This window comes from Hymenobacter coalescens (assembly GCF_054783195.1).
Map to the genome: position 1 here is coordinate 1 of NZ_BAAGRA010000002.1, position 114,706 is coordinate 114,706.

Annotated in this window: 94 protein-coding genes, 2 tRNA genes and 2 pseudogenes (1 of these 98 cut by a window edge); 29 read left to right on the forward strand and 69 right to left on the reverse strand. The window is 62.9% G+C overall.

Annotated elements, in window-relative coordinates; genetic code table 11:
• Positions 1 to 420: 420 nt before the first annotated feature.
• Both ACYVKQ_RS01150 and ACYVKQ_RS01155 read left to right on the forward strand, forming a co-directional pair.
• Positions 421 to 2,220 (forward strand): sensor histidine kinase, encoded by a 1,800-nt coding sequence (locus tag ACYVKQ_RS01150; protein WP_460574759.1) that lies wholly within the window; start codon positions 421 to 423, stop codon positions 2,218 to 2,220.
• 958 nt (positions 2,221 to 3,178) lie between these two features.
• A tRNA-Thr gene (locus ACYVKQ_RS01155) sits at positions 3,179 to 3,251 on the forward strand.
• Positions 3,252 to 3,807: 556 nt separating this feature from the next.
• On the opposite strand, the gene ACYVKQ_RS01160 is transcribed toward ACYVKQ_RS01155, so the two are convergent.
• Positions 3,808 to 4,224, reverse strand: coding sequence for a DUF5675 family protein (locus tag ACYVKQ_RS01160; RefSeq protein ID WP_460574761.1), 417 nt, complete (start codon positions 4,222 to 4,224; stop codon positions 3,808 to 3,810).
• Positions 4,225 to 4,751: 527 nt separating this feature from the next.
• On the reverse strand, positions 4,752 to 5,120 hold the full coding sequence (locus ACYVKQ_RS01165; protein ID WP_460574763.1) for a 4-fold beta flower protein: 369 nt from the start codon (positions 5,118 to 5,120) through the stop codon (positions 4,752 to 4,754).
• 255 nt (positions 5,121 to 5,375) lie between these two features.
• On the opposite strand from ACYVKQ_RS01165, the gene ACYVKQ_RS01170 reads away from it, so the two are divergent.
• The 6 genes from ACYVKQ_RS01170 (at position 5,376) to ACYVKQ_RS01195 (ending at position 13,368) form a co-directional block, all read left to right on the forward strand.
• Positions 5,376 to 6,590, forward strand: coding sequence for a hypothetical protein (locus ACYVKQ_RS01170; RefSeq protein WP_460574765.1), 1,215 nt, complete (start codon positions 5,376 to 5,378; stop codon positions 6,588 to 6,590).
• Positions 6,591 to 6,712: 122 nt separating this feature from the next.
• Complete coding sequence (locus tag ACYVKQ_RS01175) at positions 6,713 to 7,390, forward strand: HD domain-containing protein (RefSeq protein ID WP_460574767.1); 678 nt, start codon at positions 6,713 to 6,715, stop codon at positions 7,388 to 7,390.
• A gap of 147 nt (positions 7,391 to 7,537) precedes the next feature.
• Entirely contained in the window at positions 7,538 to 7,699 is a 162-nt protein-coding gene (locus ACYVKQ_RS01180; RefSeq protein WP_460574769.1) for a hypothetical protein, read from the forward strand.
• Between the two features lie 111 nt (positions 7,700 to 7,810).
• Complete coding sequence (gyrA, locus tag ACYVKQ_RS01185; protein WP_460574771.1) at positions 7,811 to 10,369, forward strand: DNA gyrase subunit A; 2,559 nt, start codon at positions 7,811 to 7,813, stop codon at positions 10,367 to 10,369.
• Positions 10,370 to 10,439: 70 nt separating this feature from the next.
• A complete protein-coding gene (locus tag ACYVKQ_RS01190; RefSeq protein ID WP_460574773.1) occupies positions 10,440 to 11,561 on the forward strand; it encodes a tetratricopeptide repeat protein in 1,122 nt (373 codons plus the stop codon).
• Between the two features lie 823 nt (positions 11,562 to 12,384).
• Entirely contained in the window at positions 12,385 to 13,368 is a 984-nt protein-coding gene (locus ACYVKQ_RS01195) for a hypothetical protein (RefSeq protein WP_460574774.1), read from the forward strand.
• A 95-nt stretch (positions 13,369 to 13,463) separates the two neighbouring features.
• Here ACYVKQ_RS01195 and ACYVKQ_RS01200 read toward each other — a convergent pair whose 3' ends face one another.
• Positions 13,464 to 15,146 carry an ArnT family glycosyltransferase gene (locus ACYVKQ_RS01200; protein ID WP_460574776.1) on the reverse strand — a complete coding sequence of 561 codons (1,683 nt, stop codon included), beginning with the start codon at positions 15,144 to 15,146 and terminating at the stop codon, positions 13,464 to 13,466.
• Positions 15,147 to 15,283: 137 nt separating this feature from the next.
• Between ACYVKQ_RS01200 and ACYVKQ_RS01205 the strand changes: the two genes are divergently transcribed.
• Positions 15,284 to 16,282, forward strand: a complete 999-nt coding sequence (locus ACYVKQ_RS01205; protein WP_460574778.1) for a Rossmann-fold NAD(P)-binding domain-containing protein — start codon at positions 15,284 to 15,286, stop codon at positions 16,280 to 16,282.
• Between the two features lie 24 nt (positions 16,283 to 16,306).
• Here the strand turns inward: ACYVKQ_RS01205 and ACYVKQ_RS01210 are convergent, their stop codons facing one another.
• The 10 genes from ACYVKQ_RS01210 to hisG form a co-directional block, all read right to left on the reverse strand.
• Positions 16,307 to 17,011 carry a lipid-A-disaccharide synthase N-terminal domain-containing protein gene (locus ACYVKQ_RS01210; protein ID WP_460574780.1) on the reverse strand — a complete coding sequence of 235 codons (705 nt, stop codon included), beginning with the start codon at positions 17,009 to 17,011 and terminating at the stop codon, positions 16,307 to 16,309.
• A 15-nt stretch (positions 17,012 to 17,026) separates the two neighbouring features.
• Entirely contained in the window at positions 17,027 to 17,779 is a 753-nt protein-coding gene (locus ACYVKQ_RS01215; RefSeq protein ID WP_460574782.1) for a glycosyltransferase family protein, read from the reverse strand.
• 181 nt (positions 17,780 to 17,960) lie between these two features.
• Positions 17,961 to 18,602 (reverse strand): bifunctional phosphoribosyl-AMP cyclohydrolase/phosphoribosyl-ATP diphosphatase HisIE, encoded by a 642-nt coding sequence (hisIE, locus tag ACYVKQ_RS01220; RefSeq protein ID WP_460574784.1) that lies wholly within the window; start codon positions 18,600 to 18,602, stop codon positions 17,961 to 17,963.
• 136 nt (positions 18,603 to 18,738) lie between these two features.
• The gene (gene hisF, locus ACYVKQ_RS01225) at positions 18,739 to 19,497 is read right to left on the reverse strand and encodes an imidazole glycerol phosphate synthase subunit HisF (protein ID WP_460574786.1); all 759 of its coding nucleotides are present in this window, start codon (positions 19,495 to 19,497) and stop codon (positions 18,739 to 18,741) included.
• Between the two features lie 46 nt (positions 19,498 to 19,543).
• Positions 19,544 to 20,263 carry a 1-(5-phosphoribosyl)-5-[(5-phosphoribosylamino)methylideneamino]imidazole-4-carboxamide isomerase gene (hisA, locus tag ACYVKQ_RS01230; protein ID WP_460574788.1) on the reverse strand — a complete coding sequence of 240 codons (720 nt, stop codon included), beginning with the start codon at positions 20,261 to 20,263 and terminating at the stop codon, positions 19,544 to 19,546.
• Positions 20,264 to 20,265: 2 nt separating this feature from the next.
• Positions 20,266 to 20,856 (reverse strand): imidazole glycerol phosphate synthase subunit HisH, encoded by a 591-nt coding sequence (gene hisH / locus ACYVKQ_RS01235; protein WP_460574790.1) that lies wholly within the window; start codon positions 20,854 to 20,856, stop codon positions 20,266 to 20,268.
• 116 nt (positions 20,857 to 20,972) lie between these two features.
• A complete protein-coding gene (gene hisB, locus ACYVKQ_RS01240; RefSeq protein ID WP_460574792.1) occupies positions 20,973 to 22,073 on the reverse strand; it encodes a bifunctional histidinol-phosphatase/imidazoleglycerol-phosphate dehydratase HisB in 1,101 nt (366 codons plus the stop codon).
• A gap of 87 nt (positions 22,074 to 22,160) precedes the next feature.
• Complete coding sequence (gene hisC, locus ACYVKQ_RS01245; protein ID WP_460574794.1) at positions 22,161 to 23,210, reverse strand: histidinol-phosphate transaminase; 1,050 nt, start codon at positions 23,208 to 23,210, stop codon at positions 22,161 to 22,163.
• A gap of 86 nt (positions 23,211 to 23,296) precedes the next feature.
• Positions 23,297 to 24,586 (reverse strand): histidinol dehydrogenase, encoded by a 1,290-nt coding sequence (gene hisD / locus ACYVKQ_RS01250; RefSeq protein ID WP_460574796.1) that lies wholly within the window; start codon positions 24,584 to 24,586, stop codon positions 23,297 to 23,299.
• 113 nt (positions 24,587 to 24,699) lie between these two features.
• The gene (gene hisG / locus ACYVKQ_RS01255; protein WP_460574798.1) at positions 24,700 to 25,551 is read right to left on the reverse strand and encodes an ATP phosphoribosyltransferase; all 852 of its coding nucleotides are present in this window, start codon (positions 25,549 to 25,551) and stop codon (positions 24,700 to 24,702) included.
• Positions 25,552 to 26,017: 466 nt separating this feature from the next.
• Between hisG and ACYVKQ_RS01260 the strand changes: the two genes are divergently transcribed.
• From ACYVKQ_RS01260 to ACYVKQ_RS01270, 3 genes are all read left to right on the forward strand, one after another.
• Positions 26,018 to 26,878 carry a DUF2911 domain-containing protein gene (locus ACYVKQ_RS01260; RefSeq protein WP_460574800.1) on the forward strand — a complete coding sequence of 287 codons (861 nt, stop codon included), beginning with the start codon at positions 26,018 to 26,020 and terminating at the stop codon, positions 26,876 to 26,878.
• Between the two features lie 28 nt (positions 26,879 to 26,906).
• On the forward strand, positions 26,907 to 27,488 hold the full coding sequence (locus ACYVKQ_RS01265; protein ID WP_460574801.1) for a Crp/Fnr family transcriptional regulator: 582 nt from the start codon (positions 26,907 to 26,909) through the stop codon (positions 27,486 to 27,488).
• A 71-nt stretch (positions 27,489 to 27,559) separates the two neighbouring features.
• Positions 27,560 to 28,282, forward strand: coding sequence for a sterol desaturase family protein (locus ACYVKQ_RS01270; protein WP_460574803.1), 723 nt, complete (start codon positions 27,560 to 27,562; stop codon positions 28,280 to 28,282).
• A 576-nt stretch (positions 28,283 to 28,858) separates the two neighbouring features.
• Here ACYVKQ_RS01270 and ACYVKQ_RS01275 read toward each other — a convergent pair.
• The 6 genes from ACYVKQ_RS01275 to mnmA all read right to left on the reverse strand — a co-directional run bounded on the left by ACYVKQ_RS01275 (position 28,859) and on the right by mnmA (position 36,537).
• Complete coding sequence (locus tag ACYVKQ_RS01275; protein ID WP_460574805.1) at positions 28,859 to 31,378, reverse strand: TonB-dependent receptor; 2,520 nt, start codon at positions 31,376 to 31,378, stop codon at positions 28,859 to 28,861.
• Entirely contained in the window at positions 31,378 to 32,076 is a 699-nt protein-coding gene (gene rpe, locus ACYVKQ_RS01280) for a ribulose-phosphate 3-epimerase (RefSeq protein ID WP_460574807.1), read from the reverse strand. Before rpe ends, ACYVKQ_RS01275 begins: the two co-directional genes overlap by 1 nt.
• 174 nt (positions 32,077 to 32,250) lie before the next feature.
• Positions 32,251 to 32,568, reverse strand: a complete 318-nt coding sequence (locus ACYVKQ_RS01285; protein WP_460574809.1) for a hypothetical protein — start codon at positions 32,566 to 32,568, stop codon at positions 32,251 to 32,253.
• 179 nt (positions 32,569 to 32,747) lie between these two features.
• On the reverse strand, positions 32,748 to 34,442 hold the full coding sequence (locus ACYVKQ_RS01290; RefSeq protein WP_460574811.1) for a S8 family peptidase: 1,695 nt from the start codon (positions 34,440 to 34,442) through the stop codon (positions 32,748 to 32,750).
• Positions 34,443 to 34,629: 187 nt separating this feature from the next.
• A complete protein-coding gene (locus ACYVKQ_RS01295) occupies positions 34,630 to 35,337 on the reverse strand; it encodes a hypothetical protein (RefSeq protein ID WP_460574813.1) in 708 nt (235 codons plus the stop codon).
• Between the two features lie 18 nt (positions 35,338 to 35,355).
• Entirely contained in the window at positions 35,356 to 36,537 is a 1,182-nt protein-coding gene (gene mnmA, locus ACYVKQ_RS01300) for a tRNA 2-thiouridine(34) synthase MnmA (RefSeq protein ID WP_460574815.1), read from the reverse strand.
• Positions 36,538 to 36,726: 189 nt separating this feature from the next.
• On the opposite strand from mnmA, the gene trpF reads away from it, so the two are divergent.
• Complete coding sequence (gene trpF / locus ACYVKQ_RS01305; RefSeq protein WP_460574817.1) at positions 36,727 to 37,350, forward strand: phosphoribosylanthranilate isomerase; 624 nt, start codon at positions 36,727 to 36,729, stop codon at positions 37,348 to 37,350.
• A 76-nt stretch (positions 37,351 to 37,426) separates the two neighbouring features.
• Here trpF and ACYVKQ_RS01310 read toward each other — a convergent pair whose 3' ends face one another.
• From ACYVKQ_RS01310 to ACYVKQ_RS01350, 9 genes are all read right to left on the reverse strand, one after another.
• A complete protein-coding gene (locus ACYVKQ_RS01310) occupies positions 37,427 to 38,272 on the reverse strand; it encodes a maleylpyruvate isomerase N-terminal domain-containing protein (RefSeq protein ID WP_460574818.1) in 846 nt (281 codons plus the stop codon).
• 13 nt (positions 38,273 to 38,285) lie between these two features.
• Entirely contained in the window at positions 38,286 to 38,945 is a 660-nt protein-coding gene (gene trmB, locus ACYVKQ_RS01315) for a tRNA (guanine(46)-N(7))-methyltransferase TrmB (RefSeq protein WP_460574819.1), read from the reverse strand.
• Between the two features lie 100 nt (positions 38,946 to 39,045).
• Entirely contained in the window at positions 39,046 to 40,353 is a 1,308-nt protein-coding gene (locus ACYVKQ_RS01320; protein WP_460574820.1) for a bifunctional folylpolyglutamate synthase/dihydrofolate synthase, read from the reverse strand.
• Positions 40,354 to 40,446: 93 nt separating this feature from the next.
• Positions 40,447 to 41,364: a hypothetical protein gene (locus ACYVKQ_RS01325; RefSeq protein WP_460574821.1), complete on the reverse strand. Its 918-nt coding sequence runs from the start codon at positions 41,362 to 41,364 to the stop codon at positions 40,447 to 40,449.
• Positions 41,365 to 41,502: 138 nt separating this feature from the next.
• Entirely contained in the window at positions 41,503 to 41,913 is a 411-nt protein-coding gene (locus tag ACYVKQ_RS01330; protein WP_460574822.1) for an ExbD/TolR family protein, read from the reverse strand.
• A gap of 86 nt (positions 41,914 to 41,999) precedes the next feature.
• Positions 42,000 to 42,701, reverse strand: coding sequence for a MotA/TolQ/ExbB proton channel family protein (locus ACYVKQ_RS01335; protein ID WP_460574824.1), 702 nt, complete (start codon positions 42,699 to 42,701; stop codon positions 42,000 to 42,002).
• A gap of 1 nt (position 42,702) precedes the next feature.
• Entirely contained in the window at positions 42,703 to 43,839 is a 1,137-nt protein-coding gene (locus tag ACYVKQ_RS01340; RefSeq protein ID WP_460574826.1) for an HU domain-containing protein, read from the reverse strand.
• A gap of 107 nt (positions 43,840 to 43,946) precedes the next feature.
• Positions 43,947 to 45,662 carry a TonB-dependent receptor gene (locus tag ACYVKQ_RS01345; protein WP_460574828.1) on the reverse strand — a complete coding sequence of 572 codons (1,716 nt, stop codon included), beginning with the start codon at positions 45,660 to 45,662 and terminating at the stop codon, positions 43,947 to 43,949.
• 103 nt (positions 45,663 to 45,765) lie between these two features.
• Positions 45,766 to 48,981: a tetratricopeptide repeat protein gene (locus ACYVKQ_RS01350; protein ID WP_460574829.1), complete on the reverse strand. Its 3,216-nt coding sequence runs from the start codon at positions 48,979 to 48,981 to the stop codon at positions 45,766 to 45,768.
• Positions 48,982 to 49,270: 289 nt separating this feature from the next.
• Here ACYVKQ_RS01350 and ACYVKQ_RS01355 point away from each other — a divergent pair, with 289 nt between their 5' ends.
• From ACYVKQ_RS01355 to ACYVKQ_RS01365, 3 genes are all read left to right on the forward strand, one after another.
• Positions 49,271 to 51,187, forward strand: a complete 1,917-nt coding sequence (locus ACYVKQ_RS01355) for an ORC-CDC6 family AAA ATPase (protein WP_460574831.1) — start codon at positions 49,271 to 49,273, stop codon at positions 51,185 to 51,187.
• A 240-nt stretch (positions 51,188 to 51,427) separates the two neighbouring features.
• Entirely contained in the window at positions 51,428 to 52,081 is a 654-nt protein-coding gene (locus ACYVKQ_RS01360; RefSeq protein WP_460574833.1) for a helix-turn-helix domain-containing protein, read from the forward strand.
• A gap of 64 nt (positions 52,082 to 52,145) precedes the next feature.
• Entirely contained in the window at positions 52,146 to 52,565 is a 420-nt protein-coding gene (locus ACYVKQ_RS01365) for a hypothetical protein (RefSeq protein ID WP_460574835.1), read from the forward strand.
• A gap of 107 nt (positions 52,566 to 52,672) precedes the next feature.
• On the opposite strand, the gene ACYVKQ_RS01370 is transcribed toward ACYVKQ_RS01365, so the two are convergent.
• From ACYVKQ_RS01370 to holA, 5 genes are all read right to left on the reverse strand, one after another.
• Positions 52,673 to 53,140, reverse strand: coding sequence for an RES family NAD+ phosphorylase (locus ACYVKQ_RS01370; protein WP_460574837.1), 468 nt, complete (start codon positions 53,138 to 53,140; stop codon positions 52,673 to 52,675).
• Between the two features lie 16 nt (positions 53,141 to 53,156).
• Positions 53,157 to 53,621 carry a type II RES/Xre toxin-antitoxin system antitoxin gene (parS, locus tag ACYVKQ_RS01375; RefSeq protein ID WP_460574839.1) on the reverse strand — a complete coding sequence of 155 codons (465 nt, stop codon included), beginning with the start codon at positions 53,619 to 53,621 and terminating at the stop codon, positions 53,157 to 53,159.
• Between the two features lie 748 nt (positions 53,622 to 54,369).
• The gene (locus tag ACYVKQ_RS01380; protein WP_460574841.1) at positions 54,370 to 55,281 is read right to left on the reverse strand and encodes a helix-turn-helix domain-containing protein; all 912 of its coding nucleotides are present in this window, start codon (positions 55,279 to 55,281) and stop codon (positions 54,370 to 54,372) included.
• A gap of 312 nt (positions 55,282 to 55,593) precedes the next feature.
• Positions 55,594 to 56,589 carry an aldo/keto reductase gene (locus ACYVKQ_RS01385; RefSeq protein WP_460574843.1) on the reverse strand — a complete coding sequence of 332 codons (996 nt, stop codon included), beginning with the start codon at positions 56,587 to 56,589 and terminating at the stop codon, positions 55,594 to 55,596.
• A 172-nt stretch (positions 56,590 to 56,761) separates the two neighbouring features.
• The gene (gene holA, locus ACYVKQ_RS01390; protein WP_460574845.1) at positions 56,762 to 57,817 is read right to left on the reverse strand and encodes a DNA polymerase III subunit delta; all 1,056 of its coding nucleotides are present in this window, start codon (positions 57,815 to 57,817) and stop codon (positions 56,762 to 56,764) included.
• A gap of 108 nt (positions 57,818 to 57,925) precedes the next feature.
• Between holA and ACYVKQ_RS01395 the strand changes: the two genes are divergently transcribed.
• Positions 57,926 to 59,479, forward strand: a complete 1,554-nt coding sequence (locus ACYVKQ_RS01395; RefSeq protein ID WP_460574847.1) for a glycosyltransferase family 39 protein — start codon at positions 57,926 to 57,928, stop codon at positions 59,477 to 59,479.
• Between the two features lie 131 nt (positions 59,480 to 59,610).
• Positions 59,611 to 60,909, forward strand: a complete 1,299-nt coding sequence (gene tyrS / locus ACYVKQ_RS01400) for a tyrosine--tRNA ligase (RefSeq protein WP_460574849.1) — start codon at positions 59,611 to 59,613, stop codon at positions 60,907 to 60,909.
• A 208-nt stretch (positions 60,910 to 61,117) separates the two neighbouring features.
• On the opposite strand, the pseudogene ACYVKQ_RS01405 reads toward tyrS, so the two are convergent.
• A pseudogene (locus ACYVKQ_RS01405) lies at positions 61,118 to 61,291 on the reverse strand (histone H1); the annotation flags it as partial.
• Between the two features lie 251 nt (positions 61,292 to 61,542).
• Positions 61,543 to 62,781 (reverse strand): aminotransferase class I/II-fold pyridoxal phosphate-dependent enzyme, encoded by a 1,239-nt coding sequence (locus ACYVKQ_RS01410; RefSeq protein WP_460574851.1) that lies wholly within the window; start codon positions 62,779 to 62,781, stop codon positions 61,543 to 61,545.
• Between the two features lie 333 nt (positions 62,782 to 63,114).
• On the opposite strand from ACYVKQ_RS01410, the gene accC reads away from it, so the two are divergent.
• Both accC and ACYVKQ_RS01420 read left to right on the forward strand, forming a co-directional pair.
• Positions 63,115 to 64,629 (forward strand): acetyl-CoA carboxylase biotin carboxylase subunit, encoded by a 1,515-nt coding sequence (accC, locus tag ACYVKQ_RS01415; RefSeq protein WP_460574853.1) that lies wholly within the window; start codon positions 63,115 to 63,117, stop codon positions 64,627 to 64,629.
• A gap of 219 nt (positions 64,630 to 64,848) precedes the next feature.
• Positions 64,849 to 65,085 carry a hypothetical protein gene (locus ACYVKQ_RS01420; protein ID WP_460574855.1) on the forward strand — a complete coding sequence of 79 codons (237 nt, stop codon included), beginning with the start codon at positions 64,849 to 64,851 and terminating at the stop codon, positions 65,083 to 65,085.
• Positions 65,086 to 65,116: 31 nt separating this feature from the next.
• Here ACYVKQ_RS01420 and bshB1 read toward each other — a convergent pair whose 3' ends face one another.
• The 8 genes from bshB1 to ACYVKQ_RS01460 form a co-directional block, all read right to left on the reverse strand.
• Complete coding sequence (bshB1, locus tag ACYVKQ_RS01425; protein WP_460574857.1) at positions 65,117 to 65,836, reverse strand: bacillithiol biosynthesis deacetylase BshB1; 720 nt, start codon at positions 65,834 to 65,836, stop codon at positions 65,117 to 65,119.
• A gap of 84 nt (positions 65,837 to 65,920) precedes the next feature.
• Positions 65,921 to 67,036, reverse strand: a complete 1,116-nt coding sequence (locus tag ACYVKQ_RS01430; RefSeq protein WP_460574859.1) for a peptidoglycan DD-metalloendopeptidase family protein — start codon at positions 67,034 to 67,036, stop codon at positions 65,921 to 65,923.
• 166 nt (positions 67,037 to 67,202) lie between these two features.
• Positions 67,203 to 68,150 carry an NAD(P)/FAD-dependent oxidoreductase gene (trxB, locus tag ACYVKQ_RS01435; RefSeq protein WP_460574861.1) on the reverse strand — a complete coding sequence of 316 codons (948 nt, stop codon included), beginning with the start codon at positions 68,148 to 68,150 and terminating at the stop codon, positions 67,203 to 67,205.
• A gap of 212 nt (positions 68,151 to 68,362) precedes the next feature.
• Positions 68,363 to 69,226: a sigma-70 family RNA polymerase sigma factor gene (locus ACYVKQ_RS01440; RefSeq protein ID WP_044513580.1), complete on the reverse strand. Its 864-nt coding sequence runs from the start codon at positions 69,224 to 69,226 to the stop codon at positions 68,363 to 68,365.
• A 138-nt stretch (positions 69,227 to 69,364) separates the two neighbouring features.
• Complete coding sequence (gene pnp / locus ACYVKQ_RS01445) at positions 69,365 to 71,626, reverse strand: polyribonucleotide nucleotidyltransferase (protein WP_460574863.1); 2,262 nt, start codon at positions 71,624 to 71,626, stop codon at positions 69,365 to 69,367.
• 178 nt (positions 71,627 to 71,804) lie between these two features.
• The gene (gene rpsO / locus ACYVKQ_RS01450; RefSeq protein WP_126695621.1) at positions 71,805 to 72,080 is read right to left on the reverse strand and encodes a 30S ribosomal protein S15; all 276 of its coding nucleotides are present in this window, start codon (positions 72,078 to 72,080) and stop codon (positions 71,805 to 71,807) included.
• A 168-nt stretch (positions 72,081 to 72,248) separates the two neighbouring features.
• Positions 72,249 to 73,694 carry an LptF/LptG family permease gene (locus tag ACYVKQ_RS01455; protein ID WP_460574865.1) on the reverse strand — a complete coding sequence of 482 codons (1,446 nt, stop codon included), beginning with the start codon at positions 73,692 to 73,694 and terminating at the stop codon, positions 72,249 to 72,251.
• Positions 73,695 to 73,854: 160 nt separating this feature from the next.
• Positions 73,855 to 74,268 carry an START-like domain-containing protein gene (locus ACYVKQ_RS01460; protein ID WP_460574867.1) on the reverse strand — a complete coding sequence of 138 codons (414 nt, stop codon included), beginning with the start codon at positions 74,266 to 74,268 and terminating at the stop codon, positions 73,855 to 73,857.
• Positions 74,269 to 74,405: 137 nt separating this feature from the next.
• On the opposite strand from ACYVKQ_RS01460, the gene ACYVKQ_RS01465 reads away from it, so the two are divergent.
• Positions 74,406 to 74,479: transfer RNA gene (locus tag ACYVKQ_RS01465), tRNA-Met, on the forward strand.
• Positions 74,480 to 74,873: 394 nt separating this feature from the next.
• Here the strand turns inward: ACYVKQ_RS01465 and rplT are convergent.
• The 15 genes and pseudogenes from rplT to ACYVKQ_RS01540 all read right to left on the reverse strand — a co-directional run bounded on the left by rplT (position 74,874) and on the right by ACYVKQ_RS01540 (position 94,707).
• On the reverse strand, positions 74,874 to 75,221 hold the full coding sequence (gene rplT, locus ACYVKQ_RS01470; RefSeq protein WP_111476759.1) for a 50S ribosomal protein L20: 348 nt from the start codon (positions 75,219 to 75,221) through the stop codon (positions 74,874 to 74,876).
• A gap of 106 nt (positions 75,222 to 75,327) precedes the next feature.
• Positions 75,328 to 75,522: a large ribosomal subunit protein bL35 gene (gene rpmI, locus ACYVKQ_RS01475; RefSeq protein WP_460574869.1), complete on the reverse strand. Its 195-nt coding sequence runs from the start codon at positions 75,520 to 75,522 to the stop codon at positions 75,328 to 75,330.
• A 188-nt stretch (positions 75,523 to 75,710) separates the two neighbouring features.
• Positions 75,711 to 76,265, reverse strand: a pseudogene (gene infC, locus ACYVKQ_RS01480) (translation initiation factor IF-3); the annotation flags it as partial.
• 401 nt (positions 76,266 to 76,666) lie between these two features.
• Entirely contained in the window at positions 76,667 to 78,628 is a 1,962-nt protein-coding gene (thrS, locus tag ACYVKQ_RS01485) for a threonine--tRNA ligase (protein ID WP_460574871.1), read from the reverse strand.
• Positions 78,629 to 78,743: 115 nt separating this feature from the next.
• On the reverse strand, positions 78,744 to 79,904 hold the full coding sequence (locus ACYVKQ_RS01490) for a tetratricopeptide repeat protein (protein WP_460574873.1): 1,161 nt from the start codon (positions 79,902 to 79,904) through the stop codon (positions 78,744 to 78,746).
• Positions 79,905 to 79,986: 82 nt separating this feature from the next.
• Positions 79,987 to 81,306 (reverse strand): L,D-transpeptidase family protein, encoded by a 1,320-nt coding sequence (locus tag ACYVKQ_RS01495; RefSeq protein ID WP_460574875.1) that lies wholly within the window; start codon positions 81,304 to 81,306, stop codon positions 79,987 to 79,989.
• A 252-nt stretch (positions 81,307 to 81,558) separates the two neighbouring features.
• Positions 81,559 to 82,389, reverse strand: a complete 831-nt coding sequence (locus ACYVKQ_RS01500; protein ID WP_460574876.1) for a tetratricopeptide repeat protein — start codon at positions 82,387 to 82,389, stop codon at positions 81,559 to 81,561.
• 152 nt (positions 82,390 to 82,541) lie between these two features.
• Positions 82,542 to 85,268 (reverse strand): DNA gyrase/topoisomerase IV subunit A, encoded by a 2,727-nt coding sequence (locus ACYVKQ_RS01505; RefSeq protein WP_460575178.1) that lies wholly within the window; start codon positions 85,266 to 85,268, stop codon positions 82,542 to 82,544.
• A 761-nt stretch (positions 85,269 to 86,029) separates the two neighbouring features.
• The gene (locus tag ACYVKQ_RS01510; RefSeq protein ID WP_460574877.1) at positions 86,030 to 86,434 is read right to left on the reverse strand and encodes a response regulator; all 405 of its coding nucleotides are present in this window, start codon (positions 86,432 to 86,434) and stop codon (positions 86,030 to 86,032) included.
• Positions 86,435 to 86,486: 52 nt separating this feature from the next.
• A complete protein-coding gene (locus ACYVKQ_RS01515; protein WP_460574879.1) occupies positions 86,487 to 88,199 on the reverse strand; it encodes an ATP-binding protein in 1,713 nt (570 codons plus the stop codon).
• Positions 88,192 to 88,524, reverse strand: a complete 333-nt coding sequence (locus ACYVKQ_RS01520; RefSeq protein ID WP_460574881.1) for a circadian clock KaiB family protein — start codon at positions 88,522 to 88,524, stop codon at positions 88,192 to 88,194. Before ACYVKQ_RS01520 ends, ACYVKQ_RS01515 begins: the two co-directional genes overlap by 8 nt.
• A 6-nt stretch (positions 88,525 to 88,530) precedes the next feature.
• Positions 88,531 to 88,854: a circadian clock KaiB family protein gene (locus ACYVKQ_RS01525; protein ID WP_460574883.1), complete on the reverse strand. Its 324-nt coding sequence runs from the start codon at positions 88,852 to 88,854 to the stop codon at positions 88,531 to 88,533.
• Positions 88,855 to 88,878: 24 nt separating this feature from the next.
• On the reverse strand, positions 88,879 to 90,609 hold the full coding sequence (gene kaiC, locus ACYVKQ_RS01530; RefSeq protein WP_460574885.1) for a KaiC family protein: 1,731 nt from the start codon (positions 90,607 to 90,609) through the stop codon (positions 88,879 to 88,881).
• A gap of 364 nt (positions 90,610 to 90,973) precedes the next feature.
• Positions 90,974 to 92,527 carry a hypothetical protein gene (locus ACYVKQ_RS01535; RefSeq protein WP_460574887.1) on the reverse strand — a complete coding sequence of 518 codons (1,554 nt, stop codon included), beginning with the start codon at positions 92,525 to 92,527 and terminating at the stop codon, positions 90,974 to 90,976.
• Positions 92,528 to 92,769: 242 nt separating this feature from the next.
• Positions 92,770 to 94,707: a DNA topoisomerase IV subunit B gene (locus tag ACYVKQ_RS01540; RefSeq protein WP_460574889.1), complete on the reverse strand. Its 1,938-nt coding sequence runs from the start codon at positions 94,705 to 94,707 to the stop codon at positions 92,770 to 92,772.
• A gap of 208 nt (positions 94,708 to 94,915) precedes the next feature.
• Between ACYVKQ_RS01540 and ACYVKQ_RS01545 the strand changes: the two genes are divergently transcribed.
• The 4 genes from ACYVKQ_RS01545 to ACYVKQ_RS01560 all read left to right on the forward strand — a co-directional run bounded on the left by ACYVKQ_RS01545 (position 94,916) and on the right by ACYVKQ_RS01560 (position 99,198).
• Entirely contained in the window at positions 94,916 to 96,097 is a 1,182-nt protein-coding gene (locus ACYVKQ_RS01545; protein WP_460574891.1) for an AI-2E family transporter, read from the forward strand.
• A gap of 129 nt (positions 96,098 to 96,226) precedes the next feature.
• A complete protein-coding gene (locus ACYVKQ_RS01550; protein WP_460574893.1) occupies positions 96,227 to 96,703 on the forward strand; it encodes a ferritin family protein in 477 nt (158 codons plus the stop codon).
• A gap of 159 nt (positions 96,704 to 96,862) precedes the next feature.
• The gene (locus tag ACYVKQ_RS01555; RefSeq protein WP_460574895.1) at positions 96,863 to 98,341 is read left to right on the forward strand and encodes an exonuclease domain-containing protein; all 1,479 of its coding nucleotides are present in this window, start codon (positions 96,863 to 96,865) and stop codon (positions 98,339 to 98,341) included.
• 89 nt (positions 98,342 to 98,430) lie between these two features.
• Positions 98,431 to 99,198: an MbnP family protein gene (locus ACYVKQ_RS01560; protein ID WP_460574897.1), complete on the forward strand. Its 768-nt coding sequence runs from the start codon at positions 98,431 to 98,433 to the stop codon at positions 99,196 to 99,198.
• A gap of 9 nt (positions 99,199 to 99,207) precedes the next feature.
• Here ACYVKQ_RS01560 and ACYVKQ_RS01565 read toward each other — a convergent pair whose 3' ends face one another.
• Positions 99,208 to 100,809, reverse strand: a complete 1,602-nt coding sequence (locus tag ACYVKQ_RS01565) for a hypothetical protein (RefSeq protein WP_460574899.1) — start codon at positions 100,807 to 100,809, stop codon at positions 99,208 to 99,210.
• A gap of 172 nt (positions 100,810 to 100,981) precedes the next feature.
• On the opposite strand from ACYVKQ_RS01565, the gene ACYVKQ_RS01570 reads away from it, so the two are divergent.
• Positions 100,982 to 102,562 carry a hypothetical protein gene (locus tag ACYVKQ_RS01570; protein WP_460574901.1) on the forward strand — a complete coding sequence of 527 codons (1,581 nt, stop codon included), beginning with the start codon at positions 100,982 to 100,984 and terminating at the stop codon, positions 102,560 to 102,562.
• Positions 102,563 to 102,627: 65 nt separating this feature from the next.
• Here the strand turns inward: ACYVKQ_RS01570 and ACYVKQ_RS01575 are convergent, their stop codons facing one another.
• Positions 102,628 to 103,746, reverse strand: a complete 1,119-nt coding sequence (locus ACYVKQ_RS01575) for a DNA topoisomerase IB (RefSeq protein WP_460574903.1) — start codon at positions 103,744 to 103,746, stop codon at positions 102,628 to 102,630.
• 89 nt (positions 103,747 to 103,835) lie between these two features.
• Positions 103,836 to 104,645 carry a carboxylesterase family protein gene (locus ACYVKQ_RS01580; RefSeq protein ID WP_460574905.1) on the reverse strand — a complete coding sequence of 270 codons (810 nt, stop codon included), beginning with the start codon at positions 104,643 to 104,645 and terminating at the stop codon, positions 103,836 to 103,838.
• A gap of 189 nt (positions 104,646 to 104,834) precedes the next feature.
• Between ACYVKQ_RS01580 and ACYVKQ_RS01585 the strand changes: the two genes are divergently transcribed.
• Complete coding sequence (locus ACYVKQ_RS01585) at positions 104,835 to 105,656, forward strand: M48 family metalloprotease (RefSeq protein WP_460574907.1); 822 nt, start codon at positions 104,835 to 104,837, stop codon at positions 105,654 to 105,656.
• A 53-nt stretch (positions 105,657 to 105,709) separates the two neighbouring features.
• Here ACYVKQ_RS01585 and ACYVKQ_RS01590 read toward each other — a convergent pair whose 3' ends face one another.
• Positions 105,710 to 106,231, reverse strand: coding sequence for a hypothetical protein (locus tag ACYVKQ_RS01590; RefSeq protein WP_460574909.1), 522 nt, complete (start codon positions 106,229 to 106,231; stop codon positions 105,710 to 105,712).
• A 100-nt stretch (positions 106,232 to 106,331) separates the two neighbouring features.
• On the opposite strand from ACYVKQ_RS01590, the gene ACYVKQ_RS01595 reads away from it, so the two are divergent.
• Positions 106,332 to 107,504: an App1 family protein gene (locus ACYVKQ_RS01595; protein ID WP_460574911.1), complete on the forward strand. Its 1,173-nt coding sequence runs from the start codon at positions 106,332 to 106,334 to the stop codon at positions 107,502 to 107,504.
• A 107-nt stretch (positions 107,505 to 107,611) separates the two neighbouring features.
• Here ACYVKQ_RS01595 and ACYVKQ_RS01600 read toward each other — a convergent pair whose 3' ends face one another.
• From ACYVKQ_RS01600 to ACYVKQ_RS01625, 6 genes are all read right to left on the reverse strand, one after another.
• Entirely contained in the window at positions 107,612 to 108,088 is a 477-nt protein-coding gene (locus ACYVKQ_RS01600) for a YybH family protein (protein WP_460574912.1), read from the reverse strand.
• A gap of 2 nt (positions 108,089 to 108,090) precedes the next feature.
• Positions 108,091 to 108,834 (reverse strand): biosynthetic peptidoglycan transglycosylase, encoded by a 744-nt coding sequence (mtgA, locus tag ACYVKQ_RS01605; protein ID WP_460574914.1) that lies wholly within the window; start codon positions 108,832 to 108,834, stop codon positions 108,091 to 108,093.
• Positions 108,835 to 108,927: 93 nt separating this feature from the next.
• Positions 108,928 to 109,557, reverse strand: a complete 630-nt coding sequence (locus ACYVKQ_RS01610) for a DUF3885 domain-containing protein (RefSeq protein ID WP_460574916.1) — start codon at positions 109,555 to 109,557, stop codon at positions 108,928 to 108,930.
• Positions 109,558 to 109,618: 61 nt separating this feature from the next.
• Positions 109,619 to 111,523, reverse strand: coding sequence for a DUF294 nucleotidyltransferase-like domain-containing protein (locus ACYVKQ_RS01615; protein WP_460574918.1), 1,905 nt, complete (start codon positions 111,521 to 111,523; stop codon positions 109,619 to 109,621).
• A complete protein-coding gene (locus ACYVKQ_RS01620) occupies positions 111,516 to 112,205 on the reverse strand; it encodes a 3'-5' exonuclease (protein WP_460574920.1) in 690 nt (229 codons plus the stop codon). Before ACYVKQ_RS01620 ends, ACYVKQ_RS01615 begins: the two co-directional genes overlap by 8 nt.
• Before the next feature lie 37 nt (positions 112,206 to 112,242).
• The gene (locus tag ACYVKQ_RS01625; RefSeq protein ID WP_460574922.1) at positions 112,243 to 113,337 is read right to left on the reverse strand and encodes a LacI family DNA-binding transcriptional regulator; all 1,095 of its coding nucleotides are present in this window, start codon (positions 113,335 to 113,337) and stop codon (positions 112,243 to 112,245) included.
• Positions 113,338 to 113,648: 311 nt separating this feature from the next.
• On the opposite strand from ACYVKQ_RS01625, the gene ACYVKQ_RS01630 reads away from it, so the two are divergent.
• Positions 113,649 to 114,299, forward strand: a complete 651-nt coding sequence (locus ACYVKQ_RS01630) for an HAD family hydrolase (protein ID WP_460574924.1) — start codon at positions 113,649 to 113,651, stop codon at positions 114,297 to 114,299.
• 78 nt (positions 114,300 to 114,377) lie between these two features.
• Here the strand turns inward: ACYVKQ_RS01630 and araA are convergent, their stop codons facing one another.
• Positions 114,378 to 114,706, reverse strand: partial view of an L-arabinose isomerase gene (gene araA, locus ACYVKQ_RS01635; RefSeq protein WP_460574926.1) — the 3' portion only. 1,162 nt of this gene lie beyond the right edge of the window; 329 of the gene's 1,491 nt are visible here — the last part of the coding sequence; its start codon lies beyond the right edge, outside the window — the gene reads right to left on this strand; it ends in the stop codon at positions 114,378 to 114,380.

The following is a 114,706-nucleotide window of genomic DNA, read 5'->3' on the forward strand; positions in this document are numbered from 1 at the left end:
CTTCACCAAAAAGTTAATTAGGCATTAAACCGGAGAGCCATAGCAAAACCCCAACACGCTCTAAGACTATCGTTGAGTGTTCGGATGAATTTATTTGGGTTATGGACTTTAGTTGAGTATTCATTGAATACTTGAATATTGACAGAGTCTATTGGGAATCTGGTGTATGCTTCTATGGTGCGATAATACATTGTAATGTTTTTTATCTTATTACCACTTATAGTTTGGGCGCAAGCGTTTGTGTAGGTCAGAATATACGCCCAAAGCAGAATAACTGCTCCAAAAGATCTTTTGTGATTGAACATGACAAAAGCACCGATTTGATGAGATGAAAGGGAAACGCCAAAGTAATTGCTTTTCTAGAGCATACTACTCCCGCCGTACCTTGCCCCCTGATTCCCCCGCCTCCGCATCCCCTCCATGAACATCCGCACGAAAATAAGCCTGGGCTTCGCGGTGGTGCTGGCCCTGCTGCTGGTGCTGGGCGCCTACGCCACCACGGCTCTGCTGCGCCTTGACAATACCACCCGCCGCATCCGCGAAACCAACGTCTACTCCGTGGAGGTGGGCCAGGTGCTGCTCACCGCCATCGACCAGATGGAAGTAGCGCCCGCCGCGCCCGGCGGACTGCCGCTGTTTCGGCAGGCGCTGAACCAAGCCGCCGACAACGTGACCGAGCCCGCCGAGCAGCCCCTGGTGGACAGCCTGCGGCTCGCGTTGGATAATTACGAACAACGGCTGGCCGCTGGCACCGACGCCGCCGCCTTGGCGCCGTACCGCGCCTACCTGCGCGGCCTCACGCACCGCCTCGTCGACGTGAACGTGGCGGCGCTGGAAGCCAAAAGCCAGGTAGCCGACCGCCGCGCCGCCGAGTCGTTTCGCATCATGCTGGCGCTGGCAGCCTTGGCCGTGGTCATCACGCTGGGCCTGATCATCGGCGTGGCGGAGGCCGCCGCCGTGCCGCTGGAGGAGCTGACGCGGGCCCTGGAGCACGCCACCCAAAACAACTTCGAATCGACCATCCCGGCTGAGCAGTACAACGAGCTGGGTCGCGTCGGGCGGGCCTTCAACCGCTTGCTGCTGGAGCTGCAGGCGTTTCGGCGCTCGGCGCTGTCCGAGCTGATGACCGAGCGCAACCGCCTTTCGGGCGTCGTCAACAGCCTTGACGAGGGCCTGCTGCTGCTCGATCAGTACGGGGTCATCATCCTGGCCAACCCCGCCATCTGCCGCCTCCTAAACCGCGCCGACACCGAGCTGGTCGGGCGGCGGGCCGCAGAGCTGGCCACGGGCCACGAGCTGCTGGCCCGTATGCTGCAGCCGGTGGCCGCACCCCCAGCCGACGAGGCGGAGGAGGCCGTAACCGTAGGCGACGAAAGCGAGGAAGCCGCGCCCTTGCTCACCGTGCGCATCAGCGGCTACGACATGTACTACCGCCTGAGCGTGCACGATCTGCGGGCCTTCGATGAGAGCGGGCAGCACGTGCGCTCAGCCGGGCAGCTGCTGACCCTGCGCAACGTGTCGGAGTTCAAGAAGCTGGATCAGCTCAAGTCCAACTTCCTGGCCACCGTCTCGCACGAGCTCAAAACCCCGCTGGCCAGCATCGGCCTCAGCCTGAAACTGCTCCAGCACGAGCGCACCGACGCCGAGGAACGCGGGCGCCTCGCCCAGGGTATCGGCCAGGAAACCCAGCGCCTGCAGCGCATGGTGGGCGAGCTGCTCACCGTGGCCCGCCTCGACGCCGGCGCGGGCATTCAGCTCAACGTGCGCCCCACGCGGCTGGCGGCGGTCGTGCGCGTGGCTACCGATACCGTGCAGCCCCAGCTCGACGACCGGCGCCTGCAGCTGCACCTGGAACTGCCCGCCGACTTACCCCCCGTGCGCGCCGACGAGGAAAAAACCACCTGGGTGCTCATCAACCTGCTCAGCAACGCCATTCGCTACTCTCCCAACGAGGCCCGGCTGACCGTCCGCGCGCAGCTTACCACCGAAGGGCGGGTGCAGCTGAGCGTGCAGGATTGCGGCCCGGGCATTGCGCCCGAGCACCACGAGCGGATCTTTCAGCGCTTCCACCAGAGTCCCGACGGGCAGGTGCGCCGCGGCAGCACCGGCCTGGGCCTGAGCATCAGCCGCGAATTCCTAATCGCGCAGGGTGGCCGCCTGTGGGTCGAGAGCTTTCCAGGCTGCGGCAGCACGTTTCATTTCACGCTGCCCCTGGCGTAGCCCTAACCAACCGCGCGGGCCGGCGTGAGAAGCTCGTCGGGGGACGTCATCGGGTGCAAGCCCGGCGGCAGCAACACGAGGCGTGACCTTTCTTACCGGATTCAGCGTGCACGAAGCGCTGCTTGTGCGCTTAAGTGGGTTAGCCGGTCGGATGGGGGCAGCCCCTGAAGACAAAGGCAAAGCTTTAGTAAGTGGTCGTGAGCCGTTCGCCCGAATTGATTGATTATCGGTTAAGAGCGGACTGGCACTACACAGCCCATTCATTGCGGCTAGGAAGGACGTCTAAACGCGCGTGACGCCGTGAATGGAAACCAAAAAACTTGTTACTGTCGTATCAAATACGCTACTTTGTCAAAATGAAAAAGTGGCGACCCGCGCTGAGTCGCAGACCGCCACTGCTACCTAAGAGCAGGTCGTTAGCAGCCAGGTAATGACTGCTTTCAACAACACTCCGACGGGCGGCATCCACAGATGCCGGCTGTCCCACAAGCTGGCCAGTAGCCTAGCCAGCTTGCCTTTCGCACGAGTTCCCATCTTAGCTGAGGATGAGGGTGTGCAAACCACCCGCTTCCTGAAGCCTCGGCAGCGCCAACTGCCGAGGCTTCGTCTTTTACAGACGACGCGTTGGCGAGGTGACTACCGTGCGATAAAGTAAAGGTAAGTCTTAGGCAGTTATTTGATAGAGGTTTTACTAATTTTTTTAGTAATCAAGCGTCAGGATTTTGACTTGTTATGACGGTGAATGTGCCTATATTTTGGTTTGTATAGTCCATGTCTACTACGATGCTGCTAAATGTTTATGCTAATTAAATGAGCTAACAGACGTGGTGGCGCTTACTGGCGCAAATCAGATGCATGCTCACTTCCACGAGTTGCGGATAAGGCCTTTCCCGGGATAAATCTTCCTGGGCATGGTTGCGGATTTGCAACCAAAGCAGTAGGTTTGCGCCACAATTACGCCTCCTTAGCTCAGCTGGTAGAGCAACTGACTTGTAATCAGTAGGTCGCTGGTTCGATCCCGGCAGGGGGCTCTTTGTATGTTGAAGCTGCTGTAAACCGTGTGTTTACAGCAGCTTTTTTTGTTGGTGTATCCGGCCGTCTGCTCTCTAAGGCAACGGAAGGTGCAGGCTTAAGCGCAAGGCGCGGTCAGAACTCTTATATAGGCCTGTTGGCTGCGCCTGCTACTGATGAGTCCACGCGTCGTCACATGCGGAATCGATGCTGTTTGGCCAAGGGCACAAACTTTTTCTGGTAGCTACGGCCCTAGGCGCCCAGGGGGAACGTAGAGCTTCCAACGCTCCTGATTGCTAGAGCAAGGGCGGTGTTGCTGACTGCAGGCAGGCTAGCGGCAGGCGGCAATGCCCACCTCATAAAGACCCAGAAACAGCAAGGTCATGCTGGCTACGGTCAAGAGTGTCTTTACGTATTTTTCGTAGGAGTGCATCACAGGCAGCAAGTCAGGTGAATGGGTTCCGGGACCGGTGTGGCCAGACTGAATGATGCCACGCCGCCCGTAAATGCTCCTCGTACGTTTCCGCCGGCCCGGGGTTGATCAAACTTTTCTATCGGGGCCCGCGCTGTTTGGGCCTACTGTGCGTTCAGAATAGTAATGGTGATACGCTCGGCTTTCTCCACGGCTTTGAGTTTGGCGAATAACCTTATAAAGGCCTTCCGGCTGTTGCCGACGCCGGTTTTGTCCGGTAGCAGGGTGCCACCCGGCAGCAGGCAGCCTTCGGTGTCGGCAGCCGTGTTGCCCGAATGAATTCGGATGCCCTCAAAGCCCGGGACGTTCAGCAGCAGTGGCAAGTATTGCTGAAAGCGCTTGGAATACGAATTGACTACTTGGTATGTGCCCGCTGGGATGGCCGTTTTGCCCGGAACCTTCGGTGCGCCGGCCGGGCGCACGACGTCTTCGCAGCCGAAGCATTCGGCTTTGCCGTCGACGAACCATTCGGATAAAGTGCAGCCGCGTCCGTCGGCGCGGCGCTGTACCTTGATTTTCATAGCACGGGCAGATTATGGGTGGCTACGCAAGCAATGTACCCGCCAGCCTCTTGATCCAGCGAGTTTTATTCAAAGAAATTAATATTCTGCATATCAGCTAATCAGGATAAAGTGGAACTAGCGGCCTGAGTGGGGGCGCCCGCCACAAAAAAAACGTCCCATGCCAAGAGGCATGGGACGCCGGGGGAGCAAGTTTGTTTTGGTTGGGGAAAAGAGGGCGGGGCAGGCTAAGCGTCCGGGGTCGATGCCATGCCGGGAAAGGGCCGGGCGGGCGCTTGAACTGCGGTTATCAGCAAAGCAAGGGCTACAAGAGGAAGGGGGCAGGTTGACATGACAGCCAAGGGATTGAAACTGTACAAAGCTCCGTACAATAGAGCGCGTAAACCAGGAAGTTTATGTTATTTGTGTGACAAAGGAATGCAATGCTGTTCATTAGCCATAACGTGTACGATCAGCGAAAAAAGCATCTTTTTGGCGTCACAATTAATTTAATTATGGCTTGCTTGTGACATCTATACTGTGCGCGCCTATTGCTGAAAAAACTCTGGACCTGACAACGTGGACCACTCGGCAATGCGGCCGCGCCGTGCCGGTCGGTTTTTGCGTTTGGGAGGTTTCCTCGGCAATTGGCTTGGGCGGGGCCAGAAACCCGGAGGGGGCGGGGTCACCGGAGGTTTGCTTGGACGCCCGGTAGCATTGTCAGCGAAGAGGGCTGCCCGGCCGGTGCGGTCCAGCACCCAGCCATGGTGAATCCACCCCAGATAGTGGCCGTTGGGGGCATATAGCAACCCGTCATCAAGCCAGGCCGCCAGACGGTTATCCGGGAAATAGATGGCCCGGCAGGCATCATCGGCATAAGCTACCGCAGCACCGGCATGCGAGTATAGAGGAATCATTGGCCACGGATTAAGAATAATCCGATAAACGAAGTCCTGCCCTCGTGCGGTTTGGGCGGGTGCCCTGGCCTTAAACAAAAAAACGCCCCGCCGGCCAAGGCCGACGAGGCGCGAAAGAATAGTTTTGGTAGGGCTAAAGTACGGGATTGTTTGGAAATAGCCACTGTATTGGGCCGCGACAATGCCTGCATGCTGCGTGCAAACAGCGCGTTTTACGTTATTTCGCGCATTCTTGTCATTCCGATTGTGCTTTGCATGCAGCTTGTTGTAGTCAGCACGCCGGCCCAGGCCCGCGAGTTTCTGGAGTTTCCGCCGCGCGTTATCTACCGCCAAGACCCCAACTACATCCGTCCCCTTGACCAGGACGTGGAGGCGGTGTTCGACACGGCTAAAAACAAATTGTTTCAGAAGGGCGAAAACACGCGCTGGCTGCTGCTAGACGAACAGGGGCGCACCATTGGGCGGGTAGCGGCGTTTTTCAACCGCGACACCGCCTTCCCCACGGCTTCCGAAAATGCCTCGGCGGCTGAAACCGCGGCGGAAGAGCGGTTCCGTCACATGGGCGGCATGGGCTTCTTCGAGTGTATCAACGACCAGCAGGCGGCCAACCAGCTTTTCGATGCCTGCCGCGAATGGCTGGCAGCCCGCGGCTTGGAGGGCATGGATGGCCCGATCAACTTCGGCGACCGGGACAAATGGTGGGGGCTATTGACGGATAACTTCGGCTCGCCGATCTACGGGGCCAATTACAACCCGCCGTACTACGCCGAGCTGTTCCGGGCGTACGGGTTCGAGACCTTCTACAAGCAGATTACCTACTACCGCACCGTGCAGGGGCAACTGCACCCGGCTATCCTGGCCCGGGCTGAGCGCCTGGCCAACGACCCGAATTATACGTTCCGACACATGCGCAAGAAGGAGTGGCGCCGGTACGCCGAGGACTTCCGCACGGTGTACAACAAAGCTTGGGTCAAGCACGGCGGCGTCAAGCCCATGTCGTCGGAGGCTGCCGAGAAGCTGATGAAGAGCATGCTCGACATCATGGATGAGCGCATTATCTGGTTTGGTTACTACGGCGGCGAGCCGATTTCCTTCTACATCAATCTGCCCGAAATCAACGAGATACTCCGGTTCTTCAACGGCAAGCTGGGCTGGTGGGAGAAGGTGCAGTTCAAGTACCACCAGCTGCGCGGCACCATCAAGACCTTGTTCGGCGTGGTGTTCGGCGTGGTGCCGGAGCAGCAGCGCAAGGGCGTGGAGGCCGCCATGGTGTACGCGTCGTCGCTGCTGATTCAGAAACCCGGGGCAGTGCCCTACACTCAAACCGTCATGAACTGGATCGGCGACTTCAACCCCAAGATGATGAGCGTAGTCAAGCTGATCGGGGCCGAGCCATGGCGCGAGCACCAGACGCTGCGCTACCTCTTCGACCGCACCCGCGAGTTTCAACGCCACCCGGTTATCGATTAGCGGGCTGCTCCTTTTTGCATGCGGCACTGCGTCAGCGTACTAGCGACCTGGTGTACGGCTGGTTTGGCCGGTTCAGCACACAAACGCGGCCTAATACGCCACGTTCGGTGCATTTTTGCGCCATGACTACTGATGTTCCCGCAGATCTGATTAAGCGCACCGCCGCCTTTGTTGAGGCCGAATTCACGGGCGAAGGCTCCGGCCACGACTGGGCCCACATTCGCCGTGTGTGGCTGGTGGCGCGGGCCCTGGCCCAGGCTGAAGGGGCTGATGCGCTGGTAACGGAGCTGGCCGCCTTGCTGCACGACATTGCCGACTGGAAATTTCACCACGGCGACGAAGAGGCCGGACCCCGGGCTGCCCGCGCCTGGCTGCTGAGCCAGGGAGCTGACGAAAACCTGGTGGCTCGCGTCGAGGAGATTATCCGGGAAGTATCCTTCAAGGGCGCCGGCGTGGCCACACCCGTGAGCAGCCCCGAAGGGGCCTGCGTGCAAGATGCCGACCGCCTCGACGCCATCGGGGCCATCGGCGTGGCCCGGGCTTTTGCTTACGGGGGCCACAAAGGCCGCGCCCTGCACGATCCGGCCCAGCCGCCCGTGCAGCACGGCACCTTCGCCGAATACAAAACCAACGGCGGTGCCACCATCAACCATTTCTACGAAAAGCTGCTGCACCTGCGCGAACGGCTGCACACCGAGGCCGCCCGGCGCATCGCCGCCGAGCGGCATGCCTTCATGGAGCAGTTCCTGGCACAGTTCCTGAAAGAATGGGAGGGAGGCGACCTGCACGGTGCCCACTAAGGGGTTTTGTCCTATCCCGGGGCACGAAATTGGTCGATTTTACGTTGTTTTGTCAGCAAGATGAAAAGAGAAGCTCGTTTGATGCGCAGCGGTCGGGGACTGTTCGTGTTGCTGTTGTTAACCCTCGCTAGCTGCCGCACCTGCCCCATGAATTCGTGCCACGTGCGCAAGGTGCACTTCCACGGCGGGCAGAAATACCGGGGCCAGCCGCTGTGGAAAAAACAGAACCCCGAAATCGGGGAGAAGATCAAAGTACACGGCCAGCCCGACGGGAAAATGCACAACAACCGCAGCAAGTCAAAACCCTGATTTCGCTAGGAAAAAAGGCCTTTTTTCGGTATCTTGCCAGCTTAAATACTACTTCACACCCGGCGTCTGCGGCCCCCGTTTGGGGCGGCCGCGGGCCTTTCGTTTTGACTAATGGCTGAAGGCGAAAAAATCATTCCCATCAACATCGAGGACGAGATGCGCGGCGCGTACATCGACTACTCGATGTCCGTCATCATCTCCCGCGCCCTGCCCGATGTGCGCGACGGCCTGAAGCCCGTGCACCGGCGCGTGCTCTACGGCATGTCGGAGCTGGGCGTATCGTATACCAAAGCCCACAAGAAGAGCGCCCGCATCGTGGGGGAAGTGCTCGGCAAATACCACCCCCACGGCGACTCCTCGGTGTACGACACCATGGTGCGCATGGCCCAGGACTGGTCGCTGCGCTACCCGCTCGTCGACGGCCAGGGCAACTTTGGCTCCATCGACGGCGACTCGCCGGCCGCCATGCGTTACACCGAGGCCCGCCTCAAGCGCCTGGCCGATGAGCTGCTCGGTGACCTGGACAAGGATACGGTGGACTTCCAGCCCAACTTCGACGACTCCTTGGAGGAGCCGTCGGTAATGCCGGCCAAGTTCCCCAACCTGCTGGTGAACGGTTCCTCCGGCATTGCCGTGGGCATGGCCACCAACATGGCCCCGCACAACCTGACGGAAGTAGTGGACGGCATCGTGGCTTACCTGGCCAACCCCGACATCACCGTGCAGGAGCTGATGGAGTACGTAAAGGCCCCGGACTTCCCGACCGGCGGCGTGATTTACGGCTACGAAGGCGTGCGCCAGGCCCTGGAAACGGGCCGCGGCCGCGTGGTCGTGCGTGCCAAGGCGCAGTTTGAGACGCTGCCCAACGGCAAAGAGCAAATCATCGTCACCGAAGTGCCCTACATGGTCAACAAGGCGGCCATGATTCAGCGCACGGCGGAGTTGATCAACGAAAAGAAAATTGAGGGCATCTCCGACCTGCGCGATGAGTCGGACCGCGACGGGATGCGCATCGTGTACGACCTGAAGCGTGACGCCGTGCCGCAGGTGGTGTTGAACAACCTCTTCAAGTACACGCAGCTGCAGTCGACCTTCGGCGTCAACAACGTGGCCCTGGTGAAGGGGCGCCCGATGACGCTCAACCTGCGCGACCTGATCCACCACTTCGTGGAGCACCGCGGCGACGTTATCGTGCGGCGCACCCGCTACGAACTGGCGGAAGCGCAGAAGCGGGCCCACATCCTGGAGGGCCTGCTCATCGCGCTGGACCACCTCGACGAGGTCATTGCCCTGATCCGCAGCTCCCGCGACCCGGAGCTGGCCCGCACCCAGCTCATCGAGCGATTCTCGCTCAGCGACGTGCAGGCTCGCGCCATTCTCGATATGCGCCTGCAGCGCCTCACCGGTCTGGAGCGCGACAAGATCGTGAACGAGTACCAGGAGCTGATGAAGCTCATCGACTACCTGAAGTCGGTGCTGGAGTCGCCCGAGCTGCAGCGCGGTATCATCCGTACCGAGCTGGAGGAAATCCGCGACCGGTACGGCGATGCGCGCCGCACGGAGATTGAGTACGCCGGTGGCGACATCGACTTCGAGTCGCTGATTGCTGAGGAGGCCATGGTCATTACCATCTCCAATGAAGGCTACATCAAGCGCACCTCGCTCGATGAGTACCGTGCCCAGGGCCGCGGCGGCACCGGCGCCAAAGGCGTATCCACCAAGGAGTCGGACTTCACGGAGCACATGTTCGTGGCTTCGACCCACGACTTCCTGCTGCTCTTCACCGAAGGCGGCCGCCTGTTCTGGAAGAAAGCTTACGAGTTGCCCGAAGGCGGCAAGGCGGCCAAGGGGCGTCCGATCCAAAATCTGATTCCGGAGCTAGCCGATGACCCGGTGCGCTCCGTGCTGAACGTGCGCGACCTGCGCGACCCGGACTACGCCCAGAACAATTACCTGATGTTCTGCACGGAGCAGGGCACGGTGAAGAAAACCACGCTGGAAGCCTACTCGCGTCCTCGCGCCGCCGGCATCAATGCCATTACCATCAACGAGGGCGACCGGCTGCTCGACGTGCAGCTGACCACCGGCACAAGCGAAGTCATCTTGGCCTCGAAGCTGGGCCGTGCCGTGCGCTTTAACGAAGCCAACGTGCGCCCCATGGGCCGGACGGCGGCCGGCGTGCGCGGCATCACCCTGGCCGAAGATGCGGACGACCGCGTGGTGGGCATGGTGTGCCTCTCGGACCCGAGCAAAGAACTGCTTGTGGTGTCGGAAAACGGCTACGGCAAGCGCAGCCCCATCGATGACTACCGCATTACCAACCGCGGTGCGAAGGGGGTAAGCACCCTGAAAATCACGGATAAGACCGGTGCGCTCGTATCCATTAAGGATGTAAGCGACGACGACGACCTGATGATCATCAACCGTTCGGGCATTACCATCCGTCTGCGGGTGGCCGATGTGCGCTCGATTGGCCGGGCTACGCAGGGCGTGCGCCTGATCAAGATCAGCGAAGGCGACGAAATCTCATCGGTAGCCAAAGTAGCGGCCGACGACAAAGACCTGACCGGCGACCTGTTGGAAGCTGTAGCGCAGGAGAGAAGCCAGCCCCTGGCGGCGGCCGATGACCTGGATCAACTGAGCAACGCAGAAGCTCCCGGTGCCGAATAAACCCGGCACCGGGGTTTCCCGTTACCCCCGCAACTTTCTCTCAACCTAGTTTTCCACTCTTTTCATTCCCATGAAGAAAACTGTTCTGACGATTCTCCCTGCGCTGGCTATGCACGCCGCCGTGGCTCAGAATTCGGCCGTCAACAATGCTCAGTTGATGCAAAAAAACGGGACGCTGGACAAAGCCCGCACGGAAATCGATAAGGCGATAGTGAACCCAAAAACCGCGGACAAAGCCAAGACCTGGTACGTTCGGGGCGAAATCTACGAGGGCATGACCCAAAACCCGATCTACGGCAAGCTGCTGCAGCCGGGCGAAGGGGCCAAGGTGGCTTTTGAATCGTACCAGAAGGCCATTGCACTGGAAGGCAAGGACAGCGACTACGGCAAGCAGGCTACCCAGCGGCTGGACAACCTGTATGGTATGGCCCTGAACGCCGGCGTGGAGAGCTACAACGCCCAGAAATACGACGAGGCGCTGACTTCGTACCGCATGGCGCAGCAAATCCGCCCGCAGGACACGACGGCACTGCTTTACTCAGCTTACGCAGCCGAAGCCAAGCAGGACCTGGGCCAGGCCAAGGAAAGCTACAACAAGCTGATGGCCATTAACTACAAATCGCCGCAGCTGTACGACCGCCTGCTGCGCATTGCTCGTCAGGAAAAGAACGAAGCCGAAGCGCAAAAAGTAGTGCAGCAAGCCCTGCAGGCATACCCGAACAACAAAAATTTCTTGCTGGAGGATCTGAATATGGCCCTGAGCGCCGGTCGCGGTGTGGAGGCCATCGACAAGATTCAGAAAGCCATTGCGGCCGACCCCACGAATTCTAACTTGTATTCAGTGTTGGGTTCGGTGTATGAGTCCAGCAAACAGCCCGAGCAGGCCTTGGCCGCGCACAAGAAGGCGGTGGAACTTGATCCGAAGAACTTTGACTCGCTCTACAACTTGGGCGTGTATTACTTCAACAAGGGCGCTGATATCAACCGCACGGTTCGCAATATGGACGTGAAGGCTTATCAGGCACGCGGCAAGAAGCTGGAGGCTGACGGCCGTAAGTATATGGAGCAAGCCATTCCGTACTTTGAATCGGCGCTGCAGGTAAAAGCAGATGACGCGGGCGTTAAGTCGGCCTTGCAGAAAGCGTATCTAAGCGTTGGCCGCAAAGCTGATGCTGAGCGCATGATGAAGTAGTAGGATAGAAGCAGAAACGGGGCTGGCCTGTGGTCAGCCTCGTTTTAGGAATTGTTACTTAACATAATATAAATTATAACACAATAACAGGCTTGCTGATTTAGGCTGATGTCTCTCGTGATAACTGGTTCGGGGAATGGACTTCGAGGTGGCACGCAAGCTCTTTACATGCCCAAAAACTGTATCACTGGCGGTTGTATGGGCACCGCTTGCAGCTCTTACGGTCGCCCTGACATTTATCTTTTTGCTTACCAGGTTGAGCTTTGGTTTCGTGTCCCTTTCTGTTTTTTAATCTTCTTACAGCATGGCTTGCTAAGTTCTTAAACGAATATATGTTTCCCTAAGCCTTGGATGCACTTGTTCTGCTGTGGCGTTACCACTGCTTATTGTATGTGGTGTTGATGGTTCATCGCCTAGTCCTACACTTTGAGATATTCTTTTCTGATCTGGCTTTTGCTTCTCAATTATCCACTGATTGTGCCTTGTTGCTGACTCCTTGTTTCTGAGGGCATATCAGCGCCTCTGGGGCTACCTTGGATTCAGTCATACTTTTAAAGTCTGATGTTTGTAATTACAGCGCTGAATCGGCTTTGCGTGCCTTTACCAGCTTTCTCCGGTGCATCTTCCCTCCTTTTCCGCCCTTACGGAAGATAGATTTTCTATTATCATTGTATGTAAACTGCATTTAGTAATAAATATCTCACTATGGCATAAAAAAGCACATAAAGTATAAAAAAAGTATACGCTGGTTTATACTCATTTATGCTATTTATATCATCTTTTGCTATAATGTGCCATCTTTGGGTAGTCTATCCTTAAGCCCATGCCTAAGACAATTGAATACCCCCGTACCAGTTACCTGTCCGCTTGGGAGGTAGCTGAAGTTGTTGATGACTCCGGAGGAAAATGCTCTATCGAAGCCTGCGCGCGCAAGCTTAACCGCAAGGTGAGCGGCAGTTTCAAGGCCATTCTGGGTTCTGCAGTGAAGTTTGGGTTATTGACCAGCAAGCGTGAGCTTCTGACTACGACCAACCTGTTCCGACGCATTAAGAATGCGTATGACAAAACAGAGGAAAAAATATACCACCGTGAAGCCTTCCTCCATCCTCCGCTCTTCTCCCATATCTGTCGCAAGTTCCGCAACCGGGAATTACCGGTTCACATGCTCGACGTGATGCTAGTGCGGGAGTTTGACGTAGAGGAAATCAATGCTCAAAGCGTAGCGAAGGCCTTTGTTGAAGGCGCCCGCATGGTTGACATCCTGGATGAGCGGAACATCATTGCCGACATCGATCAGCTCACCAAAGCCAGTCCACGGCGCGATTTAGCGAGTCCGGAGATGGGTTTCAACCTGTTTCGGACCGAAGCACAACCACCAATTGCGGAAGCGGCACTGCCGGTGGTACTGGGCTCCACCCCAAGTACCACCCCAGTAGCCATAACGGCACCGGCATTTACCGATGATGCCATAGCCAATCTGTTTGGGCTGGACAATCGGGCAGCAGGCACGGCCACAAGTACTCCGGCTAGTATTCCAACTCCGGCGCCTACGCCCAACGAAGCTGTTAGTCCTTCTCCGGAAACGAATCATGTACCCCCGCCAAGCAAGAGCATATCCGCTACGCCCCGGCTTGTACCGACACCAAGCCAAACGGCTGCTCCAGTAAAAGAACTTGAAGCCGCTTATACCATCCATATCACGGGCCCAGGCATCGACACGCAGCTGGAGTTACTGGACGAAACCGATCTGACCATTGTGCAGGCACTGCTTGACAAGATCAGAAAGCACCTGCAGCGTCAAGCTTAGAGGCGGGGCCGAGAGTGCGCCTGGGCTAGCACACTCTCGGCCCCGCTCCTTTTGACTCGGCTCACGCCCTTCAACCCGGAACATTATTATGTTAACTAACGCGCATGGTTCTGGTAAACTTTGGTTACGTACCAGCGCCCGTCCGCAAACTGATGGCTTAGGTCGAAGCTGTCGACGGTGGTAACCTGCAGGCCCCGCGCAGCAACCCAGCCCGGCGGGAACGGGGCGGCGCCGCGGACGGGCGCGTACAGAAACAGTGGCAGCTGCCGCAGCGGGACCGAATCGGTCGCGAGGTTCCACTCGGGCACCACCCGCCCGGCCGCCCAAATCCACTTGATCTGCATTTCGCCCAAGCTGTAAAGTGGCTGCCTCCGCAGCTCGGATCTTTCCCGCACCACCTGCGCCAACGGCCGCAAGCCTGGGTCATCACGCCGGCGCTGCCATTCGGGGTACACCGGCATCAGCAGCCCACTGGCCACCAACACCGCGCCCAGGCTGCCCCCCACCGCCGCTACGGCCAACTGCCCGCGTCGCCAGAGCAGCCCGGCAACCGCCACCAGCAGCAGGCAGGCAATGGTCACCACCCAATAAGGCCCGGTGTGGAGCGGGAAAGCCCGCAGGCCTGCTGCTGGCAAAGCCGCCGGCACCGCCAGCAAGGCGGTCAACAGGATAACCACCCAGCCCCGAAGCAGCCATCGGTCGGCAGGGGTACGCCGGGCGGCCGACAGCCAGTACCGCAGCAAAGCCGCGGTGAGCAACGCCAAAGGGGGCAGGACTGGCAGCAGGTACCGCTCTTTTTTTTCGGGCACCAGGCTGAGCAACACCAGCGTAGCCACCACCCAAGCCAGCAGCAGCCCGTAAGGCGCGTACGCCCGGATACGCATGGCGGCGTAGGGCCAGATCAGGGTGGCAACGGAGGCCAGGGCCCACAGGCCCATAAACGCCGGGAAATTCAAGTAAAACCAGAGCGACTTCACGTGCCGGCTGGACCAGGAGCCCGATTCCGCCTGAGCCACCTCGGCGGCTTCGTTCAGGTGCTGACTCAGCACGTACAGGGGCCAGGTTCCGCCGACCACCGTTCCTACCCCAACCATGAGCAACAACCCACGCCAATGACGCCGTAGCGCCGCCCGGTCGCCGCGTAGCGCATAGGCCATCAGAAACGGGAGCAACATACCATAGGGTCCTACGGGGCCTTTGCTGAGCATGGATAGCCCGATCAGGGAGCCTGCAGCGCCAAACCACCCCCAGCCCTGCTGGACCGGGCCTTGCAGGCCGCGCAGCAAGGCGAGCACCGCCCCGACCATGAAGGTGTAGCAATAAATGTCCCAGCCGTTGCCGTCGCGGCCGGCGGTGAGCAGCAGCAGCGACGACCCCAGCACCACGGCGGCCAGCCAGGCCGTGCGGCCCCGGTCGGCGGGGGGCGTGAGGCGGCGGGCCAGTCCCTGAAAGCAGAGCACGAGCAGGCAGGCCCCGACCGCGGAAGGCAGCCGCAGCAGCCCCAGATCGGTGGTCGTACCCGTCAGGTGCATCACGACGGCCACCAGCCAAGTAGGCAGCGGCGGCTTGGCCAGGCGCAGTTCGCCGTTCATGGTGGGCAGCAACCAGGAGCCACCGGCGTGTATTTCGCGGGCCGCGACGAAGTTGCGGGCTTCCATCAGCCCGATTTCAGGCGCGTCGAGGCGGGCAAACAACCCCACCCCCAACACCACCCCTAACACCGCCCAGCGCACCCACGGCCGAGGCCAGCCCCCGGCAATCAACGTAGAATCAGCCATACCCAAGAAAGATAGCCCGTATACGCGCCGGACGAGCTTGGGCTACGTATCCGAGAGTGTGGCGCGGCTTTTCGGCTACCTTTGCCCTCTTTCGCCCAGGTTCTTCCCTCCTACCTTTCGCTGTTGCGTTTCGCTTTATGCCCACGGTTCTCGTCACCGGTTGCGCGGGTTTTATCGGTTCCCACCTCTGCCAGCGCCTGCTGGCGGACGGTTTCCGCGTGCTAGGCCTCGATAATTTCGACCCGTTTTACGACCGCAGCCTCAAGGAGGACAACCTGCGGGAACTGCTGCCCCACCCGGCTTTTAGCTTTGCAGAATTGGACCTGCGTGCCGGGTCGGCCGGGCTGGACGCGGCCTGGCCGGCTAGGCAGCACACCCCGGATTTGGTCGTGCACCTGGCGGCCAAAGCCGGCGTAGGCCCGTCGGTGCGGGAGCCGCTGGCTTACCTCGACAACAACGTGCTGGCTACCGGCCACCTGCTGGAATGGATGCGCCAGCGCGGCATCGGACGGCTGCTGTTTGCCTCGTCCTCCTCCGTGTACGGCAACACCCGGCGCCTGCCCTTCCGGGAGGACGAGCAGCTGCAACAGGCCTGCATCTCGCCCTACGCCACCTCCAAGCTGGCCGGGGAAGAGCTGACCTACACCTATCACCACCTTTACCGGCTCAGCGTGCTCAACGCGCGCTTTTTCACCGTGTACGGCCCGCGGCAGCGCCCCGACCTGGCCATTCACAAGTTTGCGCGCCTGCTGCAGGCCGGCCAGCCCATTCCCGTGTACGGCGACGGCTCCACGGCCCGCGACTACACCTTCGTGGCCGATACGGTGGACGGGGTGGTGCGCGGCGTGCGCTACCTGCTCGGCCACCCGGAGCCCGTGTACGAAACCATCAACCTGGGCAACAACTGCCCCGTGCCGCTGCTGGAGTTGATTCAGGCCGTGGCCGCCGCCGTCGGCGTGGAAGCCCGGCTGGATTTCCAGCCCATGCAGGCCGGCGACGTGGACGTGACCTTTGCCGACATCAGCAAGGCCCAGGCGCTGCTGGGCTACGCCCCGCAGACGCCGCTGGCCGAGGGCCTGCGCCAGTTTGTGCAGTGGCTCAGGGCCCCGGAAAAATCCGCGGCCCTTAGTCGGTAATTCCCCACCGCTGCGTAAACAACGCTACCGGCGCGACGGCTCGAGGCTGGGACGCGGGGCCTCTTCGGCCGTCGGCGCGGCGGCTGTGGCCAGCTGCCGGCGCTGCTCGCGGCGCAGCAGCACCATGTTGCGGGCGTATACCACCGTGCCGAACACGTTGCCCACGATGAGGACGATGTCGATGGGGCGGCGCAGCACGGCGTAGGTCAGGATCAGCACCGAACCCACGAAGCTCACCACCCAGAAGCCCAGCGGGAGCACCGACTCGCCCTTGCGCTCCGAGTACAGCCACTGGTAGACGAAGCGCAGCAGGAAGATGGTCTGCCCCACGGCCCCGAGCACGAGCACCCCGCTCGGAATGCGGTTGCGCAACATGGCCTGCAGGCTGAAATGCGCGTTGCCGACCACAAACCAAGCCAGCACGGCCAGCGGGAAGCCGTAAGCCCCGGCGCGGAACCAGGCGTTGAGCTTGCGCCACTCTCCCAGCAGCTGCAGGTTGCGGATGTAGATGCCGTAGCTGATGAGCTGCGCGGCCAGAATCACCGGGTCGTGGCGCAGCATGCCGTAAATGATCATCAGAAACGACGACACCAAGCTGATCTGCCAGAACAGCGTCGGCACGAGCACGCGCCGGGCCCGCTCGCTCTGCACCCACTGCAGCACGATGCGGCTGGAAAACAGCAGCTGCGAGGTCAGCCCGATCAGCAGCGCGACGGTTTCACTGTGCATGGCAGCCGGGGGCGCTTAGGCCGCAGAGTGGTGGTGCTTCTCCCCGACCTCGTAGTTCTTCCAGCGCGAGCGGATCCAGCGGTAGCCGAACGTGTCCACCAGCGGCTTCCAGAGCCGGTTCCAGAGGTTGTACTTGGCCGTGCCGGCGAAGCGCGGAAAGTGGCGCACCGGCAGTTGCTTCACCTTGCCGCCCTGCAGCTGCACCAGCGCCCCGAGGAAGCGGTGCATGCCGTGAAACAGCGGAATGCGGCGGGCATACTCGGTCTTGAGGATCTTCAGCGGGCAGCCAGTGTCCACGATGCCGTCGTTGATCATCAGCCGGCGGAAGTTGTTGGCGATTTTGGAGCTCAGCAGCTTCACGGCCGAATCCTGGCGCTTGGCCCGGATGCCGGTGACCATGTCGTACTCCGGAAAAAACGGCAGCAGCTCCAGGAAGTCCAGCGGCGTGGTCTGGATGTCCGAGTCGATGTAGCCGACGAGCGTGCCGCGGGCGTGGTCGATGCCGGCCTTGATGGCCGTGCTCAGGCCCCGGTTCTGCGCCAATGACACGAACTCGTAGCGCGCGTCGTGGTGGCAGATGGCGCGCAGGATGGGCAGCGAGCCGTCGGTGGAACCGTCGTTGACGAAGAGCACGGTGGTGGCCACCGGCGCGACTTCCAGGTACTTGTTCATCTCCACCACGAACTGCTGCAGGCTCTCTTCTTCGTTGTATACGGGTACGAGGACGGTCAGCGACTGGGTGGCCAGGTAACGGGCGTGGTCAGACATACAAAGGCGAAACGGCCCGCAAGGTAGCCAGAGGATTTTAGGGGCACACTGCCGGGCTCTACGCCGGGCAACGGCCGGGGTTGAAGCCCAGCCGCCCGGGCGGCCCCGACCCGGGTATTACAACTGCTGCGGCCGGCCCGAGGTTTCGAGCCGGCCGCAGCAGTTGTGAAGGGCGCGGCGGTTAGTCGCGCCGCGTGCCGCTCGAAATGGTAGCGTGCCGCTGCCGCAGCACCTGCACCACGTCGTCGAGGCTCAGGCCCGCCGCTGCCAGCAGCACCAGCAGATGGTAAAGCAGATCGGCCACTTCGCCGGGCAGGCCTTCCCGATTGCCAGCCACGGCATCAATGACTGTCTCGACGGCCTCCTCGCCCACCTTCTGGGCGATTTTGGGCATGCCTTTTTGAAACAGCTTCACGGTATAGGAGTTGGGCTCTTCCTCGGGCCGCTGCTGCCGGCGCTGCACCAGGCGCTCCAGCTCGGCCAGGAAGCCCACGGGCGCCGCCGGCACGGCCGCTTGCGCGGGCTGTTCGAAGCAGCTCACCGTGCCCCGGTGGCAGGTCGGCCCGTCGGGCCGGGCCCGGATGAGCAGCGCGTCCTGGTCGCAGTCGGGGTGCAGGCTGACCACTGTCAGGTAGTGGCCGCTGGTTTCGCCCTTGGTCCAGAGCCGGTTCTTGGAACGGGAAAAAAAGGTGACGCGTCCCTCCTGCTCGGTTTTACGCAACGCCTCCTCGTTCACGTAGCCCAGCATCAGCACCTGCCCCGTGTCAGCATCCTGCACGACGGCCGGAATCAGGCCATCCATTTTTTCAAAATCCAGATTCATTATTGGTCAGGCAAAGTGAAAAACGTTGAAATCGAGCAACATAATTCAAGACAAAACAAATAGTAAAATAATTTACTTACTTCATAACGTTATTAGTAAAATAGATTACCAATACCCTGCCACGGGGTGATACCCATTATAACCGCACGGGCACCCCAGCTCCGCGTAGGTGCTGTTTCAGATCCGGAATGCTGATTTCGCCGAAATGAAAGATGCTCGCGGCCAGGCCGGCATCGGCTTTGGCTTGCTGAAACACGTCGGTAAAGTGCTGCATCTGTCCGGCCCCGCCGGAGGCGATTACCGGAACGGATACGGCCGCGCACACTGCTCCCGTCACGTCCAGCGCGAAACCGTCCTTGGTGCCGTCGTGGCTCATGGAAGTGAGCAGCAACTCCCCCGCCCCGCGCTCAGCCGCCTCGCGGCACCACGCCACGGCGTCGCGGCCGGTGGCCTGGGTTCCGGCGCGGGTGTACACCTGCCAGCCGCTTTCGGGCGCGTGCCGGGCATCCACGGCCACCACGATGCACTGCGAGCCAAACCGCTTGGCCAGCTCGTCAATCAGTTCAGGCCGCTGCAGGGCGGCGGAATTGATGGATACTTTGTCGGCTCCGTTGAGCAACAGCGCCTCCACGTCGGCGACGGCCGAGATGCCCCCGCCCACGGTGAACGGGATGTCCAGTTCACGCGCCACGTCGCGCACGAGGGCCACCAGGGTCTGGCGCTTCTGGTTGGTGGCGGTGATGTCGAGGAACACCAGCTCGTCGGCGCCCTGCCGGGCGTATTGGGCGGCCAGCGCCACCGGGTCGCCCGCGTCGCGCAGGCCCTCGAAGCGGACGCCCTTTACGGTGCGCCCGTCCTTCACGTCGAGGCAGGGAATGATTCGTTTGGTCAGCATAAGGACCTTGAGTGCGAAAGAAAAAGGAAATGATGCCGCCCGGAGACTAGCTTACAAAGCGCGTCAGCTCGGACAGGCGGATGGTGCCTTCGTAGATGGCCTTGCCGATGATGGCACCGTGCATGCCGGCTTCGGCCAGCGCTTCCACGTCCGCCACGGTGGTCACACCGCCGCTAGCCACCAGCCGGGCCTGCGGCAGCGCCGCGCGCAATTGCTGGTAGGTGGCCAGGGCCGGGCCCTGCAGCTTGCCGTCCTTGCTCACGTCGGTGCAGACGAAGGTGGTAGCCCCGGCGGCCAGGTACGCCGCCACCAACTCCTGCAGCGTCCGCTCCGACTGCTCGGCCCAGGCGTTGATGGCAATGTGCTGGTCGCGGAAGTCGGCCCCCACAATGATGCGCTCCGCCCCGAACTCCTGCAGCCAGGCCTGCACCGTGGCCGGCTCGCGCACGGCGATGCTGCCCGCGGTGATTTGCGAGGCGCCGGCAGCAAACGCCTGCCGCACGGCGTCTTCGTGCTGCAGCCCTCCCCCAAAGTCGATGACCAGCGAGGTGTGGCGGGCAATGCGCTCGAGCACGGGCAGGTTGACGGGGCGCTTGGCCCGGGCGCCGTCCAAATCTACCAGGTGCAGGCGGCGCAGGCCGTGCTGCTCGAAGCGCTGGGCCACGGCCAGGGGGTCCGAATCGTAGGTGGTTTGCTGGGCGAAGTCGCCTTCGGTCAGGCGCACGCACTGGCCCCCGATCAGATCGATGGCGGGAATGATTTCCATGCTCATAGGGCGAGGAAGTTTTGGAGGATGCGCGTGCCCACCGGCCCGCTTTTCTCGGCGTGGAACTGCACGGCGTAAAAGTTCTGGTGCTGCACAGCGGCGCTGAACGGTGCCGGGTGGGCGCCCTGCGCAATGGTGTACTCGCCCACCGGGGCGTAGTAACTGTGCACGAAGTACACGTGGTCGTCTTCGCGTACGCCGGCCAGCAGCGGTGAGCGTAGCTGCTGCAGGGTGTTCCAGCCCATGTGGGGGACTTTGTGCTCCGCATCGGGTACAAAGCGCAGGACGTCGAAGGGCAGGATGCCCAGCAGCGGCGTGCCGCCGCCTTCCTCGCTGTGCCGACCCAGCAGCTGCATACCCAGGCACACGCCCAGGAAGGGCTGGGTCAGCGTGGGCAGGAGCTGGTCAAGGCCCTGGGCCCGCAGCTCACGCATGGCCGACGAGGCTTCCCCTTCCCCGGGGAAAATGATCTTGTCGGCCCGGCGGATGGCTTCGGGCTCGGCCGTGAGCGTGGCCTGCACGCCCAGCCGCTCCAGGGCGAAAAGTACCGACTGCACGTTGCCGCCTTTGTAATCAACTACTGCTATATCCATTTCTCAAAGAAACATCTTTAAACATTTGAGTAATAAGAGCGCCTGACCTCTCTCTCAATTCGCTCATCTTCAGCCAAGCAGTGGCTTACTCATTTGTTTAAACATTTGATTAAACCCTACAACACCCCTTTCGTGCTCGGTATTTCCATCTTGCTGGCATCGCGCTGCAGGGCGGCTTTGGTTGCCTTCGCTACGGCTTTGAAGATGGCCTCGATCTTATGGTGCTCGTTGTCCCCCTCACACTTGATGTTCAAGTTGCAGCGGGCCGCATCGGAGAAGCTCTTGAAGAAATGGTAAAACATTTCCGTCGGCATGTCACCTACTCGTTCGCGCTTGAACGAGGCGTCCCACACGAGCCAGGGCCGCCCGGAGAAGTCGATGGCCGCCTGGGCCAATGCGTCGTCCATGGGCAGCAAAAACCCGTAGCGGGCCAGCCCGCGCTTGTCGCCGAGGGCCTGGTGGAACGCTTCGCCGATGGCAATGGCCGTGTCTTCGATGGTGTGGTGCTCGTCGATGTGCAGGTCGCCTTGTACCGTCACGTCCAGGTCCACGCCGCTGTGCTTGGCCAGCTGATCGAGCATGTGGTCAAAAAACCCGAGCCCGGTTTTTATACTATGCCGGCCGCTGCCGTCGAGGTTTAGCTCGACGCGGATTTTGGTTTCGTTCGTGTCGCGTTGTACCAGGGCGCGGCGGGCCGGCAGGCGCAGGAATTGGTATATCTCCTCCCAGTTGATGGTGGTCAGGACCGCGCGCGGGTCGGGCTCCTCCCCGATCAGGATGGCCTGGCAGCCGAGGTTCTCGGCGAGTTGCACGTCGGTGAGCCGGTCGCCGAGGACGTACGAGTTCGGCAGGTCGTAGCCGTTCGCCGGATCGAGGTACTGGCCGAGCAGCCCGGTGCCGGGCTTGCGCGTGGGCAGGTTCTCGTGCGCAAAGCTGCGGTCGATGTGGCTGGCCTGGAACTCCACGCCTTCGCCGCGCAGAATGTCGAGCATCAGGTTCTGGCAGGGCCAGAAGGTGTCTTCGGGAAACGAGGCGGTACCGAGCCCGTCCTGGTTGGTCACCAGCACCAGCTCGTAGTCCAGCTCGCGGGCGATGCGGGCCAGGGCCGTGATGGCGCCGGGCAGAAACTGAAACTTATCGAAGCTGTCGACCTGCTGGCTGGGCTGGGGCTCGACGAGAATGGTCCCGTCGCGGTCGATGAAGAGAACTTTTTTCATGGCGGGCGCGAAGCGTAGTTCGCGGGTGTAGATATTACAAGGAGTGGAAGCCCCCCCGGGCGACGGCGGGGCCCGGGCGGCGCGGTATTAGCCGGCGTACGCGCGCAGGGCGGCGAGCAGCTGGTCGTTTTCGGCGGGCGTGCCCACGGTCAGGCGCAGGCAGCCGGCGCAGCCGGGCTGGGTGGTGCGGTTGCGCACCACGATGCCGCGGCCGAGCAGGTATTCGTACACGGCCGTCGCGTCGGGGCGGAAGCGCACGAGCAAGAAGTTGGCATCCGAGGGAAACACGTGCTCCACGATGGCCACGCCGGGAAGCTCCTGCTGCAACCGCGTACGCTCCTGCAGCAACTCCAGGCGCATGGCTTCGAAACCGCTCGTGTCAGCCAGGCCCGCCAACGCGTGCTGCTGGGTGGTTTCCGACACGTTGTAGGGCGGCTTGATCTTGTTCAGGTAGCCGATGAGGGCCGGCGAGGCGAAGGCCATGCCGAGGCGCAGGCCGGCCAGGCCCCAGGCTTTGGAGAAGGTCTGGAGCACCACCAGGTTGTCGAACTCGGCGAGGCGCGTGATCCAGCTGGGCGCGGCGGCAAAATCGATGTAGGCTTCATCCACCACGACCAGCCCGCCAAAGCCGCGCAGCACCCGCTCCACCGCGTCGGCGTGCAGCAGGTTGCCGGTGGGGTTGTTGGGCGAGCAGATGAAGACGAGCTTCGCCGACGAAGCCAACACCTTGTTGATGGCTTCGTCCGCCAGCTGGAAGTCGGCCGTCAGCGGCACCCGCTCCAGGGCCACGTCGTTGAGGTTGGCTGCCACTTCGTACATGCCGTAAGTGGGCGGCAAAATCAGAATGCTGTCCTGGCCGGGTACGCAGGTCAGGCGCAGCAGCAGGTCAATGGCTTCGTCGGAGCCGTTGCCGAGGAACAGCTGCTCGGGCTGCACGCCTTTGAGCCGAGCCACTTCGGCCTTCACGGCGCGCTGCAGCGGATCGGGGTAGCGGTTAAACGCCTGCCCGCCGGCCGAGCCGAGGCTGTTTTCGTTGGCGTCGAGCATGACCTGCGCCGTGCCCTGGAATTCGTCGCGGGCGGAGGCGTAGGGTTTCATGGCCCGCACGTTGGGCCGAATCAGTTCTTCGAGGTTCATTGGTGTCAATGATCAATGAACAATGAGCAATGTCAGGTTCCACTCGGCGACGCCGGCGCTTTTCCGCAGGTGCTCATTGCTCATTGTTAATTGTTAATTGATTCCAGCCGCAACGTCACGGCGCGGGCGTGGGCCCGGAGCCCCTCGGCTTCGGCCATGATTTCCACCACCGGCCCCAGGGCGCGCAACCCTGCGGAGCTGATGCGCTGGAACGTGATTTTCTTCACGAACGAATCGAGCGACACGCCGCTGTAGTTGCGGGCATAGCCATTGGTCGGCAGCGTGTGGTTGGTGCCGGAAGCGTAGTCGCCGGCGGCTTCGGGCGTGAGGTGGCCCAGAAACACCGAGCCGGCGTTAGTCACCCCGGCGGCCAGAGGTTCTGCGTCGGCCACGGCCAGGATCAGGTGCTCGGGCGCGTACTGGTTGGAAAAGGCGAGCATCTCGGCCGCGCCCGGCAGCAGTACCGCGCGGCTTTCCTGCAGGGCCTGGGCCGCCACCTCCCGGCGTGGCAGCTCCGGCAATTGGCGCGCCACTTCGGCCGCGACTTCCTCCAGCATGCGGGCCGAGTTCGACAGCAGCACCACCTGCGAGTCCGGGCCGTGCTCGGCCTGGCTGAGCAGGTCGGCCGCCACGAAGGCCGGGTTGGCCGAGTCGTCGGCAATGACAAGCACTTCGGAAGGGCCCGCCGGCATGTCGATGGCCACGCCGCGCTGGGCGGCCAGTTGCTTGGCGGCCGTCACGTAGCGGTTGCCGGGCCCGAAGATCTTGTCGACGGCAGGCACCGACTCGGTGCCGCCGGTCAGGGCCGCCACGGCCTGCGCGCCGCCGGCTTTCACAATGGTGCGAATGCCCAGCAGCCCGGCCGTAAACAGGATGACGGGGTTGACCGTGCCGTCCTTGGCCGGCGGGGTGCACAGCACGATTTCCGGGCAGCCGGCCAGCCGGGCGGGCACGCCCAGCATCAGCAGCGTGCTGAACAACGGCGCGGTGCCGCCGGGAATGTAGAGGCCTACGCGCTGCACGGGCACCGCGCGGCGCCAGCACTCCACGCCCGGCATGGTTTCCAGGCGCAGTTCGGCGTCGCGCTGGGCGCTGTGAAACCGCTCGATGTTTTGCCGGGCCTGGTCGATGGCCTGCTGGAGTTCCGCCGGCACCTGCGCGGCCGCGGCGGCCAGTTCCGCCGGCGTCACCAGCAAGTCGGTCAGCGTAGCGCCGTCGAAGGCGGCCGCGTAGTGCCGCAGGGCCGCGTCGCCGCGCTGGCGCACGTCGTCGAAGATGGCCCGCACGCGCTCGGCCACTTCCGCGGCCTCCGCCTGCGCCGGGCGCTGCTGCAGCGCCGCCCACTCGGCCGGCGCAGGATAGTCAAATCGTTGCATGGAGGGAAGAATTGTCAAATGACTATATGGTTAAATGGCTGGTCGTTCGGACGCCCCCGGTAAGCGTGTGTGCCAGAACGGCCACCCATTTGACCATTCGACCATTTGGCCATTTAACTGATCATCTTCTCGATGGGCAGCACCAGGATGCCCTCGGCGCCAACGGCCTTGAGCCGATCGGTGATGTGCCAGAAGTCGTCCTCGTTGACCACCGACTGCACCGACACCCAACCTTCTTCGGCCAGCGGCGTGACCGTCGGTGACTTGATGCCCGGCAGCAGGGCCTTCACCGCATCGAGGGCCGCCACGGGGGCGTTCAGCAGGATGTATTTGTTGCGGCGGGCGCGGCGCACGGCCTGCATCCGGAAGCGCAGCTGCTCCAGCAGGCTTTGCTTTTCAGCCGAAAGCTGCTGGTTGGCGATGAGCACGGCCTCGGAGCGAAACACGGTTTCTACTTCGCGCAGGCCGTTGCCCAGCAGCGTGGAGCCCGAGGACACGATGTCGCAGATGGCGTCGGCCAGGCCGATGCTCGGCGCGATTTCCACCGAGCCGCTGATCGTGTGCAGCTGCGCCCGCACGCCCTGCCCAGCCAGGTAGTCGCCCAGGATTTGGGGGTACGAAGTAGCAATGTTCTTGCCCTGCAGGTCGGCCACGGACGCGTAAGCCTCGCCGCGCGGAATGGCCAACGACAGGCGGCACTTGCTAAAGCCTAAGGGTTCGACTTCGAGTTGGGGCAGGCCGGCTTCCACCAGCACGTTCTGCCCGACGATGCCCAGGTCGGCCACGCCGTCCTGCACGTAGCCCGGAATGTCGTCGTCGCGCAGGTAGAGGATTTCGAGGGGGAAGTTGGTGGCCTCGGTTTTGAGCTTGTAGGAGCTGCTCACGAAACCGATGCCGCACTCGCGGATCAGCGAAAGAGAATCTTCGCTTAAACGACCAGATTTCTGGATGGCCAGACGAATCATGGAAAGGGGGGTAAAACCGGGAAACAACGCCGGGGCCCGAAGGCGAGCGTCGAGAAAAACATCATCAGGGTGCCGAAGCGCGAACCGGCCCGGAAGGGCAGCGGCGGGGCCTGTAAGCGGCGGGGGCGACGTAGGTTCGGACCGTAGCCGAACGCCTATACGTAATTATTCCTCTCCCGGGGAGGAATGGTGGTGATGATGTCCGGCATGCCCAGCTGCGGCAACCCCGAGCGGGGCAACCGGCAACCATGAAAAGCGCAACGAGGCGACGAGGGGCATGTGGAAGGGGTTTCTGCGGGCAAAGGTACACAGTGGAATGGTTTTCGCAAGCCCTGTGGCTCAATCCCGGCCCTGGCCGCCCGGAGCTCACATGATGATGTGAATTAAACCCTCCCCGCGCCCGGCTGTCGTATCTTGGCACTTTTCTTTCGCTCCGCTTCGTTTTCCCACCTACCGCACCTGTGTTATGACTCGTCTGCTTTGCTTTCTTCTCGTCTGGACTTTTGGCATTGCGGCGGCCCGGGCCCAGCAGTTCCCGATGCCGCAGGCCAGCCCGCACGCCGTGGTCATGCAAACCATCGGCCTGACCGACGTGACGGTGAAGTACCACACGCCGGGGGTGAAAAACCGCAAAGTGTGGGGCCAGCTTGTGCCTTACGACCAGATATGGCGGGCCGGGGCCAATGAAAACACGCTCATCACCTTTTCCGACTCGGTGCGCGTCGGCGGCAAGCCCGTGGCGGCCGGCACCTACTCGCTGTACATTCAGCCCTCGGCCGACCACGACTGGCAGTTTATCCTGAACAAGGTGACCACGCACTGGGGCAGCGAGGGCTACGACGCCAAGGACGACGTGCTGCGCGTGCCGGTGCTGCCCGAAAACTCGCCCATGCGCGAAAGCCTGCACTACTGGTTTTCGGACGTGCGCCCGAACGCGGCGCGCCTGAACCTCTCGTGGGAGGAGCGCACGATTTCGGTGCGCATCACCACCAACGTACACGCCCGGGTGCTGGCCGGCATGCGCCAAGCCGTGGAGAAGAGCCCCGCCGACGCGCAGCTGCTGGCCCAGGCCGCCGATTACTTGATCCAAAACCAGATTGAGGCCGAGCTGGCGCTGAAATACATCAACCGCGCCATCGAGCTCAACGACAGCTACACCAACAACTGGCTGCGCGCCCGCCTGATGGCCCAGAAGGAAGATTACCTCTCGGCCGTGGAAAGCGCCCGCCGTGCCATCAAGCTCGGCGACAAGGACGACGACTCCTTCAAGCACCAGCTGCCCAACATGAAGCTGGCCCTCACCCAGTGGCAGGCCAAAGCCTACTAGCCCGCTCCCGGCCCGCTACCTTCGCGGCATGGACGTGCTGCTCGACCGCCTGCGGGCTATTTATCCGCTTTCTGATGCCTGCCGGCAGGCCATAGTGGCGCTGATGCGCCGCGAAGCCTCGCCGGCCCGCCACCAGCTGCTGGCGCCCGGTCAAGTGGCCGGGCGCCTTTATTTTATCGAAACAGGACTGGCCCGCGGCTACTACCTGCACCCGGGCGGGCGCGAGGTCAACGCGTGGTTTATGCGCGAGGGCGACTTCATCATCTCCATCGTGAGCTTTCTGACGCGCGGCCCCTCGCAGGAATACATCGAGCTGCTGGAAGACGCGGTGCTCTACTCCATCAGCTACGAACAGCTGCAGCAGCTGTACCGGGAGTTCGCGGAGTTCAACTACGTGGGCCGCGTGCTCACCGAGCATTACTACGTGCTCAGCGAACAACGTACCCAGCAGCTGCGCCTGTTGCGGGCCGAGCAGCGCTACGAGCAGTTGCTGGAGACGTTTCCGGGCGCGTTGCAGCGCATTCCGCTCAAGCACCTGGCCTCCTACCTCGGCGTGACGCCCGAGACCATCAGCCGCATCCGGGCGCAGAGCGGCAAAGCGCGAAATTGATATTTGTCAAGTGCGGGCCTGGCCCGCGGCTTCACCTTTGGCGTATTGTTTCACCCTTACGCCCGTGTGCCATGTTGCCCATCATTTTTCTTGTTTTCGCCGCCTGTTTTTTGCTGGAGCGCCTGCGCCCGGGCTGGCGGCTGCCAGCCGTTCCGACGTGGCCCGCGCGGGTGCTGCTGCTGAATGCCGTGCAGCTGCTGGTGGTGTTGCTGGCCGGCCTCAGCTGGGAGCGGTGGCTGTCCGGCTACTCCGTGTTTCACCTTTCTGCGCACGTCGGGCCGGTGGCGGGCGGGCTGCTGGCCTACCTGGTGGCCACGTTCGTGTTTTACTGGTGGCACCGCTGGCGCCACCGCGTGGATTTTCTGTGGCGGCACTTCCACCAGATTCACCACAGCCCGCAGCGGCTGGAAGTGATTACCTCCTTCTACAAACACCCCGTGGAAATGGTGGTCAACTCCCTGCTCGGCACGCTGCTCGTGTTTACGCTGCTGGGCCTGAGCCCGGCGGCCGGCGCGGTGTACACGCTGTGCACGGCCCTGGCCGAGTTCTTCTACCACACCAACGTGCGCACGCCGCAGTGGGTGGGCTACGTCTTCCAGCGGCCCGAGATGCACCGCATCCACCACGAGTACGAGCGCCACACTCACAACTACGGCGACATCGTGTGGTGGGACATGCTCTTCGGCACCTACCGCAACCCCAAGGAATTCCGCGCCACCTGCGGCTTCGACAACGACAAGGAGCAGCGGCTGCTGGACATGCTACGCTTCCGCGACGTGCACCAGGACGCGTAACCCGGCCGGCTGTTTCAATCCACCTGCCCGTCGCTTGCGGAGCGTTTGGCTTCGCGCTGGTCCTGACGCGGCTGGAATGCCCTGGCCAGACTCCTGAGTACCGCCGCGTCCGCGCCGGCCTATGTTCTACGCCCGGCTAAACTGCCATTGACCATGCTGTTGTATGTGCCCGACCTTAGACTACTGGCATTCCTGCTGGTCCTGGGCTTGCCGTTCCTTATCGGAGTAGTTACCCGTTGGTTTATAACGCGCCTTTACCCTCGCTATACAATAGGCTATACTCTACCCAACGTCCTGCCTTGGGCAGCCTGGCACCTTGCACTTTATGCATCGCTCAGCGCCTCGGAAACCTGCCCGGTCTTAAGTAACTGGCCCGTGTTGCTGGTGCTGCCGCCGGGCATTTTATCCATAATTGCCGCTGCTCTGGGGTGTTATTTACAGCGCACTGTTAAACGGGCACCTGGCCCGGAAGGCGGCGTAACCAGGCCATAACCAGCTCTGCCCAAAACACCGAAGCCCGCCTTCCTTGCACGGAAAGCCGGCTTCGGCCCCTTTATCGAACGTCGCGAAATTCGCTTAAAACCGGGCAATGACGCGCAGGTTCACCACGCGCTGCGAGAGGTAGTTGGGCACGCCGTACGTCGCCCCGTTCAGGTCCTGGATGTAGCTGTAGCCGGCCACGTTGTTGGCCCCGAATACGTTAAGCACTTCCAGGCCTATCCACAGGCTTTCGGGCTGGTAAAACTTGCTGGCCTCGATGGTGCGCAGGCTCAGCACCTTCGAGAAGCCCAGGTCCACGCGCTTGTAGCTGCGGGTGAGCTTGTCGGTGCCGCGCAGCTCGGGCAGGTCGGGTGGGCTGAAGGGCAGGCCGGTCCCGAACACCAGGTTCACGTAGCCGCGCACCGAGGGATTGTTGGGCAGCTGATCCTGGAAGAAAATACCCAGGTTCAGGCGCTGGTCGGAGGGCCGGCGGATGTAGCCTTTCTCCTTTTTGCCGACGGGCTGCCCGTTGTTGTACACTGTAATCGAGTCGCCGCGCAGGTTTTCGCGGGTGGTGAGCACGCCCAGGCTAAACCACGACTCGGTGCCGCGCACAAACTCCCCGCTCAGGCGCGCGTCCACGCCGGCGGCGTAGGCCGTGGCCAGGTTCTCGGCGAAGTAACGCAGGCGCACGTTATCTACGTCGTACGGAATGACGTCGGTCAGGTACTTGTAGTACGCTTCGCCGGTGAGCTGAAACGGCCGCCCCCAGTGCTTGAAACGGTATTCGGTGCCGCCGATGAAGTGCACCGAGCGCTGCGCCCGCAGCGCGGGGTTAAGCACGCCCTGCTGGTTGCGCAGCTCCCGGTAGAAGGGCGGCTGGTAGTACACGCCGGTGGCGGCTTTGTACGACAGGTTCCGGTGGCGGCGCGAGCGGGCGGCCAGCTGCAGGCGCGGGCTCACCGTCAGCTGCTCGTTCACCGACCAGTAATGCAGGCGCACGCCGTAGGTGATGGTCTTCAACGAATCGAGCCGCCAAGTGTGCTGCCCGTAGCCCTGCACCCGCGTGGAGGTGAGGTCCAGCTGGGTACGCAGGCGCGTGAAGCGCTGCGCCGGCACGTAGTCGGCCGAGTCGGCGAACGTGTACTCGTCCAGCCGGTCGTCGACGTGCTCGCGCCCGCCCTTCACGCCGAAGCGCAGCGTGTGGCGCGGCGCCGGCTCGTAGGTGGCGCGGGCCTCCACCGTGCCCAGCCACGCCGCGAGGCGGTTGCGGGAGTGGTCGAAGCGGGAGCCCACGTCGCGCTGGCGCACGGCCTGGTTGAAATTCGGCGAGTTCGGGTCGCGGTTGATGTCGGCCAGCCGGTAGGCCGCTTCCACGTCGCGGTACTCGTACTCGCGGGTGAGCAGCGCCCCGCCGATCAGCTCGGCCGTCAGCTTCGGCGTGACGTGGTGCGTCAGGTTCAGCCCGCCCTGGTAGGTGTCGTAGCGCATCCGCTCGTGGCCGTCGTAGAAAATGAACAGCCGCTGAAACTGGTTGGTGCCGGTGCTGAACGTGACCTGCCCCGTCTGCGGGGCGAAGCGGTAGTTGTTGTGGGCCACCGAGCCGAGCACCCCCAGGCTGGTTTTCTGCAGATCGTCCTTCGGGCCGAGCCCCGCACGCACGTACAATTGGCCGTCGGCATACGCGGCGTTGTAGCCCCCGCGCTGCTGGCGCAGCGTGCCGAGCACGTAATCCGCGGTTTTGTAGCGCACGCCCGCCAGGTAGCTCACGCGCCCCGATTTGGACGCGTCCTCGAAGCTCAGCGAACCGCCCACCAGGCTGGCCGTGCCCGTTACGGCCCGTTTGGTGGGCTGCTTGTACTCGACGTTGAGCACCGAGGAGAGTTTGTCGCCGAAGCGCGGCTGCCAGCCGCCGGAGGCAAACTCCACCTTGTCTACCAGGTCGGGGTTGACGAAGCTCAGCCCTTCCTGCTGGGCCTGCGTCACCAGAAACGGCCGGTATATCTCGATGCCGTTGACGTAGACGAGGTTTTCGTCGTAGTTGCCGCCGCGCACCGAGTAGGTGCTCGTCAGTTCGTTGTTGGCCACCACGCCGGGCAGCGTCGTGAGCACCTTGTTGAAGTCGCCGAAGGCCGAGGGAATCTCCTTGGTGATGCGCGGGTCCAGCGTGGTCAGGCTCACCTGCTCGCGGGTATCCACGCCGCGCTGCCCGCGCACGGTCACGTTGTCCAGGGCCCGGGCCGAGGCCTCCAGGCTGATGCTCAGCTCGGCGCGGCCGTCGGCCAGTTCCCCGGCGGTGAGGCTGCGCCGGGCGGTGGCGTAGCCCAGGCGCTGCACCACCAGCACCAGCGGCCGGCCGGTGGCGGGCCGCGCTACACGCAGGCGAAAACGGCCAGCCTCGTCGGTATTGGTACCGTCCGGCTGGCCTTCCACGGCTACGGCGGCCTGCTCCACCGGCCGGCCCGCGCCGTCGCGCACGGTGCCGCGCAGCTCTACGCGGTCGGCGACTTGCTGGGCCTGAGCGGCCGCGGCGGGCCAGGCCGCCGCGACGGGCACGCCGAGCAGCAGCACCCGCACCGTGGCGGCCGGCCAGAAAAGGGTACGACGTGGGGTCATTAACCGACGCTGGGGATAATGCTGGCGAGTTGGGCGCGCAGGTCGGCGAGGGTGGCCACCGGGTCGGGTGCGTTGAACACAAACGAGCCGGCCACCAGCACGTCGACGCCGGCCTCCACCAGCGGCAGCGCGTTCTGCTCGTTTACGCCACCGTCCACCTCAATCAGCGCGTCGGACCCGCAGTCCGACAGCAATTCCTTCAGCTCGGCCACTTTCTGCAGGGTATGCGGAATAAAGCTCTGCCCACCGAAGCCGGGGTTCACCGACATCACGCACACCAAATCCAGGTCCTGGGCAATGTCCTGCAGCACCCAGGCCGGGGTGTGCGGGTTCAGCGCCACGCCGGCGCGGCAGCCCAGCTTCTTGATCTGCTCAATCACGCGGTGCAGGTGCGGGCAGGCTTCGTAGTGCACGGTGATGTTGGCCGCGCCCGCGTCGCGGAAGGCTTCCAGGTAGTGCTGCGGCTCTTCGATCATCAGGTGCACGTCGAGCGGCTGCTTGGCGTGGCGGTAAATGGCCTGCAGCACCGGGATGCCGAAGGAAATGTTGGGCACGAAGCGCCCGTCCATGACGTCGCAGTGCAGCCAGTCGGCGGCGCTGCCGGCCAGGCGCTCGGTTTCGGCTTGCAGGTTGGCAAAGTCAGCGGCGAGCAAAGAGGGCGCCAGCAACGGAGTGATTCGGCGGGAAGAAGAACTCATGCCGCTAAGTTAAGGAGCCGGCGGGGCACCTCCGCCCCCTGCGTAGCGGGCTGCACGCAATGGCGGCCCGACAAGCCGCCCAGGGCTGCAAATAGCCGCGCCCGGCCGCCGTCGCAAAACGGCCACCGGGCGCGGGGTATGAGCAGAACGAGGCAAAGGCGGGTGGCCCCGCTCCTATTTGCCTTCCTCGTTTTTGCGCCAGGCCTGCCAGTCCAGCTCCCCCGACTCGCGGCGGCGCAGAAACACGGTCTGATCGTCGCGCTGCATCTTGCCGAAGGTCAGGTCCGCGCGGCAGTCCAGGCACTTGACGGAAGTATACTTGAACTTGTCCTGCGCCACGCGCGAGGTCAGGTCCAGGTTATCGGAGCCGCACAGCCCGCAGGCCGCCACGTCCGGAAAGCTCAGGCGGTCGTACTCAGCCACGACTTCGTGGAAAGAACCGCCCTGTACGGTAAAGTGAAATTGGCGCCGGCCAATTCGCTTGGTAGTCATTAGTTGAAGCATAATTCAGCAACGCTGGCTAGGGTGAAGAAGTGCCCGAATTTACTAAATAAATTAGCATTACCAACTATAATAGCGACAGCATTTTTAGCTTAAAAAGAAGCGTCACGCCCGGGTTTTCCGAACGTGACGCGTTGGTTCTGCTGCTTGCAGCAACTGCCTAGCGGCGGCTATTCGCGCACAAACCGCACCGTGCGGGGGACCAGCCCGGCTTCGCCCTGCACCGTACAGGTGTATACACCCGCGCGTAGCAGGGCCAGCCGCAACGCGACCCGGTCGCCGCTCACGGGCTCCAAGCGCTGCTCGCTCACCACCGCCCCGCGGGTATCGCGCACGGTCACGCGCAGGACGCGGCGGCGGAAATCCTCGGGCAAATACAGCCGCAGCTCCGAGCCGGCCGGGTTCGGAAATACGCTCAGCTCGTCGGCGGGGCGGCGCGCTTCGGCCGCCGCGAGCGGGGTATTGGGGTTGAGCAGGTTGTAAGCTCGCACGAAGTTCGGCACGCCGTAGCCCAGCTGGTTGTCGGGGTTGGCGGCTTGGGTGCCGCTGCGCTGCAGCCACAGCAGCACCTGCTGGGCGGTGAGCGTGGGATGGGCCTGCCAGAAGCCCGCCGCCATGCCGGCCAGAATCGGGCAGGCGTACGAAGTCCCGTTGCCGCGCACCACGGCGTTGGAGGGGTGCAGGCCGGCCGCGTAAATGCCGCGCGCCGCCAGGTTGGGTTTGATGCGCCCGTCGGCGGTCGGGCCCACCGAGCTGAGCGCACCGCGCACGAGCAGCGAATCCACGGCGCCCACCGTCAGCACCGAGTCGGCATCGGCCGGCGCGCCGATGTAGCGCCAGCTGTTGGTGCCGTCGTTGCCGGCGGAATTGACGACCAGGATGCCCACGCGGGCGGCCGTGACGGCGGCCCGGCTGGCAATGGCGGTGCGCCCGTTCAGCTCGGCGTAGGTGTGGTCGCGTGAGGGAAAATCAAAGGTGGTGTAGCCCAGCGAGGAGCTGATCACGTCCACGCCCACGGAATCGGCGTATTCGGCCGCGATAAGCCAGTTGGCTTCTTCCACCGGATGCTCGGAGCGCACGTCCTCCGTGATGCAGAGGTGGTAGCTGGCTTTGGGCGCGGTGCCGATGAAGTGCCCCGCCTGGTTGGCGGCCAGCGTCGAGAGCGTGAGCGTACCGTGGTCGTTTTTCTCAAACACCGTGCGGTCTTTGTCCACGAAATCAAACGTGCTCAGCAGGCGTCCCTCCTGCCGCAGCGAGGAAAACGCGCCCATCACGTCGGCCCCGGGGAAGCCCGCGTCGAACACGGCAATCTGCATGCCCTCGCCGCGGTAGCCGGCGTTGTGCATGGCCACGGCCCCGATCATCTCGGCCTGCCAATAAGCCGGGCCGTACGTAGCGGCGTTGCGGCCAGCCGTGCCGGGCAGCTGCGTCGGTGTGCCTCCGCCCTGGGGTGCGGGCAGCGGCTGCGCCCCGCTGGAGCGGTTGAGAGTGGTGGCCGTGCGCACAAACGGCAAAGCCTGCAGGCGGCCGAGGGCAGCCGAGTCGCATTCCACCACGGCCGCGTTGAACCAGCGCGAGGTGTAGACCAGCCGCACCCCGGCGGTGTTGCGCACCTGGGCCGTGTAAGCCGGCGTCACGGGCAGGTCGCGCGGGAGCACGGCAATGCCCTGGCGCTGGCGCCGCTGCACGGCGCGCGCCGACAGGAAAGCCTGCGGCTGGCTGACGCTGAAGGGCGTGCCGGCCTTATCGTTGAAATACACCAAGTGGCGCCGCACCGCGCCGCCCGGGGCCTGCGCGGCGAGCGGCGAAGCCGCGGTCAGCGCAGTCAGGGCGGTCAGCAAAACTCCCAAGGAAAGGGTACGCATGTAGAATTGGGTAACGGATGAGTTCGGGCAAGATACTGAATTGGCCCCGGGCGCCAAGGTGCGCAGTCGCCTGCTACTCAGACAGCGGCTGCCCCGGCCGGGTTCCGCGGCGGTACTCCCCACACGAACGCGCCCGCCGCAGCACAAGGCAGCGGCGGGCGCGTCGGGTATGTCCGAATGAGAAAACTTACGGGAGGAGCGTTTCGCGGTGCTCACTACCCGAAATGATGTATTTCGTACCGATGGAACAGGAGGCCGGGTTCTGGCAGTAGTTGAGCTTGCGCACCTCGCGCAGCACCGGGCCCACGCCCTTGGCGTACACCTGCCGCTGCACGTCGAGGTAGTAGAGGTTGTCCTGGGCCTCGTCGTAGGTGGTGACGGTATTCTCGTAGCTGCGGGTGCCGGCCGTGAAGCTGCCGCCCACGTCCTGGTAGCGGCGGCTTACGTCGGGGCGGGTGCTGCGGTCGTTGAAGGCGTGCTTGTCCCACTCGGCGCCGGCGCGCACCGGGAAGATCAGCTCCACGGTGCGCAAGTTGCTGCGGGTCAGCAGCAGGTTCTGCTCGTTGACCGTTAGCGTTTGCACGCTGTCCACGCGCCACGCGGCCGCCGCCGTGGCCCGCGACGAGCGCACCAGCTTGTAGGTGAGCTTGCCGGCCGCGTCGCGGTAAGTTTCGGTGAGCTGCTCCCGCACCTGCGAGTTGGTGGTGGTGGCCTGGTTGTTGACCCACACCTTGTCTTCCACGGTAAAGACGCGTTCGGCGCCCACCGCCAGCGGGTAGTAGTCTTTGCCCAGGTCCTGGGGCGCCTCACTGGTATTTTCGCAAGCAGCGAGCAGGGCCAGGCCCGCCAGCAGGCTCCACAGCCGGGCGGCCGGGACGGATAAACGACGCATCATAGCACGAAAGACGAAGGATTAAGCCAGAACCCGGGCACCGCCCACGACCGGCAACGTCGCGGGGGGCGTCAGCTGGGCCGGGCTGCGCTCGATCCAGCCGCCGCCCAGCACGTCCAGCCCGTCGTAAAACACGGCGGCCTGGCCAGGCGCAATGGCGTGTACGGCCTCGGGAAAGTAAACGTACACTTTTCCCTCTTTTTCCTCCAAAAACGACGCGGCGCCGGCGTGGTTGTAGCGCACTTTGGTGACGGCCGGCACCAGGCCGCGGCCCGCCAGCGAGGCGAACTTGCCGTGGTTCACGCGGCCCACCACGGTGGCCGTGCGGGCCAGCTCGTCGAGGTTGCCGAGCACGACTTCGTTGGTTTCGGGCCGGATTTCGACTACGTAGGCCGGGAAGCCCAGCGCCACGCCCAGGCCCTTGCGCTGCCCGATGGTGTAGAACGGGTAACCCTCGTGGTTGCCCACCACGGTGCCGTCGGTCAGCACGAAGCGGCCGCCGGCCACGCGCTCCTCCAGGCCCTCCACGCGCCGCTTCAGGAAGCCGCGGTAGTCGTTGTCGGGGATAAAGCAGATTTCGTAGCTCTCCGGCTTGTTGACCAGCTCCATGAAGCCGCGGTCGGTGGCCATCTGCCGGATTTCGGCTTTGCGCAGTTTGCCCAGCGGGAAGATGGTGCGCGCCAGGCTTTCCTGCGACACGCCCCAGAGGGCGTACGACTGGTCCTTGCTCTCGTCGAGGCCCTTGCTGATGACGTAGCGGCCGTTTTCCTCGCGCACGTTGGCGTAGTGGCCGGTGGCAATGTACTGGCAGCCGAGCTGATCGGCGCGGCGCAGCAGGGCATCCCACTTGATGTGGGTGTTGCAGAGCACGCACGGGTTGGGCGTGCGCCCGGCCAGATACTCGTCGACGAAGTCGTCGATGACGTGGTCGCCGAACTCCGAGCGGATGTCGATGATGAAGTGCGGGAAGCCCAGCTGCACGGCCACGTCGCGCGCGTCGTTGATGGAATCGAGCGAGCAGCAGCCGGTTTCTTTCTTGGAGCCGCCGGCGGAGGCGTAATCCCAGGTTTTCATGGTCATGCCGACCACTTCGTAGCCTTGCTCGTGGAGCATCACGGCGGCCACGGAAGAGTCAATGCCGCCGCTCATCGCGACGAGGACGCGGCCTTTCGAGGCGGCGCCGGGGGTAGTTTCTGCGTGCATACGTTGGCGCCCGGGAGGTCAAGGTTCCCGGCCGAATGGCAAAGGTAACACGGGAAGGCCGCTCCGGGTTTCCTACCTTCGCGCTAGTTAAGGAGGGTGCGGGTAAGAGTTTAGGAGTTGACGGATTGGACTGCCTAGACGTTTACCCGCTTGCCCTCCTTAACTCCTACCCTCATACCCTTACCTACCTTGGCTCTTCTGACTTCCGTCATCGTTCGCGGCATCAACAATTTGTCCGACGCGCGCTACTGCGCCGGCATGGGTGCCGACTACCTCACGTTTCGCCTCGACCCGGCCCTGCCCGGGGCCGTCACGCCCGAGCTGGTGCAGGAACTCAGCGGCTGGGTGGCGGGCGTGCAGCTCGTAGGCGAGTTCAGCAGCTTGCCGACGGCGCAGATCAATCAGCTGGCCACGCAATGCGGCCTGCAACTGGTGGTGCTGCACGGCCTGCGCCTGCCCGAAGAAATGGCGGAGCTGACGGTGCCCGCACTGGTGCTGGTCAACTGGATTCCGGATATGCTGCCCGAAGACGTGGACCGCCGTTTCCGCGCCCTGGCGCCGCATGTGGCCGGCTTCCTGCTCACCGACCTGCCCCCGCAACCCCTGACCGAAGTGCAGCTGACCCGCCTAGCCGAGCAGGCCCGCGCCTACCCCATGTGGCTGGCGCCCGGCTTTGCGACGAGCACGGTGCGGCAGCTGCTCACCACCGTCGAGCCGCGGGGCCTGGTGCTGGAGGGCGGCGACGAAATCCGCCCGGGCGTGCGCGACTTCCGCGAAATGGAGGCGGTATTCGAAGAGCTGGAGGTCGAGTAAAGCGTCACATCAAAACGGCCCCGGCCGGGCCGCGCTGCGTGCGCGGCCCGGCCGGGGCTGTTTTTTTGGGGTGTTGCTAGGCCATAACGGCCACCAGGTCCAGCAGCGGTTCGCCGAGCCACTGCTCCCCGGTTATGCGCACGTGCCGGGCGGCCGTGGCCGCATCCAGCTGCTTGCTGAACAACCGCCAGGCGGCTTCCGGATCGATGGTGACGGTAGTCGCCGCCGCCCCGCTGGCCGCCGCGGCGGCCAGCACCCAGTGGTCGGCCGTGCGCGTGAGCTGCCACCGGCTCGGCGACTGGCCCGCTATGACCACGTGCAGCTGCGTGCCCTCCGGGGCCAGCACCGTGCGGTAGTGGTGCGGCAAGGCCCGCATGGAGGTAGCCACGTACGGCTGGTACAGGGCGGGGGCCATTAGCTCCTGCTCCCCGCGGCCCACGGCTTGGCGGATCTGCTGCTGGTGGTGCCACTTTTCGGTGTACTCCCGCGCCACGTGAAACCAGTTGTCGGATTCCTGCTCCCCGGCCCAGGCGACGGGAAAGGCGGCCGGCGCCCAAGGATCGAGGGTGCCGAGGAAGGCGCAGTACTCCTGCCCGCTCTGCTCCAGCAGGCCCAGCAGCACGGCGGGGCTCAGCCGACGCGTGGCGGTAAGCCAGTCGGCGTTGAGCTGGTTCAGAAAGCCGACCAGGCCGCCGCTGGCCAGCTGCTCAGCCGTCGGGGCCACGCCGAAGTGCCCGTCGCGCAACATGGACAAGGTGCGCAGGTTGCCGTCGAGCAGGTGCAGGGCCACGTCCTGCACGGTCCACTGGCCCGCCAGCGTCGGGTGCGCCCACTCCGCCGGGCTCAGGTCCCGCAGGAAGGCCAGCAGGCGCTGGTCCAACTCGGCAAACAGGGGCAAGGTGACGATGGGCGGCTGGCGCATGCGGCAACGGGGCTTAGTCGAACGAAAAATGCAGGTACTTGATAGGCACGCCCAGCTCGCGGTACTTCCGCTCGTAGGTCGTTTGGATGTCGTACGCGTGGGGCAGCAAGCCGGTGGTCTGGTAAAGGTCCTTGGTGAACACCAGGTTGGGCGCCTGCCGCTCCTGCAGCTGCTCCAGGGTGTAGTCGAAGAGCAGGTCCGAATCGGTTTTGAGGTGCACCAGCCCGCCGGGGCGCAGCAGCTCGCGGTACAGCGCCTGAAAGCGCGGCGCCGTCAGGCGGCGCTTCGTGTCGCCCAGGCTGGGGCGCGGGTCGGGGAAGGTAATCCAGATTTCGTCCAGCTCGTGGGGCGCGAAGTGCTCCAGCAGCTTTTCGGCCTGCATGCGCAGAAAGCCCACGTTGCGCAGCCCTTTCTCCTCGGCCAGCTTGCTGCCGCGGTAAATTCGCTCGCCCTTGATGTCGAGCCCCAGGAAGTTGCGCTCGGGGTAGCGCTCGGCCATGCCCACGGTGTACTCGCCCTTGCCGCAGCCGATTTCCAGCGTGATGGGGTGGTCGTTGTGGAAGAAATCGGCCTGCCATCGGCCGCGCAGCGCCCCGAAAGTTTCCTTGCCGGGCTCCACGATGTCGGCGCGCGAGGCGTTTTCGGCGAAGCGCTTGAGCTTAATGCGACTCATCTATGAAATGGGGAGTGAAAAAGGTAAAGGGAAAAACGAAGCGGTAGCCGCCGCGCACGAGGCCCGGCGGCCGTCGGGCCGGGTCTCACGGCCGCCGGGCCTAGCCCCGGTACAGGTCCGGCACCTCGGCCACCACGAAGGTGCTGCCGCCGATGTACACCACGTCCTGCGCGGTGGCCGCCGCGCGGGCGGCCGCCACCGCGCTTTCGACGGAGCCGCAGACCGCGCCGTGCAAACCGTGGGCGGCGGCCAGCCCGGCCAGCTCGGCGGCCGGCAGGGCCCGCGGAATACCAGCGGCGCAGAAATAGTACGTGGCCGCGCGCGGCAGCAGCGCCAGCGCCTTGTCCAGCTCCTTGTCGCCGACCATGCCCAGCACCACGTGCAACCGCTCGTACGGCAGGCGCGCCAGCTGCTGCATCACCAGGCGCAGACCGGCCTCGTTGTGGGCCGTGTCGCACACGGTGAGCGGCGCCTGCCCGATGACCTGCCAGCGCCCCCGCAGCCCGGTAAGGCGGCGCACCTCACGCAACCCGGTGCGGATGTGCTCGTCGGTAATGCCAAAACCCTGGCGGCGCATCTCCTCCACCGTGGCCAGCACGCCGGGTAGGTTCAGGCGCTGGTAGTCGCCCACCAGGCCCAGCTCCGCGTCGTCCAGCCATAACTGCCCGTCGTGCCACACGCGCAGGTGCTGGCTGGCCGCGGCGGGCTCGTCGCGCAGCAGCTCGGCGCGGTAGCGGGCATCGGCGAAGGTGAGCGGGGCGCCGCGCTCCGTGGCGGTTTGCTCGAACACGGCCGCCACTTCCGGCTGCGTCTGGCTGATGATGGCCGGCACGCCGGGCTTGATGATGCCTGCTTTTTCGGCTGCAATCAGCGGCAGCGTGTCGCCCAGAATGGCCTGGTGGTCGTAGCTGATGTTGGTGATCAGCGACACGAGCGGCGTGATGATGTTGGTGGAATCCAACCGGCCGCCCAGGCCCACTTCGATTACGGCCACGTCCACCTGCTCGGCGGCGAAGTAGTCGAAGCACAACGCCACGCACATCTCGAAAAACGAGGGCTGCACCTCGTCGAACAGCGGCCGCCAACGCGCCACCCAGGCCACCAGGTAGTCGGGCGCCAGCTCCTGGCCGTCGAGGCGGATGCGCTCGGTGAACTCGCGCAGGTGCGGCGAGGTGTAGAGCCCGGTGCGGTAGCCGGCCGTTTGCAGGATGGCTGCCAGCAGGTGCGAGCTGCTGCCCTTGCCGTTGGTGCCGGCCACGTGCACGCTCCGAAATTTGCGCTCTGGGTGGTCCATGGCCGCCACCAGCCGCTGCACGCCCACCAGCCCGTTCTTGAAACCGAGCGCGCCAACCCGCTGAAACATGGGCAGGCGGGTGTAGAGGAACTGCAGGGTTTCTTCGTAAGTCATGGCGGGCGGGAAACGAAGGTGCAAAAAAACGCCGCGGGCCGGAGAATTCCGATCCGCGGCGTCAGCTTTTGCCCGGAAAGCGGCTATCAGGGCTTACTCTACCTTGAAGCGGAAGGTAAAGAAGCCCGTGGCGGGCCCGGCTTCCGGCTTGAGCTTGCGCACCCCGAACCGCTCGTTGATCAGGTTGCGGCACACCCGCACCTGCTCGGCCGACATGTTGCCGCCCACTTTTTCTACTGATTCGATTTCGCCGTCGGCGCTGATCTTGATTTTGAAGCGCAGGTAGCCGTTTTGGTTGTCCACGGCCTCGGGTTTGGGCGTCGCGGCGAAGGCCCAGCCGCCGCCCACGAACCCGTCGCCGTCGCCGCCGCCCGAGCCGCCGCCGCTGCCGGGGTCACCGGAGTAGGCCTTGCCCGAGTAGGTGCCGCGCGGGTCGCCCTTGTCGCCCACCGTGCCGGGGTTGTCGCCGTTGTTGTTGCCGGCGGGGTTGTCACTGGTGCCGTTCGTGCCGTTGCCCCCGGTGTTGGCGGTGGCGCCGCGGGGCGTGAAGATGGCGCGCTGGTTTACCTTGGGCCGCTCGGGCTCGGGCTCCTTCACCGGCTCGCGCACGGGCTCCTCGCGGGGCTTGGTCGGGGCTTTGTCCACCGGCGGAATCTTCACGTCGTTTTCCTCCGCGTCGCTCGTCACGATTTTCTCCGGCGCGTCGTCCACCGGCGTGGGCGGTACCGGCTGGCTGGCCTGCTGCGGCTCGGGGTCGGGCTGCTGCGCGGGCGGCTTGGAGTCCTCGCGGTTCGCCGACTCGTTGGCCACGGCCGAGGTCTGCAGGTCGCCGTCGCCCACTTGGTCGAGGCCGTAGTTCAGCTCCACGCCGCCCCCGTCGCCCATCTCCGCGATGCTGTCGGGCGGGTTCTTAAAGACGATCAGCAGGAAGAGCAGCGCCAGCAGCCCGTGCAGCACCAGGGTGCCGATCAAGGCTTCGCGGCGGTGTTCGTGGCGAAATTCAGCGGCCATGGGCGGTGAATGAGCAAAGAAGTGAGGTAGACACAGGCCACCCGGGTGGCCTGCTAACTAAACAACGCGCCCCGGTGGGTCTGGGGTTCAGCTCACCGGGGCAAGGGTCGGGCCAGGCGGCCCGGGCGCTGCCGCGGGCTAGCCTTTGCCGCCCGATTCGGCGGCCGTGGCCATGACCATTTTGATCTTCAGGCGGTTGCCGATTTCCAGGATGTCCACCAGCTTCTGCACGTTCAGCGAGGCATCGACGCGCAGCACGGCGGTGGGGCTTTCCAGGCCCTGAATGCGCTTGGCCAGCTCGGCTTCCAGCTCGGCCGGCGTCACGGCGGTCCGGTCGATGAAATACTGCCCGGTACCGTCGACGGATACCGTAATAGGCTGCTTCATGGCCTGCTTGCCCGAGCGGGCGTTGGGCAGCATGAGCTTGATGACGTTGGGGTTCACCATCGTCGAGACGATCAGGAAGAACAGCATCAGGAAGAACATGATGTCGTTCATCGAGCTGGTCTCGACGTGCGAAGAAAGCTTACGACGGCGGCTGAGGTCCATGGGGGTTGAATGGCGAAATGGCTGAATGGCTAAATGGCTGGCCGTGCAAAAACAATCAGCCATCTAACCATTCAGCCATTCAGCAATTAATTATCCTGCAGAATGTCCATGAACTCGATGGCCGAGTTTTCCATGCGGAACACCAGGCGTTCGACCATGATGCTGAGCCAGTGGTAACCGATGTGAGCAATCATGCCCACGATCAGGCCGGCCGCGGAGGTCACCATCTTGGTGTACAGACCGCCCGAAATCTGGGCGATGCCGAAGTCCCCGGTGGAGGCAATGGCGTAGAAGATGTTGATTACGCCGACGATGGTACCCACAAAGCCGAGCATCGGGGCAATACCGGCAATGATGCCGAGGATGCTGATGTTCTTCTCGAGGCGGGCAATTTCCACCTTGCCCACGTTTTCCACGCTAGTTTCGATGTCCTTCAGGGGCTGGCCGATGCGGCGGATGCCCTTCTCAATCATGCGGGCCAGCGGCGAGGCCGTCTGGGCCGAGAGCATCTTGGCACCCTGCAGGTCGCCCTTCACCATCAGGTTCCGGATCTGGTTCATGAACCCGTCGGGCAGCGCGGCGGCCTTGCGGATGGTGATGTAGCGCTCCACCATGATGTAGACGGAAATCAGCGACAGCGCAAAAATCGGAATCATGATCCAGCCCCCTTTCAGGATCAGGTCGATAACCGAGATGGACGAGGGCTGAGCGGCGGCCGCAGCGGCGGCGTTGGCGGCGGTGGAGTCGGCTGTAACCGTGGCGGTTTGCAGCAGAAGGGTTGCGAGCATGCTAATAGTTAAAAACCAGAATGTCTTTGCCGAACTGCTTGCGCAGGGCCGGCAGGCTGCGTTGGGCCGAGGCACGGTCGGCAAAATCAGCGACGGAGACGCGGTACCACTTGGTGCCCTTCACCTGCAGCGTGCCGCGGCGCGGCAGCAGCACTTTGGCTTCGGTGCCCTTGCCGGCGTAGTGTTGACGCACCTGCTCGGCCGCGTTGTACTTGTTGAAGGTGGCCTTCACGACGTACCATCGGTTCGTGACGCCCGAAATTGTGGTGGCGCCGGTGCGGGCCGCCGGCGCGGCCGACCGGCCCTCTACCGCGGCTTTCGTCGCTGCGGCTACTGACGGGGCGGCCGGGGCCGGGGTTGCAGCGGCGGTCGGCGCGGTCGGCTTGCTGATTTCGGGGGCCGTTTCCGGCGTGCCATCGGGCACTACTTCTTCCGTCCAGGGCTGCGCGGCCAGGTTGGCCGCCTGCGGCCGGGCCTGCGGGGCCGTGGCCGTGGCGGCGGGCGCGTTTGGCCACCATGCCTTCGGCCAGTAGCCCATTTGCTGGGCAAACTGCAGGTTGGCCGAGAGAACCAACCCGACAATGCCCACGACCAGGCTGCCGTTGAGCACGCGGCGCAGGGCGCGCTTGCGGGCCGGCGCCAGGGCCGGCTGCGCCGCCTGATGCACCCGCTCCCGGGCCAGCAGCGCGTCGGTGGCACGCACGGGGCGGGACGTCAGCTCGGGCAGGCCGAAGGAGGCGGGCAGCAGGTTCTGGTGGCCGGTGTATTCGAAGTCGAGGCCGCGGCCGGGCGCCTGGCGAAACACGCCGATGCCGGGCAGCTCGGTGCGCTGCTGCTCTTCCAGCTCCTGCTGCATGCGCTGCACGGCCTCGCGCACCTGCTGGCGGGCCTGGGGCGCGCCGATGTGCTGCTGCTTGCTGATGGCGTCCACCAGCAGGCCGTCGTTGCGCGTGAGGGCCTGGTTGAAGGCCACGCGCTTGGCCGGCGGCGCCAGCGTGTGGCGCACCGGGTGCAAGCGGGCGGGCTCGTAGTCCGCAATCAGGCCGCCGAAATCGGGAATGATAACGCAGTCGTGGTCCCGAAGCAGGTGCTGGATGTGGTCGGTTAGCTGCAAAATGTCGTCGGTTGCGTGAAGCACTTACGGTTTCAATGGGATTAGGGTACCCCTGCGTGCGACCCGAGCCGCCGAGCGGCCCGCAGCAGCGGACCGTTCGGCGGCTCGGCAACGTAGCGGCGCTCAGCCGGTTAGAACTGATAGCCCACGCCGGCCAGCACGTTGACGCCCTTGGACGGGTAGTTCAAGAAACGCTCGTACTTGCGGCCCAGCAGGTTGTTGCCCAAAACAAAGAAACTCAGATTTTCCGAAAACCGGTAGTCGGCCCGCAGGTTCAGGTCGATGACGGAGTCGGTGGGGCGCACCACTTCGGTGAAGGAAACCGGCACGGTGACGTTGCGGCGCAGCGCCGAGCCGTAGCTGGAGCTGAGCACGTACACCTCCCCGCCGAGCATGAGCTTCTCGAACATGTTGTACGAAGCGAAGAACACGCCCTGGAAATTGGGCCGGTGGAAGGGCTTGGCCAGGGTCTTCACCTTGTAGCCGTTGTAGTCGAGCTTGGTGCCGACGCGCACTTTCTCGGCCGCGTTGTAAATCAGCTCGCCGTGCACGTTCACCAGCTGGGTGCTCTTCGGGTCGTACACGAGGTCGAACTTGGAGGAGTCGCGCGCGGAGTTCTGGTAGAAGTACAGGTTGTTGTCGTTGGCCAGCGTCACCTTCACCGAAGCCTGCAGGGCGCGGGCCGGTGTGGCGTTGAAGCCAAAGAACACCGTGGGGCCGCGGCGGGTGTCGGCCACGCGCTGGTTGGGGGCCAGCCAGGCGTTTTCCTGCGTCAGGTCGTACATGGTCACGCGCTGCAGCCCGCCGCCGAGGCCGGCGAAGAGCACGAACTTGTCCTGCACCACGGAGTAGCCCACGCGCACGGCCGGAAACACGGTCACCTGCTTGGCGTCGTTGATCGTGTCGCCGGTGTAGCCCAGCGTGGCGCCGATGGCCACGTCGAGGCGGTCGGCAATGTTCTGCTCGTAGGCCGCGGTGGCCTGCACGAAGGGGCGGCTCACGGAGTAGGCCGAGTCCTTCTGCGAGATAAACGACAGGTCGCCGTCGATGCGCACGCGGCCCTTCTCGGTCACGTAGTAAGCCGTGCGCAACTGCGCGTAGGCATCCGACTCCTTGGCCTGGAACCGGTCTTTCCAGTAGCGGAAGCCGGCGGCCAGGTCGTACTGAAACTTGGCGTCCCGGTCGCGGTTGCGCACGAACACCTGCGCATCGGTGCGCAGAAAGGTCTGCTTGATGGAATCCGCCAGCGGTTTGGGCTCCGTGCGCGGGCTGTAGCCGTAGAAGTTGGCCCGGTCGCGGCCCACGTGCAGCTTGCCGCCCAGCGTGAGGGCGCCGCGGTAGATTTCGCCGTTGACGCCCAGCCGGCTCTGACTCACGGCGGAGTTCTTGCCGTCGACGGGGCCGCGGGCCGAGGAGAGGTGACGCAAATCCAGCCCCAGGGCGTGGTCTTCGCTGCGGGTGGTGTGGGCGTGTGCCTCCCCGAACAGCGAAGCGTAGTTGCCCACGCCGATGCGGGCGTAGTTGCCCTGCAGCGGCTGTAGCTCTTCCTGCTTGATGGTGAGCACCCGCACCGAGGGGTTCAGCGCCTGGCTGGGCAGGCGGAAGTCGGGAAAGGTGTAGCGCACGGCGCGGTCGGCCTTGGGCGGCGGGGCCAGCTGCACCTTGTCGTAGTTGCGGGCGGCTTCGGGCAGCTGGTTTTCCCGCTCCTTCACCACCTCGATTTCCGCGTCTTCGATGGTGCCGCGGGGGCGGGTCGGGCGAGTAGGCTGGCCCTGCGCCAGCACGGGCACGACGGCCGTGGTCAGCAGGGCGGCTAGGGTTAGGCGTTGGGAAGATCTAACGCTCATTGGGGCTTATGGCTTGCGGGCCTTTCGGCTGCTGCACTGCTGCAGCTCGGCCTACTCAGCCCGCTCAAGTTCAACTGGTTATTTTTTCAAAAACTCCGCGCGTTTATTCCTCGTCCGCAGCGGGCTGATCCTGTTCCGGCGCGGCCGTGTCGGTGCCGGTGGTGTCGGCCGGCGGCTGCAGCGACTGGCGCGCGGCCTTGCCCGCCGCCGGCGTTTTGGCCGGGGCCTTGGTGCCCGCGCCGGGCTTGGCCGGCGTGGCCTTGCCCTTGGCCGGGGGCGTCGGGGCCGGCGCGCCGCCGTCCAGGGCCGCCAGCTTGCGCTTGGCTTCGTCCACGATTTCCGCCACCGGGAATTTGTTGTCGATGATGGAATTCAGCGTGGCCTTGGCCTGGAAGGCTTCGCCCTGGTCGCGGTAGATGTCGGAGATGAGCAGGAAGGCCCGGCCTAGCCAGAGGTCGAACTGGTTGAAGTCGGAGTTCAGGCGGAAGGCCGCGTCGAGGGCCGGTTCGTACTTTTTCTGCTGGTAGAGCACGTCGGCCAACAGGTACTGGGCCTCGGCCCCGTTCACGTCCACGGTTTTGGCCGACTCGGTCAGCGCCGGCACGGCCGCGTCGAGGTTGCCGGCTTTGTAGTCGGCCTTGCCTACGTACAGGCGGGCGGTGCTCAGGATGGTCGGCGTGGCGCTGCCCTCGGTTAGCACTTCCCCGGCCACGCGCTTGGCGCTGGCGTAGTCGGCGGCTTCGTAGTAGCTGCGCAGCAGGCCGAGGCCGGCGGTGGCCCGCTCGCGGGCTACGCGCGTGGTCTGGCGCAGCCGCTCGTAGTACTTGACGGCCTCGGGGTAGTTCTTGTTTTCGAACTCCAGCTCGGCCACGCGGCCCACGGCGCGGTTCACGTACTCGCTCTTGTTTTCCTCCACCACGGCGCGCAGGCGCGGCAGCGCGTCCTGCTTGCGGCCGGTCTTCAGGTAGGCATCGGCCAGGAAGAAGCGCGCGTCGGCGGCCAGGGTGCTGGTGCTGTACTGCTTCAGGTAGCCCTCCAGGCGCGGAATGGCCTGCGGGTACTTCTCGGCCAGGTACAAGGACTTGGCGGCCTCAAACTCCACGCTCTCCACCGATTTGTCGTCGGGGTTGGTGGCCTTGTACTGGGCCAGGTACTGGTCGAACTCCTCGGGCTTGCCGGCGGCCGCGAGGCTTTCCTGCAGGGCCGCAATGGCGTTGGTGGCCGACTTGGTACGCGGAAACTGCTGGAGCACCTGCTTGAAGTCGGCGGCGGCCTTGTCGTGCTGCTGCAGGTTCTGGTACGAGGTGCCGCGCTTCACCAGGGCCGAGGCCACCAGCGGGGAGTTGGGGCGGTTGCTGATCAGCCGCGAGAAGCCTTCGATGGCCGGCTGGAAGTTGCCGCTCTCGTAGTCCAGGTTGGCCTGCTGGTACACCGCGTCGTCGGCGTAGCGCGAGTTGGGCGAGGTGCGCAGCAGGGTCTGCAGGGTTTTGGCGGCCTCGTCGCGGCGGCCCATCAGGCCCAGCGTCACGCTTTTCTGGTAGTAGGCAAAGTCCTTGTCGGCCGCGTTGGCCTGAATGACCTTGTCGTAGAGCTCCAGGGCCTGCGCGTAGTTTTTGTTGATGTAGTACGTGTCGGCCAGGCGCAGCGTCACGTCGTAGTAGTTCGGGTCGGAGGCGGGCTTGGCCACCGGGTCGGCCAGGTACTGCTGGAAGTAGGGCCGCGCCTGGTCGTACTTCTTGGTGTTGTAGTACGCGTAGCCGAGGCCGTAGCGGGCCTTCTGGTCGTAGTCCGTGTCGGCGGCGGCCCCGTCGCGGGCGGTGCGCAGCGCGGCGGTGTAGCTACTGATGGCCTTGGGGTACTCCTGCCCGATGCTGTACACCTCGCCGCGCAGCACCTCGGCGCCGGCGCGCAGCGCGTCGTCCTGCGGGTACTTCAGGCTCTTGTCGAGCAGCGGCAGCGCCTGCTGGTACTGCCCGTTGTTGTAGAGGTTGGCGGCCTGGTAGTAGGCCACGCGCTGGTAGGTGGCGTTCAGCTTGGGCGTGCGCTCGTCGAGGCCCTCCAGGTAGCGCAGGGCGCGGGGGTAGTCGCTGGTGCTCAGGTAGGCGTCGGCGAGCAGGTCGTCGGCGGCCGCCCGGTTTTTGGAGCGCGGGTACTTCTTGCCGAACTCCTCCAGGGCCGTGATGGCGTCGGGGGTGTTGCCCAGCTCGTAGCTGACCTGCGCGTACTTCAGGGCCGCGTTTTCGGCCACCTGCCGGTCGAAGGTGAGCTTGCGGGCGGCGTCGAAGGAGTTCAGCGCGAGCTGCTTGGAATTGGTTTGCAGGTAGCTCAGCCCGAGGTGGTAGGCCGCGTTCTGGCCCAGAGAGTCGCGGCCGGCGGCCACGGCCTTCAGCGGCCCGATGGCGCCCTTGAAGTCGCCCTGCTTGAAGTTGGCGTAGCCGATTTTGTAGCTCACCATCGGCTCGATCTTCTTGCGGCCGGCGGCGTACTTGTCGAAGTACTGCGCCGCCTTGGCCCAGTCCTCCTTCTGGTAGAACGCGTCGCCGACCAGCAGCTGAATCTCGTCGGCCGACTGCGGCGTCGGGGTCTGGGCCAGCGCCTTGGTGCCGTAGTCGATCAGCCCGTCGTAGTTGCCTTCCTTGTAGTAGATCTGGCTCATGATGGCCGGCACCACGGGGCGGTAGGCGTCGTTCTGCTCGGCCGTGGCCAGGTCGGCGCGGGCGGCCTGGAAGTCGCCCTGGCGGTAGGCCAGGTAGCCGGCGTAGTAGCTGCTGGCGTAGCGGTACTGGTGGTTGCCCTGCTTGTTGCGGTCGAAGATGAGCTTGGCCTTGTCGTACTCCTTCAGGGCGAAGTGGCTGTAGGCCTGCTTGAACTCGGCCTCGGCGCGCTGCTCGGCCGTGAGGTTGTCGGCCCCCACGCGCGTGAGGTAGCTGACGGCCTTTTTGTAGTCCTTCTTGTCGAAGTAGAACTTGCCCAGCTCCAGGTAGGCCGAGGCGGCCTTGGGGTGCGCGGGGTTGTTTTCGGCGAAGGCCAGGATGCGCCCCTCCGAATCGGGGTGAAACAGGTACAGGCCGCTGACGGCGAAGTAGTACTCGGCGTCGGCGGTCCGGTCGCGCAGGTCGCCGGTGCGGCGGGGCGTGGCGTCGAGGTAGAGCTGGAAAGCGGTTTGGGCCGCGCCGTACTGGCCGCGGTCAAACAGCTCCAGGCCCTCGAAGTAGTAGCGTTCCTCGTTGGTGAATTTCTGGGTGTGCTGGGCGTGCAGGGCCAGCGGCGTCGCGGCGCTGAGCGAGGCCGCCAGCGCCAGGCGGGGCAGGTACTTCATTGGCGGAGCGTTGCGGGGGAATCCGGCCCTGGGTGGGGCCGATCTGGTCAAAAGTAGGGAAAAATGCCCGCGGGTTGCGGGCTTTTGGCTGCTTTCAACGTGGATTGGGGGAAATGGGGTATGTGGGTACCTGCTGCTGGCGCGAGTTTAGTGCCACGTAGCTCTTTAGAACTAACTTCTGCTCTTCATCTCTCTGGCGCTCTGAGCCATTAGTATAAATTACACTCCCCGAATTGCATATTCGTATACTTTCAATACTTTGCACGCATAAATTCAACCATGCAGAAATATGGACAGCAAGCAAATTCAAAAACTAGGCAACGCCTTTGACTCTATTCTTAGAGCCGACTACATTACATTAGACAAAATTAATGAACTGGATAAGCTAGAAAAGTACTTCATAGATTATTTTGGAATACTACAGAGCATGTTGCAGAAACAGGATAATTTTATTTCTGGTAGGCGCGGCACAGGAAAGACAACAAATCTATTACGAGGGTATTATGAGTGCCTAAAAACTATATCACCTAAATTCAATGATAGAATCCGTTTATTAGATTCAAAGGTTTTACCCATATACATCGACTTAAGCACAAGCACTGAGCTACTCGGAAATGAAAGCAATTCATCTTTGATTGAGGTGCATTTTATCCGACAGATAATAAGCTCACTTAAGAAACAATTAAAATTAATGTTTGACGACAAATTTCTTTCATATTTTATTAATAATAACCCTGCCCTCGATGACCTTGAATACATTGAAAAAGTATTAGTAGAAGGCATTGCCCTGTACAACCAGAGACAAGTCATAGGCACGGACAAAATAAAAAGTAATGAAATTGGTGAAGCATCCGCTAAAATTGGGAAAGATCCTGAATTAAACATAAAACTCTCTGACTCTACTGAAAAAGAAAAGACAACCAGCATTAATCAAGTAAGAGGATTGAGCGCAGCAGAGTTTTTAGATAAAATAAGTGAAATAAAAAAGAAAGCTGGCCTCGATAGCATCTATGTTTTCATTGACGAATATTCCGACCTAAACAATGAATCACAGAAGAAGTTTTCTTTGTTATTGAAAACGCTATTAGGCTCAAGAATAGGGATGTATTTCAAAGTTGGCGTCATTACTGACCGATATGATTTTGGCGACAAGATAATAGTTGGACGAGACATTTTTCCAATCCCCTTGGATTTTCACGACTATGTCGAGAGGTATGGTGGCGCTATTGCTGCCATGACTAGGATGCAAGAATTCGTTGAAAAACTAATTATTAAGAGGATAGAAATTTTCTGTCCTGAGCTAAAATACACCGACATTTTCAAGGTAAATAAAGAGCAATTATTTTATAGAATAAGCAGAGAAACTCTCGGCGTATCTAGAACCATAGGCATCACATTACAAAATGCACTGATGCAAGCACAGTCTAGCGAGGGTGACAAAAGAATTGGTTTATCTGAAATAAACTATGGAATAACCAGCGCAAGAAAAACATATCAAAAGCAATTCCAGGGCGGCATCCGAAGAAAACTACTTCCAGGCTTTTATATGGACATGTGGAATGACATATTAAAAAAAGCAATTTCTGAAAAAAATAAATCACCTGAAAGAGCAGCAAGTCATATCTTATTAGATCCAATAAGAAAGGAATATCTGAATGTTTTAAGCGAAAACTTTTTAGTTCATTTTATATCAGAAAATGTTTCATCAAAGCATGGGGGTAACTATAATTTATATGCAATTGACTACGACGTATGTATTGAGTATAACATAAAATACGCAGACAAAAAAGACGATTATACTCAGATCAGGTTCGTATATGACTCTATACTATCAAAATACGACCCTTATTTTACAGACAATAGATCAAAAAGTTATAAATGCCCTAAATGTCAGAAAATTTATAACGAAGACGATGTTTTGAAATCCAAAGTAAAAAGATGCTTTGATGACGATGAAAAGCTAGAAGAAATCATTCATTCCGACTCACCAAAAACAGAAGGCAACTATGCTGAAGTAGAAATAAAAATTCTTGGCCTTATTTCCCAACTCCCCATTGAAGAAGCTATGACAGCAAGAGAAGTTGCAGACGCGGTTGGTTGTACTATTCAAAAAGTTTCAATATGGGGCACTAGAGTTTTGGAAAAAAAGGGCCATATAAAGATTTACAAAAAGGGGAACAAGAGTTATTATTACTCTAACGAATAGGAGTAAGTAGATAATCAGCTTTGAGTGTCTTCATAAAAGATTCCGGCGCAGAGCTACAATATTCAATTAGCTTGTTCATCTGACTACCTAGCCGCCCCGGTCACTCGGGGCGGCTGGTTACTTTCTGGGGGACTCGCATTCACTATGTGATATTTTTATTGACTTTACAGGAAATTACCACACACTTACCCATTGTTTATGTGGTAATCTTTCATAGAATCATAAAAAATACCACATCCTATGCCGCGCCGCTCTCCGTCTACTCTCTCGTTGCTGGCTCGGGTTCGGGTGTGGTTTGGGCTTACCCAAACCGATCTGGCCCTTTATCTGGGCGTGAGCCAATCCTTGCTCCAAGCCATTGAAACCGGACAGCGGGGGCTCTCCTACGCCGTGAGCGTGGCGCTAGGGCCGCTGCTGCACCAGCTGCCCCCGCCCGCGGTGGTGGCCGCCGCCCCCGACCCGGCCGCGCCCCTGCCGCCCGCCACGCCCCTGCCCGACGCGGCCGACCTGGACCTGCGGCGCCGCCAGTGCTTGCACCGAGCGGCCCGCCTGCTGCGCGAGGCCGAGGCCCTGGCTACCCGCGCCCGCATGGCGGCCCGCTGGGCCGAGGCCCTGCCCGCCCTGCTCCCACCCGCACCCGGCACGGCCCTGCCCGACACCCCGGCCGGGCAGGCGCTGGCCGCCGCCCTGGCCCAGGCCGCCGATCCCACCGACCCGGCCCGCGCCCGGGACCACGCCCGCTGGCTGCGCGGCTGGCTCACGCACCGCGCCCGCCCCCTGTCGGCCCAGGAGGTCGCGCGCTACCACCGGCTGCGCGCTCAGGTGGCCGGGCTGCAGGCCGAGGCCCAGGCGCTGGCCGCGGCGCTGCCTCCAACGGTCTTGGAAATGTCATAGCGGCTCCGCTATCTTGGCCGCCGTAGTGTGCTGTTGTTTTTTCACTTTTATTCTCTTCTCTACCATGACTCCCGATTACTCTTTGCTTACTACCCAGGCCGAGTGCGACGCCGCCCTGGAAGACGTGAACTTCGAACTGGAAACGTACACCGTCCGCGACTCTACCTTGGGTCTGGCCGGCAAGCGGGCCACCCGCAGCCAGCAAGCCGGCGCGGAGACGCTGGCCCGCAAAGACGCTGAAATCCTCCGGGCCCGGGGCGAAGCGGCCATAGCCGGCCTCTCGGCCCAGGAGCAGCAGGACGCCGACGATAAGGTGGAGCTGCTGCAGGCCCAACGCAAGAAAATCATGCGCGACAACCGCGCCAGCGCCGGCACCGACCGGTTCCTCGCTGTCCTCGACGCCGTGCAGGTGCAGGGCCAGGTGGATATCCTGACGGCCGCGCGCGACGGCATCACCGCCCACCGCGCCACGCTTACCGCTTAGCCACGCGTACCCCGCAGCCACTACGCAAACACGCCCTCCTGGCCACGCGGCCGGGAGGGCGTGTTGGTGCTTACAGGGGCCGCCGCGCGCCGGTGCCCCACCGGCCCTTACGCCGCGCCCGCGTCGGCGGCCTTGATGCGGGCGTCGAAGCTGAACGGCTCGCGGGCCACAATCTGAATGCGTTTGAAGTCCGGGTGGCGGCTGTGCAGGATGTAGTTGCTTTCCGGCGGCACGATGGACGAGGGCACGCGCAGCACGGCCGCGCGGCGGGCCTCGTACCACTGGCTGCCCAGGGGCTGGCACAGGGCGTAGCGGCTGGCCTTGGCCCAGTCCGGGGGCAGGTCGGCCAGGCGGATTTCCTCCACCAGCAGGTCGTCGGGCACGTCGATGACGAGCACGCGAAACTGGTCGTGGAGGCCCTCCCCGCTGCGGTGCACCACGTTTTCGAGGCAGGCCAGGGCGCGGCTGCTGGCAGTGTAGATGACGAACTGGTCCTTGTAGTTCCAGCGCGCCCGGTAGCCGGAGGCAAACAGGTCGTCGGCGTACCGGGCCAGGCAGATGCGGTATACGAGCATAAGGCGCGGCGGCGGGTTACGACAGGTCGCCGTGGGCAATGCGCTGCAGCTCCTCGGCCACCAGGTCGATGCCACCGGAGGTTTCGAGCAGGCGCAGGGGCACTTCCTGGTCGAGGCCGTGGGCGGGCTTGTCGAGCCAGCGCAGAAAGGCGGCCGCTTCGCCGAATACCTCCACCCCGAGGGTGTAGAGGGCAATGATCTTGAGCGTCTTTTCGCTGCTGGCGGCGCTCAGCGGGCGGTTTTCCTGTGAGTAGCTGCGCAGCGTCTTGGTCGACAGCTCGTAGATGGCCTCCAGCTCGTTGGGCTGCAGCTGGTAGGCCTGGGCTACCTCAAAGGCCGTGGCGGCGGGCACGCCCTTGCGGGCTTCGAGCACCAGGGCGAACGAGTCCTTGCCGGTGCGGCCCCAGGCCGCCCACTTCTTGCGCAGCGCCACGGGCAGGGCCGTGGTCGAGTCTTTGGGTTTGGTGCTGGTGGTAGCCATACAAGTGCATATTGCAGCCGAAACTTAGGGAAATTTTTCCTTGTAACGCAGAAATTTTTCTTTTGGGTTCCATTCGACCGACGAAGCTAAAGCCCGGCTTGTCTGAACTGGCCTACAATAGCCGCTGAAATATCAGTGCTTGCATCAGGGGTCGTCCAGGCAGCCGGCAGCTCAAAGTCCGTTGCGGGATACAATTGCGGCGACATGGGCGTAGTCGCTCCGTCGTACATCTGCTCAATCATCTGCACGACTTCTTGCAGGGCATCATTAGAACATACGTTGGAAACAACGACGCCACAGGCCCGGTCTGGTATGGCTACATGATACCCTTCAGGAAACAACTGGCTTAGCTCGTAGGACAGGAGTACTTTGCTGGAACTGATGGTATCCTCATCGTTTACAAAAGCGACCCACGCAATCTTACCGTCTGCATCGCGCTGGTGATAACGCTAAGTATTTTGTCTGTCGAACGTTATCGAGGGCCCGGCGCTGCCACTCATTGCCTGAGTTTTCCAACTCATTCGACTCATCCCGGTCCAGATAAACCATAGCCTCGCCGTAATCCACCCAAGTTAAGATGAACTCCTGGTTGGGCAGGGCTACATGCGGTAAGTCCCAGCTTCCGCTTTCGATGTATTCCCGCGGTACGATAAGCGGATGCAGACGAGCTATGTCTAGCATATTCAATTACTACCTGAGGTGATAGACCCGCCAAAATGCGGATAAAACCGCACTTGCCGGCGGGCTACTACGCCGAAACCCGAAACGCGGCCGGGGTCAGGCCGGTCTTGCTCTTGAACAGCCGGCTGAAGTACTGCGGGTACTCGAAGCCGAGCTGAAAGGCGGTTTCGTTGACCGTCAGCGAGGTACTCAGCAGCAGGTGCTTGGCTTTGTCGATGAGGGCGTGGTGCAGGTGCTGCTGGGTGGTCTGGCCGGTGAGGGTGCGCAGCAGGTCGCTCAGGTAGGCCGGCGACACGTGCAGCGCGTCGGCGAAGTGCTGCACGGTGGGCAGCGGCTGCGGCCCCTCCCGGGCAAAATATTCCGTGAGCAGTTGCTCGAAGCGGCTGAGCAAATCGTGCTGGGCGGCCCCGCGGGTGAGAAACTGCCGGTGGTAGAAGCGGTTGGCGTAGTTCAGCAGCACTTCCAGCTGGGCCACCAGCACGTCCTGGCTGAAGGCGTCGATGGGCTGCTCGTACTCGCGCCGGATGCCCAGCAGCAGGCCGTTGAGCAGGTCTTCCTCCCGCGCCGAGAGGTGCAGCGCCTCGTTGGACTGGTAGGAAAAGTACCCGTAGCCGGCCAGCTTCCGGCCCAGCGGGTACTTCCGCAGCAAATCGGGGTGAAACACCAGCATCCAGCCCTCCAGCGCGGAAACGTCCAAGTCGGGGTCGGCGGCGAAAACCTGGCCCGGCCCGACGAAGAACAGCACCCCTTCGCGGAAGTCGTAGGACTGCCGGCCGTAGATGATGGTGCCCTTCAGGCCGCGCTTCAGCGCCACGGTGTACAGCTGCTGCACTACCGGCGTGGTCACCGGCGGCAGGCAGCGGGCCTGCGCCAGGTCGATGACGGTGAGCAGGGGGTGCGCCGGTGCGGGCAGCCCGTAGAAGCGGGTATAGTCCGTCACGGTGCTCAGCACGCGAAATTCTTTGGCGGCGGGTTTCATGATTATTCCTTTGGGACTATTAGTACGCGTTGACCGTCATGTCGAGCTGGGCGAGACATCTCGCGTGTTGACGTTGAACGTTCGGAAAAGAACGGTACAAAAAGAACGTCCTGCTGAGCGCAGTCGAAGCATCTCTACCGCTGAGGTCGGATAGTAATTTCTATCTGGCGAAGCGGTAGAGATGCTTCGACTGCGCTCAGCAGGACGACCTATTTTAGTCGTTCAACGAAGCACGCGAGATGTCTCGCCCAGCTCGACATGACGTTCTGGTTACGCCTCTGCATCAAGCGCTGGATTGCCTGGCATAGCAACTTACATCCCGGTGGGGTAAGCGGCGCCGGCGGCGCTGCCCACCGGCATGATGGCGTCGAGTTCGGCCAGCTCCTGCGCCGACAGGGCAAGGCTGGCGGCGGCCACGTTCTGCTCCAGGTACTGGCGCCGCTTGGTGCCCGGAATGGCCACCACGCCCTGCGTCAGCACCCAGGCCAGGGCTAGCTGGGCGGTGGTGACGCTTTTCTCGGCGGCCAGGGCTTCCAGCTTCTGCACCAACTCCAGGTTCTTGTAGAAGTTTTCGCCCTGGTAGCGCGGGAAGTGGCGGCGGAAGTCGTCGGCGGCGAAATCGTCGGGCGTTTTGATGTCGCCGGTGAGGAAGCCGCGGCCCAGCGGCGCGTAGGCCACGAAGCCGATGCCCAGTTCGCGGGCCGTGGCCAGGATGCCGGCTTCCTCCACCGTGCGGTCGAACAGCGAGTATTCCGTCTGCAGGGCCGTGATGGGGTGCACGGCGTGGGCCCGGCGCAGTTCGTCGGCGGGGGCTTCGGAAAGGCCCAGGTAGCGCACCTTGCCTTCTTCCACCAGCCGGCTCATGGCGCCCACGGTTTCCTCCACCGGCACCTGCGGGTCGATGCGGTGCAGGTAGTAGAGGTCCACGTAGTCGGTGCCGAGGTTGCGCAGGCTGCGGTCGATGCAGTGGCGCAGGTACTCGGGGCGGCCGTTGAGCCGGCCGGTCCACTGCTGCCGCTCGTCGTCGACCTCGAAGCCGAACTTGGTGGCCAGCACAACCTCCGGGCGGCGGCCCGCAATGGCCCGGCCGACCAGCCGCTCGTTGAGCAGCGGGCCGTACAAATCGGCCGTGTCGAGCAGGTTCACGCCCAGCTCCAGGGCGCGGTGGATGGTGGCAATGCTTTCGGCCTCGTCGGCCGCGCCGTAGATGGCGGCGCCGTTGATGGGGCTCATGCCCATGCAGCCCAGCCCTTCGGCGGGGACTTGCAGGCCCTGGCTGCCCAGGGCTACGCGTTGGAGGGTGCTCATGCGGGGTTACGGAAAAACGGGTGAATAATCGACCCTGCAAAAATCCGCAAGCCCGCCCCCGCCCCTGCTATACAAATCGAGGCTTCTCGAACACAAAACGCCGCCGTAGATGGCGGTCCACAACTCCTGGTTCCCGCGCGGGCGCACCATGGTAGCGTCTACCGCTGCACTTCTACCCCAGCACCGCCGCCACCGGCACCTGCGGGTGCAGCACCATAAACACCAGCTCCTGCAGGATATCGGCCTCCGACATGGAGCCCGATTCCACGCCCTTGCTCTGCAGGTCGGCGCGGCGCAGCAGGCGGATGATGTCGCGGGTGCGCTGGTACGAAAACACCTTCATGGCCTGCTGGTACTCCTTCTGGGCGTACGGGTTCGTGACGCCGATTTTCTTCCAGTCGGCGGCCGAGGGGTTCGGCACGGTGTGCAGCTGCAAGAGGCGCAGAAAGAAGTTGAAGAGCAGCGTCAGGTTCGGGATGAGCGGGTTGTCCTTGGGGTTCAGCGCAAAGTGCCGGATGATGCGGTTGGCCTTGAGCACGTCGCGCATGATCAGCGCCTTCTGCAGCTCGAAGATGTTGTAGTCCTTGCTGATGCCCACCATGCGCTGCACGGTGGCCGCGTCGATGGGCTGGCCGGGCTGCAGGTTCAGCTCCATTTTCTGGATTTCGCCCAGCAGTCGGGCCAGGTCGGGGCCGATGTACTCGCTCAGCAGCTGCACCGCGTCGTCGTGGATGGGGCGCTGGCGCTGCTTCATGGTGGCCTGCAGCCACTGCGGCACCTGGTAGTCGCGCAGCTTGTCGGAGGTCAGCAGCACCGCGTGCTCGGTCATGATCTTGCCGAGCTTCTTGCGCCCGTCGAGGCACTTGTGCTTGTGGGCAAACACCAGCACGGTGCTCGGCAAGGGGTTTTTCAGGTAGGCCTCGAGCATGGTCTGCCCGGCCTCGGCCTCCAGCCCCGGCAGGTTCTGGGCCTCCTTCACGATGACGACGGTGCGCTCGGCCATCATGGGAAAACGCCGGGCCTGCCCGAGCACCGTCGGAATGTCGGTGTCCTTGCCGTAGAGCACCACCTGGTTGAAGCCCTTGTCGGCCTCGCTCAGCACATGCTGCTCGATGAAATCCGATACCAGGTCGATGTAGTACGGCTCCTCCCCCTGCAGAAAATACACCGGCTGAAACTGCCGCTTCTGCAGCTGTTGCATGATCTGGTCCGGGCTGAGAGCGGGCATTGGGGTACTACTAAATGAGAAAAGCGGAATATTCGCCGAACGGCAAGCTGCCAGTGGCCTTGCAAAGGTAACGCCGCCCGGTACCTTTCCCCGCACCTTTATCACCCCATGATGCCCGTTTCCGCTCCCTCACGCCCGGCCCGCCCAATACGTCTCGACGCGTGGCTGCTCGCCGTGGCCGCCGGCAAATTCCTGATGCAACTGCTGCTCTCGGGCCGCTACGGCCTGCACCGCGACGAATACCTCTACCTCGACATGGCCCACCACCTGGCTTGGGGGTACAAGGAAATTCCGCCGCTGCTGGCCCCGCTCTCGTGGCTGGCACAGGCCGTGCTCGGGCACAGCGTGGTTGGGGTAAAGTTCTTCCCCGCCCTGTTCGGCGGGCTCACGGTGCTCCTCACCGGCCTGATTGCGCGCGAGGCGGGCGGCGGACGCGGCGCGCAGGTGGCGGCGGGGCTCGGCGTAGCCCTGGCGCCGGTGTACCTGGCCATGCACGGCTTGTTCCAGCCGAACTTCCTCGACGTGTTCTTCTGGACGCTCTACGGCTGGCTCCTGGTGCGCTTCGTGCACACCCACGAGCCGCGCCTGCTGCTCGGGCTGGGCGCGGCCATCGGGCTGGGGCTGCTGGCCAAGTATACCACCGCGTTCTACGTAGCAGCCTTGGTGCTGGCCTTGCTGCTCACCCCGGCCGAGCGCCCCTGGCTGGCCACGCGCTGGTTCTGGCAGGCCGTGGGCTTGGCCGCCCTGATTTTCCTGCCCAACCTCGTTTGGCAGGCCACGCACCACTGGCCGGTGCTCGGGCACATGAACAAGCTGCAGGAAACCCAGCTCACCCACGTGTCGCCGGTCAACTTCCTGGTCGACCAGCTGCCCATGACGCTGGCCGGGACCGGCCTCTGGCTGGCGGGCCTGTGGTTTGCCTTTACCCCCCGCGGCAAAGCGTACCGCCCGCTGGCCCTGGCCTATTTCTTTGTTATCGGAATACTGCTGCTGACCCGCGGCAAAAACTACTACGCCGCGTCGGTCTATCCCCCGTTGATGGCGCTGGGCGCGGTGTTTCTCGAACGTAAAAGCCGGGTAGCCTTGGCTGGTACGCTGGGGCTGGGCGTGGCGCTGGCGTTGCCGGTTATCCCCGCCATTCTGCCCGTTTTTTCCATTGGCAGCCTCAGCCGCTACGTACAAAAACTAAGCATCCTCGAAGGCGTAACCCGCTGGGAAGACGGCCAGCAGCACGCCTTGCCGCAGGACGTGGCCGACATGCACGGCTGGAACGAGTACGCCCCGCTGGTGCAGCAGGCCCTGGCCAAGCTGCCGCCCGCCGAGCGCGCCCACTGCATCGTGTACGCCGACAACTACGGGCAGGCAGGCGCCGTGAACTGGTACGGCCCGGCCCTCGGGGTACCCCGCTGCTACTCGCTCAACGGCTCCAATTCGTATTGGATGCCCCAGCCCGATACAATCAGCGCCATCGTGTACGCCAACGAAGGCGGCCCCGACGATAACCTGCCCCGGATGTTCCGGCAAAGCGAAATCGTGGGTCGTGTCCGGAATCCGTACGCCCGTGTTCGAGGCGGCGAAGTCATCCTGTACCGCCACCCCAAGCCGGAGTTCCTGGGATTTGTGCGCACCCGCATCAAGGAAGCCCAGGAAGGCTTCGAATAAACGACTTGCGGCGACAGCGACCCGGCCGCTTACCTTTGCCCCAGATAGTAGTTGGCAGTTGGCCGTTGCGAGTTGGCCGTTTGTTCTGCTCCTGCGGCCCTGCCAACTGCCAACCAACAACTGCCAACTAAATGACCCTTATCGACGAACTGCGCTGGCGCGGCATGTTTCACGACATGATGCCCGGCACCGACGAGCAGCTGCAGAACCACGCGCCCGTCTCCGGCTACATCGGCTTCGACCCGACGGCCCCCTCGCTGCACATCGGCAACCTGGCCACCATCATGCTGCTGGTGCACCTGCAGCGCGCCGGCCACCGCCCCGTGGCCCTGGTGGGCGGCGCCACCGGCATGATCGGCGACCCGTCGGGCAAGTCCGCCGAGCGCAACCTGCTCGACGAGGACGCGCTGCGTCGCAACCAGGCCGGCATCCGGGCCCAGCTGGAGAAGTTCCTGGACTTCTCGGAAGGCCCGACCGGCGCGCTGGTCGTCAACAATTACGACTGGTTCAAGGACTTTGGCTTCCTGCAGTTTCTGCGCGAGGTAGGCAAGCACTTGACGGTGAATTACATGATGGCCAAGGACTCGGTGAAGCGCCGCATCAGCGGCAACGAGGACTCCGGCGCCGAGGGCCTGAGCTACACCGAGTTCAGCTACCAGCTGCTGCAGGGCTACGACTTCTACCACCTCTACAAAGAGCTGGGCGTGACGCTGCAGATGGGCGCCTCGGACCAGTGGGGCAACATCACCACCGGCACCGAGCTGATCCGCCGCATGACCGGCGGCGAAGGCAAAGCCTACGCCATGACCGGCCAGCTCATCACCAAGGCCGACGGCACCAAGTACGGCAAGTCGGAGACGGGCACCGTGTGGCTTGACCCGACGATGACCTCGCCCTACCAGTTCTACCAGTTCTTCCTGAACGCCGCCGACGCCGAAGTGCCGCGCCTGATCCGCGTGTTCACGCTGCTCCCCCAGGCCGACATCGAAGCCCTAGAAGCCGAGCACGCCCAGGCCCCGCACCTGCGCACCCTGCAGAAGGCTCTGGCCAAGGACGTGACCATCCGCGTGCACGGCCAGGCGGCCTACGAAGCGGCCCTGGCGGCTTCGCAGGTCTTGTTCGGCGGCGGCGACCTGGCCTCGCTCGACGAAGCCAACCTGCTCGACGTCTTCGCCGGCGTGCCGCTGGTGGAGGTGCCCCGCGCGGCCCTGGCCGAGCACGGCGTCATCGGCCTGCTGAGCGAAGCGACCGGCAGCACCATCTTCCCGAGCAAGGGCGAAGCCCGCAAGATGATTCAGGGCGGCGGCGTGAGCCTGAACCGCGAAAAAGTCACCGCGGAGCAACAGGCCACCGACGTGCCGCTGTTGCTCGATCGGTACATCGTGGCGCAGAAGGGCAAGAAAAACTACTACCTGATCAAGCTGACCTAGCCAGGTAGGTCGACCGCAACACAAAAAGGGCGTCTGGTTTGCACCAGACGCCCTTTTTTGTAGGGTAAGCAGAGCGGCCTGACCGGGCCGCCCGGCATTACTTCTTCTTCGCCGGAGCAGCTTTCTTGGCAGCGCCAGCAGCCGGAGCAGCTTTCTTAGCGGCAGCGGGCTTCGCAGCGCCGTTCGAACCACCAGCAGCACCAGCGGCGCTGTTTTTGGTGTTCTGCACTTCAGCGCGGATTTCCTGTGCCATGTTCTTCAGTTCCTGCATGCCCTTGCGCACGCGGGTGCCGGCAGCAGAGTTGCTCTTGTCGTAGAACTTCTCGAAGTCAGCTTCCAGCGACATTACGAGGTCACGCAGCTTGCCAAAATTGTTAGCCATGAGAAAAGAGAGGGGGGTTAGTGGTGTGAAACAAGGGTTTGACCGGGCCTAATATACGAGCATTTCAAATCAAAGCTAATTTTCAACTTTTTTTTTCAACCCCCTTTCCGCGCCGTATGGGCGCTTTTCACCACCCAAAATCGGCGTTTTGCATTTTCGTCCTTGGCTAAATTCTCTGCATAAAGTACAAAAACAAAGCCACCCGCTGCGTTAGCAACGGGCGGCTGAGCTTACAGGCCAAAAAGGGGTTTCTAGGCCGTAGCGGGCTGTTTGGAGTACAGGCCCTTGTCCAGCTTGGCGGCAATGGCCTCGAAGGCGGCAATGGTCTGGTTCACGTCTTCCAGCGTGTGCACGGCCGTCGGGATGAGGCGCAGCATAATCACGCCTTTCGGCACCACCGGGTACACCACGATGGAGCAGAAAATGCCGTAATTCTCACGCAAATCGAAGGTTAGGGCCGTGGCGTCCGGAATTTCGCCGTTCAGCAGCACCGGCGTTACCGGGGTGGTGGTGGTGCCGATGTTGAAGCCTTTCTCGCGCAGGCCGCTCTGCAGCGCCCGCACGATGGTCCAGAGGTTTTCCTTCAGCTCGGGCTGGGTGCGCAGCAGCTCCAGGCGCTTGAGCGCGCCCACCACCAGCGGCATGGGCAGCGATTTGGCGAAGATCTGGCTGCGCATGTTGTAGCGCAAATATTCAATTACCGGCTCGGGCCCTCCGACGAAGGCACCGATGCTAGCCATGGACTTGGCAAACGTCGAAAAATAAAGGTCGATGCCATCCTGCACGCCCTGTTCCTCGCCTGTACCGGCGCCCGTAGCGCCCATCGTGCCGAAGCCGTGCGCGTCGTCAACGAAGAGGCGAAAGTTGAATTTCTCCTTCAGCGCGACGACGTCCCGCAGGTTGCCCTGGTTGCCCGACATGCCGAAAGCGCCCTCGGTAATCACCAGGATGCCGCCGCCCGTCTCGTCAACGATGCGCTTGGCGGCTTGCAGTTGCTTTTCGAGGCTCTCCATGTCGTTGTGCCGGAACACGAAGCGCTTGCCAGCGTGCAGGCGTACCCCGTCGATGATGCAGGCGTGCGACTCGGCGTCGTACACAATCACGTCGTGGCGCGACACCAGCGCGTCGATGATGCTGACCACGCCCTGGTAGCCAAAGTTCAGCAGCAGCACGTCGTCCTTCTTGATGAAGTCGGCCAGCTCGTTTTCCAGCTGCTCGTGGTAATTGGAGTTGCCGCTCATGATGCGGGCGCCCATGGGCAGGGCCATGCCAAACTCGGCAGCGGCCTCGGCGTCGGCCTTGCGCACCTCGGGGTGGTTGGCCAGGCCGAGGTAGTTATTGAGGCTCCAGGTCAGGACTTCCTTGCCCCGGAAAATCATGCGCGGCTTGATTTCGCCTTCGAGCTTGGGGAAGGTGAAGTAGCCGTGGGCGTAGTGCGAGTGGCTGCCGAGCGGGCCGCGGTTGGCGGCAATTCTCTCAAAAATGTCCACGCGGGGATGCTTTTGGGTGAGTAAGCGGAAAAAACCATCGGCCCGCACCGCGCTGGGCACAGGCCGACTGCGGCGCAAGTTACGAAACGGCGTTCAGCCAACGCGCGTTAGGCACCGTGATATTCGGCATAACGAATAGCGCCCCCGTGGGGCCGCCAGCGGCCCCACGGGGGCGTGTCCAGGCCTTGTTCAGCTTCAGCCGGCGGCCGGCCTCAACTGCGGTGCGCACCGCCGCTGCCGCCCGTTCTGCCGGCGCGGGGCGCGCTACACTCGGCCCTACCTATTACTTTCGGCCTTCCAACCCTCTGCTCCCTCCCCTTGCCCCCTTCCGGCATGAAGAAAATCACCAAGCTGCTCGTCGCCAACCGCGGCGAAATTGCCCTGCGCGTGCTGCGCTCGGCCCGCGAAATGGGCCTGAAGACCGTCGCCATCTACTCCGAAGCCGACCGCAACGCCCTGCACGTGCGCTACGCCGACGAGGCCGTGTGCGTGGGCCCGCCCGCCTCCAAGGACAGCTACCTGCGCGGCGACAAAATCATTGCCGCCTGCAAGGAGCTCGGCGTCGACGCCATCCACCCCGGCTACGGCTTCCTCTCCGAAAACGCGGAGTTTGCCCGCCTCGTCAAGCAGGCCGGCATCATCTTCGTCGGTCCCTCGCCCGAGGCCATGAACATCATGGGCGACAAGCTCTCGGCCAAGCAGGCCGTGAAGGCCTACGACATCCCGCTGGTGCCCGGCACCGACGAGGCCATCAGCGACGTGGAAGAAGCCAAGCGCATTGCCCAGACGGTGGGCTTCCCCATCCTGATCAAGGCCTCGGCCGGCGGCGGCGGCAAGGGCATGCGCCTGGTGCACGCGGCCGCGGAGTTTGAGGAGCAGATGCAATTGGCCATCAACGAAGCCACCTCGGCCTTCGGCGACGGAGCGGTGTTCATCGAGAAGTTCGTGACCGGCCCGCGCCACATCGAAATTCAGGTATTAGGCGACGAGCACGGCAACATCGTGCATCTGTTCGAGCGGGAATGCTCCATTCAGCGCCGCCACCAGAAGGTGATTGAGGAAGCGCCCTCTTCGGTGCTCACGCCCGAGCTGCGCGCCGAAATGGGCCGCTGCGCCGTCGACGTGGCCCGGGCCTGCAACTACACCGGCGCCGGCACCGTGGAGTTTCTGCTGGATGACCAGCGCAACTTCTACTTCCTGGAGATGAACACCCGCCTGCAGGTGGAGCACCCCGTCACGGAAATGATTACGGGCCTCGACCTGGTGAAGGAGCAGATCAAGGTAGCCCAGGGCGAGCCGCTGAGCTTCCGCCAGGAGGACCTGAGCATCACCGGCCACGCCCTGGAGCTGCGCGTGTACGCCGAAGACCCGCAGAACAACTTCCTGCCCGACATCGGCCGCCTGCAAACCTACGTGCGCCCCCAGGGCCCCGGCGTGCGCGTCGACGACGGCTTCGAGCAGGGCATGGACATTCCCATCTACTACGACCCGATGATTGCCAAGCTGGTCACTTACGGCGCCAACCGCCAGGAAGCCATTGACCGCATGCTGCGCGCCATCGAGGAGTACCAGATTACCGGCATCGAAACCACCCTGGGCTTCGGCACCTACGTGCTGCGCCACCCTGCTTTCGTCAGCGGCGACTTCGACACGAACTTCATCAAGGACCATTTCCAGCCCAGCGTGCTGCAGCTGCAGCCCAGCCCCGAGCTGGCCCAGCTGGCCGCCGTGCTGGCCGCCAAGCTGCTCACCGAGCAGAAAGGTGGCACCGCCGCCACGAATGGTGCGGCTGCGGGCGGCGCGGCCGTGCCGGTATCGAACTGGAAGAAGAACCGGTTGGCTCGGTAGTATTCTGCTGAACTGTTGAAAACAGAAAAGCCCGGCTGGAATCAACCGGGCTTTTCTGTTTTATATTTTTTGGTTGGCTTACTTTGAGAAACGCACAACTTGAACACTATCCGTATGGGCGCTAAACACGTTTGCTTTGCTTGTTGCCAAGCTTTTAATGCCCCTTATGGAACGATAGGGCCAAAGAAGTGCCCAGCCTGTGGAGACGTTATCGTGATAATGGCACAACAATTTCGACTACCTAAAAAGCGTGAAACAGCCAAGTGGAAGGTCGCCAAGCATCTAGCAGACCACGGCTTTTATTATCAGCACATTTACGAGCATCCGTGGGGAGGCCAATACATGAAGTACCCAACCACGATGCAAGAGGCACAAGAGTTTGTCAAAACTTTCCAGCAACAAGCCAGAAACCCTGGAATGATTACGAATGTCCCAGTGGCAACACTCCATAAATAAACCAAGCAGGAGCCTACTTTAACTGTATTCCCTAAAACCACCCCGCCAAGTCCCGCACCCCAATCGGGCGCTCCACGGTGAAGCCTTCCCCGAACTCTACCCCGATAGCGTGGCCGAACTCCCGCGCCCGGCCTTCCACGAAGTGCCAGAACTCCGGTGAGGAAATGTGGGTGTGCGGCTGCCCGTCGGCGGCCACGTTGAACTGCGAGCCGTAAGCGGCCACCGAGGCGCGCTTGGTTTCCCAGTGGGCCGAAATGTCCACCACGAAGTCGGGCTTGATGTAGCGGTCCTGGATGAAATGGTACACCCGGCCGGGGCGCCAGGGGGCCTGGGGCTGCCCGTCGTGGCCTAGCGTCTCAATCATGCGCAGGCCGGCCAGGAAGCAGGCTTCGGAGGCTAGCTGCGAGCCACGGCCGTGGTCGGGGTGCCGGTCGTGCACGGCGTTGCAGAGCACGACGTCGGGCTGGTAGCGGCGCACGGCGCCGATGATGGGCAGCTGATGCTCCCGGTCGTTGCGGAAGAAGCCGTCGGGCAGGCCCAGGTTTTCGCGGATGCTGATGCCGAGGATACCGGCGGCGGCGGCCGCTTCCCGCGCCCGGGTTTCGGGCGTGCCGCGGGTACCTAGCTCCCCGCGCGTGAGGTCCACGATGCCTACTTTTTTGCCTTGCGAAATGGCCGCGGCAATGGTGCCGCCGGCGCACAGTTCCGCGTCGTCGGGGTGCGCGGCCAGGATCAGAATGTCGAGTTTCATTAGGTAGTTGTCAGTTGCCGGTTGTGAGTTGTCGGTAGAAGCCGCCGGTATGCACTGGTAACTCACAACCGCCAACTGACAACTCTATTTGATCCGTATCGTGCGACCGACGCGCAGGGTGGAGCTGCTGCTCAGACCGTTCAGGCGCCGGATCTGGGCCTGCGAGACGCCGTACTTGTCGGCAATTTCCGACAGCGTATCGCCCGAGCGGATCTTGTGCGACACGGTGCGGCGGGCGGCGGTGGGCTTGTGCTGGGCGGCGCGGGCCTGCACGGCGGCTTTCATGCGGGCGGCCTGACCGGCGTAGCTAAACAGCGCGGCCGTGATTTCCAGGTTTTCCTTGCGCAGCTGGTACTCCGGGAAGTTGTAAATCTCTTCCGGGTTGATGGGGTTGCCCTCGTAGCGCACCTCGTAGTGCAGGTGCGAGCCGGTGCTGCGGCCGGTGCTCCCGCCCTTGCCGATGAGCTGCCCGGCCTTGACGAACGTGCCGGGCTTCACGAGTTGCTTGCTCAGGTGGCCGTACACCGTCTCCAGGCCGTTGTAGTGCCGCACCACGATGTAGTTGCCGTAGCCGCCGCCGTCCCAGTTCACCACGCGCACCACGCCGTCGAAGGCCGTCTTCACGGAGTCGCCGGTATCCAGGTCCAGGTCCACGCCGTAGTGCCAGCGGTAGCCCCGAAAACGGAAGCTCGAGGTAACCGGCGTCGTGTTGAGCGGCATGCGGGCCATGCGTTGCCGCGCGGGGTCGGTCAGGCGCAGCGTAAGCGTGTCGCGGTAGTTGCGCGGGTCGCGGCGGTACGGGTTCACGTAGCGCGTGTCCCAGATGGAGTAGTAACCCGCCACCTTGATCCACGACGAATCAATCAGCACTTCCTCCGACATCTCCACGATGCTCTGCTGGCCTAGGTTCAGGGTGCTGGTATCCTCGCTGACGATGCTCAGCGGCTTGGCCGGCCGAAACACCGACTTGGCGGCTTCGGAGTTATCGTCGGGCAGCTCTTCGGTTTCGATAACGACGGCCGTGTCGGGCCGCACGTAGCGGATCTTGGGGGCCCTGATGCGGAAGAAATCCTTCGGCGTGCCGGCTTTGGCTTTGGTTTTGGGCGTGCGGCGGCCGCGCTGGGCGTGGGCCGCCTCTGGAGCCAGGCACAGCAGCAGGGCTAGCAGCCCGAGCAGCCAGAATTTGAATGCGTTTGACAAGTGCAATAGGACTGGGTGGAATCCCCGCGGGCCACGCGTGGCAGCGCAGCCCTCGGGAGCCCGCAAAGGTACGGAAGCCGAGCAAAACGGGCCGGCCCACCCCGCAGGTGAGCCGGCCCGTTGCAACGGCCAAATACAATTTCTAGTATTGGCCCGCACCGAAAACCTAGTGCACACCCAGCGCCGCCAGGTACCGCTCCGCGTCCAGCGCGGCCATGCAGCCGGTGCCGGCCGCCGTCACGGCCTGCCGGTACACGAAGTCCTGCACGTCGCCGCAGGCAAACACGCCGTCGACGTTGGTTTTGCTCGTGCCCGGAATGGTCTTCAGGTAGCCCTGCTCGTCGTGGTGCAAGTACTCGCGGAAGATAGCCGAGTTCGGTTCGTGCCCAATGGCCACGAAGAAGCCCTCGATGGCCAGCTCACGCGTCTCGTGGGTCAGGATGTTCTTCACCCGCACGGCTTCCACAGCGTGCTCCCCGAGGATTTCGTCGGTGGCCGTGTTGAACAACACCTCAATCTTGGGGTTGTCCAGCACGCGCTTCTGCATGATCTTGGAAGCGCGCATCTCCCCTTTCCGCACCAGCATGTACACCTTGTTGCAGAGGTTGGCCAGGTAGGTAGCCTCCTCAGCCGCCGTGTCGCCGGCGCCCACGATGGCCACGTCCTTGCCGCGGTAGAAGAACCCGTCGCACACGGCGCAGGCCGATACGCCCGAGCCGTTCAGCCGCGCCTCCGACTCCAGGCCCAGCCACTTAGCCGAGGCCCCGGTGGCAATAATGACGGCGTCAGCGGTCAGCGTGTGCTTTTCGTCAATGGTAACGCGGTGCGGGTGGCCCGAGAAGTCCACCGAGGTGGCAATGCCGTAGCGAATATCGGTACCGAAACGCGCCGCCTGCTTTTTCAGGTCTTCCATCATTTCCGGCCCCATGATGCCGTCGGGGTAGCCGGGGAAGTTCTCCACGTCGTTGGTAATGGTCAGCTGCCCGCCGGGCTGCAGTCCTTGGTACATAACGGGCGCCATGTTGGCGCGGGCCGCGTAAATGGCCGCGGTATAGCCGGCCGGCCCCGACCCAATGATCAGACACTTGACGTGTTCTGCGGCAGTATTCTCCATGTGTTGCAAAACGAATTCCGTAAGGAGCGGCAAAGGTAAGTCCCTCCGCGGAAGTACTAGTCAAAACTCGTACTACCCGCGTCGGAATGCGGCCGAATGACCGCATAGTACCATAGTGGCAGATGTGTCGGTAAACCGTCTGCCACTTGGTCAAACAAAAACCCCGACCATCGGGTCGGGGTTTTCGCTGCTGACGAATGTCAGGAAGGTTATTAGCCCAGGTACGGCTTCAACGCTTTGCTGCGCGAGGTGTGGCGCAGGCGGCGGATGGCCTTTTCCTTGATCTGGCGCACCCGCTCGCGGGTCAGGTTGAACTTCTCGCCGATTTCCTCCAGCGTAAGCGAATGCTCGCCGTTCAGGCCGAAGTACAGCGTAATCACGTCCGCTTCGCGCTTGGTGAGCGTGGAGAGGGCGCGCTGCACTTCCTTGCGCAGCGAGTCGTTCATCAGGCCCATGTCCGGCGACTCTTCGTCCTCGTTTTCGAGCACGTCGAGCAGGCGGTTTTCTTCGCCTTGCACAAACGGCGCGTCCACCGACACGTGGCGGCCCGAAATCTTGAGCGTGTCCACCACTTCCGAGGTGGTCAGCTCCAGTACTTCGGCAATTTCCTCGGGCGAGGGCTCCCGCTCGAACTTCTGCTCCAGCTCCGAAAACGACTTGCTGATCTTGTTCAGCGAGCCGACGCGGTTCAGGGGCAGGCGCACGATGCGCGACTGCTCGGCCAAGGCCTGCAGGATGGACTGGCGAATCCACCACACGGCGTAAGAGATGAACTTAAAGCCACGGGTTTCGTCGAAGCGCTTGGCGGCTTTGATCAGGCCGAGGTTGCCCTCGTTGATCAAATCGCCCAGCGACAGACCTTGGTTCTGGTATTGTTTGGCCACCGACACCACGAAGCGCAGGTTGGCTTTGGTGAGCTTTTCCAGCGCCTGCTGGTCGCCCTCCTTGATGCGTTGCGCCAGCGTTACCTCCTCATCGGGAGTGAGCAGATCGACCTTACCAATCTCCTGGAGGTATTTATCCAGCGACTGGCTTTCGCGGTTGGTAATCTGCTTGCTGATTTTTAACTGTCTCATTGTAGACGGGCGCGAAGGGTAAAAAGGTGCAGGTTGGTCTTGGAGAGGATTTTCCGGCGGGAACCTCGGTCAGAAGGGCCTAACAGCACCTCCTGACCGAAAGTTCGCACCGTCGTAATACGACTGCCTTCCTACGAATTAACGGTTGCCTTGGTAGCGGTCCGACCGCTCCCCACGCTCCGGGCGCGGGCCGCGGTCGGGACGCGGGCCGCGGTCCGGACGGTCACCGCGCTCGGGACGCTCGGGGCGCTCCGAAGGCTCTACGTAGCCTTCCGGCTTCGGCATCAGGCTCTTCATCGACAGGCGGAACTTGCCCGTTTTCTTGTCAACCTCTACCAGTTGCACCTTCACTTCCTGGCCCACCGTCAGCACGCCTTCCAGCGAGGGCAGACGGTCGTAGCTCACTTCGGAGATGTGCAGCAGGCCGTCTTTGCCGGGCATGAACTCCACGAACGCGCCGTACGCCTGGATCGAACGCACCGTGCCGCTGTAGGTCTCGCCTACTTCCGGCGTGGCCGCGATGCCGCGGATACGACCCACGGCAGCAGCCATGTCGTCGGCGTTCGAGGTGTAGATGTACACGTGGCCCTTCTCGTCCTTCTCCTCGATGGTGATGGTCGCGTTGGTGTCCTTCTGGATCTGCTGCACCACTTTGCCACCCGGGCCGATGATGGCGCCGATGTACTCCTTGTCGACCAGAATCTTCGTGGAGCGCGGGGTGTGGGGCTTCAGGTCCTCGGCCGGAGCGGCCAGGGTCTTGGCCATTTCGCCCAGAATGTGCAGGCGGCCCTCCCGAGCCTGGTGCAGCGCTTTGGTTAGGATTTCGCTCGACAGGCCCTGGATTTTGATGTCCATCTGGCAAGCCACGATGCCCTTCTCGGTGCCGGTTACCTTGAAGTCCATGTCGCCGAGGTGGTCTTCGTCGCCTAGGATGTCCGACAGCACGGCGTACTCCCCCGTTTCCTTGTCCTGCACCAGACCCATGGCAATGCCCGAAACGGCGGCCTTGAGCTTGATGCCGGCGTCCATCAGCGCCAGCGAAGAGGCGCAGACGGTAGCCATCGACGAGGAGCCGTTCGACTCCAGGATGTCCGACACCACGCGAATGGTGTAGGGGTTTTCGTCTTCCGACGGCAGCACTTTCTTGATGGAGCGCATGGCCAGGTTGCCGTGGCCCACCTCCCGGCGGCCGGGGCCGCGGTTGGGCTTCACCTCGCCGGTCGAGAAGGCCGGGAAGTTGTAGTGCAGCAGGAACTTGTTGTAGCCCGACACCATGGCCGAGTCCACAATCTGCTCGTCGAGCTTGGTGCCCAGGGCCACCGAAGTCAACGATTGGGTTTCACCGCGGGTGAACAGGGCCGAGCCGTGGGCACCGGGCAGGTAGTTCACCTCCGACCAAATGGGGCGGATTTCCGTCAGCTGACGACCGTCGAGGCGGGTGCGCTCCTTGATCATCATGTCACGGATGGCCTTCTTCTCGGCCGAGCCGTAGTAGCGGCCGAACATTTTCAGGTCGAGCTCGGGGTTCTCAGCCAGCAGCTTTTCCAGCAGCGGCTTCTTGATGGCGCCAAAGCCTTCCTTGCGGCCGGCTTTGCTCGGGTTACCCGACTTAGCCACCTCATACGCAGCCTGATACACGGCTTCGTTAATCTGCTGCTTCAGCTCCTCGTTTTCGTCGTACTTGGGGTACTCGCGCTTCACGTGCGACTTCTCTACGGCCTGGCCGAGTTCCTGCTGCACGCGCACTTGCTCCTTGATGGCTTCGTGGGCGAAGGCAATGGCTTCCACCATTTCTTCCTCGCTCACTTCGTTCATCTCGCCTTCCACCATGGCCACCGAGTCGATGGTGGCACCCACGATCAGGTCGATGTCGGCGCGGGCAATGTCGGCGGTCTTGGGGTTGATCTGCAGCTGGCCGTCGATGCGCGCGACGCGCACTTCGGAGATGGGGCCAGCGAAGGGAATATCGGAAACCGAGAGGGCGGCCGACGCAGCCAAGGCGGCCAGGGCATCGGGTTGTACGTCCTTATCGGCCGAAATCAGCGAAATCATTACCTGCACCTCGTAGTGATAGTCCTTGGGGAACATCGGGCGCAGGATGCGGTCTACGAGACGGGAAACCAGCACTTCGTAGTCCGACAGACGGCCTTCGCGGCGCTGGAACGAACCGGGAATCTTGCCGGCACCGCCGAATTTCTCCTGGTAGTCCACCGACAGCGGCAGGAAGTCCACGCCTTCGCGCTGCGAGGGCTGCGAGACAACCGTAGCCAGCAGCATCGCGTCGCCGAGGCGCACGACGACGGCGCCGTCGGCGAACTTGGCCAGCTTGCCGGTTTCGAGGGAGATCTGCCGACCGTCGGGCAGGGTAATGTGTTTGGTAACCGCGTTGTAAGGAGGCATTCCTTCAGGGGTAGCTTGGGTGATTGACAGCGTGTGGGCAGCGAAGCCGGACGAACTCAGCAAGACGTCCGGCGTATCCGGCTCATTTAAAACTAACGTGCCCGGCAGACCGAGGGTGCCGGGCAACGCAAAAAAAGCAGGGAACCCGGCCGGCGGGCTCCCTGCTTTCTGGAGTGGGTTACTTGCGGATGCCCAGCTCCTTGATGATGGCGCGGTAGCGGTTGATGTCGCGCTGCTGCAGGTAGTTCAGCAGACGACGGCGCTTACCTACCAGCTTGAGCAGGCCCAGACGGGTCGAGAAGTCTTTCTTGTTGACTTTCAAGTGCTCCGTCAGGTGCGAGATACGCGTGGTAAACAGCGCGATTTGCGATTCGGCCGAACCGGTGTCGGTTTTGGTCTTGGCAACGCCGTGCTGTTCGAAGATAGCCTGCTTGGCTTCGGTAGTGAGTTTCATCGGCAGATAGGGAGAAAGCCCCGTCTTGGATTAAAAAGTGTGAAAAAGAGAATACGCCGGCAACATAGCTAGGCGTGGCGCAAAGGTAAGGAAATATTCGGGTGATTGGGCAATTCGAAGACGCAACCGCAAGCTGCTTGGTGCGGCGGCGCCGGTGCAACCGGCGACCTACCCGGCTGTGGTGACGGGCGCGGGCTTGCGAACAAACCACTTCGGCAGCTTGCGCGAGAGGCGCAGCCAGAAGTCGACTTCGAAGAGGCTGGAGTCGCGGCGGGCTTGGTAGAGAAAGAACAGCCCGGCGGGCAGCAGCACCACGTTCGACATCCACATGCCCAGGCCCACGGGCATCACGGCCTCGCGGCCGTACTTCTCGCCGATGATAGAGACAACGTAGAAGATGATGAAAAACAAAATAGACACCAGCACCGGCACTCCCAACCCACCCTTCTTGATAATGGCACCGAGCGGGGCGCCGATCAGGAACATCACCAGGATGGCCACCGACTGCGTGTACTTGCGAAATACCTCAATACGGTAGTTCCCAGCTTCGCGGGCCGTGCTGCTCAGGCGCTCGGAGTAGCTTCCCAGAAAAGCCTTCATGTTGCGCGCGCGGCTGGCAGCGCTTTCCAAAGTATTGTTGTTGATGGGTGCCACTTTGGTGCTTGGCACCTGCCAAGCAGCCGTGCGCACGTCCGAGCGTTGCCCGGAAGTATCGAGCCGTTGGTACAGAAAGTAGGGGTTGATCTGCGCCGCAGCCAGTTGCCGCTCCTTGGCCAGAAACGTGTGCATGGAATCCACGAAGCCCTGCAGCTGGGGCAGGGTGAGCATGATCTTGTTTTCCTTGAACAAGTCCTCCTTCGTGCGGTCAAGGCTGAAGGAAGCCAGGGAGAAGATGATGTCGGTACGGTCGAATTTCTGCTGCACAAAGCCCGCGCCGGACCGGTCGCGGGCGGTGGGCTGCTCCACGTACTTGCGACCGTTGAAGAGTTCCAGCGCGAGGTACTGCCCGTCGTAACGCGTAGCCATGCGGCCGGAATCGGCCAGTACCATGGCCACGTTGCCGCTGTTGCCGCTGTGGTCGTAGATCATCACCCCGTAGAGCTTCTCCCCGTTCTCGCCGGCTTTGTTATTGACCTTGATGGTGTAGCCCGGAATGCCGCTGTAAAAGACGCCGGGGCGGATGTCCAGGGCCAGTTTCTGCTGACGCACGTCCCAGAGCAGGCTATAGGCCTTCAGGTTGGCCTTGGGCACGATGGTATTGTTGAACCAAAAAGCAAAGCCCGCCAACGCGGCACTAAACAGCCACACCGGCCGCAGAATGCGCAGTAAGGAAACGCCCGACGTTTTGATGGCAGTTAGTTCGTGGTGCTCCCCTAAGTTTCCATAGGTCATCAGCGACGAGAGCAGCACGGCCAAAGGCAGCGAGATAGGCACAATGAGCACGCTGAAATACATCAGCAATTGTAACAGCACCCCCGTGCCCAGATCCTTTCCCACCAAGTCATCGATGTACTTCATCATCGTTTGGGTAAGGAAAACGAACTCCACCACCGCAAACGTGAGCAGGAAAGGGCCAATGAAAGCCCGCAGGATAAGCTTATCGAGTTTCTTCATGCTAACGAGAGCCGAACAACAGCGCTAAAACACTGAAAACGGCCGCAAAGGTACGCCCCGCTTCGCAGGCGAGGCCAGCAAACAACAAAAAAGGAGCGGTTACCGTCCGACCGGAACGGTTCCACTCCTTCTCAAACGCAGGCTCAATTAAAAAAGTGGCTTAGCCTCCTACCAACTCGCGCAGGTTCTGCACGAGGTTATCCCACATTTCCTGTAGCTCGATGTCGTCGGTTTCCTCCGAGTAGTCTACCACCCGCAGAAATACCTCCTGCGTCAGTTCCGACGACTCGATCGTAAAGTCCAGGTAATTGGCATCGGGCATGTGGCGCCGCTCAGGACCCAGAAACACAAACCGGGCTGAGCGGTTGGTGCGTTGTGAGGTCAGCTCAGCCATGTGGGGCTGATTGTCCCACACAAAATTAAAGATGTGCGGATTGATCATCTGCACGTCTTGGCAGAACCACTGGCGCAAGCCCGTAGCCGAGGCCAAGTACGGGTAAAGAATTTTCGCCGACGCGTTGACGGGGTACTCCTGCACGAAGCGATGTTTGGAGCGAGTAGCAGAAATGGGCATAGGAAGTGCGGAAAGCAGAAAATTAGGCACCCTGGGTTTCAGCCAGATTGGCGACTTGCGGCAAGATACACGGGTTTTTTTTCCAGCAACGCTTGCACGAGGTTAAATCTTCGCTTTACCTTTGCACCACCAATCAGGGCGGGGTAGCTCAGTTGGTTAGAGCACAGGATTCATAACCCTGAGGTCACGAGTTCAACTCTCGTCCCCGCTACAGCAGAAGCAGCCGGTCCAAAAATGGACCGGCTGCTTTTATTTGCTACCAGCTCGTCTCCGGGAAATAGTGCCCGAGCAGTACCAGAGCTACGATTTGGCCACCGATCAGCCAGAAAACGCAGCGAAAGTGCGCGCAGGCTTCTGTAGCAGCGTCCGCTCTTGCCATTTGCGCTTTTACGAAAACGTGCTGTTATGCCCACCTATGGGGCGCTCGTTTGCAGGTGCGGCAAGGCCGATCGACTTATATCTGTGCTCTACGCCAAGGCAGGTTGCGCAATTGCTGCCGAAGCACCGTTGATAGGCCTTCAACATGAGCTTGTATTGCAGATCTTCGCGCAACAAAAAAGCCCGACCACAACGGTCGGGCTTTTTTGTTGCGCGAAGAGATAAGGCTAGGCCTTTACTTTCTCCACAATGCCTTTGAATGCCTCGGGGTGGTTCAAAGCGAGGTCGGCCAGAACTTTGCGGTTCAGGTCGATGCCAGCCTTTTTCAGGCCGCCCATGAACTGCGAGTACGACAGGCCGTGGATGCGGGCACCAGCGTTGATACGCTGAATCCACAGGGCACGGAAATCGCGCTTCTTGGCTTTACGGTCGCGGTAGGCGTACAGCAGACCTTTCTCGACCGCGTTCTTGGCAACGGTCCAGACATTCTTGCGACGGCCGAAGTAACCTTTGGCCAGACGCATTACCTTTTTGCGACGGTGGCGCGAGGCCACGTTATTGACGCTTCTTGGCATAACCTACTTGTTTTTGGCGGCCGGTGCCTGCTTACTGGTTAAGCGGCTTGGCGAATAACCGGACGCCGGGTTGAAAAAAAGAATTCAGCGGGAGACGAGCCGCCGCTTAGAGGACCAGCATGTCCTTCACCCGGTTCATGTCAGCAGAGCTAACCAGGGTGACATGGGTCAGGTTGCGCTTGCGCTTGGTGCTCTTCTTGGTCAGAATGTGCGACTTGTACGCGTGCTTGCGCTTTACTTTGCCCGTACCGGTGAGCGAGAAACGCTTCTTGGCGCCGGACTTGGTTTTTACTTTCGGCATTGTAGAAAAGGTTGAAGGGTAAAACAACGGCGGCCGGCTGCCTAGGGCCGGCTCGCCTGAACATCGGAGCGGCTCACGCCGCGCAGAGGTGCTTATTCAGCGGCTTCGTTGGAAGCCGGAGCCTTAGGAGCAGCCTCCTTGCTGCCGGCTTCCTTCGGAGCGGCAGGCTTGGGGGCGGGCGAGCCGGCAGGCTTCACGACCACGGCTTTGGGCGCCAGGTACAGGAACATGCGCTTGCCTTCAAGCTTGGGCAGTTGCTCTACTTTGGCCAGGTCCTCGAGGGCCTGGGCAAACTTGAGCAGCAGGATTTCGCCGCGCTCCTTGAAGACGATGGAACGGCCTACGAAGTGCACGTATGCTTTGATCTTAGCCCCTTCCCGCAGGAATTCCTGCGCGTGCTTGAGCTTGAAAGCAAAGTCGTGGTCGTCGGTGTTGGGTCCGAAACGGATTTCTTTGACCACCACCTTCGTCTGCTTGGCCTTCATCTCGCGGGTGCGCTTCTTCTGCTCGTACTTGAATTTCGAGTAGTCGATAACGCGGCATACCGGCGGGACGGCCGTGGGAGAAATCTCCACGAGGTCCAGACTCTGCTGCTCCGCCATGCGGCGAGCTTGGTCGGTGGGGTATATGCCCTGCTCCACGTTGTCGCCGACTAGGCGGACTTCGCGGGCCGTAATCTTGCCATTGATTTTGAACGGCTCCTCCACTTGACGCGGAGGGAGGCGGCGGTTGGGGGTTCTGATAGGACTATCGGTTTAGGTGAAACTTGGTCGGGTCAACAGCCGGAAAGCAACTGACAATCAGCGTCGCCAACTATTTGAGCGGGCGAATATCCGGCTATTTTCCCGAACGACAAAATTCAGCCCGCCGAAAACGCGGTTTCCGGCGGGCTGCAAGGGTTTTAACGGCTGATGCGTAGGATTAGTTCTATTTGCTCCCATTGTCATCTTGACCAGCAAGACCGTCCAACAAAAAAGCCCAGTCTCATCGACCGGGCTTCTTATTAATCAAGAAGTAAAGGTGCCAGCAGGTTTCCCGGGCCCCTATTTACCATTGGAGGCATCGATTACACCACCTTATGACGCTCACCAGATGCGAAATGAGCAAGATCTGCTTGATGAGGCATCATACTATAACAAAGGGACTATGAATGAGTGGCCACGGCGCGGCCGCTCATCATTTCCTCCACCTGCTCCTGGAAGTTGCGAATGAATAGCTCGATGGGCATGGAGCCCAGGTCGCCTTCGCCATGGCGGCGGACCGAAACGATGCCGTTTTCGGCTTCCTTCTCGCCCACCACCAGCAGGTAGGGAATCTTCTGCATCTCGGCGTCACGGATTTTGCGGCCGATTCGCTCGTCGCGCTCATCCGTGGTGCCGCGCAGGTCGGCCTGCTGCAGCTGGGCCAGCACCTGCTGGGCGTAGTCGTGGTACTTCTCCGAAATCGGCAGGATGATGAACTGCTCCGGGGCCAGCCACAGCGGGAAGTTGCCGGCGCAGTGCTCGATGAGCACGGCCACGAAACGCTCCAGGGAGCCGAACGGGGCGCGGTGCAGCATCACCGGGCGCTGACGCGAGTTGTCCGGGGCCACGTACTCCAGCTCGAAGCGCTCGGGCAGGTTGTAGTCGACCTGAATCGTGCCGAGCTGCCACTTGCGGCCCAGGGCGTCGCGCACCATGAAGTCGAGCTTGGGGCCGTAGAAGGCCGCCTCGCCCAGCTCCGTGACGGTGCGCAGGCCGCGCTCCACGGCGGCTTCCTGAATGGCCGATTCGGCGGCTGCCCAGTTCTCGTCGGTGCCGATGTACTTCTGCTTGTTTTCCGGGTCGCGCAGCGAAATCTGGGCGGTGTAGTCCTCGAAGCCGAGGGCGCGGAATACGTAGAGCACCAGGTCAATCACCTTGATAAACTCTTCTTTCACCTGGTCCTGGCGGCAGAAGATGTGGGCGTCGTCCTGGGTAAAGCCGCGCACGCGGGTCAGGCCGTGCAGCTCGCCCGACTGCTCGTAGCGGTACACCGTGCCGAACTCCGCGAGGCGCAGGGGCAGGTCGCGGTAGGAACGCGGCTTGGTCTTGTAAATCTCGCAGTGGTGCGGGCAGTTCATGGGCTTGAGGAAGAACTCCTCACCCGGGTTTGGCGTCTTGATGGGCTGAAACGAGTCGGCGCCATACTTCTCGTAGTGGCCCGAGGTCACGTACAGCTCCTTGGCCCCGATGTGCGGGGTGACGACGGGCAGGTAGCCGGCCTTCACCTGGGCACGGCGCATGAACTGCTCCAGCCGCTCGCGCAGAGCGGTGCCTTTGGGCAGCCACAGCGGCAGGCCCGCTCCTACCCGCTCCGAAAACGCAAACAGCTCCAGCTCCTTGCCTAGTTTGCGGTGGTCACGCTTGCGCGCTTCCTCCAGCTTGTGCAGGTACTCTTTGAGCTCCTTGTCTTTGGGGAAAGTAATGGCGTAGATGCGCGTGAGCTGCTTGTTCTTCTCGTTGCCGCGCCAGTAGGCCCCGGCCACGTTCAGCAGCTTGGCCGCCTTGATGGTCGAGGTATCCGGGATGTGCGGACCGCGGCAGAGGTCGGTGAAGTTGCCCTGCTCGTAGAAGGTGATGCTGCCGTCTTCGAGGCCTTCCAGCAGGTCCAGCTTGTACGGGTCACCTTTCTCGGTGAAGTAGGCCACGGCGTCGGCTTTCGACACCTCGCGGCGCTCGTAGCGGCTCTTGTTCTTGGCCAGCTCCAGCATCTTCTGCTCGATCTTGGCGAAGTCGTCGGGGCCGATGCTGCGGCCTTCGCCCAGGTCCACGTCGTAGTAGAAGCCGTTTTCGATGGGCGGGCCGATGCCGAACTTGATGCCGGGATACAAGGCTTCCAGCGCCTCGGCCAGCAAGTGGGCCGAAGAGTGCCAGAAGGTATTTTTCCCCGCCTCGTCGTTCCATGTGAGAATCTCCAGGTTGGCGGAGTCTTGGATGGGGCGGTGCAGGTCGCGGACTTCGCCGCCTACGCGCACGGCCAGGGCGTTGCGGGCCAGACCTTCGCTGATGCTAGCGGCCACGTCGTAGCCGCTTACACCTGCTTCGAACTGACGCACGGAGCCGTCGGGGAGCGTGATGTTAATCATATAAAAACGTGCAAAAAAGCAGTAGCCCGCAAGTTAGCAGCTTCGGCCGCAGAAACCGCGCGCTGCCGCAGAAATGGCCTTGGCTTGCCGAAGCGCCTCGGTAGCGGCGCGTGCGTCAGTTGGTGGGAGTCGGCAAGGTCAGGGGCTTGACTTCCAACGGCTCCAGATCGGGTTGGGCGGCCGCCGGCACGCGGCGGGGCTGTGGCAAGGGAGGCGCCCCGTACACCAGCTTCAGGGAGTCCAGCTGCCTGTCGGGCAGGCGCTGGCCTACTTTCCAGACTTTGTACGTGTAGTGGCGGTTGCCGGGAAACTGTTTCACCAGGGCCCGGTAGGCAATCCAGGCAGCCTGGGTTTGCCCCACCCATTCGTAGCTCTCGGCCAGCATCAGGCCCACATCGGGCAGATATTGGCTGCGGCGGCGCGCCCGGCTCAGCGGGCGAATGGCCTGCGCGTAACGCTTGTTTTTGTAGTGGTAAAGCCCCAGGCGGTAATCGGCGCGGTACAGGGTGCTGTCGAGGCGGGTGGCCCGGGCGTACTGGCGAGCGGCGCTATCGGGCTGGCCGGCGAAATCGAACACGCGGCCGCGGTCGTACCACAGCGCGGCGTAGCTGCGGTCGATGCGCAGGCCGCTTTCGATGTAGGGTGCGGCGGCCTGGGGCTGGCGGTTGGCGTTGAGCAGGTAAGCTGTCTGGTGGAGCACCTCGGGCTGGCGCGGGGCGCGGGCGGCACTGGCGCGCAGGTAATCGAGGGCCTGCACGGTGTCGCGCAGGGCCGAATACACCAGCCCCTTGTAGAACAGCGCCGCGGCGTTGTCGGCGTCTTCGCGCAGCACCCGGTCCAGGTAATCCAGCGCCGTGGAATATCGGCGGGCCGCCAGATTGGTTTCGCCGAGCAGCAGGTGCAGCTCGGGCGGGTTGTAGCCGCGTTGCTGGGCCTGGGCCACCGCGTCGATGGCGGCCTGCAACTTGCCCTGCGCCCGCAGCGCGCGCGCCTTGGTCAGGAAGAACTCCCCGGGCGCGTCGTCGTCGAGTTCAATGGCCCGGTTAATATCTTCCAGCGCGGCTTCCAACTGGCCGTCCTCCACCCGAAAAGCAGCGCGACGGGCGTAGAGAACGGGGTTACGCGGCTGCCGGGCAATGGCCCCGTTCAGCTCGGCCGCCTGGATGTCGGGCCCGCTGCGCACCGTGCGCAGGTCCACCATCGTATCGGGGTGCTCCTCGTCGGACGCAGCCTCTCCGCAGGCCAGCACGAAGGGACTCAGAGCGACAACAAGCAAACGAAGGCAGGGGCGAAACACGGAAGGTGAAAGCAAAAGCGAGGCCGCAAAGGTACGGACTCGCTCGCGCTACGCCGCAGCATCAGCGGGCGTCCGCCGACGGCAGCTCGCGGTGGGTGGTTTGCAGGGCCTGGATGAGCGCCGCGTCGCGGCCGTACACGTCGGCTAGGTGGCGCAGCGCGGGGCCGTCGTCGGCGTGGCAGGTGAGGTAGCGGATATGAATGGGAATGGGGTAGCGCAAGGGAAAGTACTTGCTGTATCCCCCGTAGACGCTGTCCCACATGCGTTCCACGAGGCGCTGGCCTTTTTCGGGCTTATCGGCGTAGTCGCGGCGCAGCAGGAAGACGGCCAGTTGCAAGGGCTTTTCCAGGCGAATGCAGCCGTGGCTGAGGGCCCGCACGGGCTTGTTGAAGAACTTGCGCGAGGGCGTATCGTGCACAAAGATGTCGTGGGCGTTGGGAAAGCGAAATACCACGTTGCCCAAGGCGTTGTCGCCGTAGGCAGCCTGCCGGATGGTGTAGGGGAACGATTCCGCGGTGACCTGCTTCCAATCGACGCGCCGCGGGTTCACAACCTGCCCTTGCCGGTCGTAGAGCACGTAGTTGTTGGCGTCCATGTAGCCGGGGTTGCGACGCAGTTGGGGCAGCATTTCCCGGGTCGCGATGCTGCGGGGCACTTTCCATTCGGGGGAAGTCTGGAAAAACCGAACGCGGCTGCTGAGCTCCGGCGTGGGCGTTGCGGGGCCGCCCACCACCACGCGGAAAGTGCGAACCACGGCCGACCCGCGCACAACCTGCAGCGAATAAGCCGGAATATTGACGACCAGATACGCCGTATCGGCGGCTGGTTCCCAGCGCAGGCGCTGCAGGTTGGCGGCGACCTGCCAGCCCACGCGCCGGGCTGCGGCCGTGTCGGTGCGGCACAGGCGCTGCCAGGCCCACACCAGCCGCACGTAGCTGCGGCTGCGGGGCTGCGCGGCCAGCAGCTCGCGGGTGAAGTCCTTGCTGCGCCGCGCGGTGTGCAGCCACGTAACCGGATCGAAGAGGGAGTCAGGCGCGCAGGTGGCGGGCAGCAGGCTTTCCGGCAGCAGCGGTCCGCGCCGCAGCTGGCTGACAAACTGCAGCAGGGCTTCGGTCAGCTGAGTTTCGGCGGCGGCGCGGCGGCGCAGCTGCGCCCGCGCCGACCCAACCGGCCGCAGTGAATCCAGCAGTGCGCCATCAGCGGCCGCGGAAAAGCTGACCGGATTGAGGCCGTACTCCCGGGCCAGCAGCAGCAGCTTCCGCCCGGCCGTAGCGGCGGGCAGAGGCCCGGCAGTATCCGTCCATACCGGCGCGAATCCGACGCTGGCGTAGAAGCGCTGCACCTGCCCGGCCAGCACGGTGGTTTCTCCTTGTCCGGTCAATAGGTCGCGGCGCAGCTGCTCAGCCGTATCCGCGTCGGATTGGGCTGCAGCCGGCCCTGCCAGCAGCAGCGCCCCTGCTGCAAGCCACAGCTGTATCCGCTTACATTCCGACGGGCCCATACTACACTGGCGGCGCGACAATGGCCAATCCGCACCTGCTAGTAAGATACGCAATAGCAGCCAAGCCGAATGCACGTGGGCAAAAGAAAAGCCGAGCCGGCTGGACGGCCCGAATTCAGCTTGGCAAGGGGCTCAGAAGCGTTCCAACTGCTCCAGCAGCTTGCGACACCGGCGGCTCATTTCCAGTTCCTCGCTGGTCATGGGCTGCAGTTCCGCAGCTTCTCGGAGCACGGCCACGGCCGCTTGGTGCAGTCGTTGATTCTGGTACACGCGGGCCAGGTCATAACAGAATTGAATGCGGCACGGATCCAGCGCCCGGGCTTTACGCAGGGCTTCCATGGCGCGGGTATTGGAGGCGCCGGTAGGCGGGCCGCCTAGAAACAGCCGGCAGTAGGCCCGCTCCACCAGGTTCAGGTGCGCCACACGGTAATTCCAGCGCCCCATTACCTGCCAGGCCTCGGGCATGTTCGGGCTTAGCTCCACAGCCCGGTTGATGTAAGGCTTCATGCTCTTGAAGAGGCTGAGCCGGTCGCGGGCACTGCGAATCGTGGCTTGCTGCGCCAGGGTCAGGGCAACGGCGTAATTGGCTTCCCCGCCCTTGGGGTTGACGGCGTAGGCCCGGTCGGCGTACTGCCGGGCCGAGGTGTAGTAGGCGCCGCGGCGGCTTTCGTCGGTGTAGCGGCTGCCGATATTCAGGCTCAGCACCGCCGCCTGCCAGAGGGCGTCGTAGTTGCGGGGAAAAGCACCCAGCACCTGCTCATAGCGGGCCAGGGCGGCCGATTCGCGGTACTGCAGTTGCAGGCTGCGCGCCTCTTTCAGCAACGCGGCCACATCCACGGACGTGGGCTTAGCGGGGCCGTCCTTGGGGTCGTCGGCCCGGGCGCCGGCAGTCGTCAGGCACCAGCAAGCCAGGCCCAGGGTCAGGCGGCGCAGGGTGGATGAACGATGACGCGAGGTAAGCATACGCGGGTAAAGGCAGGAAAGGCTGCTGAGGGTAAGATACGGACTTTGAGCCCAAAAGCTGCAACGAACCGCGGCCCGGCTCCACCCGTCGGCCAGGGGCAGACAGGGGAACCGGGCCGCAGTTTAACGGGTACCCGCCGGGATGCGTTGCCTTAAAACAGCGTCATCTGCGACTTGGGCCGGCGTTGCAGCAGCGCCTGGGCACGCTCCACTTCCTCGGGCGAAATATCCACCGGGCCGTCGTGCTCGGGCAGCGGCTCGGCCTCCGCCGCAGGCGCGGCGGCCGGGCGCGGAATGGTGGCCGGGCCTTTCTTGCGGGTCTGGGCCTTGCGCTCCGGCTCGGGTCCTTCGTCGGTGAGCAGCTCCACGCTCAGCACCTTGAAGTAGTTGAGTTTGTTGCCCATGGCCTTCCAGCCCTTCACGTCGATGAACTCGTGCAGGTGGATGCGCTCGGTGAGCTTCTCCCCTTTCTTCTCCTTCTGCACTTTCACCTCGATTTCGGGTACCACGCCGCAGGTGGCGCACACCAAGTGCGTGCCTTTGGTTTCGGGGATGAAAAGGAAGCGCTTGGCCACGGTGCTCGTCTCCACGCGGAAACGCTTGACGAAGTGCGTTTTGGTTTCGCCCTCCACGTACACGGCGTTGATGACCGTATCCGGCTCAAACTTGCGCAGCAGCACGATGTTGCGCACCTCGAAGTGAATAGCCGGGTCGGGCGGTGTCAGCTCGTAGGAACCGTCCTTGTACACCACCAGAATGGTGTTGTCCGTGTCGAAAGTGCCCAGGAAGCGGCCGTGCCCGCCGGTGTTGAGACGGCCCACCACTTCGTCGAAGAAGATTTCGCGGCCGCCGAGCGTGGAGTCGCCAAGGGCTTTCTGCGTAATCTTCTTGACGGGCTGCTTGGTCACGATGTTGCCCATCGAGCCCTTGCCCTTGATGGCCAGCTCAGCAAAGTCGAAGTCGAACTGCTTCACGCGGGCCGGGGCCTTGTCGGAGAGCTGCACGGCCACCAGCTCCGATTCGGAGTTCGGGTTGGCCGTCAGGTACAGCACCTTGGAGTTCTTGCCGCCCTTGGTCAGGTCGTACGCCTTGTCGCGGGTGATGCCCGTGACGAGGAAGCGCTTGGCGTAGCTGATCTGCGAGGGGCCGTCCACGTAGATCATGTTGTACACCAGCCGGTCGTCGTTCTTGTTGTAGATGCCCACATGCAGGATGTCCTTCCCGACGAAGGTTTTCTCCGCAATCTTGGTCACCACGAACGTGCCGTCGCGCTTAATGGCAATGATGTCGTCTAGGTCGGAGCAGTCGCACACGAACTCGTCCTTCTTCAGGCCGTGGCCCACGAAGCCGTCCTGGCGGTTGACGTAGAGCTTCTGGTTGGCCACGGCCACCTTTTGGGCCGTCACCACGTCGAAGGTGCGCAGCTCGGTCTTGCGTTCCTTGGCGTCGCCGTACTTCTTTAGCAGGCCTTCGAAGTAGCGGATGGCGTAGCGCGTGAGGTTGGCCAGGTTGTCGGCCACCTCGGCCAGCTCCGTTTCCAGCTTCTGGATGTACTCGTCGGCCTTGAAGCCGTCGTACTTCGAGATGCGCTTGATGCGGATTTCCGTCAGGCGCGTCAGGTCTTCCTCCGTGATGGCGCGGCGCAGCACAATGCGCGTGTCGTTAGCCTTTTCCTTCTCGCCCGCGATGCGCACGTACTTTTTCAGCCCCGCGTCGATGGTTTCCAGGATCTGCTCCCAGGTTTCGCACTCCTCGATGCGGCGGTAGATGCGGTTCTCGATGAAAATCTTCTCCAGCGAGGCCGAATGCCACTTTTCCTGCAGCTCTTCTTCCCGGATCTGCAGCTCGCGCTCCAGCAGGCGCAGGGTCTTCTGGGTGCTCAGCCGCAGCATGTCCTCCACCGCCACGAAGCGCGGCTTCTCGTCGATGATGACGCAGGTGTTGGGCGAGAGGCTGATTTCGCAGTCGGTGAAGGCGTAGAGCGCGTCCATCGTGAGGTCCGGCGACACGCCCGTGGGCAGGTGCACCTGGATTTCGACCACGGCGGCGGTGTTGTCGACCACCTTCTTGATTTTGATCTTGCCCGCTTCCGAGGCCTTCACGATGCTTTCCATCACACCGGTGGTCGTCGTGCCGTAGGGCACGTCGCGGATGACAAGCATGGTTTTGTCGAACTTCTCGATGGTGGCGCGCAGGCGGAGCTTGGAGCCGCGCAGCCCGCCGTTGTAGTTCGATACGTCGCAGAGGCCGCCCGTCGGGAAGTCTGGGTACAGCACGATGTCGCGGCCCTTGAGCACGTCGATGGAAGCCTTGCACAACTCGCGGAAGTTGTGGGGCATGATCTTCGTGGACAGGCCCACGGCAATGCCCTCGATGCCCTGCGCGAGCAGCAGCGGAAACTTCACCGGCAAGGTCACCGGCTCGCGCTTGCGGCCGTCGTAGCTGGCCTGCCACTCGGTGGTATCGGGGTTGAACACCACGTCGAGGGCAAACTTGGAGAGGCGCGCTTCGATGTAGCGCGGCGCGGCCGCGCCGTCGCCGGTGCGCACGTCGCCCCAGTTGCCCTGCGTTTCGATCAGCAGGTCCTTCTGGCCCAGGTTCACGATGGCGTCGCCGATGGAGGCGTCGCCGTGCGGGTGGTACTGCATGGTCTGCCCGATGACGTTGGCCACCTTGTTGAAGCGGCCGTCGTCCATCTCCTTCATGGCGTGCAGGATGCGGCGCTGCACGGGCTTGAGGCCGTCCTCGATGGCAGGTACGGCGCGCTCCAAAATCACGTAGGAGGCATAGTCCAGAAACCAGTTCTGGTACATGCCGCCGATGGAGCTGATGTCGTGAATGGTTTCGCCGGGCTTGAACTCGGCTTCTTCTACCTGCACGACAAGCCCGGCCTCTTCCTCGTCACCGCCGCCCAGCTCATCAGCTTCGGCCGGCAGATTGTCCTCTAACTGAGCTTCGGGGTCCGTAGCTGGCAGCTCGTGGGCATCGGCCGCGGCGGGTGCGGCCCCAAAATCAATGGTATCCCCGACGCCGAACAACTCGGGGTCTTGTCCGTTCAGGTTCTGCTCGTCGGGGGTGTGGTTGTCGTTTGACACTCGCGGGGGGTGGCGTCGGCCACGGTTATGTTCTTGTACCTCTCCCCGGCGGCCAACCAGCCGCCGAAGGCTCCTCAAAACAAGGCCGGGGCAGGTTTAGTGCACCGGCGTGAAAACGTACGATTACCTCATGGGCGAAACGCAAAAGCAACAGATAACATGCTGGGCCAGGAGCTTCGGCCAGGAGGATAAGCCAAGCGCGGTACGCCGGCAGCTATCCGGGCACGCCGGGGGCCGCCAAAAATACCGTTTGCTGCGCAGAGCACAACAATATCCAAGCCCGTAAACGACGATAAAGTTCCTAATTTTTTTAGTCTTTCCCAGCTTTGCGCTTAGATATATTTGCCCAAAAGCTGGCTTACCTCTTGGCAGACCGTGAAAAAGGCCGCAGGCGAACTAACTATATTAGCAAAGCATCAATCTTCCCCGGCCATGGATTCACCTCACGAAAACGGTACAACCCGCGACAAGCAGGATTGACCTGCCCGTCGCGGGTTGCGTTGTAAGAGGCGTATCGTGCGCCAGAGCCGGCGCAGGGCTACGACTTAGGCAAAATGCTGCTGTAGAATGTCGTCTACTTTTTCCTTGGTGAGCGGCTTGCTGATGAAGCCGGCCGAGCTCAGCCGGTGCATGCGCTCCACATCCTGCGGGTGCAGTGACGTGGTCAGCATCACCACCACGACGTTGCCCTGCCGGGCCAGGGGCAGCTCGGCGTAAGCCTCCATGAACTCAAACCCATCCATTACGGGCATTTTCACGTCTAGTAGCACCAGTACAGGGTGCTGCGCGGTGGCTTCGCTGCAATGCGCCTGCAGCGTTTCCAGGGCTTCTTGCCCGTTGAGTGCCACCAGCAGTTGCTCGGCCACGTCCAGGCGCTTGAGCAGCAGCTGGTTTAAGTAATTCGTGGTGTTGTCGTCATCAACGAGCAGAACACAGGCGAGCTTAGGCATGTCTGGGGAAAGTAAGCGGCACAACGGGTGCAGGCGGCACTGCCCATACGGGCTAGCGGGGGAAATAGACGGAAAAAGTTGAGCCGGCGCCGATTTGGCTTTCCACTTCGATGCGGCCGCCGGCGTTTTCCATGATGCGTTTGACCATGTACAGCCCAATGCCGGAGCCGTCCACGTGGTCGTGAAAACGCTGGAACATGGTAAACAGGCGCGTATTGTTGGCCACCTGCAGCCCCAGGCCGTTGTCCTGCACGCTGAGAACTACGTGCTGCGGCGTAGAGTGACAGGCGATGCGCACTTCGGGCCGTCGGTCGGGGTGGCGATACTTCACGGCGTTGCTGAGCAGATTGTACACCACCGAGCGCAGGTTTTTCTCCGAAAACGAGATATTCGGGCAACTGCTCACGGCCACCTCCACGCGGGCGTCGGCCGCCTGCAGCAGCGGGGAAAGGTCCAGCGACACTTCGCGAATCAGCGTAATCAGGTTAACCTCATCGGCCGGTTGCTCCTGCTCCTTCTGCAGCTTGGTCACCTCCGTCAGGTGGTCAATCGTCCGCTTGAAGCGGTCCACCGAATCCTGAATCATGACCAGCAGCGGCTGCACCGACGGGCTGGCGGCCAACTCGACCGGCAACTCCGGCAGCAGCGCCTGCAGCAGCCCCTCGATGTTGTTGATGGGGGCTTTCAGATCGTGCGATGCCGTGTAAATGAAGTTATCCAGGTCCTCATTGATGCGGGTGAGCTGCTCGTTGTTGCTGCTCAGCTGCTGCTGGGCCTGCGCAATGTGGTCCTGCGCGAGCTTTTGCTCGTGCAAATCGGTGTAGGTGCCGATCCACTGGATGACTTCACCCTGCTCGTTGCGCGAGGGCAGCGCCCGCCCCAGCATCCAGCGGTATTCGCCGTCCTTGCCGCGGATGCGGCATTGCACTTCCAGGGCCTCCCCGGTGGCAATGCTCTGGCGCCAGCGCTCCACGGCCGGAGCCAAATCGTCGGGGTGAATCAAGTCGCTGAAGCGGTGCGCCGGGTCGGCCTGCACGTCCTGCCCGGTGTAGCTGAACCAGCGGCGATTAAGGTAGGTGTTGCGGCCCGCCGGATCGGCCGTCCACGCAATGTGCGGGATGCCCTCCAGAATACGGCTCGTTTCGGCGGCGGCCTGTTCCACCGCCTGCCGGGCCAGCGCCTGGGTGCGCAACTCCTCGCCCTGGCGGTTGATCAGCGCGTTCTGGGCCGCCACCCGGGCGCGGATAATGCTAATTTCCCGCTGGGCCGATACATCCGTAACGATGAGGGCCAGCACGGGGACCTCGTGAAATGTTAGCACGTTCAGGGCCAGGGCAAACGGCACCTGCATACCATTCAGGGCCTGCAAAGGCATTTCGCCCTTGCTTTTGCCGTTCCAGGCCTGCGTGCGAAGCCCGTGCCAATAGCCCCGAAAATCGGCCGGCACGAAGTCGCTGAAGCTCATGCCGATGACGCTTTGCAACGACTGGCCCAGCAGCGACGCAAAACAGGCGTTGCAATAGAGCACCGTGTCGTCGTCGCTGAGCAGCACGGCCCCTTCGTTCATCTGCTCGATGAGGGTGCGGTAGCCCTGGTCGGCGCCTTCCAGCGTGAAGATGCGCGGCCCCTCCGGCCCCTGCACGGCCAGCGCGTCGACCGCCCCGGTCCGGATAGCCGCAATCAGCTCTTCCGCCTCGTACAGGCGCTGGCGCAGCTCCGCATTGTCACGCGCCAGCGCGTCAGCGGAGGGGATGGAGTTATTCATGGCCGATTTCCTCGTTGGCCGCTTCGTCGTAAAGCCCCAGCAGCAGCAGTACCCGGCGGCGGTCCGACAGGTCGCCCACCAGAAAGCGCTTCAGGCCGGGGCTTTTCTTGACCAGCGTAGGTGCCGCAATGATTCGCTCGGGACCGGCCAATTCGGGTTGCTGGTAGATATCCACGATCAACAACTCGTAGCGCCCCTTCAGGTACTGCTCGCACACCTCCTTGATGTTGCGCACGGCGCGCGTGGAGTTGGGGGTGGCTCCCGTGATGTACAGGTGCAGCACGTACTCCGGGCCGGTGGTTTCCGCGGGTTGCTCGGGCTCCATGCGCGGCTATTTGCTGTCGACCGGCCGAATATCCAGCCCGACCAGAACGCGCTCTTGATTCGACAGGTCGCCGATGATTTTACGGATGGGCTGGGGCACCTTGCGCACCAGCGTCGGAATGGCCAAGATCTGGTCGCCTTCGGCCAGCTGCGGGTGGAGCAGCAGATCGATAACTTCCAGTTGGTAACGCCCTTTCAAGTGCTGCTCGCAGTACTTTTTGAGGTTGGCCAGCGCCATTACGGACTTGGCCGTCTGCCCGGCTACGTACAGGCGCAGCTCCCAGATTTCCTCGTCCATGGGTGGTAGTGATGTGGCCTGGGCCGGTTCCATAATGCAGTCTTACGAGTGGTAGGGCTATTCAGCCGAATTCGCGGCCGGGTTCGGGGGGGTACCGCCGGCAATGTGGCGGCGGCCCGAGGTCAACTGCTGCTGGCGCAATAGCTCCTCCTTGTTGATCTGCCGCAGTTCCTCCTCCACCGATTCGAACTCGGTGCGCAGGTTGGCAATGGTAGCCTCCAGCACCCGGCGCTTGCGCTCCAGCTCCCGGTCCTTGCGCTCCATTTCCTGCTGCAGGGCATGGGCCTGGGCCTGCTCCTGCAGCTGCTGGGTCAGGCGGCTGGCGCCCGTCACGATACCGGCCGGTCCGATGACCACATCGAGCAGCTGAATGCCGTGTTCGGTTACCACGAACTCGCGCACTTGATTGGAGTGGGCCATGCCGCGCGCCTTGAGGATGCTGACGCCGCGGTTCCGCTCGCCCATGCCTTCCAGGTCGCGGACGCTGATCCAGGTATCCACCAGGGATGAGACGCCTTCCTCGGTCATTTCCTGCTGCACGTTGCGGCCGCTGAGCAGGGAAGTAAACAGGGCCGTGATGCCGTTGACCTTCAGGTAATCGATCAAACGGGTGAGCATGCTGCGCACTTCGGAGATGTTGCCCACAGTAATCAGGTTGCTGATCGGGTCAATCACCACCGCGTCGGGCCGGAACTCACCGATGAGCTTGTGCAGCGTGACCAGGTGCTTTTCCAAGCCGTTGAGCGTGGGGCGCGAGGCTTCGATGCGCAGCAGGCCTTCCTCCTGGTAACGGCCCAGTTCAATGCCGACCGAACGCATGTTGCGCACCAGCTGCTGCGGCGACTCTTCGAAGGCAAAAAACAGGCAGCGCTGGCCCTTACGGCATACTTCCTGCGCAAAGCCGGCCGCCAGCGTGGTTTTGGCCGTACCGGCGGTGCCCGTGATCAGTATGCTGCTGCCGCGGTAGAATCCCTGCCGCCCAAACATATCGTCCAAGGCCGGAATGCCCGACGACACGATTTCGTCCGACACTTCGTGGTCCAGCTTCAGGGACGTGACGGGCAGCACCGATATGCCGTCCTCGGTTATCAGATAAGGGTATTCGTTGGTGCCGTGGGTGCTGCCTCGGTACTTCACGATGCGCAGGCGGCGGGTGGTAATCTGATCAATCACCCGGTTGTCGAGCAGGATGACGCAGTCAGACACGTACTCTTCCAGACCTTGGCGCGTGAGCGAGCCGTCGCCGCGCTCGGCCGTAATGACCGTGGTGACGCCCTTTTCTTTGAGCCAGCGAAACAGGCGCCGAATCTCGGAGCGCAGCACGCCTTGGTTAGGAAATCCCGAAAACAGGGCCTCGATGGTGTCGAGCACCACGCGCTTGGCGCCGATGCTGTCGATGGCGTAGCCCAGGCGGATGAAAAGGCCTTCCAGGTCGTACTCACCGGTTTCTTCGATTTCGGAGCGGTCGACGTGCACGTGGTCGATCCGGAGCATGCCCTCGGCCTGCATGGCCTGCAAATCGAAGCCCAGGGAGGTCACGTTGGCCGAGAGTTCCTCGGCAGTTTCTTCGAAAGCCATGAGCACGCCTGGCTCGCCGAACTGGGTAATGCCCCGCACCAGAAACTCCACGCCCATGAGCGTCTTGCCGCAGCCGGCGCTGCCACAGACCAAGGTGGGGCGTCCCAGCGGCAGGCCGCCTTCGGTGATTTCGTCAAGGCCATCGATGCCCGTGGGGGCTTTGGGAAGTTGGGGTAAGATGGGAACGACGGTGGGCGGAAAGGCTGACATGGCAGAGTCGGACGGGCAATGGAAAATGCCCGGCCCTCATGTGGCCAAGCAGCGGATAATGCAGTTAAGGCGCAGGAGGAAAAACGGGGCGCATCGGCCGCGAAGGCTGCAATAGTGGGCAGCGGGCCCGCTTCGCCTACGAATATTTTGGCACAAGGTACAGAAATGACCGTTGGCAGCGGGAGCAGCGCCCGCGTTTGCAACCATCCAACATTCCAGGCTGGCGAGCAGGCAAGTCAAGCCCCTACGGAGAAGCTAACGCCGCCGGGGCACCCGCGCATGGCGCCGCAGTCCACGTGATTGGCGCAGCCGTACGCATGCTGGTACGAATCAGGTGGGCCCTTGACGCGTTCCATACCGGCATTTACTCCTCGTAGGTGACCAGCAGGCGTACCGGCCGGCCGTACACGGCCGCCGAATTATTGGACTGAGGAATAATATTTATGTTCATCGGATCAACGTACACATTTACTTGGTAAGCCCCTTGGGCGTAGCCCAAGGTTACATAGGAGCCCGGGGCGTACTCCACCAAGCCCGTTACGCTCAGGATTTTAGTTGACGCAAGGCCGTGCGCCACGCTGGTGGGCCCGCCGTTGACGGAAACGGTGGCCGTGAGCTTTTTGACTTTTATGCTCGGCGCATCGGAGCCGAGCTTCGTGTAGCCGTTGATTTCCAGGCTGGCCGCGGGCGCCGGGGTGCCGATGCCCACCCTCACGGCGGTGCTGCCCGTGCCGCCCAGCACCAGGCTGTTGCTCTGGCTGACCTGGGCAAAGTTGCCGATGGCCCCGGCATTCACGAGCCCGTCGACCGTCGGACCAGCATTGTTGCCAAAGGCCCAGTTGCTGTTGCCGGTCACGTTACCGTTGCCGCTCTGGTAGCCTACGAAGAGGTTGCCGCCTCCGGTCGTATTATTCTGGCCGCTGTGGTAGCCTTCGAAGTGGTTGCCGCCTCCGGTGACGTTGTTGTAACCGCTGCGGTAGCCGCTGAAGTGGTTTTGCGTGCCGCTCGTGGTGCTATAGCCCGTGCCCCAGCCGGCAAAGTGGTTGTTGCTGCCGAAGGCTCGGTAGCCCGCTTCGAAGCCGCTGAAGTAGTTGTTGGAGCCGGTTTGGTTGCTGAAGCCGGTCTGAAAGCCGCTGAAGTAGTTGAGCTGGCCGGTGGTGTTGGCGAAACCGCTCTGGTAGCCTTCGAAGTGGTTGGCCAGCCCGCTGGTGTTCGACTGCCCGGCCGCATAGCCGATGAACTGGTTGCTGGAAGCCGTGTTGGCGTTGCCGCTGTTGAAGCCGATAATGACGTTGCGGCTGCCGGTCAGGTTCGAGTAGCCGGTGGCCATGCCCAGGTACACGTTGCGGCTACCGGAAGTGTTGTTAAAGCCGCTGTTAAAACCCACAAACTGGTTGTAACTGCCGTTGTTGTCAAACGCGGCGGCGTTGTAGGCGGTGTTGTGCCCGGCTTGGTAGCCGATGGTCAGGTTCATGCCGGGCGTGTTCTGCCCGATATTCAGCCCACCGCTCGCCGTCACGCCCACCCCGACGGCAGTTCCAATGCTGCTGCCACTGCCGACCAGCGCATTGCCTTGCAGGTTGAGGCTCCGGGTAGCGGTATGGTCGCCCAAGTTGTCGGCGCTGCCCGCCCGCGACGCATCCGGCAGGTACAGCCACGTGTTGCCGGCCCCAGTGGCGTACCAAAATCCCGGTTGCGTCCCGTCGGTCTGAAATACAAGCAAGCCTTGGGGTGGTGCTGCAATACCGGCTCGGGTGGCCTCGCTCATCCGCGGAATCAGCAGGCCCTTGTCGCCGGCGGCCGACTGCAGGTCAAGCACGGCTTTGTCGTGGGGGGTAGTCGTGCCAATGCCAACCTGGGCGCGGGCCCCCCCGATGGTCAGCAGCGTCAGAAAAAAGGAGCAGTACAGGTGTTTCATGCAAGCAAGCCAAGCGTTGAATCTGCAAAATTAAGGGTTTGGCGCGGCAGCAGCGGGCTCGATTTTCTTTGGCCCTGCTGGCTTTCAAAACCTGGCCCATCTGCTGGCTCTTTTCCCGTTGCCGGGCCGCTACCGACTGAGCGAACGTGCTGCGTAGAGCCACGGCAGCTGGCTCAGGGGCCTTAAAACAAAGCCGCCCCACGCCTTGCGGCGCGGGGCGGCGAAAGTAGCACCCGGTGGCGTTACGCCAGGTCGGCTTCCAGCACGGTCTCGACGGGCAGCGTGTCGGAGGTCACCAGGTCCTTCTCGATGCGCAGGTTGTCGATGATGAAGTTCTGGCGGTCCGGGGTGTTTTTGCCCATGTAGTAGGTGAGCAGCTTCTGAATGGAGCGGTCCGACTGTAAGATGACCGGCTCCAGGCGGATGTTGTCGCCGATGAACTTGCCGAACTCGTCGGGCGAGATTTCGCCGAGGCCCTTGAAGCGGGTAATTTCCGGGTTGCGGCCCAGCTTACGCATGGCCGCCTGCTTTTCCCGCTCGTCGTAGCAGTAAATGGTCGTCTTCTTGTTGCGCACCCGGAACAGCGGGGTTTCGAGGATGTACACGTGGCCGTTGCGCACCAGATCGGGGAAGAACTGCAGAAAGAAGGTGAGTAGCAGCAGCCGAATGTGCATGCCGTCCACGTCGGCGTCGGTGGCAATGACCACGCGGTTGTAGCGCAGCCCCTCCAGCCCTTCCTCGATGTTCAAGGCATGCTGCAGCAGGTTCAGCTCCTCGTTTTCGTAGACGATTTTCTTTTTCAGCCCGAAGCAGTTCAGCGGCTTGCCGCGCAGCGAGAACACCGCTTCCGTTTCCACATTGCGCGACTTGGTGATGGAACCCGAGGCCGAGTCGCCCTCCGTGATGAAGAGCGTGGTCAGGGCTTCCTTGTCTACGTCCTTGGAGTTTTCGCCGAAGTGGAAGCGGCAGTCGCGCAGCTTGCGGTTGTGCAGGTTGGCCTTCTTGGCGCGCTGGTTGGCCAGCTTCTTTACGCCGGCCATGTCCTTCCGCTCCCGCTCGCTCTGCTCGATGCGCCGTTTCAGCGCCTCGGCCGTTTCGGAGTTTTTGTGCAGGAAATTGTCGAGGTGCTCCTTCACGAAATCCACCACGAAGTTGCGCACCGTGGCCCCGTCCGGTTCCATCACGATGGAGCCGAGCTTGGTCTTGGTCTGCGACTCGAACACCGGCTCCTGCACGCGGATGGCAATGGCCCCCACGATGCTGGCGCGGATGTCGGTGGCGTCGTACTCCTTCTTGTAGAACTCGCGAAGGGTCTTGACGATGCCTTCGCGAAAGGCCGCCAGGTGGGTGCCGCCCTGGGTGGTGTACTGCCCGTTCACGAAGGAGTAGTACTCCTCGCCGTAATCGTTGCCGTGGGTCAGCGCCATCTCGATGTCGTTGCCCTTCAGGTGAATCACCGGGTACCGAATGGCTTCCGGGTCGGTTTTGCGCTCCAGCAGGTCCTTCAGCCCGTTCTCGGAGTGAAACTTCTGCCCGTTGAAGTTGATGGTCAGGCCCGCGTTCAGGTACGCGTAGTTCCACATCTGGCTTTCCAGGAACTCCGGGATGAAGCGGTAGTTGCGGAAGATGGCGTTGTCGGGCTCAAACGACATCATCGTGCCGTTGCGCTGGGAGGTTTTCACCGGCTTCGGGTCGCTCACGAGCTGCCCGGCTTGAAACTCGGCCGATTTCATCAGGCCGTCGCGCACGCTCTGCACCACGAAATTGGTGCTGAGCGCATTCACGGCCTTGGTGCCGACGCCGTTCAGGCCCACCGACTTCTGGAAGACCTTGGAGTCGTACTTGCCGCCGGTGTTGATCTTGCTGACCACGTCCACCACCTTGCCCAGCGGAATGCCGCGGCCGTAGTCGCGCACGGTCACGCGCTGGTCGGTGATTTTGACCTCGATGGTGCGGCCGTAGCCCATCATGTGCTCGTCGATGGAGTTGTCAATCACCTCCTTGACGAGAATGTAAATGCCATCGTCGGCCGAGGAGCCGTCGCCGAGCTTGCCGATGTACATGCCCGGGCGCAAGCGGATGTGCTCCCGCCAGTCCAACGAACGGATGGAATCCTCGTTGTAGCCGTGGTCGGCGGTGGGCGCAGATGCGTGGTCGAGGGCGAGTTGTTCGTCAGCCATTCCTAAAATCCTTCAGTACGTTTAAGCGGTAAAATAACGCAGAAAAGGCAGGGTTTCCGCCTATGCCACGCCCGGCGCTCATGCTATTTTTTTTGGCAAATCGCGCCGTTCCCTAACTGCCGCTGCACGGAGTAGGTTCACTCAAATTTCCGAAAAAGCTCGCAATACTCCGCCCCTCCGCCCCTCCTTTCTCCCAACATTTTTAGCAATGCTTCCTCCCCCCAACAATTTTAACCGGCCGCAGCACCCGGCGCAAACGCCGGAAGTGAAGCAAGCCCCGGTCATTTACTACACGTTTGTGCTGATGGGGCTGACCTTGCTGGTCTACATTCTGCACGAGCTCGACGCGATTCTACTGCCCATTGCTTTTTCGGCGGTGTTCACCCTGTTGCTGCTGCCCATCAGCCGCTGGCTGGAAGCTCATAAGGTACCGCGCGTGCTGGCCATCGTCATCTGTCTGCTGCTGGTGCTGCTCATTGTCACCGGCATCATCTTGGGCTTTGGCTCCCAGCTCACGCAGTTCCGCGACGAGCTGCCCAAGCTGCAGGTGAAAGTCCTGGAATTCTTCAACCAGGCGCAGAACTGGGCCCACGACAAGTTCGGCTACAAACCGATGAGCATTGAGGAAGTGAAGGACTCGACGGTGAAAGCACTGAAGAAATCGGGCACCACCTACCTGGGCACCACCCTGAACACGACCACCGACGTGCTCAGCAACCTCGCGCAGGTGCTTATCTACATCTTCTGCTTCTTGTACTACCGCGACCATCTGCGGCAGTTCATGTTCCGCTTCGTCGCGCCCGACAAGCGCACGACGGTGCTCAATACCGTCGATAGCATTCAGACGGTGGTGCAGGCCTACATCACCGGGCTGGTCAAGGTCATTATCATCGTAGCCATCCTCAACGGCATCGGGTTGGTGGCGCTGGGCGTAAAGTTTGCGGTGTTCTTCGCCGTTTTCGCCTCGGTACTGGCCGTGATTCCCTACATCGGCATCATGATCGGGGCGGCCCTGCCGGCTATCATCACGCTGGTGGAAACCGGTTCCCCGCTGCAGGCAGCCCTGGTTATCGGGGTATTCGTGGTGGTGCAGTTTCTGGAAGGCAACTTCATCACGCCCATGATTACGGGTACCTCAGTGAGCATCAACCCGCTGGCCGCTATCCTGGCCCTGATCCTGGGGGCCGCGCTGTGGGGCACGCCGGGCATGATTCTGAGCATTCCGCTCACGGCTATCCTCAAGGTGGTGTTCGACGCTTACAAGCCCTTGGAGCCGTTTGGCTTCCTGCTCGGCGACGTGGCCGAGGGCGAGGACAGCACCAAGAAAAAAAGTCATGAAGAGGAAGCCCAACCGTGGTACCGCCGCCTCTGGCACATGGTGGGACGCTAGCGGCGAAGAAATTCGGCCAGCCGGCGCAACCCGGCAGCAAGGCGCGAAGTATAATCCTACAGAAACCGCAAGCGCACCTTTCTGACCGCCGCGCTTCGGGTTCGTCATCCACACCAAAACCGCACAACCATGTCCGCCATAACACCTGAATCGGCCCGGGCCTTCAATGACCTGGTAGAAATCAATAAAACCGGTGCCAAAGGCTACCAAGAAGCAGCCGAAGGCGTTTCGAACCCGCAACTGAAAGCCGAGCTGAGCCGCCTGAGCCAGCAACGCGCCCAATTCGCCTCCGAACTGGAGCAGCACGCCCGTCAATTGGGCGTGCAAAGCCCGAGCCAGGAGGGCACCATCGAAGGGGCTTTGACCGATGCGGCCGCCGCCGTTCACCGCGGCTGGATCAACCTGAAATCGGCCATTACCGGCCAAAACGACACCGCCATCCTGGGCGAGTGCGAAACCGGTGACTCCGTGGCCCTGGAAGCGTATGAAACGGCTCTGAAGTCGGATCGTATTCCGGCACAAGCCTCCTCGGTTATTCAAAAGCAACACGGCGAAATCCTGGCGGCCAAAAACCAGATTACGCAGTGGAAAGCATCCAACCGCTAGGGTTAACCTGGCTGTTGAGAGAAGGGACGGTCCGTCGCAAGGCGGGCCGTTCTTTTGTTTTCGGTCTACGCCCAAACGGCGGCCCGTGACCAGCGCCGGCACCTTTTCGGCTGCTAACTTTGTTATCATCCGTTATCGGACGTTTTAGCTGCTGCTCGATTGTACGCCATCATTGACCTTGAAACCACCGGGGGCCAGCCCACGCAGGACCGCATCACCGAAATAGCCATCTTTATCCACGACGGCGATAAGGTGGTCGATTCGTACGCGACCCTGCTCAACCCCGGGCGGCCCATCCCCTTCTACATCCAACAGCTCACCGGCATCACCGATGACATGGTGCGCGAGGCGCCGCGCTTTCACGAGGTGGCCAAGAAGGTGGTGCAGATGACGGAGGGCTGCGTGTTTGTGGCCCACAACGTGCGCTTCGATTACAGCTTCCTCAAAAAAGAATTTGCCGACCTGGGCTATACGTACTCGCGCAAGACCCTGTGCACCGTGCGCCTGAGCCGCTCGCTGATTCCGGGCCAGCCCAGCTACAGCCTCGGCAAGCTGTGCGCCAACATCGGCATTCCCCTCAACAACCGCCACCGCGCCGCCGGCGACGCCGAGGCCACGTCCATTCTGTTCGACCGGCTGCTCAAGATCAGCCAGCAGGCCGAAGCGCCGGGCTACGAGCAGGCCGCTCCGGCCGACAAGCTGATGGCCGTGGACGCCGCCGCGCCCACGGGCAACCGCCCGGCCAAACAGCCTTCGCCGCGGCGCATCGCGGCGGTGCAGCAGGCCATCAAGACGGCCCTGCTGCCGCCGCTGATTACGCCCGAGAAGGTGGCCTCGCTGCCGCAGGAAGCGGGTGTGTACTACTTCCACAACGAAGACGGCGACGTCATCTACGTGGGCAAGAGCATCAACATCTACAAGCGCATTCAGCAGCACTTCGCGGTGGACTACAAGTCGCGCAAGTCGCTGGACTTTAAGAATTCCATCGCCGACATTACCTGGGAGCTGACGGGCTCGGAGCTGGTGGCGCTGCTGCACGAATCGGCGGAAATCAAGCGGCTGAAGCCCCACTACAACCGGGCACAGCGCCGCTCGGTGTTTCCGGCCGGCATTTACATGCGCGTGGATGAGAACGGGTACAAGCGCCTGTACTACGGCCGCGCCGACGCCAACAATCTGGAAATTCCCATCATTGCACTCGGCAACCAGTTCAAGGCCAAAGGCTTCCTGTACCATAAGGTAGCCAAGTACAACCTCTGCCAGAAGCTCTGCGACCTGTATAAAACCAGCAGTTCCTGCTTCGACTTTCAGGTGCACCGCTGCAAGGGCGCGTGCGTGGGCCTGGAGCCGGCCGAGGAGTACAACAAGCGGGTGGAAGAGGCCGTGGAAAGCATCACCTACGAGCACCAGAGTTTTGTCGTCGTGGGGCAGGGACGCCGGGCGGGCGAGCGGTCCGTGGTGCTGGTGGAGCACGGCCGTTACCTGGGCTTCGGCTACATCGACGAGACGTTCACGGCGCGGCGGCTGGAGGCGTTCAAGGACGTCATCAAGGCGCAACCCGACAACAAGGACGTGCAGCAGATCATCCGCCAGTACATGCGCACCAAGCACAAGGACAAGGTGAAAGTGTTTGCTTAGGCGGTGATGCACCGCGCCGGGCAACCCTGGCGGGCGGCTTTACGAGTGGCAGAAGGCAGCCTGCTCGCTCAACGGGCTGCGCCCCACGTATGCCTCGCCCCTACTTCCTGCTGCTGGCCAGCCTGCTGCTCCTGGCCGCCTGCGAAAGCAAAAAAGAACAGCCCCAACCCGCTACCCTGACCGGCGCAGTGGAAATTCACGTGGAGAATGTAATCGGCAGCAGCCCGCTGGCCCTGAACACCAGCTACCCCACGGCCAGCGGCGACGCATTTCGGGTGGCCGAGCTGAAGTATTACCTCTCGAATCTGAAGCTTGTACGTGCCGACGGCTCGAGTTGGGACGCCCCGAATAGCTATTACCTCGTCGACCACGCCCAAACGGCTTCCCAGCACCTGACGCTGCGCGACGTGCCCGTGGGCGACTACCGCAAGCTTGCCTTTACCATTGGCGTCGACAGCGCCCGCAACGTCGCCGGCGCGCAAACCGGAGCGCTGGACCCGGTGCACGGCATGTTTTGGGACTGGAACTCGGGCTACGTGTACCTGCGCCTGACCGGCAGCTCGCCGCAAGCCCCCGGCAACGGCGGCCTGTTCTACGACGTGGCCGGTTTTCGCCACCCCCACAACACCATCCGGACCATCGTGCTGAATTTGCCCAGCGGCACGGCGGCCCTGCGCGTCCGCGCCGAGGCCACCCCCAAAATGCACATAAAGGCCAATGTGCTCAGGATGTTCGACGGCCCCCACCCCATCCGGTTCGCGCAGCTCAGCGCGGTGGCGGGCGGCCGCGACGCCGTGCGCCTGGCTGACAACTACGCGGCCGGCATGTTTCGCATCGACCACCTCCACGGCAACTAACGGCGCCGCTTAGTACAGGCGGTGACGCAGCAGCCAGCCAGCCCCGTTGTACTCGGCGGCTTTGGGCTGGTAGGCTTCCACTTCAACCAGCTCTTTTTCCACTTTCAACGTGTTGCCGTCGCCGGAGTCGAACACGGTGACGCGGGCCTTTTGGGCCCGGGGCGGCACCTGCAGCTGCTGCACCAGGTCCTGGCCCTGCCCGTCGTAAAAGTTGATGCGCAGGCGCCGGTCGGGCTGGCCGATGAGCAGGAACTCGTCGTTGCCGCCGAGGCCGAACAGGCTGACGGAGCCGGTCTGGCGAGCGTCGAAGCGCCGCTCGCCGATCAGGCGGCCGTTGGCCCCGTCGGCGCGCCGGGCGTACACGCGCACCCACACCTGCCACGGCCCGGCGGCTTCCACCACGAAGCGCTCCGGCTCGTCGGTGCCGGGAATTTCCACGTCGCGGGCGAGCTGGCGGTAAAACTCCTCCGCCACCCGCGGCAGCTGCTCGCGCCGGCTCTGCAGCTTTCCTTGAAATTCTTCGCCCGATAGCGCGTACACCTCCCGCGGCCACACTTGCAGGGCCTCGGCAATGACCGGGTTGGTCAGCGCGCGCCGCAACGAGTCAGCCACCTGCTGAAAGTCCTGCTCGGTGAGGTACACCAGCAGCGTCTTATCCATGGGCCGGGCGGCCCGGTTCAGGCCCTCGACGTCGTGCAGGTGAATGTCGCGGCCGAAGGTCTGGTAATTGGTTTTGACGAAACTGACGATGCGCGTCAGCACGCCGTCGTCGAACTTGAAGAAAGCGTGGTCCCGGTCGCGGGGAATGGGCCGAAACACGGTGGTGCTGTCGGGGCCGGGAAACGAAGCCCAGCGCCACTGGTCCTCGCGGCGGCTCCAGTCGCCCAGCCACATATCGAACAGGCGGCTGCGCAGGTACCGGCGCGCGTCCACGTGGTGCCGCGAGGAGGCCACCAGCTGCCCGAAGGCCTGGCGGGAGCTGACGACTTGCGCCGAGCCCCCAAAGCTGCGTACGGTACGCTGGTCGCCCTCAGGCCGCTCTTCGAACAGGTATAGGGCATTGGCAAACGCCGTCCGAAATTCGCCGAGGGCCGGGTCATTGGGCAAAAAGAACAGGCGCGGATTGGTATGGTACACGCCCGCGGCCTGGGCCAGCCGGGGCACGATATAGGCCCCGTACGGGTGAATCACGCTGGTCTGGTCTTTCATGAGCCGCCCGATCCAGCCGTCGCGCAGATCCACGGGCAAGGCCGCCGTAGCATCTTTGTCGACCGAGCGCAGCACGTACTGCTGCCCGTCGGGCGCCAGCAGACGCAGGTTGTGCGTCTGGAAACTGCCGCCTTCCTTGAGCGGGCGCAGCCCCCCGGGCACCACCGTGCGCAGGTTCAGCACCGGCGCCGTGACGGGCGTGGCCCATTCCTGCCGGTAATGAAAGCCCCACAGCAGCTGGTGCACCCAGCCGCGGCGGTACTGCGGTCCGGCCGCCACGTGCACCAGCGAATCGGGCCCGATGACGGGCGGAGCGGCCTGCGCCACGGCGCGTGCGGGAGCCGTGGCGGGCAAGCCCAGGGCCAGCAGTAAAAGACGGGTGGTGGGCAGCAACGTGAGCAAGGCGGCAACGGTAGACGGAGCCGACAACGACCCCAGGCCAGAGAAGGCTGCTTGTTATACCGCCTGCACGCAGGTGCGGTTGCCTGCAGGGCGGTCGAGTTCGGCCATTTCCGGCAGGGCTGCGTTCAAGGACAACATACCCTATGCCCGACTTCTGCTCCTCTTTCGCCTCATGACGCGCCGCATTACCGGCTCCGCCCTGCTGCTCGCCCTGCTCACCGCGGGTTGCGCCCGGCAACAATTCTTTCAGCCCGATGCCCGCGTGGATGCCGCCCCGCTGCCGGCCGATGCCGTAAGCGTGCGCGCCACCGCCGGGCGCCACTACCAGCGTGGCCCGTTGCACCGCTTACTATTCGGCACGCACTACCGCCGCGTATGGGCCACCCCGATTGCGGCGCCGGTGCTCCGCCTGGATACGGCGGTGCCCGGCGGGCTGCAGCCCGGCAAAATCGGGGGCGGCTTCCAAACGACCAGCATGACGCTGGAGGGCCGCCAAAACCGCGAGTATTCGCTTCGCTCCCTCGACAAAGACCCGTACAAAACGCTGCCCAAAGTAGCGCGGAAGTCGTTTCTGCTCAATTGGGTGCGCGACGTCACCTCGGCCGGCATGCCCTACGGCGCCTTTGTGGTGCCTCCGCTGGCCGGGGCCGCCGGCGTGCGCCACACTTCGCCCCGGCTATTCTACGTACGCTCCGATGAAAACGGCCTGGGCCCGGCTTCCGAGCGGTTTCGGGGCCGGCTGGTGCTGCTGGAGGAAAAGCTGGAGGGCGACCAGGTGCCAGTGGCGGATGGAAACCGCAAAACCCGGCTCGATCTGGTGGAATCGGAAGACATGCTCGCCGAACTGTACACCAACCCGGCCGCCAGCGTGCAGGCCGACGTGTACGCCCGTGCCCGCCTGCTCGACCTGTGGCTGGGCGACTGGGACCGGCACGAGGGGCAGTGGAACTGGGTAGCCCAGCCGGGCGGCGTGTACGAGCCCATTCCCAAGGACCGGGACCAAGTCTTTTTCCGGTTCGACGACGGCATCCTGCCGTGGCTGGGCAGCCGCTTCGTGGCCAAGTTCCGCACCTTCAGGCCCCGGTACGAGAGCATCGAGGGCTACACCCGCAACGCGGCCTTCATCGATAGTCGCACGTTGCCGACCGTCACGCGGCCGATGATGCTGGCCGAAGCCCGGCGCCTCCAGGCCGCTCTTACCGACTCGGTCATTGCGCAGGCGGTGCGTCGCCTGCCGCCCGAAGTATATGCCATCGAAGGCCCTTACCTGACCAGCGCGCTGCGGGCGCGGCGGGCGCGGCTGCCCGAAGCGGCCGCCGAGTTTTACCGCCTCGTGGCGAAAGAGGTAACCGTGGCCGGCACCGACAAAGCCGAACGCTTCGTGGTGGAACGGCAAAGCGACTCGGCCACCGTAGTGCGGGTGTATTCGCTGGCCGACGACACCAAAAACCGCCTGCAGTACCAGCGCGTGTTCCGGCCTGCCGAAACCCGGCGCATCCTGCTGCACGGGCTCGATGGCAAAGACGAGTTCGTGTTGCGCGGCCAGGTGAGTCGCTCCCCCCGCATCGATATCTACGGGGGGCCCGGCGAAGACAGCGTCACGGATAGCTCGCGCGTGGCCGGCCCGGGCAAGAAAACCCGCTTTTACGACACCCGTCGCAACAACTCGGTGGAAGCCTCGCGCGAGCTGAATATCAAAACCACCCGGGGCGTCGCCTCGCACGCCTTCGACCGGGACGGCTCGGGCCGCTGATGCGGCAACAGAACTTATAGAAGAAGGGCATTACTCGGCTGCGCTCGGAATGCCCTTCTTCTGTTTTATTTCACTTCCGCCAGCATGTCCAGTACCAGGTGTTCGGTGGGCGTGAGCTGGTCGTTTTCGGTCGGGTCGGCGTCGTGGCGGCGCAGGTAGTCGATGAGCTTATCGGAGTGGAAGAGCTCCACCACCTGCGGGTGGATGTAGTACTTGGAGCAGACGGTGGGCGTGTTGCCGAGGTCTTTGGCCACGTCCTTCACCGCCTTCTTCAGCACTTTTTCCTTGGGCAGCTCGGGCTCCTCGTGCAGCACTTGCTCCAGGCACTGCACCATGCGCACGGTGCCGCCCCAGGTGCGAAAATCCTTGGCCGAAAGCGGCAGGCCGGTGGCCTCGCGCAGGTAGTCGTTCACGTCGCCCGACTCCAGCTCCTGCCGCTGCCCCTCGGCATCGTAGTATTGGAACAGGTGCTGGCCGGGTATTTCCTTGCACTTCTGCACGAGGCGCGCCAGGCGCCGGTCGTGCAGGGTCACGTCGTGGGCCACGCCCTTCTTGCCCACGAAGCTGAAGCGCACGTCGGCCCCGTCGACCTGCACGTGCCGGTCGCGCAGCGTCGTCAGGCCGTAGCTCTTGTTTTTCTTGGCGTACTCGCGGTTGCCCACCCGGATAAACGACTGATCCATCAGCGTCAGCACCAGCGCCACCACTTTCTGCTTGTCCAGCTTCGGGCGCTTCAAATCCTGCTGCAGGCGCTGGCGCAGCGCGGGCAGCTGCTGGCCGAAGGCGCGCAGGCGGCTGAACTTGGTCAGGCTGCGGGCCTGGTCCCAGAGCGGGTGGTAGATGTATTGCTTGCGGCCCTTCGCGTCGCGCCCAGTTACTTGCAGGTGCGCGTTCGGCGAGGGGGAAATCCACACATCGGACCAGGCCGGCGGAATGACGAAGGCCTCGATGCGCGCCAGGGTCTTCTCGTCGGTCACCTTCTCCCCTTTGTGGTTCACGTAGCGAAAGTGGCCGTTGCGGCCCAGCTGCCGGGTCAGGCCGGGCTGGGTATCGGGCAGGTAGCGCAGGCCGGCCAGCTCGGCTTGGCGGGCGGGGTCTTTGTACAATTCGTGGGCATCGGCCTCAACGGGGGCCAGCTTCTTTTTTCGGATTTTGACGCGGGGCGTGGCAACGGAGGGAGGCATGGATAGCAGGCTACGGGGAAACAAAGAAGGCCCGATACGGCAGGGCATCGGGCCTTCCTTGTACGGGGCGGCCGGCGGCGCGGCTGCGTCTATTTCCGGGCCGGGGAGCGGCGCTGTTGCAGCAGCCAGCGGGGCAGCTCGGGGTCGTCGTAGGCAGCGGTCCAGGAGTCGTGGGTGGCCTCGGGGTACTCGGTGTAGCGCACCGAGCCGCCGGCCTGCTGCAAAGCGGCCACCAGCTGCCGGCTTTCCGTTACGGGCACCACGGTGTCTTTGGCGCCGTGAAAGGCCCACACCGGCGCGCTCGGGCCGATGCCCTGCGCCAGCGCGGTGTAGGCGCCGGGGTCCACCGCATCGTTGGCTTTGAGTACGGCCGGCAGGCGCGCCCCGCCGCAGATGGGCACCACCGCGGCAAACTTGCCGGGGTAGGTGGCGGCAAGCTTCCAGGCACCGTAGCCGCCCATGGAAAGGCCCGTGAGGTACTGCCGGTCGGGGTCGGTGCGAAACGCGCGGGTGGTCTGCTCGAAGGCCGTGAGGGCCAGCTCCATCATGGCGGGCATCGTCCAGTACTGCTCGGCGGGGCACTGCGGCATCACCACCACGGCGGGCCAGCGCTCCACGTGGCGGCGCAGGCTGGCGGGCAGGCCCACCTGGGTTTGCAGCAGCCCATCGGTGCCCCGCTCGCCGGCCCCGTGCAGAAACAGGATGACGGGCCAGCGCGTGCGGCGGGCGGCGCGCTCGTAATAATTGGCTGGCACGTACACCTGGTAGCGGTGGGCCACGCCGTTGAGGGTGAGGGTACGGTCGAGAAAGCCGGTTTCGCGGGGGCGGGCCGTGGCGGTGCGCGCGAGCAGCCAGCCGCCGAGCACGGCCAGCAGCAACACACCAATGCGGGTCTTCATGGCGTTGGGGGCGAAAAAAATAGTGGCCTGAAAGCTACGCAAAAGCCATTCGCGGGTCTACCAGCCGCGGCTTCCGCCGCAACACCCCTCCCCCGCGGCGCGTATCGGCCCCAAACGAAACTGGCACCGTTTTTTCTTTTAGCTCGTCAGCCAACCCGTTTTCATCATTTCTTTTTGCCACCAACACCCATGTTCCGACGCACCTTTTCCCGCCTATACGTCCTCGGCGCCCTGGCCCTGTCGCTGGGCTTTGCCGCTTCTTCCTGCACTGATAAAGACGGCAACCCGCTCCTCTTCAGCGTGGAAGACGACATCAACCTCGGCGCGCAGGTAGCCCAGGAAACCGACTCCACTTACCGGGCCCAGGGCAAGCTGCTGGAGCGCACCGACGCCCGCCACGCCCGCGCTTACCAGCTGCTTGACGGCGTGGTAAACCGCGTGCTGAACTCCGGGCAGCTGCAGCACCGCAACGATTTCGTGTGGGACGTAAAAATTATCAAGGACGACGAAACGCAAAACGCCTTTGCCTCGCCCGGCGGCCACATCTACGTGTTTACCGGGCTGATCAAGTACCTCGACGACGAAAGCCAATTGGCCGGGGTGCTGGCCCACGAAATTGCGCACGCCGACCGCCGCCACACCTCGCGGCAGCTGCAAAATCAGTACGGCATCAGCCTGCTGCTGAGCGTGGCGCTGGGCGAAAACCCGGGTCAGCTGGCCCAGGTTGCGGCCGGCCTCGGCACGCTCAAGTTTAGCCGCGACTTCGAAAACGAAGCCGACCAGTACTCGGTCGTGTACCTGAACGGCACCGGCCACTACGCCTGCGACGGCGCCGCCGGCTTCTTCATCAAGGCTCAGCAGGAAGGCGCTAACACCACGCCCGAGTTTCTGAGCACCCACCCCAACCCGGACAACCGCATCCAGGCCATCCAGACCAAAGCCACGGAGCTGAACTGCCGCAACCGCACGGTGAACAGCAGCGCCCTGGCCGAGCTGAAAAGCCTGCTGTAAGCTCCGCCTGTTTTTTCTCCACCCGCTAAGGCCAGCCGCTCCTGCGGCTGGCCTTATTGTTTGCGGTGCACCACCACGGGCAGGCTGCGGGCCGGCGTCGTCCGCCCGTCGAGGTAGCGCACGGAGAACTGGTAGGCGCCCAAGGTGCGGTTGTTGTAGCGCCGGCAGCTGCGCGCCGTGTCGAGCACGGCCCGGGGCAGTACGCGGTTGAAATCGACCTGAAAACGGGTGGTGAGTTCCTGGCCGGGGCGCAGCGTCACGTAGCGGCGGCCCGCCGGCGGCGCCGGGCAGCGCTGGCAGAACGCGGCCGAGTCGCCGGCGGGCGTCAGGGCCAGCACCTGCAGGCTCGCCGGCGGCGAGCAGGCCGTTTCGACGGTGTCGGCGTAGTTCAGCAGCCGCACTGGCCGGGTGCCGCGGTTGGCCACCGTGGCGCGCAGCCACACGATGTTGTAGGCCGTTTCGGCTTCGGCCTGCAGCCGCACTTCCACGCCGGCAGCAGTAGCATCAGTAGCCGACGGACGGGGGGCGCAGGCGGGCAGCAGCAGGGCGGCCGTGGCGAAAAAAACTCGTTGCATAAGGCGGATACAACCCTAAACCGGATGGCAGGACGGAAATTACCCCAACGGCCGAGCCGCCGGTTCCGTTGTGTAGTTTAGCGCCAACCATTCCGCTTCTATGCCCCTATTCGACCACCTCCACAACCTGGCCGAAAACGCCGACGACCTGCTGCGCCGCGCCCGCGCCCGCCTGGGCCTGCTCCACCCCGTGCAAATCGTGCCCTACCGCAGCTACGGCACCCCCACCCGCCTCTACGTGAAGGGCCGCGTGCTCACCGACAAAAGCATTGGGGAGCCCGACCCCTCGGACTCGCGCTGGAACAACCTGCTGAACATGTACCGCCGCTTCGATTCGCAGGAAATACCCGGCGCCCAGCTCCTGATCCGGCCCGGCGACGGCTCGGAGCACTCCGTGGTGACCGACGAGGAAGGCTACTTCACGCTCAACATCGAGCCGCGGGTGCTCAGCCCGGCGGTAGACTTTCTGTGGCACCCGGTGGAAGTAGAGCTGCTGCAGGCTCCGGCCCCGCTGCCCGAAGACCGCGCCGTGCACGCCCCCGTGCTGGTGCCCCCCACCGATGCCGAATACGGCATCATTTCCGACCTCGACGACACCGTTATCCAGACCTCGGCCACCGACTTGCTGCGCATGGCGCGCACGGTGCTGCTGCGCAACGCCCGCTCGCGCATGCCTTTCAAGGGCGTAGCCGAGTTCTACCGGCAGCTGCAGCTCGGCCGCAACGGCAAGCGCAACAACCCCTTCTTCTACGTGTCGTCCTCGCCGTGGAACCTCTACGACCTGCTCGAGGACTTCCTGGCCCTCAACGAGATTCCGCCCGGCCCGCTGCTGCTGCGCGATATGGCCCTCAAGGGCAAGAAATCCGGCGACGCCTCCGCCCACCACGGCCACAAGCTCAAGGAAATCGACAACCTGCTGCTCACTTACCCGGAGCTGCCCTTCGTGCTCATCGGCGACTCGGGCCAGGAAGACGCCAACATCTACCGCGAGGTGGTGCGCCGCCACCCCGGCCGCGTGCTGGCCATCTACATCCGCGATGTGAACCTGCCTGAGCGCACCGTGATGGTGCAGCGCGTGGCCGAGGAGCTGCGCAACGACAAAGTGGAGATGCTGCTGGTCAAAGACACGGTGCACGCCGCCGAGCACGCCGCCGCCTCGGGGCTGGTGTACGTGGAGGCCGTCAACGCCGTGGAAGCCGACAAGCAGAAGGACGAAGCCACCCCCGAAGACCCGGGCGATGTGGCCGAGCAGGACGGAAAGACAGTCGGCTAAATGCCCAAGCGCACTTGCGGCTGCCTGCTCATCAAAAAGGCCCTTTCCGCGCGGAAAGGGCCTTTTTGATGAGCAGGCAGTCGGTTATCAGCTGGTTCGGTGGCCATTCAGCTGGAATGGTCCGCCACGATAACCCAGCGGCCATCGAGTTTGCGGAATACCAGCGTAAACCAGCCCTGCAGGTCGCCCTTCTGCGGCCGGGCCAGGTGCCAGCGCCCGGTGACGTGGGCGGCGTCGGGGCTGAGCGGCCGGATGCGCAGCTGGGCGAAGTCGAGCTGGCCCATGGCGGCGGCATCGGGGTAGCTGCGGCGGTAGTTGGCGAGGGTGCGCTGCCAGCCGCGCTGCGGACCGTTTTTGCCGATGAACAGCAGCGAATCGGACTGCCAGTAGCCCTGCATGTAGGCCGGAATGTCGCCGCGGTTCCAGGCGGCGGCCTGCGTGGCCAGCACCGCGCGAATCTGCTGCTCGTCGGCGGCGGAGTACGCGGCCGCGGGCGGCGTGGTGGGGACGGAAGACTGGTCGGGGGAGCAGGCGGCGAGCAGCACAAGCAGCAGGGCCGCGGCGTAGGATCGGCGGAGCATCATCATTATTCCAGCACTTCGCGAATAAACCTGGTGCCGCCGAGGCGGCGCATGTTGCGCAGCACGCGCTGCTGCTTGGTGCGGGTCTGCGGGCCGGGGTGCGCGGCCTGAAACTTCAGCGGATTGGGCAGCACGGCGGCCAGCAGCGCGGCCTGCGACGAGCTGAGGTTCTTGGCTGATTTGCCAAAGTGCTGCCGGGCAGCGGCCTCGGCCCCGAACACGCAGTCGCCCATTTCGGCCACGTTCAGGTACACTTCCAGAATGCGCTCCTTGCCCCAGAGCAGCTCGATGAGCACCGTGAAGTACGCCTCGGCCGCCTTGCGCACGTAGCTGCGCCCCTGCCACAAAAACACGTTTTTGGCCACCTGCTGCGAGATGGTGCTGCCGCCGCGGATGTTGCCTTTCTCGCCGAAGTTGTGCTTGGCGGCCTTCAGGATGGCGTCGGTGTCGAAGCCGTGGTGCATCAGAAAGCGTTGGTCTTCGGCTGCCACCAGGGCCAGCGGCAGCTGCGGCGACACCTCCGCCAGCGACACGAAACGGTAGTGAATGCGGCGCGAGGCGTCTTCGGGCAGCAGGCCGCCGTAGTTGGCCTCGGGGCGGTGACTGCGGCGCTCCAGCATCAGCCAGGTAGCCGGCGGCGACACCCAGCGGTACACCAGCACCCAGGCCACCGTGACCAGAAACAGCGAAGCCAATACTTGCAGCGCCACGCGCCGCGCCAGCCGCAGCTGGTCCGCAAACTCTGCCATGAGCGGAATATCGAGAAAAAAGTGCCGCTGGATGCCAGCGGCACGGCGGCGAAATTAAGCGTGCACCCGGAAACTACAGCTTGTCAGCCCTGCTCAGGGCGCTTGGGGCACGCTCAGGGCGGCCTCCATCCTGCTGCGGTCGTAGTCCAGTAACCAGCCGTTGAACTGCTCGTAGACCGGTCTGAACACTTCGAGGTCGGTAGCCAGCAGGTCCAGGCCCCGGTCGTCGTACATGTGAAAAATCAGCTTGCGGTCAACGTTCAGCAGGTATACCTCCTGATTGCTCAGCACGCCCCGCCCGTCGAGCCGGGGCTGACGCGGCTGAAAATCCGTGTTGGCAATGGCTTGTAACACGTTGCGGTAGAGCAGGCGGTTAAGGGTTAGCTGAATTACCGCCAGGTTCCATTTATCCCATTCGTCGCGCTCGTAGCGCTGCTGTAGCCTGGCGTAGCCGACTTCCGACCGCCGCAGGCCCTGGATCTGCCGAAAGCTGAAGCCTGTAAAGCGAATCTTGCGTCGTCGATACCGACGATCCATCAGTACCAAGAACACCGTGTCCGTGGGCGCAAAAGCGGCTTCCAACAGGGCCGTAGCCTGCCGTTGCACCTCCTGGAAATACCCCTTTTCGCCGGGGCTCGACGCTTGCAGGTCGAAACGTAGCGCCTTCGGCCAGTTGTAAAACAAGGGCGCCCGCAGCTCAAGCGTGGGAAAGTTGTCGGCCAAAAAGCGCCGTCAGGCCTGTAACGCATTCATAAATAGAGGTTTATCTCTCGATACAGCAGACTTACAGCGACTTGGTAAAGCTGACTTTGATCTTGAGCTGGAAGTCGCCGATGACTTTGAAGATTTCCTTGAGCGTGACCTGCTCCACCTGCGTGAGGGTTTTGGGGTCGAGGTAATTGGTGGGCACCGTGCGGTCCTCGATGAGCTGGCGGGCCTGCTTCTGCAGGCGCATGCCCATCAGGTAGTAATAGGCCTGCAGCAGCTCCTGGTACTCTTGCTCCTTGAACACGCCCCGCTCGCGCAGCCGGGCCAGTCGCTCGCCGGTATTGGTGCTGAAAATCTGGTTTTGCAGGGCGTACACGCGCACCAGGTCCACGATGGGCGTCATGGCCTTCTTCAGGTCAAACACCTGATGGCCTTCCTGGGCGAAGGTGCGGAAGCCGCGGAAAAAGGTCAGCGGGGCCTCGTACTGCAGGGCGTTTTTGGCCATGTAGAACAGGAACCGGTCGAGGGGCTGGCTCAGCTCCTCGCGCAGAAACGCGTGCAACTCCTGCATCAGGGCCGGGTCGCCGTAGAGGTAGCGGCAGTCGAAAAAGGTGGCCGCCTGCATCACCGTTTCGGGGTTCGATTCGCCCATCCACTGCCGGTAGTAGCCTTTCCAGTACGAGAGCGAGTGCGTCCACTTGGAATTTTTGGCCATGAAGCCGCCCGAACAGTAGTGCAGCCCGATGTGGTTCAGCTCGTCGGACACGGCCGTGGCGAAGCGCAGGAAGTAGGCCCTTACCTTCTCGCGCTGCTCGTTGGCCTTGTCCTCGTAGATGATGGCGTTGTCCTGATCGGTGACCAGCGTCTGCTCCTTGCGGCCCTCGCTGCCGAGCACCATGAACACGAAGCGGGCCGGCGCCGGCCCGTGCGCGGCCAGCACCTGCTCAATGACTTTCAGCGCGATGGTGTCGGCCACGGTGCTGATGACCTGGTTAACAATGTCGGCCTTCACGCCCCGGCTCAGCAGCTGGTTGACGATGTCGGGCACCATTTCCCAGCGCCGCTTCAGCTCCCGGGTGCTCTGGGCCAGCTTCACGGCCTGAATGAACATGAACGGCGACTGCGCCAGGTCGCTGAGCAGCTTGTTGCGGCTCAAAAAGCCCACGTAGCGCCCGTCCTGCTCCACCAGCAGGTAGCGCGTCTTGGTCTGGAACATGCGCAGGATGGCCTCGTACACGTACGCCTCCTGCGCAATGGCCACCAGCGGCGTGGCCGCCACCTCCGCCACCGGCCGGCGCGCGTCGAGGCAGCGGGCAATAACCGCGTCGCGCAGGGTGATGTCGGTGCAGTAGCCCACGATGCGGCCGCCCGGCTCGTCGGTCACGAACAGGCAGCTGACCTTGGCCGCCGCCATGCGCCGGGCCGCCTCGAAAATGGGTTCGTGGCCGGTGCATACCACCAGCTCGCGCACCTCCACGGTGCTGATGCGCCGCGAAAACAGCTGATCGGCCACCAGGAAGTTCTGCCCGGTCGGGGTGACGGGCTTCACGAAATGCGCGTATTCCTCGTTGAGCATCCGCTCCCCGTAGCGGGCCGTGAAATAGTGAAAAAACGGCTCGTAGGCCAGGCACAGGGCCCGAAAGTCGCGGCGCGGCAGCTGCAGCACCCGCGTACCCTTGCGCACCACCACGGTCCGCAGGGAGCGTTTCTTGTTCAGCAGAATGGACATGCCCCCGTAGCAGGTGCCCGGCCCGTAAAACTCGGGCAGGCGCTTGTGCTGCTGGCTGTCGTAGAAAAACGTCTCGTAGCCGCCCTCCACCACGATGTCGAGGCTGCGCAGCTTGGTGGCGTCCTGCTGGTAGAGCAGCACCTCGCGTGGGTGCTGCACTTCCACCAGCAGGGCCGTCACGCCCAGCAGCACGTCGTCGGGCAACAGGTTGAAGGGCGCTACGGTGCGCAGAAAAGCCAGGCGGTTATCCATTGACAAGCCAGTAAAACAGAAATAACAGCAGTAACCCGCCCGCCGCCACCAGCCACAGCCACCCGCGGCGCCGGCCGCGCGCCGGGCCGCCGGGCACGCTCAGGCGCGGCTGCGCGTCGAGGCCGGAATCGGTGATTAGCCCGCGCTGCCGGAGCTCGAAAAAGCACCGCGCCGTGGCCGCCGCGTCGATGGCCGCGTCGTGCAGGCGCACCAGCCGCTCGCCAAACAGCAGCTCGTGCAGCTCAAAGAGGCGCAGCTGCCGGGGCCGCCCGTGCAGCCGGGCGTCGTGGCTGACCTGCATGGTGCAGAACTGCGGCAGCACGGGCAGCGGGTTGGGCAGCGCGGCCCGGTGCAAGGCCGCGCCGAGGACGTGAAAATCGAGCCGCAGGAAGTGGCCGATGACCCGGGGCTGGTAGGCCTCCAGATCGGCCAAGAGGCGCTGCAGCACGGCCGCGGGCGCCTCGCCGTGCTCGTCCAAAAATTCGACGGTGAGGCCGTGCACCGCGACGGAAGCGGCCGTCATGCGTGCGCGGGGCACCCGCAGGTAAGCGGCATCCGATGTTACCAGCTGCCCGTCGAAGGTATACACCTGCCAGGCCAGCTGCGCGATGCTGGGCCACTCCCACTCCTCGGCGTAGGGCCGCTGCCAGCGGGCGGGTAGGCCGGTGGTTTCGGTGTCCAAAAAGAGCAGGTACGGCGGTGGCATCGGCGCAGAAGACCTAGTGCCCGGCCGCGTTGACCAACGAACTTGCCGCCGAAGCCTCCACTGCCGACTGCGAGGAGCCGCGGATGAGCAGCTCGGGCCGCAGCATTACCTGCCGCGGCGCAAACGCCGCGCCGCCCGCCTCGATCAGCTCCAGCAGCAGGCGCACGGCGGCCTGCCCCATTTCCTCGCAGCGCTGATCGATGGAGGTGAGCGTGGGCTCGGTCATGACGGTAAAGGCCTCGTTGCTGAAGCCGGTCAGGGCCACGTCTTCGGGCACCCGCAGCCCCTGGCGCCGGGCCTCGCGCATGGCCCCGAGGGCCGCGTAGTCGCCGGCGGCAAAGACGGCGTCGGGCGGCCGGGGCAGCGCCAGCCAGCGGCGCATGGCGGCCGCGCCGTGTTCCTGGGTCATGTCGGCGTAGTCGATCAGCGCCTCGTCGGCGGCAATGCCCGCTTCGGCCAAAGCGTCGAGGTAGCCCTGCCGGCGGTTTTTGTAGATGTTCAACGTTTGCGGGCCGGCCACGTGGGCAATGCGCCGGCAGCCACGGGCCAGCAAGTGGCGCGTGGAGGCGTAGCCGCCCTCCTGGTCGTCGAGCACCACCGCGTGCACGCGGTCGGCCCCCACGGTGCGGTCGAAGAAAACCAGCGGCAGGCCCCGGCTGCGCACTTTCTCGAAGTGGCGGTAGTCGAGCGTGGTGCGCGAGGGCGACACGAGTATGCCGGCCACCTGCGCGCTGAGCAGGCTTTCCACGTTGCGCCGCTCCTGCTGCACGTCCTCGTTCGACTGGCAGATGATAACGTTGTAGCCGGCCCGGCTGGCCGCCGTTTCGATGCCGTGCACCACGGAAGGAAAAAACCGGCCTTCGATGTAGGGCACCAGGATGCCCAGCAGCTGGCTTTTGCCCTTGCGCAGGGCCGAGGCCAGCCGGTTGGGCTGGTAGTTATACTTTTTGGCCAGCTTGAGCACTTTTAGCTTCATCTCCGGCCCGATGCTGTGGTGGTCGCTCAAGGCCCGGGAAATCGTCGTCATCGACACGCCCAGCTCGCGCGCGAGGTCGGCCATGGACACGGGGTTGTTGCCGGGAGCGGCGGGTTTGTTGCGGGGGGCCATACAGGAAAGCGCACAATGCTTTGTGTAAATATAAACTCTGGCCCATCATCCGGCCGTGGTCATAGGGGCTACCAGAGTGCTGCTATCGGGCTCCGAACCCGGGACGCGTTATGGCTGGGTGGTCGACTTTTGATACGAACAACCCCAACTTACACGATCGGTTGTGAAAAGCAGGTGAAGCCGGTGGCTGGCGCGGCATTAGTAGCCGCGGCCCAGAGCAGCAGCCCACTTCCAGCGTCATTTTAGCGGTTCGGCTGAAAACCGGACCTTTGGGGTCACTCGGTTTTCGGCATTACGCATCCCCTCCTACCATGAAGGCATTCATTTTTGACCTGAACGGGACCATGATTCACGACATGGAGTTCCATACCCAGGCTTGGCAACAACTGCTCAACGAAGACCTGGGCGGCAGCTTTTCCTGGGAGCAGGTCAAGCCGCAGATGTACGGCAAAAACCAGGAGGTGCTGGTGCGCATGTTCGGCGCGGCTCGGTTCACGGCCCAGGAAATGGAGCGGCTGTCGGTGGAAAAAGAGCGCCGCTACCAGCAGGCGTTCCGGCCACACCTGGCGCTGCTGCCGGGCCTGGACGAGTTTCTGGCCCGGGCCTACCAGCAGGGCATTCCCATGGCCATCGGCTCGGCGGCCATTCCCTTCAACATCGATTTCGTCCTCGACAACCTCGGCATTCGCCGCTACTTCCAGGCCATCGTCAGCGCCGACGACGTGACGCTGAGCAAGCCCCACCCGGAAACCTTTCTCAAGGCCGCCGAGCAGCTCGGCGTCGCGCCGGCCGACTGCCTCGTCTTCGAAGACGTGCCCAAGGGCGCCGAGGCAGCCCGCAACGCCGGTATGCGCTGCGTCATCCTGACGACCACGCACCAGGAGCCCGAATTCGCCGGGCTGCCCAACGTACTGCATTTCGCCCCGGACTTCACCGGCGCCTTCGTGCAAGGGCTGGTCTAAACCGAGCCGCCCCGACGCCCGGCCACTCTGCATTCCGGGCATCGGGGCGGCCAGTTCGGCCTAATGGCGCTGAGGCGGTTATGGCCGGCTGAACGCTACCTCGTTGTAGCGCAGCTCGTTCTTGAAGGTGCGCAGCCGGGTGTCGGCGTCGATGATGACGCACTCGATGCCGGCCATTTCGGCGAAGTCTTCCAGGTACTCGGCGGTGAGGTTCTGGCTGTAACCGGTGTGGTGCGCGCCGCCGGCGTAGATCCAGGCCGCGGCGCCGGTGGCCAGGTCGGGCTGCACCTTCCAGAGCACCCGGGCCACGGGCAGCTTGGGCAAGTCCTGCGCCGGAGCCACGGCCTCTACCTCGTTGACGACCATTCGGAAGCGGTGACCCAAATCGACGATGGTGGCGTTCAGGG

Coding starts and splice junctions, on each gene's coding strand:
- ACYVKQ_RS01370 (WP_460574837.1), bottom strand. CDS start 53,140: ATGCTCGTATACCGCATCTGCCTGGCCCGGTACGCCGACGACCTGTTT.
- hisIE (WP_460574784.1), bottom strand. CDS start 18,602: ATGAATCTGGATTTTGAAAAAATGGATGGCCTGATTCCGGCCGTCGTG.
- ACYVKQ_RS01590 (WP_460574909.1), bottom strand. CDS start 106,231: ATGCAACGAGTTTTTTTCGCCACGGCCGCCCTGCTGCTGCCCGCCTGC.
- rpe (WP_460574807.1), bottom strand. CDS start 32,076: ATGAGTTCTTCTTCCCGCCGAATCACTCCGTTGCTGGCGCCCTCTTTG.
- ACYVKQ_RS01440 (WP_044513580.1), bottom strand. CDS start 69,226: ATGAGACAGTTAAAAATCAGCAAGCAGATTACCAACCGCGAAAGCCAG.
- holA (WP_460574845.1), bottom strand. CDS start 57,817: ATGCCCGCTCTCAGCCCGGACCAGATCATGCAACAGCTGCAGAAGCGG.
- ACYVKQ_RS01520 (WP_460574881.1), bottom strand. CDS start 88,524: ATGGAGCCCGAGCAACCCGCGGAAACCACCGGCCCGGAGTACGTGCTG.
- tyrS (WP_460574849.1), top strand. CDS start 59,611: ATGACCCTTATCGACGAACTGCGCTGGCGCGGCATGTTTCACGACATG.
- ACYVKQ_RS01550 (WP_460574893.1), top strand. CDS start 96,227: ATGTCCGCCATAACACCTGAATCGGCCCGGGCCTTCAATGACCTGGTA.
- pnp (WP_460574863.1), bottom strand. CDS start 71,626: ATGCCTCCTTACAACGCGGTTACCAAACACATTACCCTGCCCGACGGT.
- ACYVKQ_RS01600 (WP_460574912.1), bottom strand. CDS start 108,088: ATGATGCTCCGCCGATCCTACGCCGCGGCCCTGCTGCTTGTGCTGCTC.
- hisF (WP_460574786.1), bottom strand. CDS start 19,497: ATGCTGACCAAACGAATCATTCCCTGCCTCGACGTGAAGGACGGGCGC.
- trxB (WP_460574861.1), bottom strand. CDS start 68,150: ATGGAGAATACTGCCGCAGAACACGTCAAGTGTCTGATCATTGGGTCG.
- trmB (WP_460574819.1), bottom strand. CDS start 38,945: ATGAGTCGCATTAAGCTCAAGCGCTTCGCCGAAAACGCCTCGCGCGCC.
- bshB1 (WP_460574857.1), bottom strand. CDS start 65,836: ATGAAACTCGACATTCTGATCCTGGCCGCGCACCCCGACGACGCGGAA.
- ACYVKQ_RS01330 (WP_460574822.1), bottom strand. CDS start 41,913: ATGGACCTCAGCCGCCGTCGTAAGCTTTCTTCGCACGTCGAGACCAGC.
- gyrA (WP_460574771.1), top strand. CDS start 7,811: ATGGCTGAAGGCGAAAAAATCATTCCCATCAACATCGAGGACGAGATG.
- ACYVKQ_RS01160 (WP_460574761.1), bottom strand. CDS start 4,224: ATGAAAATCAAGGTACAGCGCCGCGCCGACGGACGCGGCTGCACTTTA.
- ACYVKQ_RS01180 (WP_460574769.1), top strand. CDS start 7,538: ATGAATTCGTGCCACGTGCGCAAGGTGCACTTCCACGGCGGGCAGAAA.
- ACYVKQ_RS01585 (WP_460574907.1), top strand. CDS start 104,835: ATGTTCCGACGCACCTTTTCCCGCCTATACGTCCTCGGCGCCCTGGCC.
- hisA (WP_460574788.1), bottom strand. CDS start 20,263: ATGGAAATCATTCCCGCCATCGATCTGATCGGGGGCCAGTGCGTGCGC.
- ACYVKQ_RS01165 (WP_460574763.1), bottom strand. CDS start 5,120: ATGATTCCTCTATACTCGCATGCCGGTGCTGCGGTAGCTTATGCCGAT.
- hisC (WP_460574794.1), bottom strand. CDS start 23,210: ATGAACCTCGAAGAACTGATTCGGCCCAACGTGCGGGCCATGAAACCC.
- ACYVKQ_RS01420 (WP_460574855.1), top strand. CDS start 64,849: ATGGCACAACAATTTCGACTACCTAAAAAGCGTGAAACAGCCAAGTGG.
- rpmI (WP_460574869.1), bottom strand. CDS start 75,522: ATGCCGAAAGTAAAAACCAAGTCCGGCGCCAAGAAGCGTTTCTCGCTC.
- ACYVKQ_RS01260 (WP_460574800.1), top strand. CDS start 26,018: ATGACTCGTCTGCTTTGCTTTCTTCTCGTCTGGACTTTTGGCATTGCG.
- ACYVKQ_RS01210 (WP_460574780.1), bottom strand. CDS start 17,011: ATGCACAGTGAAACCGTCGCGCTGCTGATCGGGCTGACCTCGCAGCTG.
- ACYVKQ_RS01200 (WP_460574776.1), bottom strand. CDS start 15,146: ATGGCTGATTCTACGTTGATTGCCGGGGGCTGGCCTCGGCCGTGGGTG.
- ACYVKQ_RS01150 (WP_460574759.1), top strand. CDS start 421: ATGAACATCCGCACGAAAATAAGCCTGGGCTTCGCGGTGGTGCTGGCC.
- ACYVKQ_RS01595 (WP_460574911.1), top strand. CDS start 106,332: ATGCCCCTATTCGACCACCTCCACAACCTGGCCGAAAACGCCGACGAC.
- rplT (WP_111476759.1), bottom strand. CDS start 75,221: ATGCCAAGAAGCGTCAATAACGTGGCCTCGCGCCACCGTCGCAAAAAG.
- rpsO (WP_126695621.1), bottom strand. CDS start 72,080: ATGAAACTCACTACCGAAGCCAAGCAGGCTATCTTCGAACAGCACGGC.
- ACYVKQ_RS01500 (WP_460574876.1), bottom strand. CDS start 82,389: ATGCTTACCTCGCGTCATCGTTCATCCACCCTGCGCCGCCTGACCCTG.
- ACYVKQ_RS01275 (WP_460574805.1), bottom strand. CDS start 31,378: ATGACCCCACGTCGTACCCTTTTCTGGCCGGCCGCCACGGTGCGGGTG.
- ACYVKQ_RS01395 (WP_460574847.1), top strand. CDS start 57,926: ATGATGCCCGTTTCCGCTCCCTCACGCCCGGCCCGCCCAATACGTCTC.
- parS (WP_460574839.1), bottom strand. CDS start 53,621: ATGGCTACCACCAGCACCAAACCCAAAGACTCGACCACGGCCCTGCCC.
- ACYVKQ_RS01265 (WP_460574801.1), top strand. CDS start 26,907: ATGGACGTGCTGCTCGACCGCCTGCGGGCTATTTATCCGCTTTCTGAT.
- ACYVKQ_RS01580 (WP_460574905.1), bottom strand. CDS start 104,645: ATGAAGACCCGCATTGGTGTGTTGCTGCTGGCCGTGCTCGGCGGCTGG.
- ACYVKQ_RS01615 (WP_460574918.1), bottom strand. CDS start 111,523: ATGGATAACCGCCTGGCTTTTCTGCGCACCGTAGCGCCCTTCAACCTG.
- ACYVKQ_RS01170 (WP_460574765.1), top strand. CDS start 5,376: ATGCAGCTTGTTGTAGTCAGCACGCCGGCCCAGGCCCGCGAGTTTCTG.
- hisG (WP_460574798.1), bottom strand. CDS start 25,551: ATGATTCGTCTGGCCATCCAGAAATCTGGTCGTTTAAGCGAAGATTCT.
- ACYVKQ_RS01525 (WP_460574883.1), bottom strand. CDS start 88,854: ATGGAACCGGCCCAGGCCACATCACTACCACCCATGGACGAGGAAATC.
- ACYVKQ_RS01270 (WP_460574803.1), top strand. CDS start 27,560: ATGTTGCCCATCATTTTTCTTGTTTTCGCCGCCTGTTTTTTGCTGGAG.
- ACYVKQ_RS01630 (WP_460574924.1), top strand. CDS start 113,649: ATGAAGGCATTCATTTTTGACCTGAACGGGACCATGATTCACGACATG.
- ACYVKQ_RS01515 (WP_460574879.1), bottom strand. CDS start 88,199: ATGAATAACTCCATCCCCTCCGCTGACGCGCTGGCGCGTGACAATGCG.
- ACYVKQ_RS01345 (WP_460574828.1), bottom strand. CDS start 45,662: ATGAGCGTTAGATCTTCCCAACGCCTAACCCTAGCCGCCCTGCTGACC.
- ACYVKQ_RS01205 (WP_460574778.1), top strand. CDS start 15,284: ATGCCCACGGTTCTCGTCACCGGTTGCGCGGGTTTTATCGGTTCCCAC.
- ACYVKQ_RS01385 (WP_460574843.1), bottom strand. CDS start 56,589: ATGAGCACCCTCCAACGCGTAGCCCTGGGCAGCCAGGGCCTGCAAGTC.
- ACYVKQ_RS01195 (WP_460574774.1), top strand. CDS start 12,385: ATGCCTAAGACAATTGAATACCCCCGTACCAGTTACCTGTCCGCTTGG.
- ACYVKQ_RS01295 (WP_460574813.1), bottom strand. CDS start 35,337: ATGATGCGTCGTTTATCCGTCCCGGCCGCCCGGCTGTGGAGCCTGCTG.
- ACYVKQ_RS01175 (WP_460574767.1), top strand. CDS start 6,713: ATGACTACTGATGTTCCCGCAGATCTGATTAAGCGCACCGCCGCCTTT.
- ACYVKQ_RS01310 (WP_460574818.1), bottom strand. CDS start 38,272: ATGCGCCAGCCGCCCATCGTCACCTTGCCCCTGTTTGCCGAGTTGGAC.
- hisH (WP_460574790.1), bottom strand. CDS start 20,856: ATGGATATAGCAGTAGTTGATTACAAAGGCGGCAACGTGCAGTCGGTA.
- thrS (WP_460574871.1), bottom strand. CDS start 78,628: ATGATTAACATCACGCTCCCCGACGGCTCCGTGCGTCAGTTCGAAGCA.
- ACYVKQ_RS01535 (WP_460574887.1), bottom strand. CDS start 92,527: ATGAAACACCTGTACTGCTCCTTTTTTCTGACGCTGCTGACCATCGGG.
- ACYVKQ_RS01355 (WP_460574831.1), top strand. CDS start 49,271: ATGGACAGCAAGCAAATTCAAAAACTAGGCAACGCCTTTGACTCTATT.
- ACYVKQ_RS01575 (WP_460574903.1), bottom strand. CDS start 103,746: ATGCCTCCCTCCGTTGCCACGCCCCGCGTCAAAATCCGAAAAAAGAAG.
- ACYVKQ_RS01320 (WP_460574820.1), bottom strand. CDS start 40,353: ATGACTTACGAAGAAACCCTGCAGTTCCTCTACACCCGCCTGCCCATG.
- ACYVKQ_RS01190 (WP_460574773.1), top strand. CDS start 10,440: ATGAAGAAAACTGTTCTGACGATTCTCCCTGCGCTGGCTATGCACGCC.
- ACYVKQ_RS01365 (WP_460574835.1), top strand. CDS start 52,146: ATGACTCCCGATTACTCTTTGCTTACTACCCAGGCCGAGTGCGACGCC.
- ACYVKQ_RS01285 (WP_460574809.1), bottom strand. CDS start 32,568: ATGACTACCAAGCGAATTGGCCGGCGCCAATTTCACTTTACCGTACAG.
- hisD (WP_460574796.1), bottom strand. CDS start 24,586: ATGCAACGATTTGACTATCCTGCGCCGGCCGAGTGGGCGGCGCTGCAG.
- ACYVKQ_RS01455 (WP_460574865.1), bottom strand. CDS start 73,694: ATGAAGAAACTCGATAAGCTTATCCTGCGGGCTTTCATTGGCCCTTTC.
- ACYVKQ_RS01560 (WP_460574897.1), top strand. CDS start 98,431: ATGCCTCGCCCCTACTTCCTGCTGCTGGCCAGCCTGCTGCTCCTGGCC.
- ACYVKQ_RS01625 (WP_460574922.1), bottom strand. CDS start 113,337: ATGGCCCCCCGCAACAAACCCGCCGCTCCCGGCAACAACCCCGTGTCC.
- ACYVKQ_RS01335 (WP_460574824.1), bottom strand. CDS start 42,701: ATGCTCGCAACCCTTCTGCTGCAAACCGCCACGGTTACAGCCGACTCC.
- ACYVKQ_RS01540 (WP_460574889.1), bottom strand. CDS start 94,707: ATGGCTGACGAACAACTCGCCCTCGACCACGCATCTGCGCCCACCGCC.
- ACYVKQ_RS01570 (WP_460574901.1), top strand. CDS start 100,982: ATGACGCGCCGCATTACCGGCTCCGCCCTGCTGCTCGCCCTGCTCACC.
- ACYVKQ_RS01215 (WP_460574782.1), bottom strand. CDS start 17,779: ATGTCTGACCACGCCCGTTACCTGGCCACCCAGTCGCTGACCGTCCTC.
- ACYVKQ_RS01325 (WP_460574821.1), bottom strand. CDS start 41,364: ATGGCCGCTGAATTTCGCCACGAACACCGCCGCGAAGCCTTGATCGGC.
- kaiC (WP_460574885.1), bottom strand. CDS start 90,609: ATGTCAGCCTTTCCGCCCACCGTCGTTCCCATCTTACCCCAACTTCCC.
- ACYVKQ_RS01510 (WP_460574877.1), bottom strand. CDS start 86,434: ATGCCTAAGCTCGCCTGTGTTCTGCTCGTTGATGACGACAACACCACG.
- ACYVKQ_RS01460 (WP_460574867.1), bottom strand. CDS start 74,268: ATGCCCATTTCTGCTACTCGCTCCAAACATCGCTTCGTGCAGGAGTAC.
- hisB (WP_460574792.1), bottom strand. CDS start 22,073: ATGAAAAAAGTTCTCTTCATCGACCGCGACGGGACCATTCTCGTCGAG.
- accC (WP_460574853.1), top strand. CDS start 63,115: ATGAAGAAAATCACCAAGCTGCTCGTCGCCAACCGCGGCGAAATTGCC.
- mtgA (WP_460574914.1), bottom strand. CDS start 108,834: ATGGCAGAGTTTGCGGACCAGCTGCGGCTGGCGCGGCGCGTGGCGCTG.
- ACYVKQ_RS01360 (WP_460574833.1), top strand. CDS start 51,428: ATGCCGCGCCGCTCTCCGTCTACTCTCTCGTTGCTGGCTCGGGTTCGG.
- ACYVKQ_RS01290 (WP_460574811.1), bottom strand. CDS start 34,442: ATGCGTACCCTTTCCTTGGGAGTTTTGCTGACCGCCCTGACTGCGCTG.
- ACYVKQ_RS01350 (WP_460574829.1), bottom strand. CDS start 48,981: ATGAAGTACCTGCCCCGCCTGGCGCTGGCGGCCTCGCTCAGCGCCGCG.
- ACYVKQ_RS01380 (WP_460574841.1), bottom strand. CDS start 55,281: ATGAAACCCGCCGCCAAAGAATTTCGCGTGCTGAGCACCGTGACGGAC.
- mnmA (WP_460574815.1), bottom strand. CDS start 36,537: ATGCACGCAGAAACTACCCCCGGCGCCGCCTCGAAAGGCCGCGTCCTC.
- ACYVKQ_RS01545 (WP_460574891.1), top strand. CDS start 94,916: ATGCTTCCTCCCCCCAACAATTTTAACCGGCCGCAGCACCCGGCGCAA.